The sequence below is a fragment of the Bacillus sp. 166amftsu genome, from assembly GCF_900107445.1.
Taxonomy (GTDB): Bacteria; Bacillota; Bacilli; order Bacillales; family Bacillaceae_G; genus Bacillus_A; species Bacillus_A arachidis.
This window is the reverse complement of sequence record NZ_FNQA01000001.1, coordinates 853,750-969,092: the sequence shown is the minus strand read 5'-3', so window position 1 is coordinate 969,092 and position 115,343 is coordinate 853,750. Positions and strand designations below refer to the sequence as shown.

At 36.8% G+C, this 115,343-nt stretch carries 106 protein-coding genes, 2 tRNA genes, 4 pseudogenes and 5 other annotated features (2 of these 117 only partly in view); of the genes and pseudogenes, 93 read left to right on the top strand and 19 right to left on the bottom strand.

The genetic code is table 11. The annotated features are described in order from the left end of the window. The 5 genes from accD to BLV40_RS05315 all read left to right on the top strand — a co-directional run. Positions 1-200, top strand: the end of a protein-coding gene (gene accD, locus BLV40_RS05335; RefSeq protein WP_090687855.1) for an acetyl-CoA carboxylase, carboxyltransferase subunit beta. It extends 670 nt beyond the left edge of the window; only the last 200 of its 870 coding nucleotides appear in the window; its start codon lies beyond the left edge, outside the window; it ends in the stop codon at positions 198-200. After that, on the top strand, positions 188-1,162 hold the full coding sequence (gene accA, locus BLV40_RS05330; protein ID WP_026593639.1) for an acetyl-CoA carboxylase carboxyl transferase subunit alpha: 975 nt from the start codon (positions 188-190) through the stop codon (positions 1,160-1,162). Before accD ends, accA begins: the two co-directional genes overlap by 13 nt. 128 nt (positions 1,163-1,290) lie before the next feature. Beyond that, entirely contained in the window at positions 1,291-2,250 is a 960-nt protein-coding gene (gene pfkA / locus BLV40_RS05325; RefSeq protein WP_026593638.1) for a 6-phosphofructokinase, read from the top strand. Positions 2,251-2,303: 53 nt separating this feature from the next. After that, a complete protein-coding gene (gene pyk / locus BLV40_RS05320) occupies positions 2,304-4,061 on the top strand; it encodes a pyruvate kinase (RefSeq protein ID WP_090687852.1) in 1,758 nt (585 codons plus the stop codon). Between the two features lie 314 nt (positions 4,062-4,375). Beyond that, complete coding sequence (locus BLV40_RS05315) at positions 4,376-4,765, top strand: FxsA family protein (RefSeq protein WP_026593636.1); 390 nt, start codon at positions 4,376-4,378, stop codon at positions 4,763-4,765. Between the two features lie 295 nt (positions 4,766-5,060). Here the strand turns inward: BLV40_RS05315 and ytvI are convergent, their stop codons facing one another. After that, positions 5,061-6,179, bottom strand: a complete 1,119-nt coding sequence (gene ytvI, locus BLV40_RS05310; RefSeq protein WP_026593635.1) for a sporulation integral membrane protein YtvI — start codon at positions 6,177-6,179, stop codon at positions 5,061-5,063. A gap of 377 nt (positions 6,180-6,556) precedes the next feature. On the opposite strand from ytvI, the gene BLV40_RS05305 reads away from it, so the two are divergent. The 5 genes from BLV40_RS05305 to BLV40_RS05285 all read left to right on the top strand — a co-directional run bounded on the left by BLV40_RS05305 (position 6,557) and on the right by BLV40_RS05285 (position 11,656). Beyond that, positions 6,557-7,018, top strand: coding sequence for a DUF441 domain-containing protein (locus BLV40_RS05305; RefSeq protein ID WP_090687850.1), 462 nt, complete (start codon positions 6,557-6,559; stop codon positions 7,016-7,018). A 387-nt stretch (positions 7,019-7,405) separates the two neighbouring features. Then, a complete protein-coding gene (citZ, locus tag BLV40_RS05300; protein WP_139265467.1) occupies positions 7,406-8,554 on the top strand; it encodes a citrate synthase in 1,149 nt (382 codons plus the stop codon). 161 nt (positions 8,555-8,715) lie between these two features. Continuing rightward, positions 8,716-10,008, top strand: a complete 1,293-nt coding sequence (gene icd / locus BLV40_RS05295) for an NADP-dependent isocitrate dehydrogenase (protein WP_026593632.1) — start codon at positions 8,716-8,718, stop codon at positions 10,006-10,008. A gap of 20 nt (positions 10,009-10,028) precedes the next feature. Further along, on the top strand, positions 10,029-10,967 hold the full coding sequence (mdh, locus tag BLV40_RS05290; RefSeq protein ID WP_026593631.1) for a malate dehydrogenase: 939 nt from the start codon (positions 10,029-10,031) through the stop codon (positions 10,965-10,967). 215 nt (positions 10,968-11,182) lie between these two features. Continuing rightward, complete coding sequence (locus BLV40_RS05285; RefSeq protein WP_026593630.1) at positions 11,183-11,656, top strand: MaoC/PaaZ C-terminal domain-containing protein; 474 nt, start codon at positions 11,183-11,185, stop codon at positions 11,654-11,656. Between the two features lie 72 nt (positions 11,657-11,728). Here BLV40_RS05285 and BLV40_RS28410 read toward each other — a convergent pair whose 3' ends face one another. After that, positions 11,729-11,869 (bottom strand): hypothetical protein, encoded by a 141-nt coding sequence (locus tag BLV40_RS28410; RefSeq protein ID WP_170833604.1) that lies wholly within the window; start codon positions 11,867-11,869, stop codon positions 11,729-11,731. A gap of 97 nt (positions 11,870-11,966) precedes the next feature. Continuing rightward, entirely contained in the window at positions 11,967-12,290 is a 324-nt protein-coding gene (locus BLV40_RS05280; RefSeq protein WP_090687844.1) for a YnfA family protein, read from the bottom strand. A gap of 171 nt (positions 12,291-12,461) precedes the next feature. On the opposite strand from BLV40_RS05280, the gene BLV40_RS05275 reads away from it, so the two are divergent. From BLV40_RS05275 to BLV40_RS05185, 18 genes are all read left to right on the top strand, one after another. Next, the gene (locus BLV40_RS05275; protein WP_026593628.1) at positions 12,462-13,178 is read left to right on the top strand and encodes a response regulator transcription factor; all 717 of its coding nucleotides are present in this window, start codon (positions 12,462-12,464) and stop codon (positions 13,176-13,178) included. Further along, positions 13,171-14,934: a two-component system histidine kinase PnpS gene (locus BLV40_RS05270; RefSeq protein WP_090687842.1), complete on the top strand. Its 1,764-nt coding sequence runs from the start codon at positions 13,171-13,173 to the stop codon at positions 14,932-14,934. Before BLV40_RS05275 ends, BLV40_RS05270 begins: the two co-directional genes overlap by 8 nt. A gap of 381 nt (positions 14,935-15,315) precedes the next feature. Further along, entirely contained in the window at positions 15,316-17,949 is a 2,634-nt protein-coding gene (polA, locus tag BLV40_RS05265; protein ID WP_090687839.1) for a DNA polymerase I, read from the top strand. A gap of 12 nt (positions 17,950-17,961) precedes the next feature. Beyond that, on the top strand, positions 17,962-18,792 hold the full coding sequence (gene mutM / locus BLV40_RS05260) for a DNA-formamidopyrimidine glycosylase (RefSeq protein WP_026593625.1): 831 nt from the start codon (positions 17,962-17,964) through the stop codon (positions 18,790-18,792). An 83-nt stretch (positions 18,793-18,875) separates the two neighbouring features. Continuing rightward, positions 18,876-19,508, top strand: coding sequence for a sporulation membrane protein YtaF (gene ytaF, locus BLV40_RS05255; protein ID WP_090687837.1), 633 nt, complete (start codon positions 18,876-18,878; stop codon positions 19,506-19,508). Between the two features lie 51 nt (positions 19,509-19,559). After that, a complete protein-coding gene (gene coaE / locus BLV40_RS05250; protein ID WP_090687834.1) occupies positions 19,560-20,162 on the top strand; it encodes a dephospho-CoA kinase in 603 nt (200 codons plus the stop codon). A gap of 109 nt (positions 20,163-20,271) precedes the next feature. Further along, entirely contained in the window at positions 20,272-21,300 is a 1,029-nt protein-coding gene (locus tag BLV40_RS05245; RefSeq protein WP_090687831.1) for a glyceraldehyde-3-phosphate dehydrogenase, read from the top strand. A gap of 387 nt (positions 21,301-21,687) precedes the next feature. Beyond that, entirely contained in the window at positions 21,688-22,071 is a 384-nt protein-coding gene (gene speD, locus BLV40_RS05235) for an adenosylmethionine decarboxylase (RefSeq protein ID WP_006096185.1), read from the top strand. 306 nt (positions 22,072-22,377) lie between these two features. After that, positions 22,378-22,839 (top strand): transcriptional regulator NrdR, encoded by a 462-nt coding sequence (gene nrdR, locus BLV40_RS05230; protein WP_012095725.1) that lies wholly within the window; start codon positions 22,378-22,380, stop codon positions 22,837-22,839. A gap of 114 nt (positions 22,840-22,953) precedes the next feature. Further along, the gene (locus tag BLV40_RS05225; RefSeq protein ID WP_026593621.1) at positions 22,954-24,360 is read left to right on the top strand and encodes a replication initiation and membrane attachment family protein; all 1,407 of its coding nucleotides are present in this window, start codon (positions 22,954-22,956) and stop codon (positions 24,358-24,360) included. A gap of 33 nt (positions 24,361-24,393) precedes the next feature. Further along, on the top strand, positions 24,394-25,329 hold the full coding sequence (dnaI, locus tag BLV40_RS05220) for a primosomal protein DnaI (RefSeq protein ID WP_026593620.1): 936 nt from the start codon (positions 24,394-24,396) through the stop codon (positions 25,327-25,329). A 234-nt stretch (positions 25,330-25,563) separates the two neighbouring features. Next, the gene (ytxC, locus tag BLV40_RS05215; protein WP_090687827.1) at positions 25,564-26,445 is read left to right on the top strand and encodes a putative sporulation protein YtxC; all 882 of its coding nucleotides are present in this window, start codon (positions 25,564-25,566) and stop codon (positions 26,443-26,445) included. A 31-nt stretch (positions 26,446-26,476) separates the two neighbouring features. Then, positions 26,477-26,704: a binding site (T-box leader), on the top strand. 47 nt (positions 26,705-26,751) lie between these two features. After that, positions 26,752-28,683 (top strand): threonine--tRNA ligase, encoded by a 1,932-nt coding sequence (thrS, locus tag BLV40_RS05210; protein WP_026593618.1) that lies wholly within the window; start codon positions 26,752-26,754, stop codon positions 28,681-28,683. A gap of 205 nt (positions 28,684-28,888) precedes the next feature. Beyond that, positions 28,889-29,010, top strand: a sequence feature (ribosomal protein L20 leader region). 61 nt (positions 29,011-29,071) lie between these two features. Beyond that, complete coding sequence (gene infC / locus BLV40_RS05205) at positions 29,072-29,575, top strand: translation initiation factor IF-3 (RefSeq protein ID WP_000973214.1); 504 nt, start codon at positions 29,072-29,074, stop codon at positions 29,573-29,575. A 21-nt stretch (positions 29,576-29,596) separates the two neighbouring features. Next, positions 29,597-29,797: a 50S ribosomal protein L35 gene (gene rpmI, locus BLV40_RS05200; RefSeq protein ID WP_012095718.1), complete on the top strand. Its 201-nt coding sequence runs from the start codon at positions 29,597-29,599 to the stop codon at positions 29,795-29,797. 38 nt (positions 29,798-29,835) lie between these two features. Then, complete coding sequence (gene rplT / locus BLV40_RS05195) at positions 29,836-30,192, top strand: 50S ribosomal protein L20 (protein WP_017153952.1); 357 nt, start codon at positions 29,836-29,838, stop codon at positions 30,190-30,192. Positions 30,193-30,703: 511 nt separating this feature from the next. Beyond that, positions 30,704-31,195, top strand: a complete 492-nt coding sequence (locus BLV40_RS05190; RefSeq protein WP_026593616.1) for a dUTP diphosphatase — start codon at positions 30,704-30,706, stop codon at positions 31,193-31,195. Between the two features lie 70 nt (positions 31,196-31,265). After that, entirely contained in the window at positions 31,266-32,351 is a 1,086-nt protein-coding gene (locus BLV40_RS05185; protein ID WP_026593615.1) for a M42 family metallopeptidase, read from the top strand. 30 nt (positions 32,352-32,381) lie between these two features. On the opposite strand, the gene BLV40_RS05180 is transcribed toward BLV40_RS05185, so the two are convergent. Beyond that, complete coding sequence (locus BLV40_RS05180) at positions 32,382-33,005, bottom strand: TetR/AcrR family transcriptional regulator (RefSeq protein ID WP_026593614.1); 624 nt, start codon at positions 33,003-33,005, stop codon at positions 32,382-32,384. Positions 33,006-33,301: 296 nt separating this feature from the next. On the opposite strand from BLV40_RS05180, the gene BLV40_RS05175 reads away from it, so the two are divergent. The 3 genes from BLV40_RS05175 (at position 33,302) to BLV40_RS05165 (ending at position 36,855) form a co-directional block, all read left to right on the top strand. Further along, complete coding sequence (locus tag BLV40_RS05175) at positions 33,302-33,955, top strand: HlyD family secretion protein (RefSeq protein WP_090687823.1); 654 nt, start codon at positions 33,302-33,304, stop codon at positions 33,953-33,955. Positions 33,956-33,970: 15 nt separating this feature from the next. Further along, positions 33,971-35,725, top strand: coding sequence for a DHA2 family efflux MFS transporter permease subunit (locus tag BLV40_RS05170; RefSeq protein WP_026593612.1), 1,755 nt, complete (start codon positions 33,971-33,973; stop codon positions 35,723-35,725). 278 nt (positions 35,726-36,003) lie between these two features. Next, positions 36,004-36,855 carry an AraC family transcriptional regulator gene (locus BLV40_RS05165; protein ID WP_026593611.1) on the top strand — a complete coding sequence of 284 codons (852 nt, stop codon included), beginning with the start codon at positions 36,004-36,006 and terminating at the stop codon, positions 36,853-36,855. 281 nt (positions 36,856-37,136) lie between these two features. Here the strand turns inward: BLV40_RS05165 and BLV40_RS05160 are convergent, their stop codons facing one another. The 3 genes from BLV40_RS05160 to sspI form a co-directional block, all read right to left on the bottom strand. Further along, on the bottom strand, positions 37,137-37,850 hold the full coding sequence (locus BLV40_RS05160; protein WP_090687820.1) for a CPBP family intramembrane glutamic endopeptidase: 714 nt from the start codon (positions 37,848-37,850) through the stop codon (positions 37,137-37,139). 245 nt (positions 37,851-38,095) lie between these two features. Next, positions 38,096-38,668, bottom strand: coding sequence for an HD domain-containing protein (locus BLV40_RS05155; RefSeq protein ID WP_026593609.1), 573 nt, complete (start codon positions 38,666-38,668; stop codon positions 38,096-38,098). 175 nt (positions 38,669-38,843) lie between these two features. Further along, positions 38,844-39,053 (bottom strand): small acid-soluble spore protein SspI, encoded by a 210-nt coding sequence (gene sspI, locus BLV40_RS05150; RefSeq protein WP_017153966.1) that lies wholly within the window; start codon positions 39,051-39,053, stop codon positions 38,844-38,846. Between the two features lie 114 nt (positions 39,054-39,167). Here sspI and BLV40_RS05145 point away from each other — a divergent pair, with 114 nt between their 5' ends. The 9 genes and pseudogenes from BLV40_RS05145 to BLV40_RS05110 all read left to right on the top strand — a co-directional run bounded on the left by BLV40_RS05145 (position 39,168) and on the right by BLV40_RS05110 (position 48,655). Then, a complete protein-coding gene (locus tag BLV40_RS05145; RefSeq protein ID WP_090687817.1) occupies positions 39,168-39,932 on the top strand; it encodes a TrmH family RNA methyltransferase in 765 nt (254 codons plus the stop codon). Between the two features lie 62 nt (positions 39,933-39,994). Beyond that, positions 39,995-40,224: a binding site (T-box leader), on the top strand. A 43-nt stretch (positions 40,225-40,267) separates the two neighbouring features. Then, positions 40,268-41,302 carry a phenylalanine--tRNA ligase subunit alpha gene (pheS, locus tag BLV40_RS05140; RefSeq protein WP_090687813.1) on the top strand — a complete coding sequence of 345 codons (1,035 nt, stop codon included), beginning with the start codon at positions 40,268-40,270 and terminating at the stop codon, positions 41,300-41,302. An 18-nt stretch (positions 41,303-41,320) separates the two neighbouring features. Beyond that, positions 41,321-43,741 (top strand): phenylalanine--tRNA ligase subunit beta, encoded by a 2,421-nt coding sequence (pheT, locus tag BLV40_RS05135; RefSeq protein WP_026593606.1) that lies wholly within the window; start codon positions 41,321-41,323, stop codon positions 43,739-43,741. 104 nt (positions 43,742-43,845) lie between these two features. After that, a pseudogene (locus BLV40_RS05130) lies at positions 43,846-44,118 on the top strand (IS4 family transposase); the annotation flags it as partial. Positions 44,119-44,289: 171 nt separating this feature from the next. Beyond that, on the top strand, positions 44,290-45,306 hold the full coding sequence (locus tag BLV40_RS05125) for a hypothetical protein (protein WP_026593605.1): 1,017 nt from the start codon (positions 44,290-44,292) through the stop codon (positions 45,304-45,306). A 71-nt stretch (positions 45,307-45,377) separates the two neighbouring features. Further along, a pseudogene (locus tag BLV40_RS28405) lies at positions 45,378-45,527 on the top strand (hypothetical protein); the annotation flags it as partial. A gap of 71 nt (positions 45,528-45,598) precedes the next feature. Beyond that, positions 45,599-45,851 (top strand) — a binding site (T-box leader). A gap of 52 nt (positions 45,852-45,903) precedes the next feature. Continuing rightward, complete coding sequence (asnS, locus tag BLV40_RS05120; RefSeq protein ID WP_090687810.1) at positions 45,904-47,295, top strand: asparagine--tRNA ligase; 1,392 nt, start codon at positions 45,904-45,906, stop codon at positions 47,293-47,295. 184 nt (positions 47,296-47,479) lie between these two features. After that, positions 47,480-48,391 (top strand): SDR family oxidoreductase, encoded by a 912-nt coding sequence (locus BLV40_RS05115; RefSeq protein ID WP_090687806.1) that lies wholly within the window; start codon positions 47,480-47,482, stop codon positions 48,389-48,391. A gap of 129 nt (positions 48,392-48,520) precedes the next feature. Beyond that, positions 48,521-48,655, top strand: a complete 135-nt coding sequence (locus BLV40_RS05110) for a YuzL family protein (RefSeq protein WP_081811107.1) — start codon at positions 48,521-48,523, stop codon at positions 48,653-48,655. A gap of 94 nt (positions 48,656-48,749) precedes the next feature. Here BLV40_RS05110 and rnhC read toward each other — a convergent pair whose 3' ends face one another. Then, positions 48,750-49,688 carry a ribonuclease HIII gene (gene rnhC / locus BLV40_RS05105; RefSeq protein WP_026593602.1) on the bottom strand — a complete coding sequence of 313 codons (939 nt, stop codon included), beginning with the start codon at positions 49,686-49,688 and terminating at the stop codon, positions 48,750-48,752. A 124-nt stretch (positions 49,689-49,812) separates the two neighbouring features. Here rnhC and zapA point away from each other — a divergent pair, with 124 nt between their 5' ends. The 8 genes from zapA to BLV40_RS05060 all read left to right on the top strand — a co-directional run bounded on the left by zapA (position 49,813) and on the right by BLV40_RS05060 (position 59,741). Then, the gene (gene zapA, locus BLV40_RS05100) at positions 49,813-50,082 is read left to right on the top strand and encodes a cell division protein ZapA (RefSeq protein WP_000082703.1); all 270 of its coding nucleotides are present in this window, start codon (positions 49,813-49,815) and stop codon (positions 50,080-50,082) included. 1 nt (position 50,083) lies between these two features. Next, positions 50,084-50,623, top strand: coding sequence for a CvpA family protein (locus tag BLV40_RS05095; protein ID WP_026593601.1), 540 nt, complete (start codon positions 50,084-50,086; stop codon positions 50,621-50,623). A 56-nt stretch (positions 50,624-50,679) separates the two neighbouring features. Continuing rightward, a complete protein-coding gene (polX, locus tag BLV40_RS05090) occupies positions 50,680-52,398 on the top strand; it encodes a DNA polymerase/3'-5' exonuclease PolX (RefSeq protein WP_026593600.1) in 1,719 nt (572 codons plus the stop codon). Between the two features lie 21 nt (positions 52,399-52,419). Next, positions 52,420-54,780, top strand: coding sequence for an endonuclease MutS2 (locus BLV40_RS05085; protein WP_090687803.1), 2,361 nt, complete (start codon positions 52,420-52,422; stop codon positions 54,778-54,780). 208 nt (positions 54,781-54,988) lie between these two features. Next, positions 54,989-55,678 carry a 23S rRNA pseudouridine(2604) synthase RluF gene (locus tag BLV40_RS05075; RefSeq protein WP_090687797.1) on the top strand — a complete coding sequence of 230 codons (690 nt, stop codon included), beginning with the start codon at positions 54,989-54,991 and terminating at the stop codon, positions 55,676-55,678. A gap of 99 nt (positions 55,679-55,777) precedes the next feature. Next, positions 55,778-56,029, top strand: a binding site (T-box leader). A gap of 118 nt (positions 56,030-56,147) precedes the next feature. After that, positions 56,148-57,473 (top strand): branched-chain amino acid transport system II carrier protein BrnQ6, encoded by a 1,326-nt coding sequence (gene brnQ / locus BLV40_RS05070; protein ID WP_090687794.1) that lies wholly within the window; start codon positions 56,148-56,150, stop codon positions 57,471-57,473. 206 nt (positions 57,474-57,679) lie between these two features. Continuing rightward, on the top strand, positions 57,680-58,267 hold the full coding sequence (locus BLV40_RS05065) for a prolyl hydroxylase family protein (protein ID WP_026593596.1): 588 nt from the start codon (positions 57,680-57,682) through the stop codon (positions 58,265-58,267). Between the two features lie 274 nt (positions 58,268-58,541). Continuing rightward, positions 58,542-59,741, top strand: coding sequence for a class I SAM-dependent rRNA methyltransferase (locus tag BLV40_RS05060; RefSeq protein ID WP_026593595.1), 1,200 nt, complete (start codon positions 58,542-58,544; stop codon positions 59,739-59,741). 45 nt (positions 59,742-59,786) lie between these two features. Here BLV40_RS05060 and BLV40_RS05055 read toward each other — a convergent pair whose 3' ends face one another. Both BLV40_RS05055 and BLV40_RS28400 read right to left on the bottom strand, forming a co-directional pair. Then, positions 59,787-59,978, bottom strand: coding sequence for a YwbE family protein (locus tag BLV40_RS05055; RefSeq protein ID WP_026593594.1), 192 nt, complete (start codon positions 59,976-59,978; stop codon positions 59,787-59,789). Further along, positions 59,979-60,152 carry a hypothetical protein gene (locus tag BLV40_RS28400; RefSeq protein ID WP_090687793.1) on the bottom strand — a complete coding sequence of 58 codons (174 nt, stop codon included), beginning with the start codon at positions 60,150-60,152 and terminating at the stop codon, positions 59,979-59,981. Between the two features lie 168 nt (positions 60,153-60,320). Between BLV40_RS28400 and BLV40_RS05045 the strand changes: the two genes are divergently transcribed. The 7 genes and pseudogenes from BLV40_RS05045 to BLV40_RS05015 all read left to right on the top strand — a co-directional run bounded on the left by BLV40_RS05045 (position 60,321) and on the right by BLV40_RS05015 (position 65,066). Next, complete coding sequence (locus BLV40_RS05045; protein WP_090687790.1) at positions 60,321-61,013, top strand: response regulator transcription factor; 693 nt, start codon at positions 60,321-60,323, stop codon at positions 61,011-61,013. A gap of 1 nt (position 61,014) precedes the next feature. Continuing rightward, a complete protein-coding gene (locus BLV40_RS05040; protein ID WP_090687786.1) occupies positions 61,015-61,950 on the top strand; it encodes a sensor histidine kinase in 936 nt (311 codons plus the stop codon). A gap of 124 nt (positions 61,951-62,074) precedes the next feature. Next, positions 62,075-62,998, top strand: coding sequence for an ABC transporter ATP-binding protein (locus BLV40_RS05035; RefSeq protein ID WP_090687781.1), 924 nt, complete (start codon positions 62,075-62,077; stop codon positions 62,996-62,998). After that, entirely contained in the window at positions 62,991-63,695 is a 705-nt protein-coding gene (locus BLV40_RS05030; RefSeq protein WP_026593590.1) for an ABC transporter permease, read from the top strand. Before BLV40_RS05035 ends, BLV40_RS05030 begins: the two co-directional genes overlap by 8 nt. Before the next feature lie 16 nt (positions 63,696-63,711). Beyond that, positions 63,712-63,942 (top strand): annotated as a pseudogene (locus tag BLV40_RS05025) (DUF4097 family beta strand repeat-containing protein); the annotation flags it as partial. A gap of 23 nt (positions 63,943-63,965) precedes the next feature. After that, positions 63,966-64,322 (top strand): hypothetical protein, encoded by a 357-nt coding sequence (locus BLV40_RS05020; protein WP_090687780.1) that lies wholly within the window; start codon positions 63,966-63,968, stop codon positions 64,320-64,322. A 51-nt stretch (positions 64,323-64,373) separates the two neighbouring features. After that, positions 64,374-65,066 (top strand): ABC transporter permease, encoded by a 693-nt coding sequence (locus BLV40_RS05015; protein WP_090687776.1) that lies wholly within the window; start codon positions 64,374-64,376, stop codon positions 65,064-65,066. Positions 65,067-65,130: 64 nt separating this feature from the next. On the opposite strand, the gene BLV40_RS05010 is transcribed toward BLV40_RS05015, so the two are convergent. The 3 genes from BLV40_RS05010 to BLV40_RS05000 form a co-directional block, all read right to left on the bottom strand. Beyond that, positions 65,131-65,634: a DinB family protein gene (locus tag BLV40_RS05010; RefSeq protein ID WP_090687771.1), complete on the bottom strand. Its 504-nt coding sequence runs from the start codon at positions 65,632-65,634 to the stop codon at positions 65,131-65,133. A gap of 313 nt (positions 65,635-65,947) precedes the next feature. Beyond that, entirely contained in the window at positions 65,948-67,984 is a 2,037-nt protein-coding gene (fhuB, locus tag BLV40_RS05005) for a Fe(3+)-hydroxamate ABC transporter permease FhuB (RefSeq protein ID WP_090687768.1), read from the bottom strand. A gap of 7 nt (positions 67,985-67,991) precedes the next feature. After that, a complete protein-coding gene (locus BLV40_RS05000; RefSeq protein WP_090687765.1) occupies positions 67,992-68,966 on the bottom strand; it encodes an ABC transporter substrate-binding protein in 975 nt (324 codons plus the stop codon). Positions 68,967-69,336: 370 nt separating this feature from the next. Between BLV40_RS05000 and BLV40_RS04995 the strand changes: the two genes are divergently transcribed. From BLV40_RS04995 to uvrC, 15 genes are all read left to right on the top strand, one after another. Next, complete coding sequence (locus BLV40_RS04995) at positions 69,337-71,022, top strand: long-chain-fatty-acid--CoA ligase (protein WP_026593583.1); 1,686 nt, start codon at positions 69,337-69,339, stop codon at positions 71,020-71,022. Between the two features lie 110 nt (positions 71,023-71,132). Beyond that, on the top strand, positions 71,133-71,720 hold the full coding sequence (locus BLV40_RS04990; protein ID WP_026593582.1) for a TetR/AcrR family transcriptional regulator: 588 nt from the start codon (positions 71,133-71,135) through the stop codon (positions 71,718-71,720). An 11-nt stretch (positions 71,721-71,731) separates the two neighbouring features. Then, a complete protein-coding gene (locus BLV40_RS04985) occupies positions 71,732-72,508 on the top strand; it encodes an enoyl-CoA hydratase (protein ID WP_090687758.1) in 777 nt (258 codons plus the stop codon). A 78-nt stretch (positions 72,509-72,586) separates the two neighbouring features. Next, positions 72,587-73,360, top strand: a complete 774-nt coding sequence (etfB, locus tag BLV40_RS04980; RefSeq protein WP_026593580.1) for an electron transfer flavoprotein subunit beta — start codon at positions 72,587-72,589, stop codon at positions 73,358-73,360. 36 nt (positions 73,361-73,396) lie between these two features. Next, positions 73,397-74,374 carry an electron transfer flavoprotein subunit alpha gene (etfA, locus tag BLV40_RS04975; protein ID WP_090687756.1) on the top strand — a complete coding sequence of 326 codons (978 nt, stop codon included), beginning with the start codon at positions 73,397-73,399 and terminating at the stop codon, positions 74,372-74,374. 209 nt (positions 74,375-74,583) lie between these two features. Beyond that, on the top strand, positions 74,584-74,898 hold the full coding sequence (gene trxA, locus BLV40_RS04970; protein ID WP_026593578.1) for a thioredoxin: 315 nt from the start codon (positions 74,584-74,586) through the stop codon (positions 74,896-74,898). A 169-nt stretch (positions 74,899-75,067) separates the two neighbouring features. Further along, positions 75,068-76,240 (top strand): hypothetical protein, encoded by a 1,173-nt coding sequence (locus tag BLV40_RS04965; protein WP_090687754.1) that lies wholly within the window; start codon positions 75,068-75,070, stop codon positions 76,238-76,240. Between the two features lie 86 nt (positions 76,241-76,326). Beyond that, on the top strand, positions 76,327-77,274 hold the full coding sequence (locus BLV40_RS04960) for an SDR family NAD(P)-dependent oxidoreductase (RefSeq protein WP_090687752.1): 948 nt from the start codon (positions 76,327-76,329) through the stop codon (positions 77,272-77,274). Positions 77,275-77,290: 16 nt separating this feature from the next. Next, positions 77,291-78,169 (top strand): lysylphosphatidylglycerol synthase transmembrane domain-containing protein, encoded by an 879-nt coding sequence (locus BLV40_RS04955; RefSeq protein WP_081811106.1) that lies wholly within the window; start codon positions 77,291-77,293, stop codon positions 78,167-78,169. Further along, on the top strand, positions 78,157-79,632 hold the full coding sequence (locus BLV40_RS04950; protein ID WP_170833602.1) for an alkaline phosphatase family protein: 1,476 nt from the start codon (positions 78,157-78,159) through the stop codon (positions 79,630-79,632). Before BLV40_RS04955 ends, BLV40_RS04950 begins: the two co-directional genes overlap by 13 nt. Continuing rightward, positions 79,629-80,375: a glycosyltransferase family 2 protein gene (locus BLV40_RS04945; protein WP_090687750.1), complete on the top strand. Its 747-nt coding sequence runs from the start codon at positions 79,629-79,631 to the stop codon at positions 80,373-80,375. The genes BLV40_RS04950 and BLV40_RS04945 overlap by 4 nt, the downstream gene beginning before the upstream one ends. A 63-nt stretch (positions 80,376-80,438) precedes the next feature. After that, positions 80,439-81,194: a hypothetical protein gene (locus tag BLV40_RS04940; RefSeq protein WP_090687747.1), complete on the top strand. Its 756-nt coding sequence runs from the start codon at positions 80,439-80,441 to the stop codon at positions 81,192-81,194. Positions 81,195-81,212: 18 nt separating this feature from the next. Beyond that, positions 81,213-82,118 (top strand): FTR1 family iron permease, encoded by a 906-nt coding sequence (locus BLV40_RS04935; RefSeq protein ID WP_026593571.1) that lies wholly within the window; start codon positions 81,213-81,215, stop codon positions 82,116-82,118. Between the two features lie 48 nt (positions 82,119-82,166). Further along, on the top strand, positions 82,167-83,576 hold the full coding sequence (locus tag BLV40_RS04930) for a hypothetical protein (RefSeq protein ID WP_090688308.1): 1,410 nt from the start codon (positions 82,167-82,169) through the stop codon (positions 83,574-83,576). A gap of 15 nt (positions 83,577-83,591) precedes the next feature. Continuing rightward, the gene (gene uvrC / locus BLV40_RS04925) at positions 83,592-85,376 is read left to right on the top strand and encodes an excinuclease ABC subunit C (RefSeq protein ID WP_090687744.1); all 1,785 of its coding nucleotides are present in this window, start codon (positions 83,592-83,594) and stop codon (positions 85,374-85,376) included. A gap of 123 nt (positions 85,377-85,499) precedes the next feature. Here uvrC and BLV40_RS04920 read toward each other — a convergent pair whose 3' ends face one another. After that, positions 85,500-85,949, bottom strand: coding sequence for a YslB family protein (locus BLV40_RS04920; RefSeq protein WP_090687741.1), 450 nt, complete (start codon positions 85,947-85,949; stop codon positions 85,500-85,502). A 311-nt stretch (positions 85,950-86,260) separates the two neighbouring features. Here BLV40_RS04920 and sdhC point away from each other — a divergent pair, with 311 nt between their 5' ends. From sdhC to BLV40_RS04900, 4 genes are all read left to right on the top strand, one after another. Further along, positions 86,261-86,887, top strand: a complete 627-nt coding sequence (sdhC, locus tag BLV40_RS04915) for a succinate dehydrogenase cytochrome B558 (protein ID WP_026593567.1) — start codon at positions 86,261-86,263, stop codon at positions 86,885-86,887. Positions 86,888-86,900: 13 nt separating this feature from the next. Continuing rightward, a complete protein-coding gene (gene sdhA, locus BLV40_RS04910) occupies positions 86,901-88,694 on the top strand; it encodes a succinate dehydrogenase flavoprotein subunit (protein WP_090687737.1) in 1,794 nt (597 codons plus the stop codon). Then, entirely contained in the window at positions 88,687-89,448 is a 762-nt protein-coding gene (gene sdhB, locus BLV40_RS04905) for a succinate dehydrogenase iron-sulfur subunit (protein WP_090687734.1), read from the top strand. The genes sdhA and sdhB overlap by 8 nt, the downstream gene beginning before the upstream one ends. Positions 89,449-89,724: 276 nt before the next feature. Continuing rightward, a complete protein-coding gene (locus BLV40_RS04900) occupies positions 89,725-90,171 on the top strand; it encodes an acyl-CoA thioesterase (protein ID WP_090687732.1) in 447 nt (148 codons plus the stop codon). 144 nt (positions 90,172-90,315) lie between these two features. Here the strand turns inward: BLV40_RS04900 and BLV40_RS04895 are convergent, their stop codons facing one another. Next, the gene (locus BLV40_RS04895; protein ID WP_026593563.1) at positions 90,316-91,095 is read right to left on the bottom strand and encodes a M15 family metallopeptidase; all 780 of its coding nucleotides are present in this window, start codon (positions 91,093-91,095) and stop codon (positions 90,316-90,318) included. 373 nt (positions 91,096-91,468) lie between these two features. Continuing rightward, complete coding sequence (locus BLV40_RS04890) at positions 91,469-92,296, bottom strand: 5'-nucleotidase, lipoprotein e(P4) family (RefSeq protein WP_090687729.1); 828 nt, start codon at positions 92,294-92,296, stop codon at positions 91,469-91,471. 302 nt (positions 92,297-92,598) lie between these two features. On the opposite strand from BLV40_RS04890, the gene BLV40_RS04885 reads away from it, so the two are divergent. The 3 genes from BLV40_RS04885 (at position 92,599) to BLV40_RS04875 (ending at position 95,255) form a co-directional block, all read left to right on the top strand. After that, the gene (locus BLV40_RS04885; RefSeq protein ID WP_090687726.1) at positions 92,599-93,483 is read left to right on the top strand and encodes an ABC transporter ATP-binding protein; all 885 of its coding nucleotides are present in this window, start codon (positions 92,599-92,601) and stop codon (positions 93,481-93,483) included. A gap of 2 nt (positions 93,484-93,485) precedes the next feature. Next, entirely contained in the window at positions 93,486-94,706 is a 1,221-nt protein-coding gene (locus BLV40_RS04880; protein ID WP_090687724.1) for an ABC transporter permease, read from the top strand. Between the two features lie 117 nt (positions 94,707-94,823). Next, positions 94,824-95,255: an Rrf2 family transcriptional regulator gene (locus BLV40_RS04875; protein ID WP_026593559.1), complete on the top strand. Its 432-nt coding sequence runs from the start codon at positions 94,824-94,826 to the stop codon at positions 95,253-95,255. 57 nt (positions 95,256-95,312) lie between these two features. Here BLV40_RS04875 and BLV40_RS04870 read toward each other — a convergent pair whose 3' ends face one another. After that, positions 95,313-95,978 (bottom strand): aquaporin, encoded by a 666-nt coding sequence (locus BLV40_RS04870; RefSeq protein WP_090687722.1) that lies wholly within the window; start codon positions 95,976-95,978, stop codon positions 95,313-95,315. 388 nt (positions 95,979-96,366) lie between these two features. Between BLV40_RS04870 and BLV40_RS04865 the strand changes: the two genes are divergently transcribed. The 7 genes from BLV40_RS04865 (at position 96,367) to BLV40_RS04835 (ending at position 107,388) form a co-directional block, all read left to right on the top strand. Continuing rightward, positions 96,367-98,061, top strand: coding sequence for a sensor histidine kinase (locus tag BLV40_RS04865; RefSeq protein ID WP_090687718.1), 1,695 nt, complete (start codon positions 96,367-96,369; stop codon positions 98,059-98,061). Beyond that, the gene (locus BLV40_RS04860) at positions 98,058-99,224 is read left to right on the top strand and encodes a response regulator transcription factor (protein WP_026593556.1); all 1,167 of its coding nucleotides are present in this window, start codon (positions 98,058-98,060) and stop codon (positions 99,222-99,224) included. Before BLV40_RS04865 ends, BLV40_RS04860 begins: the two co-directional genes overlap by 4 nt. Before the next feature lie 153 nt (positions 99,225-99,377). Further along, complete coding sequence (locus BLV40_RS04855) at positions 99,378-100,661, top strand: ABC transporter substrate-binding protein (RefSeq protein ID WP_244525333.1); 1,284 nt, start codon at positions 99,378-99,380, stop codon at positions 100,659-100,661. A 22-nt stretch (positions 100,662-100,683) separates the two neighbouring features. Then, a complete protein-coding gene (locus BLV40_RS04850) occupies positions 100,684-101,628 on the top strand; it encodes a carbohydrate ABC transporter permease (protein WP_090687716.1) in 945 nt (314 codons plus the stop codon). Between the two features lie 23 nt (positions 101,629-101,651). Beyond that, positions 101,652-102,479, top strand: a complete 828-nt coding sequence (locus BLV40_RS04845; protein WP_026593553.1) for a carbohydrate ABC transporter permease — start codon at positions 101,652-101,654, stop codon at positions 102,477-102,479. A gap of 49 nt (positions 102,480-102,528) precedes the next feature. Next, positions 102,529-105,615 carry a beta-galactosidase, LacZ type gene (locus BLV40_RS04840; protein WP_090687713.1) on the top strand — a complete coding sequence of 1,029 codons (3,087 nt, stop codon included), beginning with the start codon at positions 102,529-102,531 and terminating at the stop codon, positions 105,613-105,615. Positions 105,616-105,666: 51 nt separating this feature from the next. Then, complete coding sequence (locus BLV40_RS04835) at positions 105,667-107,388, top strand: amylo-alpha-1,6-glucosidase (RefSeq protein ID WP_026593551.1); 1,722 nt, start codon at positions 105,667-105,669, stop codon at positions 107,386-107,388. Between the two features lie 32 nt (positions 107,389-107,420). On the opposite strand, the gene BLV40_RS04830 is transcribed toward BLV40_RS04835, so the two are convergent. Then, positions 107,421-107,606: a PspC domain-containing protein gene (locus tag BLV40_RS04830; RefSeq protein ID WP_026593550.1), complete on the bottom strand. Its 186-nt coding sequence runs from the start codon at positions 107,604-107,606 to the stop codon at positions 107,421-107,423. A 209-nt stretch (positions 107,607-107,815) separates the two neighbouring features. Next, complete coding sequence (locus tag BLV40_RS04825) at positions 107,816-109,639, bottom strand: APC family permease (protein WP_090687710.1); 1,824 nt, start codon at positions 109,637-109,639, stop codon at positions 107,816-107,818. 723 nt (positions 109,640-110,362) lie between these two features. Between BLV40_RS04825 and gerE the strand changes: the two genes are divergently transcribed. The 9 genes and pseudogenes from gerE to BLV40_RS04780 form a co-directional block, all read left to right on the top strand. Then, complete coding sequence (gene gerE / locus BLV40_RS04820; RefSeq protein ID WP_000659494.1) at positions 110,363-110,587, top strand: spore germination transcription factor GerE; 225 nt, start codon at positions 110,363-110,365, stop codon at positions 110,585-110,587. 206 nt (positions 110,588-110,793) lie between these two features. Further along, entirely contained in the window at positions 110,794-111,591 is a 798-nt protein-coding gene (racE, locus tag BLV40_RS04815; protein WP_243765168.1) for a glutamate racemase, read from the top strand. A 151-nt stretch (positions 111,592-111,742) separates the two neighbouring features. Further along, positions 111,743-112,789, top strand: a complete 1,047-nt coding sequence (locus BLV40_RS04810) for a GerMN domain-containing protein (RefSeq protein WP_026593547.1) — start codon at positions 111,743-111,745, stop codon at positions 112,787-112,789. Positions 112,790-112,918: 129 nt separating this feature from the next. Next, positions 112,919-113,656: a ribonuclease PH gene (gene rph / locus BLV40_RS04805; protein WP_026593546.1), complete on the top strand. Its 738-nt coding sequence runs from the start codon at positions 112,919-112,921 to the stop codon at positions 113,654-113,656. A 10-nt stretch (positions 113,657-113,666) separates the two neighbouring features. Next, the gene (locus BLV40_RS04800; protein ID WP_026593545.1) at positions 113,667-114,278 is read left to right on the top strand and encodes an XTP/dITP diphosphatase; all 612 of its coding nucleotides are present in this window, start codon (positions 113,667-113,669) and stop codon (positions 114,276-114,278) included. A gap of 13 nt (positions 114,279-114,291) precedes the next feature. After that, positions 114,292-114,798 (top strand): metallophosphoesterase, encoded by a 507-nt coding sequence (locus tag BLV40_RS04795; RefSeq protein ID WP_090687707.1) that lies wholly within the window; start codon positions 114,292-114,294, stop codon positions 114,796-114,798. Between the two features lie 101 nt (positions 114,799-114,899). Then, positions 114,900-114,973 (top strand) — tRNA-Gly (locus tag BLV40_RS04790). A gap of 1 nt (position 114,974) precedes the next feature. Then, positions 114,975-115,048 (top strand) — tRNA-Arg (locus BLV40_RS04785). 110 nt (positions 115,049-115,158) lie between these two features. Next, a pseudogene (locus BLV40_RS04780) lies at positions 115,159-115,343 on the top strand (phage integrase SAM-like domain-containing protein) (its annotated part continues 427 nt past the right edge of the window); the annotation flags it as partial.

Genomic DNA, 115,343 nt, shown 5'->3' with positions numbered 1-115,343 from the left:
GTGCACTTATCGGCTTTGCTGGTAGACGTGTAATTGAACAAACGGTGCGTGAGAAACTGCCAGAAGACTTTCAAACGGCAGAATTTTTATTAGAGCACGGTCAATTGGATGCGGTTGTGCATCGCAATGATATGAGAGAATCGCTCCGTAAGATTTTAGAAGTTCATCAAGGAGGGGAAACGGCTGTATGGCAGAGTTAGAATTTGAAAAACCAGTTGTTGAGCTAAGAAATAAGATTCGTGAACTAAAAGACTATACGAACAACAGCCAGATGGACTTCAGTGAGGAGATTCGTATTTTGGAAGGGAAGCTAGAAAATCTAGAGGAAGAAATATACGGCAATATGAAAGTATGGGATCGCGTTCAAATTGCTCGTCATGCAGAACGACCGACAACGCTCGATTATATTGAGCACTTATTTACTGATTTTTTTGAATGTCATGGAGATCGTCTATATGGCGATGATGCAGCGATTGTCGGCGGCATTGCGAAATATGATGGGATGCCTGTAACGGTAATTGGGCACCAGCGCGGGAAAGATACGAAAGAAAATATTCGTCGTAATTTTGGAATGCCTCATCCAGAAGGATATCGAAAGGCGCTACGTTTAATGAAGCAAGCTGAGAAATTTAATCGCCCGATTATTTGCTTTATTGATACGAAAGGTGCGTATCCTGGTAAAGCTGCTGAAGAACGTGGTCAAAGTGAAGCGATTGCCCGTAATTTATTTGAAATGGCAGGGCTTACTGTACCAGTTATTTGTATCGTTATTGGTGAAGGTGGTAGCGGTGGTGCACTAGGTCTTGGAGTAGGGGATTACATTCATATGCTAGAAAATTCCACTTATTCTGTTATTACACCAGAGGGAGCGGCAGCGATTCTTTGGAAAGATGCAGGAAAAGCGAGGGAAGCTGCTGAAGCGATGAGAATTACGGCAGCGGATTTGAAAGAATTAGGTGTAATTGACGAAATTATTCCAGAAGCGCGTGGCGGTGCGCATCGTAACATTTTAAAACAATCAGAAAACATCGACCTAATGCTCAGAAAAACATTCCAGCAATTAAACGGTATCTCGAAAGAGGAATTAGTCGAAAAACGTTATGAAAAATATATGAAAATTGGGCAAGTTTCGTTTTCAAACGCTTCCATTTGGATAAAATAAGAAAAGCGTGCGTTCCACTTCGCGAATGCACGTTTTTATTGTGAAAAGACACATCTTCTCCATTGTATTTTTATATTTCTTCATGTTATTTTATTATAAGGCAAATAATCTTTATGAGGTGAGTACAAATGAAACGTATTGGTGTATTAACAAGTGGTGGAGATTCACCTGGTATGAATGCTGCCATTCGTGCAGTTGTTCGTAAAGCGATTTTCCATGATATAGAAGTATATGGTATTTACCATGGATACGCTGGATTAATTTCTGGTCATATTGAAAAATTAGAGCTTGGTTCTGTGGGCGATATTATCCACCGCGGTGGTACAAAATTATATACAGCGAGATGTCCTGAGTTTAAAGACCCAGAAGTACGACTAAAAGGAATCGAGCAATTAAAGAAGTTTGGTATTGAAGGACTTGTTGTTATTGGTGGAGACGGTTCTTACCAAGGTGCAAAAAAATTAACAGAGCAAGGATTCCCATGTGTCGGCGTACCAGGTACAATCGATAATGATATTCCTGGAACAGATTTCACAATCGGTTTCGATACAGCGTTAAACACTGTTATTGATGCGATCGATAAAATTCGTGATACAGCTACATCTCATGAACGTACATATGTTATCGAGGTAATGGGGCGTCATGCTGGAGATATCGCATTATGGGCTGGTTTAGCTGATGGTGCAGAAACAATCTTAATTCCAGAAGAAGAGTATGACATGCAAGATGTAATTGCTCGTTTAAAACGTGGTAGTGAACGTGGAAAGAAACATAGTATTATCGTGGTAGCTGAAGGTGTTGGAAGTGCAATTGACATCGGTAAGCAAATCGAAGAAGAAACAAACTTTGATACTCGTGTAACTGTATTAGGTCACGTACAACGTGGTGGATCACCAAGTGCACAAGACCGTGTTTTAGCAAGCCGTCTTGGCGCGAGAGCAGTTGAACTGTTGATTGAAAACAAAGGTGGACGTTGCGTAGGTATTCAAAATAACCAACTTGTTGATCATGACATTATCGAAGCGTTAGCTCAAAAACATACGATTGATAAAGATATGTATCAGTTATCAAAAGAATTATCTATCTAATCGGCGTAATGTCAAATACTTGGGAACGGTTTCATAATTTTCGGAGGTGCAATATGCGTAAAACAAAAATTGTATGTACTATAGGTCCTGCTAGTGAAAGTATTGAAAAATTAGAGCAATTAATCGGAGCGGGTATGAACGTTGCTCGTTTAAACTTCTCTCATGGTAGCCATGAAGAGCATGGAGCGCGTATTAAAAACATTCGTGAAGCTTCAAAGAAAACTGGTAAAACAGTTGCAATCTTACTTGATACAAAAGGTCCAGAAATCCGTACACATGATTTCGTAGACGGACAAGCTGAACTAGTAACAGGTGCAGAAGTAGTTATCTCTACAGAGCAAGTATTAGGAACTGCAGAGAAGTTCTCTGTATCTTATGCTGGTCTTTATGATGATGTAGACCCAGGTTCTCGCATTCTAATTGATGACGGTCTTATCGAACTAGAAGTGATCGAGAAAGCTGCCGGAAACATCCGTACAAAAGTATTAAACAGCGGAACTGTAAAAAATAAAAAAGGTGTTAACGTACCAAACGTAAGCATTAAGCTTCCTGGTATCACTGAAAAAGACGTACAAGATATCATATTTGGTATCGAGCAAAAAGTTGATTTCATTGCAGCATCTTTCGTACGTAAAGCAGCTGACGTATTAGAAATCCGTGAATTATTAGAAGCACACAATGCTCAATTCATCCAAATCGTACCAAAAATTGAGAACCAAGAAGGTATCGATAACATCGATTCAATCTTAGAAGTTTCTGACGGTTTAATGGTAGCTCGTGGTGATATGGGTGTGGAAATTCCGCCAGAAGAAGTACCATTAGTACAAAAGCGTCTAATCAAAAAATGTAACGTATTAGGTAAACCGGTTATTACAGCAACACAAATGTTAGATTCTATGCAACGTAACCCACGTCCAACTCGTGCGGAAGCGAGTGACGTAGCGAACGCAATCTTCGACGGTACAGATGCAATCATGCTTTCTGGTGAAACTGCAGCGGGTCAATATCCAGTAGAAGCAGTAACAATGATGGCGAACATCGCAGTACGTGTTGAAAAATCATTGCAATATGAAGATATGTTCAAAAAACGTATTAAAGAGTTCACTCCAACAATTACAGATGCGATTAGTCAATCTGTTGCACATACAGCGCTTGCTCTTGATGTAGCTGCAATTGTAGCTCCAACAGAAAGTGGATACACTGCAAAAATGATCTCTAAATATCGTCCGAAATCTCCAATCGTAGCTGTAACATCTGACGAGCAAGTGGGTCGTCGTCTTGCACTTGTTTGGGGTGTGCAAGCATTTATGGCTGGAAAACGTGCAGCATCTACTGATGAAATGTTAGATACTGCGATTCAAACGGTTATGGATGCAGGTCTAATCGGACTTGGAGATACTGTTGTAATTACTGCTGGTGTTCCAGTTGCTGAAACTGGTACAACAAACTTAATGAAAATCCATGTTGTTGGCGAAGAGATCGCTAAGGGACAAGGGATTGGTCGTAAAGCAGCAAAAGGTAAAGTAGTTGTAGCGAAAACAGCTGCAGAAGCTGTAGCGAACGTAACAGAAGGTGACATCCTTGTTACAACAAGTACGGATAAAGATATGATTCCTGCAATTGAAAAAGCGGCAGCTCTAGTTGTAGAAGAAGGCGGCTTAACAAGCCATGCAGCTGTTGTAGGTGTATCAATCGGCATTCCAGTTATCGTTGGTGTAAACGGTGTAACAGCAACTCTAAAAAATGGCCAAGAAGTAACAGTTGATGCAGCGCGCGGAATTGTTTATAATGGACATGCGGAAGTGCTATAAGAAGTAATATGGAGAGAAGGATAGGAGTCCTTCTCTTTTTTTTTACAATTTAAAGATAAAAATCATTCTGAAAAAGTGGGGCTTTCATTAGTCGAAAAGGATTACCCCTTAGATAGGTGTTGTTTGAAGTCTTAAAACCTTGTAAGAAGGGATTGTTTTGTGATTAGTAAGGGAAAGTCTAATGTACTTCTTGGAGGGAATTAAGGGCTATCTCGACGTTGTGAGCGTATTTTATTAGCTCAGTGCCTTATTTTTATTTGAATGAAATGAGGGGTATTGTGCTTTAAATATAACGAAGGAAAAGGTGTGAGAGTATGAAGTGGCTTCTGTTTCTTTTTATTTTAATTCCTACAGTTGAAGTGACAGTGCTCATTGGTTCTAGTCATTTAATTGGCATGTGGCCAACTTTCGCTATGATTGTGTTTACGGCTGCTCTTGGTGCTTATTTAGCAAAACAACAAGGGTTTATGGTGCTAAGAGAAATTCAGTCAAGATTGAATAGAGGGGAAATGCCAGGTGATGCCGTATTAGATGGGATCTTTGTCTTTATAGGTGGAGTCCTTCTGTTAGTACCTGGATATGTAACGGATATAATAGGGTTTGTTTTTATATTTCCACTAACAAGAAAGCTATTTAAGCCTGTTGTAATGAAATGGTTAGAGTGGAAATTAAGAAGGAACACAACCGTTATCGTGCAAAAATAACACTTAGAACGCGATTTGTTCTAAGTGTTATTTTTTTGTCGAATTACAAAATGTATAATTATTCATTTGTAGAAAAAGGAAGAAATGCCAATAATAATTATGTGTAAAACAGAATAAAAATGTAAAATAGTGTTTAAAAGGGTCGTTTTTATGCAAAAACAAGGGAATTACCCATAACATATGGATAATTCCCTTGTTCTATTTGTGAGTAGTAAGACCCCGTCTCAAGGTTCAGAGGGAAACGAGGAAGAGAAGGTGGGCTGATGAAGAAAACCCCACGGATTAAAGTTTTACTTTATTTTAATGGTGACCCTTTAATGAATTTCCATAAATCATGAAATACATGGGCCTTGTGCAATGTGTTTAATAGTACTAATGTAACTGGACCGATGATTAATCCTAAAAAACCATATAGTTTAAATCCGACGAACAATGCAATAAGCGTCGATAATGGATCGAGTCCGATGTTGGATGATAACACTTTTGGTTCCATGATTTGTCTTTGAACAATGACAACAATATATAAAATAAGTAGGCCGATTGCGAAGGCTGTATCTCCTGTGAAAAATACATAGATAACCCAAGGAACAAAGACTGCTCCTGTTCCTAAATAAGGAAGTAAGTCTACAATTCCTGTAATGATTGCAATTGTGATAGCATACGGTACACGTAAAATTAATAATCCGATTAGTACGATGACGGTTGTCATAGACACAAGTGTGAGTTGTGCCTTTACAAACCCAAATAGCGCTTTTCGTAAATCGACAAAAATAGTTTTTCCGTATCCGTGTAGGCGATTTGGCAGCAAGCGTTTTCCTTTATGAGCAAGTGCATGCCAATCAAAACTAATAAAGAAAGTTGCTAATAAGATAAAGACAAGAACTGTTAAAGTTGTTGGGAGTGCACTAATGAAATTTGTTAATCCGCTTATAATAGCAGTCAACAAGTCCTTCATCTGCTTTGTTGCGTCCGTTCCTAGATTTTGAATGTTTTGTGTAATGGTATATTGTTGTGATTCCCCAAGATGATTAAATTTAGAAATTAAATCATCATATAAAGGCATAATATTATTGAGTGCAAATTGCTGTGCATACTGTACAATTGCTGGAAACTTCTCTGTGACGATTTGTAGTAAGTAAGTTGTGGCGGAAATCGCTTCTGTTACAAGATACGTAACGAGTCCGACTAAGGCGCCAAACACGAGAACTAAGCTGACGAGTACCGCTAAGGCACGGGGAAATTGTAATTTTTGATTGAGAAAATTTACGACTGGATTAATCAAGTAAGCAAAAGCTAATGCGATGATAAAAGGGTATATAAGACCTGAAACATACAAAAGCGCATAAAACCCAATTATTGTTGCTAGAATGACAAATATAAGTCGCAATATCATATACAGTGAGTTTCGATTCAAAGGTGTTTACCTCCCATTCCAAATCGTATTTATGTTATAGTGGAATGATGGATTTATCCCGCTATTTACGGGCGGTGTAAAGCAATTTGCTCGTAAAAGCCTGACGGCGAGGGCTAATCGACAGTATAAAATCCCCTATACTGATTGACAAGAGCCTCATTTAATCTACTTTTTATTTTACCTGTTTCTTATAAGAAAAGAAAGGAGAGTGCTTGTCTTTCTTGGTAAATGTAAACATCGTATTTAAGGGGTTGAAGGTCTGTATATATCATCTATATTGATTGATAAATACTTATTGTTTATAGCATGTATAACGATGTGTTTAACAGAATTTCTTTTGTAAACAGGTTCATTATTTTCAGAAAGGAAGTGTAATCATGATTAGTCAATCCACGTTATTTTTATTCATACTTCTTATTATTGGACTTATTGCTAAAAATCAATCACTCACTGTAGCAGTTGGTGTTTTATTTTTATTAAAGTGGACGTTTTTAGGAGATAAGATTCTACCATATCTACAAACAAAAGGAATTAATCTTGGTGTAACGGTAATTACGATTGCGGTTCTTGTTCCAATAGCTACGGGTGAAATCGGATTTAAGCAGTTGGGTGAAGCGGCTAAATCTTATTACGCATGGATTGCTTTAGCGTCAGGAATAGCGGTCGCTCTCTTGGCAAAAGGAGGAGTACAGTTATTAACGAGTGATCCTCATATTACAACTGCGCTCGTATTTGGAACAATTATAGCAGTTGCGTTGTTTAATGGAGTCGCTGTAGGACCATTAATTGGAGCGGGAATTGCGTATGCGGTGATGAACATTATACAAATGTTTAAGTGAAAAATTTTATTGTAATATAAATTTTTTGAATTCTTTCCATTCACAAAAGTCAGATAATTGTTTATAATGTAATTAGAAAACTTTTCAAAGGTTACATAGCAGCGAAGACTTACACCAGATAAAATAAAAACAACATAAAATAATTTTTACTGATGTTGTTTTATGTTGTTTTTATCATAAACTCTTCGAAACTAGTTTTCCTCACCATCTGTTGTTCTAAGCGTGAGGATTCGAGGAGAAACTCACGCTCATGCTTTACAACAAGCAATGGAACTACAAGATGGGAACATCACAGCAAATTTGCATGATCGTGCATTTTGCTTGCCTAAAGAGTGAACGGGCGTTCATAATTTATATGGGGAAGCAAACAAATATAAGGGAGCAAGGTTGGGAGAATTTTCAGGAAAAGGAGAGAGTGTAATGACTGTTATTCGAGGTTTAGAAGGGGTAGTAGCAACAACATCATCCGTGAGTTCTATTATTGACGATACATTAACGTATGTTGGGTATAATATTGATGATTTAGCGGAAAACGCTACGTTTGAAGAAGTGGTATACTTACTGTGGCATCGTAAACTTCCTAATGAAGAGGAATTAAATGAGTTAAAAGAATCTTTATCGGAATATTCTAAAGTTCCAAGTGAGATTTTATCATATTTAAAACAAGTAGATTTAAAGATTGCACATCCGATGTCAGTTTTACGAACAGCGATTTCCATGTTATCATTATACGATGAGAGTGCTGAATTAATGGATGAGAAGTCCAATTATTTGAAAGCGGTTAAATTACAGGCTCAAGTAGGTACTCTTGTTGCAGCATATGCAAGAATTCGTAAAGGTTTAGAAGTTGTTGAGCCACGAAAAGATCTATCATTAGCTGCAAACTTTATCTATATGTTAAATGACCGTGAACCAAATGAAGTAGAGATCGAAGCTTTTGATAAGGCGCTTGTGCTTCATGCGGATCATGAATTAAATGCTTCTACATTTACAGCACGTGTTTGTGTTGCGACGCTTTCAGATGTATATTCTGGAATTACAGCAGCAATTGGTGCTTTAAAAGGACCTCTTCATGGCGGTGCGAACGAAAATGTAATGAAGATGTTAAAAGAGATTGGTGAAGAAGAAAATGTAGAGTCCTATATTCATAACGCACTTCAAAATAAAGTTAAGATTATGGGATTTGGCCATCGCGTATATGAAAATGGTGACCCACGTGCGAAACATTTACGTGAAATGTCTAAGAGATTATGCGTGCTTTTAGGAGAAGAGAAATGGTATAATATGTCTATCAAAATCGAAGACATTGTCACAAAAGAAAAAGGTCTTCCACCAAATGTCGATTTCTATTCTGCTTCTGTTTACCATTGTTTAGGAATTGATCATGATTTATTTACACCAATCTTTGCGATTAGTCGTATGTCAGGTTGGTTAGCTCATATTTTAGAGCAATATGAAAACAACCGTTTAATCCGTCCGCGTGCTGATTATAATGGACCAACGCATCAACGTTATATCCCATTAGCGCAACGATAAGTTAAAAACACTATTTTGATAGTGTAAATACACTTTCAAAAGTCTGATTTTTTTGGAAAGATGTAATGATTGGAATATTTTAATTTGACTAACGGTTTGAACTGAGGGTTTTATTCCCTCAGTTTCATACATATGAAATTTCAAACATGGGGGTTATCACAGTGACGACAGGAGAAAAAATTACTGTAACGAATGGTGTTATGAATGTACCGAACAATCCAATTATTCCTTTTATTGAAGGAGATGGAATTGGACCAGATATTTGGGCAGCAGCATCTCGTGTATTAGAAGCAGCTGTTGAAAAAGCTTATGATGGTGAGAAGAAAATCGTTTGGAAAGAAGTGCTTGCAGGGGAAAAAGCATTCAACCAAACAGGTGAATGGTTACCAGAAGAGACGTTAAATGAGATCCGTGAATACTTGATTGCAATTAAAGGCCCACTTACAACTCCTGTTGGTGGTGGTATCCGTTCTCTAAACGTAGCACTTCGTCAAGAATTAGATTTATACGTATGTTTACGTCCAGTTCGTTATTTTGAAGGTGTTCCTTCACCTGTAAAACGTCCGGAAGATACTGATATGGTAATTTTCCGTGAAAATACAGAAGACATTTATGCTGGTATTGAATATGCACAAGGATCTCCAGAAGCGCAAAAAGTGCTTGAGTTCTTAAAAGAAACAATGGGTGTAAATAAAATTCGCTTCCCAGAAACATCAGGAATTGGTATTAAACCAATTTCAGAAGAAGGGACAAAGCGTCTTGTTCGTGCTGCGATTCAATATGCAATTAACGAAAAACGCTCTTCTGTTACATTAGTTCATAAAGGAAACATTATGAAATTTACAGAAGGTGCTTTCAAAAACTGGGGTTATGAAGTAGCGGAACAAGAATTCAGTGATAAAGTATTTACTTGGGCTGAATATGACCGCATTGTTGAAAAAGATGGTAAAGATGCAGCGAATAAAGCGATGGCAGCAGCTGAAGAAGCTGGTAAAATCATCGTTAAAGATTCTATTGCAGATATCTTCTTACAACAAATTTTAACACGTCCACGTGAGTTCGATGTTGTTGCAACAATGAACTTAAATGGCGATTATATTTCTGATGCACTTGCAGCACAAGTAGGTGGCATTGGTATTGCACCTGGTGCAAACATTAACTATGTTACTGGGCATGCTATTTTTGAAGCTACACATGGTACAGCTCCAAAATATGCAGGTTTAGATAAAGTAAATCCATCTTCTGTTCTTCTTTCAGGAGTATTATTATTAGAGCATTTAGGGTGGAATGAAGCTGCGAAATTAGTAACTGCTTCAGTAGAAAAAACAATTGCTTCAAAAGTGGTAACATATGACTTCGCACGTCTTATGGATGGTGCAACTGAAGTGAAATGTTCTGAATTTGCTGATGCCCTTATTAATAATATGGACTTAGCGGTAATCAAAAACGCATAATTTAAAGTGAGGGAGAAATTATGACAATCAAACGCAAAAAAGTATCAGTCATCGGTGCAGGATTTACAGGAGCAACAACCGCATTCTTATTAGGACAAAAAGAGCTTGCAGATGTTGTATTGGTGGACATTCCACAACTGGAAAATCCAACAAAAGGGAAAGCGTTAGATATGTTAGAAGCAAGCCCTATACAAGGTTTTGACGCTAACATTATCGGCACGTCTGATTACGCAGATACTGCTGATTCTGACGTTGTTGTTATTACAGCGGGTATTGCACGTAAACCAGGTATGAGCCGTGATGATTTAGTAGCGACAAACTCTAAAATTATGAAAAGTATTACACAAGATATCGTAAAACATTCACCAAACGCAATTATTGTTGTGTTAACAAATCCAGTTGACGCAATGACATATTCTGTATTTAAAGAAGCTGGATTCCCGAAAGAGCGCGTTATCGGTCAATCTGGTGTATTAGATACAGCTCGTTTCCGTACATTCATCGCACAAGAATTAAATCTTTCTGTTAAAGACATTACAGGATTCGTTCTTGGTGGTCACGGTGATGATATGGTACCTCTTGTACGTTATTCTTATGCAGGCGGTATTCCGTTAGAAACATTAATTCCAAAAGAGCGCTTAGATGCAATCGTAGAACGTACGCGTAAAGGCGGCGGTGAAATTGTAAGTTTACTAGGAAACGGTAGTGCATACTACGCACCAGCTGCTTCTTTAGTTGAAATGACTGAAGCGATCTTAAAAGATCAACGCCGCGTATTACCGGCTATCGCATACCTTGAAGGTGAATATGGATATAGTGACCTTTACCTAGGTGTACCAGTAATTCTAGGTGGTAACGGAATTGAAAAAATTATCGAATTAGAACTTCGTGAAGAAGAAAAAGAAGCGTTAGATCGTTCAGTAGAATCTGTACGTAACGTTATGAAAGTTCTTGTTTAATACAAAATATATGGTAGAAAAAGATTCGGACTCCGAATCTTTTTCTACTATTTAGAGTATTATTTTTTTAAAATAACATGAAAACGCTATCATTAATTGTATCCTACAATGGAAACATAGACTTATAATGTACATTGCCCTCATTATAGTAGCGCTTCGGATAAGATATTGCTTTTGGTAGGATAATAAAATAAAACTTGGAGGGGGATTGTAACATGTTAAAGAAAAAAATTCAAATTGGTCGTCGAATGGATGAGATTACAGTAGGAGAAAAGTTATCTATCACTGAAAAAATTGAGGATAAAGATCTATTATTGTATTTAGGATTAACAAATGATTCCAATCCGTTATATATCCAGCATGATTATGCATCCCAAACTCCGTATGAAAAGCCAATTGTACCAAGCATTATGTTAACGGGTATAATTACAACGGCAGTTACAAAATATTTACCAGGTCCAGGTAGTCATGTTGTTAGGAAAGATCTAACTTTTGTGAAACCAGTTCATCATTATGAAACATTGCAAATTCATTTTGAAGTTGTAGCGGTTTCGGAGGAAGAACATACAATTGATATGCGTGTATTCGCTTATGATGAAAAAGAAGAAGTAGTTGTAAAGGGTGTATTAACGGTAGCGCCGCCTTACAAATCGGCTTCTATTTTAGAAAAAGCATTAGATAATTTTTAATAATGAGTTCGTGTGTAATAAAGAATCGTACTAATTTATCATATGATAGATTAGTACGATTTTAAGTATAACTTAACTGAAAAAATCTTCTACAAACCCTTCTGAAAAATCAACGATGCTAGTTTGTAATGTTCCCCAGTTTGAAAAGCAGACAGTAAAACCAACTACAAATAATAAAGTGAAGCCAGGTAGTACCCATTTTTTGCGATTCATTTTGAATTCCCCTCTTAATGCATAAATCCTTATGTTTAAATTTAATAATGTTAATTGTTACATTTTAAGGAGAGAGAAGTCAAGTGGGTATCTGTCTTTAACCACGTGGCCAAAGAATAATAAACACACCAATAAGGCAAACCGCTGCACCAGCCCAATCGAACAAATCAGGTGTTTTCTTATCAATCATCCATCCCCATAGTAAACTCATTACAATAAACACGCCGCCATAAGCTGCGTATATACGGCCGAAACTAGAAAATACTTGGAATGTTGCAATTACGCCGTATAAGCATAAAATGATCCCGCCAATTAGGCCAAACCAAATGGAACCGCCTTCTCTTATCCATTTCCAGATGAGGTATCCACCACCAATTTCAGCTAGTCCGGCAAGAATGAAAATAACAGCTGCTTTAAACATGAATATGTACCATCGCTTTCTATTAGATATATTTTCCTGTATAACTATAGTACAATCAAACTTAGTGAATAGACAATTCTATTGAGAGGGGAATTGTTTTCTAGTATGATGAGAATAGCGGGGAAATACTAGGATGAAGAAGGTTTCAAGTCTATAACTTGGAGGAAGAGAATGAGTAATAGAATTTTAGTTGTTGATGATGAGGAGTTTATTTTAACTTTAATTGAATTTAATTTGCAGCAAGCAGGATTTGAAGTCATAACAGCAATGGATGGCGAAGTGGCACTGCATAAAGCGACAACTGAACGTCCAGACCTGATCATATTAGATTTAATGCTTCCGAAAATGGATGGTATGGAAGTGTGTAAAGAATTACGTTTACAGCGTATTATGACACCTATTTTAATGTTAACAGCGAAAGATGATGAATTTGATAAGGTGTTAGGTCTTGAGCTTGGGGCAGATGATTATATGACAAAGCCGTTTAGTCCGAGGGAAGTTGTTGCTCGTGTGAAGGCAATTTTACGTCGTACGAAATTGCAAGAAGAACAAGTTCCAGAAGTGCAGGATGAAAATAGCATTATGATTACTGATTTAAAAATTTTACCTGAGTTTTACGAGGCGTATTTCCAGGGGGAAAAGCTAGAGCTAACGCCGAAAGAATTTGAGCTACTTGTATATTTAGCAAAGAATAAGGGCCGTGTGTTAACACGTGATCAGTTACTAAGTGCTGTATGGAACTATGATTTTGCTGGAGATACAAGAATCGTCGATGTTCATATTAGTCATTTACGAGATAAAATTGAAAAGAATACGAAAAAGCCAGCATACATTAAAACAATTCGTGGATTAGGTTATAAATTAGAGGAGCCAAAGGGGGATGAATAAATTCCGCTCGAGGCTTCTCTTTACATTTGTTTCTCTGATTATTCTTATTTTAGTTGGACTAGGGGTACTGCTCGAAACGGTGTTTGAGAACTACTATATTGATCACGCGAAAGAAAGAACAGTAAAAGAGACAAGATATGTTGCTTCATTGGTAGAGGTAGAAGGCATTGATCGCGTTTTAAAAAAGCCAAACATATTTGAGCAATTTGAAGAGCAAGTTCCTGTTTCAATTATATTTGTTGATGAAGAGAAGAAGGTCAAATATAGTAACAGCAAAGAATCTGTATTTAGTCAAGCAACAATTGAGGAACTTTCCTCTGAAACAGCAAAACAAAAAAATAGAGTGATTACGAAGGAAACAAGTGATAACAATGTATTTTATCATGCAGTGTTTGTTCAAGATACAGAGGGGAAACAAGGGTATATCATTATAAAGAGTATAATAGCTCCTTTGCAAGATGTTCACCAAAAAACGTGGGGATTATTAATTATAGGATTTGTGATTGCTTGTCTTGTTGTTGTTTTTCTTGGTGTGAAAATTACAGGTCAATATATTCGTCCGATAGAGTCTGTTACGAAAGTAGCGATTGAATTAGCGAAGGGGAATTATAAGGCACGTGCTTATGAAAGCCATTCAGATGAAACTGGGATGTTAAGTAAGGCAATTAATATTTTAGCGCGTAATTTACAAGAAATGACGTTAGAGCAAGAAATGCAACAAGATCGTTTACATACACTGATTGAAAATATGGGAAGCGGTATGATTTTAATTGATAGCCGCGGCTATATAAGTCTTGTGAACCGCTCGTATAAAGAGATTTTTCATGTAACGGATGAAGAATATTTAGATCGCTTATACTATGAAGCGTTTCTTCATGCAGAAATCATTGAACTTGTGGAAGAAATTTTTATGACAGAAGTAAAAGTGCGGAAGCAAATGCTGCTGCCACTTAGTATTGAAAGAAAACATTTTGAAGTATATGGCGCGCCGATTATCGGGACGAATCATGAGTGGAAAGGGATTGTTCTTGTATTCCACGATATAACGGAACTAAAGAAACTAGAGCAAATGCGAAAAGACTTTTTAGCGAATGTTTCCCATGAACTAAAAACGCCAATTACTTCTATTAAAGGATTTTCTGAAACACTACTTGATGGAGCGATGGAAAATCAACAGTTTTGTGAGCATTTTTTACACATTATTTTAAAGGAAAGCGAACGTATGCAAGGCTTAATCGAAGACTTGTTGGATCTATCAAAGATTGAACAACAAGGCTTTAAGCTAAATATGGGTACCGTTGATATAAAAGGATTACTGGAAGAAATTCAAATGGTACTAGATAAAAAGTCACAAGATAAAGATATTATTTTACAAGTGGACATTAACAAGTCAGTTTTTGTTATTGGGGATTCTAGTCGGTTGAAGCAAATCTTTATCAATTTAATTAACAATGCAATTCTGTATACACCTTCTGGAGGTACGGTATCTGTTAAGTTGTTTGAAGATGATCATAGTGTATATATCAAAGTGTCTGATACAGGAATTGGGATTAGTAAAGAGGAAATTCCACGTATTTTTGAACGTTTTTATCGGGTAGATAAAGCAAGAAGTCGAAACACAGGCGGGACAGGGCTTGGATTATCGATTGTAAAACATTTAGTAGAAGCGCATCATGGGACAGTTACTGTAGAGAGTGAAGTAGGAGAAGGAACAACATTTACAGTAACCTTGCAAAAAGTCGCTTTAGGGAAATGAGTTTCACATTCCCTTAGATGATGGACATTTACATTATATTAACAATAGCTTCATTAAACATTAATAAAGTCCTGTTAATATAATAGATGAAAACCCCTTCATCCAAGGAGTAATTTTGGACGAGAATAGGTGCTCTATTCTCGTCACTTCCCTTTTTGTGAAATTGCTTTATGTAACTTTTGTCAAAGTGTTATACGAATAGGATACGGAGATTTCATTCATGAGATATTGTGAAAACATCTCCATTGTATATTAAATATATGTAGTAGGAAGAACCGTTGTTTTTCTTCTCTCTGTTAGTCGTGTTAATATAGAGAGAAGGAAAAGACGGTTTTTTCTATATAAAAACTCGTTGAAAATTTGTATGAGGAGGTTTTCGATTTGGAAAAAAAGGTTGTATTAGTCGATGGAAATAATATCGCGTATCGTGCTTTCTTTGCACTGCCGCTTTTAAATAATGACAAAGGTATACATACGAACGCAATTTATGGTTTTACGATGATGTTAATGAGAATATTAGAAGAGGAAAAACCAACGCATATGCTTGTTGCGTTTGATGCGGGGAAAACAACATTTCGTCACAAAACATTTAGTGAATATAAAGGAGGGCGTCAAAAAACGCCGCCTGAATTGTCAGAGCAATTCCCATTTATTCGTGAGCTACTAGACGCGTTTCATGTGCCACGTTATGAGTTAGAGAACTATGAAGCAGATGACATTATGGGTACACTGGCAAAAGAAGCGAGTGAACAAGGTGCCCACGTAAAAGTTATTTCTGGAGATAAAGATTTACTGCAGCTTGTTTCTGATAACACGCTTGTATGTATTCCGCGTAAAGGAATTACAGAAGTAGATGAATATACGAAAGAAGCTTTATTTGAAAAATATAGTTTATCACCACAGCAAATTATCGATATGAAGGGTCTCATGGGAGATCAATCTGATAATATTCCAGGTGTGCCAGGTGTTGGTGAGAAGACGGCAATTAAATTGTTAACGCAATTTGAAACAGTAGAAGCCGTATATGAGAACATAGACAAAGTAAGTGGAAAGAAACTAAAAGAAAAATTAGAAGCAAATAAAGAGCAAGCGCTCATGAGTAAAGAACTTGCGACGATTATTACGGATGCTCCGATTACAGTACATGTGGATGATATCGAATATAAAGGATATGAAGCGAGTGACGTCATTCCGATGTTCGAGAATTTAGGCTTTACTTCCTTATTAAATAAGCTTGGTGCGTCTTCTGAAGAAACGGCGCCAGCTGAATTAGATGATATTTTGTTTGATATTGTAGAAGAAGTAACAGAAGAGATGCTACAGCAAGATAGTGCGATTATTGTGGAAGTACAAGAAGATAATTACCATAGAGCCGACATTCAAGGGTTTGGGATTCAAAATGAAAATGGTTGCTATTTCATTCCGAGTGATATTGCGCTCAAATCTGAAGCTTTTATGAAGTGGCTTGCAGATGATGAAATGAAAAAGTATACGTTTGATGCGAAACGTGCCATTGTTGCACTTAAGTGGAAAGGTGTAGAAATTAGAGGGATCGATTTTGACTTGCTAATTGCCGCTTATTTACTTGATCCAGCTGATACAGATAAAGATTTCCGTGCCGTAGCGAAAATGAAAGAAACACATGCTGTTCAATCTGATGAAGAGGTATATGGAAAAGGTGCAAAACGTACGGTTCCTGAGCAAGAGGTAGTGGCAGAACACGTAGCTCGAAAAGTACATGTACTATACGATGTGCACAAAACATTTGTAGAAGAACTACAGAACAATGAACAATATGAACTGTTTACAGAGCTAGAAATGCCGCTTGCCCGTGTGTTAGCTGAAATGGAAGTAAAGGGCGTCAAGGTTGATACAGAGCGCTTACGTAATATGGGAGTTGAGCTTGCTGGAAGGCTTAAGGAAATGGAACGAGAAATTTATGAGCTTGCTGGAACAGAGTTTAATATTAACTCACCGAAGCAGCTCGGCGTAGTTTTATTTGAAAACTTAAATTTACCGGTTATTAAAAAGACAAAAACAGGATATTCTACATCGGCTGATGTATTGGACAAATTAATGGGGCATCATGAAATTATCCCTAATATCTTACATTATCGTCAATTAGGGAAATTGAATTCTACCTACATTGAAGGATTATTAAAGGTAGTTCATGAAGATTCTTCTAAAATTCATACCCGTTTTAACCAAGTACTGACGCAAACGGGCCGACTAAGCTCTACAGAACCAAATTTACAAAATATCCCGATTCGCTTAGAGGAAGGAAGAAAGATTCGCCAAGCATTCATTCCTTCAAAAGAAGGATGGGTTATGTATGCAGCCGATTATTCACAAATTGAACTGCGTGTCTTGGCGCATATTGCAAACGACAAAGGGTTAGTGGAAGCGTTCCAGCATGATATGGATATTCATACGAAAACAGCAATGGACGTATTTGGCGTTGGAAAAGATGAAGTAACATCGAATATGAGACGTCAGGCAAAAGCTGTTAACTTTGGAATTGTATATGGTATTAGCGATTATGGACTTTCGCAAAACTTAGGAATTACACGAAAAGCGGCAGGGGAATTTATTGAAAAGTATTTTGCGAGTTTCCCTGGAGTAAAAGAATATATGGATGAGATTGTACAAGAAGCAAAGCAAAAAGGGTATGTTTCTACATTATTAAATCGCCGTCGTTATATTCCAGAAATTACGAGTCGCAATTTTAATTTACGCGGCTTTGCTGAGCGTACTGCGATGAATACTCCAATTCAAGGTAGTGCAGCTGATATTATAAAAAAAGCGATGATTATTATGGCAGACCGCCTAGAAGAAGAAGGTTTACAAGCGCGTCTTCTTCTTCAAGTACACGATGAATTAATTTTTGAAGTGCCAAAAGAAGAAGTAGAAAAGTTAGAGAAGCTTGTACCTGAAGTAATGGAGCATGCAATTGAACTTGCAGTTCCGCTAAAAGTTGATTACTCTTACGGTCCAACTTGGTATGACGCAAAATAAGGAAGTGATTGAATGCCTGAATTACCAGAGGTTGAAAATGTTAGAAGGACACTTGAAAACCTTGTAACGGGAAAAATAATTAAAGATGTGATTGTAACATATCCAAAATTAGTAAAGCGACCAGATGACGCTGAACTCTTTAAAGAAATGTTACGCGGTGAAACGATTGAACGGATTGAACGAAGAGGTAAGTTTTTACTTCTTTATGTAACAAAGTACGTTATTGTTTCACACTTGCGTATGGAGGGGAAATATTTACTTCATAAAGAGGACGAACCAATTGATAAACATACGCACGTGCGTTTTCAGTTTACAGATGGTACAGAGTTACACTATAAAGATGTGAGAAAGTTTGGTACGATGCACCTCTTTAAAAAAGGTGAAGAATTCGACAAAATGCCACTTGCTGATTTAGGGCCTGAGCCATTTGACGCTGAACTGACACCAGGATATTTGCAGGAGAGATTGAAAAAGACAAACCGCAAAATAAAAGTTGTACTATTAGATCAACGTCTTTTAGTTGGGCTTGGGAATATATATGTAGATGAAGTTTTATTCCGTTCCGGGATTCACCCAGAACGAGAAGCTTCATCTTTAACGAAAGCCGAAATAGAAAAAATTCATGAGGCAACTGTCGCAACATTAGCGGAGGCTGTTGAGCGCGGAGGAAGTACAATCAGAACGTATATCAATTCGCAAGGACAAATCGGCTCGTTCCAAGAGCTTCTAAATGTGTATGGAAGAAAAGGTGAACCATGCGTAACGTGTGGGAGTGTGATTGAAAAGACAGTGGTTGGTGGACGAGGAACGCATTATTGCCCTATGTGCCAGCCAAAAAGCTAAGAAAGATATTGTTTTCTAATAACATCGGATAGGTATTTGTCATATACATACAGCAAAGCTATGTATAGGGAAGGAGCTTACCGATGTATCATTATTTCTCTCTTGTTTTATTAGCTTTTACATTAAGTTTAGACAGCTGTAGTGTAGGGCTTACGTATGGTTTGCGGAGCGTGAGGATTCCGTTAAAATCGATACTTATCATTGGAATGTGTTCAGCGGCTGTCATGCTTGTTTCGATGGGAATTGGACATATGATTGCTAAGGTGTTTTCTCCAGTGATTGCAACGCGCATTGGCGGAATCGTTTTAGTGGCTATTGGTGCATGGGTGTTGTATCAGTTTTTTCGGAGTGAGAAAAAAGACGAACCGCAGCAAGAAGAGAAAGTTTGGAAGTTAGAAATTGCTTCGCTCGGATTAGTCATTCAAATTTTACGGAAGCCGACTGTTGCCGATTTTGATAAATCAGGCACAATTTCTGGTGGAGAAGCCTTGCTTTTGGGGATCGCTCTTTCAGTAGACTCGTTTGGAGCAGGAATTGGTGCATCCTTACTAGGATATACGCCTGCTATGATGGCGGTGTTAGTTGCCGTTATGAGCTCTCTGTTTTTATTTATTGGAATGAGGCTAGGAACGGTTTTATCGAATATGCGATGGTTACAAAAATTTACGTTTCTACCTGGGATTTTACTTATTATTATTGGAATTTGGAAAATGTAAGTGGGAGCGTGGAACATAAGTTTCACGCTTCTATTTGTAAGGAGGAGAATGATGACAATTGTAATTGGATTAACAGGAGGCATTGCAAGTGGGAAAAGCACTGTTTCGCAAATGTTTCGTGAGTTAAACATTCCTGTTATAGATGCGGATATTATTGCTAGGGAAGTTGTAGAACAAGGTAAAGAAGCATATAAAGAAATTGTAGAGGTATTTGGTGAAGAAATACTGCAAGCAAATGGGGAGCTAGATCGTCAAAAGCTTGGAAGTATTGTATTTCATAATGAAGAAAAACGATTGCATTTAAACAAAATCGTTCATCCTGCTGTTCGGAAAGAAATGAATGCTCAGAAGGATATGTACATAAAGGAAGGCGTGCAAGCGGTTGTACTAGATATTCCACTTTTATTTGAAAGTAAGCTAACGAGTCTTGTTGATCAAATTTTAGTTGTAGCTGTATCACCTAGTACGCAGTTAGAGCGTTTAATGAAGCGGAATGGTTTTATAGAAGAGGAAGCGAAAGCACGCATTCATTCACAAATGTCTTTAGCAGAGAAAGTAACATTAGCTAATAAAGTTATTTATAATGATGGCACAATTGCCGAGACAAAAGCACAATTACAGCTCATTTTAAAAGAGTGGAACATCATTAATTAAAAAAATGTAAAATTAGTGAAAATGCTTAGTGACATATCTTCTTTTTGTGTTATACTATTATTGGGATTGGAGATAAATAGTATAACGCATTCAAGGGGGATAACATATTATGACTCGTGTGGCAATTAATGGATTTGGACGTATTGGGAGAATGGTATTTCGTCAAGCAATAAAAGAAAGCGCATTCGAAATTGTAGCAATCAACGCAAGCTATCCATCAGAAACATTAGCGCATTTAATCAAGTATGATACAGTTCATGGCAAGTTTGACGGAACAGTAGAAGCATTTGAAGATCATTTATTAGTGGATGGGAAAATGATTCGCCTTCTAAACAACCGCGATCCAAAAGAATTGCCTTGGAAAGACTTAGGTGTTGAAGTTGTAATCGAAGCAACGGGTAAATTTAATGCAAAAGAAAAAGCGATTCTTCACGTAGAAGCTGGGGCGAAGAAGGTTATTTTAACGGCACCTGGTAAAAATGAAGATATAACAGTTGTAGTTGGTGTAAACGAAGAACAATTAGATATTACAAAACATACTGTTATTTCAAATGCATCTTGTACAACAAACTGTTTAGCGCCTGTTGTTAAGGTGTTAGATGAACAGTTCGGAATTGAAAACGGTTTAATGACAACTGTTCACGCTTATACAAATGACCAAAAAAATATTGATAACCCACATAAAGATTTACGAAGAGCACGTGCTTGTGGACAGTCTATTATTCCTACAACAACAGGTGCTGCGAAAGCATTAGCGAAAGTTCTTCCGCACTTAAATGGAAAACTTCACGGAATGGCACTTCGCGTTCCAACACCAAACGTGTCTCTTGTTGATTTAGTAGTAGATGTAAAACGTGATGTAACAGTTGAAGAAATTAATGAAGCGTTTAAAACTGTTGCAAACGGTGCGCTGAAAGGAATTGTAGAGTTCAGCGAAGAACCTCTTGTTTCTATTGATTTTAATACAAATACACATTCTGCTATCATTGATGGCCTATCTACAATGGTAATGGGAGAGCGTAAAGTTAAAGTGCTTGCTTGGTATGATAACGAGTGGGGTTACTCTCGCCGTGTTGTAGATCTTGTGAAGTTAGTTGTCACTGAACTAGCAAAACAAGAAAATGTACAACACATTTAATGATAGAAAAGGAGGCAAGCGATTGCTTGTCTTCTTTTTTTGTACTTTTTTTGAAAAGGAAAAATATTATTCAAGTATATCTTTGTGAATGGTACATATGAAAAAACATTGTGATTGCTGTATTTGTGAATTAAATATTCTTTTTGGGAAAAAGTAAAGAAGAGAATATGACAAAAAAACGAAAAAACTGTTGTTGCAAAATGAAAATAAACAAAGTATACTAACACTCGTAAACTTAAGAGCTGAGGTACGTAGTCACTACTTAAAGGGTTAGGACCTCTCTGGACTAACTTTCCCCCGTGGTAGTGGAGCAAGCCAAATTGCAAATTAGTTTTCAATTCGAACAGTTAGATTAAATTTACAAGGGGGAACTGTAGAATGGATACTATGGACACGATGGGCCGTCACGTAATCGCTGAACTTTGGGATTGCGATTTTGACAAGCTTAATGATATGCCGTTTATTGAACAATTATTTGTGGATGCAGCACTAAGAGCAGGTGCTGAAGTACGTGAGGTTGCTTTTCATAAGTTTGCACCGCAGGGTGTAAGTGGAGTGGTAATCATTTCGGAATCACACTTAACAATTCATAGCTTTCCAGAGCACGGTTATGCAAGTATTGATGTTTATACTTGTGGGGATCGTATTGATCCAAATGTTGCTGCAGAGTATATTGCAGAAGGTTTAAATGCGAAAACGCGAGAGAGCATCGAGCTTCCTCGAGGCACAGGTAGCTTCGAAATTAAGCATAGAGAAACAAAAGCTCTTTAAAAAAAAACATAATTGATTTAAAATGTAAAGAGGTGTATAATGCACCTCTTTTTTTAGTTTATATAAGGTGGAATTTCTGTTAGTAAGAGAACCACACCAATTAAATTTTTATGAGGAAACGAATCTCCTGTCTAATTATGTTGTTTTTAATGGATTTTGAGTTGGGAGTATTACTACCCATGAAAGTAGGGTAAGTGTGAAGTTGAAGTGGTAAGCATAGATAAATAGGTTATATAATGTTGTATATATTTTCACGTGTAAGTAAAGTAAGAAAAATAAAGATTAAATTGCAAGGGAGTGAATGAGTTGCGTTGTCCATCCTGTTTTCATAATGGTACAAGAGTATTGGATTCACGTCCGGTAGATGAGGGGCGCTCCATTCGAAGAAGAAGAGAGTGTGAAAGTTGTTTAAATCGATTTACGACATTTGAACGAGTAGAAGAACCACCTCTTATTGTTGTAAAAAAAGAGGGAACAAGAGAAGAGTTTAATAAAGAAAAGATTTTGCGTGGATTAATTAAAGCGTGTGAAAAAAGACCTGTATCATTAAAACAATTAGAAGAAGTAACGCAAAATGTAGAGCGTGAACTTCGAAATTTAGGAATATCAGAAGTGAAAAGCGATATGATCGGCGAAATCGTCATGGAAGCACTTCGAGATATTGATGATGTTGCTTATGTACGATTTGCTTCTGTATATCGTCAATTTAAAGATTTAAATGTATTTATTGAAGAATTAAAAGATATACTGCAAAAAGAACGAGAATAAAGTGGAACTTGGAGCCTACAAATAGTGGGGGAAAGAGCTAGAAGCGTAAGCTATTAGCTCTTTTTCACTAAGGAGTTATATACGTAGAATAGGCGAAAGAAAGGAATTGCAAGGATGGAAAAACAGTCATGGATGGAGCTATTGCCAATTGATCGTTATAAAGTAAGTGCAAAAGGGTTGCTGCATAGTTACGATCGCAAGGTATTAACGATGTTATATCAACCATTAGTAGGTAGCAAGGCTTTTAGCCTATACATGACGATGTGGGGAGAGTTAGAGCAGGATCGTGTATTTGGAAAAGAGAATACACATCACTCTCTTATGGTAACGATGCAAATGCAGCTTCCAGAAGTGTATGAAGAACGGGTGAAATTAGAAGCGATTGGGCTTTTAAACGTATATATAAAAAAAGAAAAAGATATTCGAATGTTTATATACGAGCTTCAGTCGCCGTTATCACCAAAACAATTTTTTGATGATATTGTCCTGAGCATCTTCTTGTATAATCGATTGAGTCGTGCAAAATATAATCAAGTTAAGCAATATTTCTTAGAAGAAGAGTTTGATTTTACTTCTTATGAAAATGTTACGCATTCCTTTAATGATGTATTTGGGTCTTTTAATCCAGGTCAATTTGAACATGCACAAGAGGAACTTCGAATTCCGAGTAACGCAGTTATGCCTGGCAATGCGAAAGGAACGGCTCCTAATCTTTGGAACGATTTCTTTGATTTTTCTTTATTTGTGGAAGGGTTATCGACTCTTGTGCCGCGAAAAGCGATTACGGATCAAGTGCGGGAATGTGTGGTTACACTTTCCTATGTGTATGGTGTGGATGTGCTATCGATGCAAAACATTGTGCTTGGAGCAATGACAGAACTGCAAACGATTGATATGGAAAGGCTTCGCAAAGGAGCGCGTGATTGGTATCAATTCGAAAATGGTCAAGCACTTCCAGTGTTAAGTGAACGAGTGCAGCCTCATTCTTCACGTACGATGAAAGAGAAAGAGCCGTCTACACAAGAAGAGATGCTCATTAAACAGCTGGAAGAGATTCCACCAAAACAATTGTTAAAAGAAATCTCAGGCGGTGCAGAAGCGACAAAAGCAGATTTGCAAATTGTAGAAGAAGTAATGATGAATCAAAAATTAACGCCAGGTGTTGTCAATGTACTGATTTATTATGTAATGCTGCGTTCAGATATGAAGCTTTCCAAAACATATGTTGAGAAAATCGCAGGGCATTGGGCACGAAAAAAGGTCGGTACCGTATCAGAAGCAATGGCATTGGCGAAAGAAGAGAATCGCCAATATCAAGAGTGGGCTGAGACGAAGAAGAAGGGCCGTACATCGAAAAAAACAGTACGGAAAGAAATGGTGCCAGATTGGCTGAAAGAACAAGCGAAGGAACAACCAAAAGAACAGTCTAAAGATCTTGCAAATGTGCCGGAAAAACCGAGCAAGTTAGAAGAAGAAAGAAAGAGATTGGAAGAAGAGTTAAAAAAATATAAGCGTGATTAATAGAGGAGAATGAACGCTCTTTGAGGTGAAAGAATGGAGCATATTCAAAATTCATTTGCAAAGTTAATGCAAAATGAAAATTTTAAAAATAGATATGAAGTGTTAAAAGCAGAAGTTATGGCTCATCCGCGTATAAAAGAGTTTGTAGAAGAACATAAAGGTGAAGTCACGACTTCCATGATAGAGCGAAGTCTTGTGAAGCTATATGAATACATTGGACAAAGCGTTGGATGCGCAGATTGCCCAAACTTAGAATCCTGTAAAAATATGATTCAAGGGTATGAACCGAAATTGATTATTCAAGGTAAGATGATTGATATTCAATATGATCGCTGCGTAAGAAAAGTGGCTTATGATGAGAGGAAGAAACAAGAGAAGCTCATTCAAAGTGTATATATGCCTAAGGATATATTGCAGGCGTCTATGTCTTCTCTCGATTTATCTGATGGAAATCGCTTTGAAGCAATTCGTGCTGCGAATGAATTTTTAAGTGAGTATGAGCCAGGGAAGAAAGTACAGGCATTGTACTTCTATGGACCGTTTGGTGTTGGGAAAACATTTGTTTTGGGAGCAATTGCTAATGAGTTGGCTCAGAGGAAGGTCAGTTCAATGATTGTATATTTGCCTGAATTTTTACGTGAAATAAAAAGTTCGCTGCAAAATAATACGATTAGCGAAAAAATTGACGCAGTAAAATATGTGCCGGTATTAATGTTAGATGATATTGGAGCAGAAGCGATGTCAAGCTTTGTCCGTGATGATGTACTAGGTGCCATTTTACAATTCCGTATGCTTGAAAACTTACCAACGTTCTTTACGTCTAATTTTGATTTTAAACAGTTAGAACATCATTTAACGTATACACAGCGCGGAGAAGCAGAAGAAATGAAGGCGGCTCGGATTATGGAGCGCATTAAATATTTAGCGAAGCCGGTTCCGATTGGCGGGAAAAACCGTCGTCATACGTAAAGAGCGAGCATAATGCTTGCTCTTTTTATTTATCTATACGTTTGAAAATTCATACGAGCTTGTATCATTTTTTTTCTACTCCCTTAATATATATAAAATTAGCAAGGATTATAGGATGAAGCTTTCATCAGTATGGAGAAGTTATTTCTACATAGAGCCCAGCTTACACGAACTGAACTCTTATGGGGCTTGAGAGAAAGCAACTCTGTAAGCGGGATAAAAGGGGGGGCAAGAGTGATTGAAATTTGTTTCGAAGAAAAAAATGATGCTGCGCACGTATATCAACAACTGATAAAGAGAACGGAAAAGCTATATAAAGAAACGAGTGTTTATTTATATGAACAAAAGGTAACAATTCATATTCCAATATGCGAATCGAATTATATTGAGAAAGTTTTAATACCAGTACTCCTTTATTTTATTGTTAATATAAAACAAAATGAATGGATTCGTGCCATTTTAAAAGAAAAGTTTTTTTACGAAGAACAAGAAGAATGCCATCAAATTTTACATATGGCACATGCTATTTTAAATGGAAAACGAAAAGGGCTTGCTTCGGATTTAACACGTAATCAAATTGAAGATCGTATTATGTCTTCTTTAAAAGGGTGGATCTGTGACCCGCTTTCGTTTTCTTTTTCATCTTATATTCGTTTTCGTCTCCGCGCATATAGGGAGATGATTCATCGACTTGCGGAAGTAGCGATTGATGAATATAAAATGGAACAAGAATATCAAATGTTTGTAGAAATGCTACGGCAACAGGTGAGTAGCCGTAAATCACGGTTATCTTGCATACATCTTGTATTTGATGAAAGCTTTATTTTTTATGATGAAAAAGGAATACGTTTAAAGCAGGAGAAATTGGTTCAATATATAGATGAGGAGTTACTAACTAAGCAGAGTGTATATATTGACACGAAGGTAATTGCACCGCTTCTTTCTATTGCACCGAAAACGATTTATTTGTATACGAAAGAGCAAGATCACAATATGATCTTTACCCTTCAAAATGTATTTCAAGAACGAGTTCAATTATGTGCACTACATGAATTTGAGCGCAACGTGAAAAATTTAAAAAATAAGGGGAACGCCCTTGATTTTCTAAGTTTTTGAGCATATAATTACCTACATAAATGAAATATATTGAAATGTCACGATGAGGACAAGAGTAATTTGCTACGATTCCCAGAGAGGGAAGCCTTAGGGTGTGAGCTTCCTAGTACGAGTTTATTACTTACCACCTCTAAACTTTAGCAGTGAACGTTTTTCTAGTAATTGCTAACGGTCAACACCGTTATGTTGTACTTGAGCAATTAACAATTTGGTTAATTGGAACAAGGGTGGAACCACGAATTCAACACTCGTCCCTTTTTACGGGATGAGTGTTTTTTATTTTGAGAAAAAGAGGAGTGACCAGTGATGGCAGATGTAGTTAAAATTACTTTCCCTGATGGAGCTGTGAAGGAGTTTCCAAAAGGAACAACAACTGAAGAAATCGCAGCTTCTATTAGCCCAGGCTTAAAGAAAAAGGCTGTGGCTGGAAAATTAAATGATGAGATGATTGATCTTCGTACACCAATCGAAGAAGATGGTGCAGTTTCAATCATTACATTAGACTCTGAAGATGGCTTGTACATTTTACGTCATTCAACAGCTCATCTTTTAGCGCAAGCGTTAAAACGTTTATATAAAGATGTGAAACTTGGTATTGGTCCAGTAATTGAAAATGGCTTCTACTACGATATCGATATGGAAGAGGCAATTACAGTTGAGGACTTCCCAAAAATCGAAAAAGAAATGCAAAAAATTGTGAACGAGAACTTAGAAATCGTTCGTCATGAAGTACCACGTGCTGAAGCACTTCGCCGTTATGAGGAAATCGGAGATGAGCTAAAATTAGAATTAATTAACGATCTTCCTGAAGATGCTGTTATTTCAATCTATGAACAAGGTGAATTTTTCGACCTTTGCCGCGGTGTTCATCTTCCATCTACAGGGAAAATTAAAGTATTTAAATTGTTAAGCGTTGCGGGTGCTTACTGGCGCGGCGATAGCAATAATAAAATGCTACAACGTATTTACGGTACTGGATTCGTGAAAAAAGCAGAATTAGATGAGCATTTACGTATGCTTGAAGAAGCGAAAGAGCGTGACCACCGTAAATTAGGTAAAGAGTTAAAATTATTTACAAATAGCCAAAAAGTAGGACAAGGTTTACCACTTTGGTTACCAAAAGGTGCAACAATCCGTCGTATCATTGAGCGTTACATCGTTGATAAAGAAGCAAGCTTAGGATATGACCACGTATACACTCCAGTTCTAGGAAGCAGAGAGCTTTATGAAACTTCTGGTCACTGGAATCACTACCGTGATGGTATGTTCCCATCAATGGAAATGGACAATGAAGAATTAGTGCTTCGTCCAATGAACTGCCCTCACCATATGATGGTGTATAAAAATGATATTCACAGCTATCGTGAATTACCAATCCGTATTGCGGAGCTTGGAACAATGCATCGTTATGAAATGTCTGGAGCATTATCTGGATTGCAACGTGTACGTGGAATGACTTTAAATGATGCGCACATTTTCGTTCGCCCAGATCAAATTAAAGAAGAGTTAAAACGTGTTGTAAACCTAACTTTAGAGGTATACAAAGACTTCGGTTTAGAAAACTATTCATTCCGCTTATCTTATCGTGACCCAGAAGATACTAAAAAGTACTATGCTGACGATGAAATGTGGGAAAAAGCACAAGGTATGTTGAAAGAAGCGATGGATGAAATGGGTCTTGAGTACTATGAAGCTGAAGGTGAAGCGGCATTCTATGGTCCAAAGCTCGATGTTCAAGTTCGTACTGCACTTGGAAAAGACGAAACACTTTCAACTGTACAATTAGACTTCTTACTTCCAGAACGCTTTGAATTAACTTACGTTGGAGAAGATGGTAAACCTCATCGTCCAGTTGTTATTCACCGAGGTGTTGTATCAACTATGGAACGTTTCGTTGCCTTCTTAATTGAAGAGTACAAAGGTGCATTCCCAACATGGTTAGCGCCAGTTCAAGTACAAGTAATCCCAGTTTCTCCGCAAGTACATTTAGACTACGCGAAGAAAGTACAGGAAGACTTACAACGCGCTGGTATCCGTGTTGAAGTAGATACTCGTGAAGAGAAAATTGGTTACAAAATTCGTGAAGCACAAATGCAAAAAATTCCGTATATGCTTGTAGTAGGTGACAATGAAGTGGCTGAAAACGGCGTAAACGTACGTAAATACGGTGAACAAAAATCAGAAACAATTGCATTAGATGCATTTGTTGATATGATTAAAGTTGAAGGAAAACGCTAAGAAAGAGCCGCGGTATGCCGCGGCTTTCTTTTATGTTGCTAAGGATAAAAACTAGAAATAATAACCAAACAACACTTATCATAAAAAAGTATTGCATGTATTCGTGTTGTTTGTTACAATATTTCTTGTTGTTAGTAAAATGCGTCTTCTTGACAGACGTTATATCCTATGATAAACTCATCAAGGATAATAGAATATTGTTTTGTAGAACAAGTAGAAGCACCCGCTTCTCACCTGATTGACGCATATGCAGTTAGCAGGTAAATGTCTTTCTTACTTAAGATCGTACAAGTGTGGGTGTTCGTATGCCCACACTTTTTTGTTTGGGTTCTACGACTACAAACGTATTCTAAGAAAACCTTGGAGGTGGCTTACTATTAGCAAGGATATGATGATTAACGAGCAAATTCGTGCACGTGAAGTACGTTTAGTTGGTGCGAATGGTGATCAACTTGGCATCAAGTCTCGTAATGACGCTTTAGACTTAGCTGCAAATCTTAATCTTGATTTAGTATTGGTTGCTCCAAATGCGAAACCGCCAGTATGCCGCATTATGGACTACGGTAAATTCCGCTTTGAGCAACAAAAGAAAGAAAAAGAACAGCGCAAAAATCAAAAAGTAATTAGCATGAAAGAAGTTCGTTTAAGTCCAACAATTGATGAACACGACTTTAACACAAAACTTCGTAATGCTATCAAGTTTTTAGAGAAAGGCGACAAGGTTAAAGCGTCAATTCGCTTTAAAGGACGTGCCATTACTCATAAAGAAATCGGTCAACGTGTCTTAGATCGCTTCTCAGAAGCTTGTGCTGAAGTTAGTACAATTGAATCTAAGCCTAAAATGGAAGGACGTAGTATGTTCTTAGTTTTAGCACCGAAAAACGATAAGTAATAGATAGAGGAGGAAATACCTATGCCTAAACAAAAAACTCATCGCGGCGCTGCAAAGCGTTTCAAAAAAACTGGATCTGGTAAACTTAAGCGTGACCACGCTTATACTAGCCATTTATTCGCTAACAAATCTACAAAAGCTAAACGTAAACTACGTAAAGCTGGTCTAGTAAGCGCTGGTGACTACAAACGTATTCGTCAAATGCTTGACAACTTAAAATAAGTTCGGTTGATATATAGAACACACTAGGAGGTAATAATATGCCAAGAGTAAAAGGTGGTACAGTTACTCGTAAACGTCGTAAAAAAATGATTAAACTAGCGAAAGGTTACTACGGTTCTAAAAATACTTTATTCAAAGTTGCTAACCAACAAGTAATGAAGTCTTTATTATATGCGTTCCGTGACCGTCGTCAAAAGAAACGTGACTTCCGTAAATTATGGATCACTCGTATTAACGCAGCTGCTCGCATGAATGGTCTTTCTTACAGCCGTTTAATGCACGGTTTAAAACTTGCTGGTATCGAAGTTAACCGCAAGATGCTTGCTGACTTAGCTGTTCATGACGAAAAAGCTTTCGCTGAATTAGCAACAGTTGCAAAAAGCAACTTAAAATAATTGTTTAAAAACCTTAGAAGATTTTCTTCTAAGGTTTTTTTATTTATAATCATTTTAATCATTCCATAATTAGAATCGTTTTCTTTTCTTCTATTGTATTAATATGAATTTGTAAGAACTTTTTGTACCTATAACGAGAGGCGTTTACATGAAGGAAAGGAAAATTAACGGACGTGTTGTGCTTAATATGAGAAAATCAGTATGAAAGTTGTAACAACATAGAAGAATATAGTAGAACATACAGTAAAAAAGTCAGAGGAGATTCCTCTGGCTTTTTTACTGTAGTTTTTATTATAAAGAAAGGAATCTTTCCTAGTGGAAATGACACTGTTATAATGGAAAGATGATATGGAAGTTTCATCATATGTAGATAATGTTTAGATGATTTAGGGACAAGCTATTTCATAAGGGGATAGGAAGCTAATTAGATAGTAAGGGGTAGGATTTTTTAGCTTACAATAAATATGAGATGAAACAACATTGTTTTATGCGATGTTGGAGGAGGAATAGAATGGACTTACTACAACTATTTAAATTACAAAAAGAATTAGATGATCGTATTGTAAAAGGGCATGACTTACAACCGAAGAAGCTATTAAAGGAAAAGATGTTAGCACTTCTTGTTGAAATTGGAGAACTTGCAAATGAAACACGTTGTTTTAAATATTGGAGCACCAAGCCAGCAGCTGAGCGTGAAGTTATACTTGAAGAATATGTAGATGGTTTGCACTTTATTTTATCGATTGGAATTGACTTAGGAATTGATAAAAACTTCTTGTTTTATAAATGTGCACAAACGAACAAAACACAAGTTGAAATTTTCTTAGACACATATGCAAAAGTGATTCGTTTTACGGACCAACCATCTATTACAAATTATATTGAACTATTTACAAGCTATCTTCGCCTTGGACAAGCTCTTGATTTTGGACAAGAAGAAATTGAAAAAGCATATTTAGATAAGAACGAAGTAAATCATCAGCGCCAAACACAAGGATATTGATTTGATTTTTGAATATTTCGATTTAATTATTGTATAATTAATTTATTGAAGAAAAAGGAGGGTATTGGTAATGACAAAATTAGACGCGACATTGACAATGTTAAAAGAATTAACAGATGCACGCGGGATCGCAGGGAATGAACGCGAACCACGTGAAGTAATGAAAAAGTATATCGAACCGTTTGCAGATGAACTTTCTACAGATAATTTAGGAAGTTTAGTTGCGAAAAAAGTTGGGGAAGAAAACGGTCCGAAAATTATGGTAGCTGGTCACTTAGATGAAGTTGGTTTCATGATTACGCAAATTGATGACAAAGGTTTCCTTCGTTTTCAAACAGTTGGTGGCTGGTGGTCACAAGTTATGCTTGCGCAGCGTGTAACAATCGTAACGCGTAAAGGTGATGTGACAGGTGTGATTGGTTCAAAACCACCGCACATTTTACCAGCGGAAGCTCGTAAAAAACCAGTTGAAATTAAAGATATGTTCATTGATATTGGTGCTTCTAGCAAAGAAGAAGCAATGGAATGGGGCGTACGACCAGGAGATCAAGTTGTACCATACTTTGAATTCCAAGTGATGAAAAATGAAAAGATGCTGCTTGCAAAAGCATGGGATAACCGCATTGGTTGTGCAATTGCAATTGATGTGTTAAAACAATTAAAAGATGAAAAGCATCCAAACGTTGTATACGGTGTTGGAACTGTTCAAGAAGAAGTAGGTCTTCGCGGTGCGAAAACATCTGCACATTATATTAAACCAGATATCGCATTTGCGGTAGATGTTGGTATTGCTGGTGATACACCAGGAGTAACAGAGAAAGAAGCACAAAGTAAAATGGGTGACGGACCACAGATCATTTTATATGATGCATCAGTCATTGGACATACTGGGCTTCGCAATTTCGTAGTTGATGTGGCGGATGAATTAGACATTCCTTATCAATATGATTCTGTAGCTGGTGGCGGGACTGACGCAGGTGCAATTCATGTTTCAGTCAATGGTATTCCATCTATGGCAATTACGATTGCAACTCGTTATATTCATTCTCACGCAGCAATGTTACATCGTGATGATTATGAGAATGCAGTGAAGTTAATTGTAGAAGTTATCAAACGTCTTGATAAAGAGACTGTACATAATATTACATTTAACTAATAAAAAAAGCGAAGACATCTCTTCGCTTTTTTATATTTCAAAAGGTTTTTCTAATCCAGCGGCAGCGTGGGCTCCTAAAATAATTAACCTTGTTAGTTGCATTGCCATAAAGTGCGGCGAGTAAATCATACCTTTTTTTAGCCATGATATAATCATTCCAAGATGAGCTCCTGTTACATAACTAATCAGAATATCGCGTGGGATCATGAGTTCTTCATCATTTGGCTGTGAAATGGATAAGCTTAACGTTAAATGTGTTTGAATTGTTTTCATCATTTTATAAAAAAAGTTTCCTGCTGCTTTTTCACCAAGCATGACGTTATAAAAGGTAGCATTTTCAGCGATGTGCTCAAATAGGGCTAGAAAAGTTGGATGAGGGGAGTTAAATATAAGCTGAAAATCTTCCTTATTATGCCTTTTGGGCCTAATTATTTCGGTAAGCTTTACTAACATTTCCTCGATACTTTTATCTAATAAGTCATATTTGTCATGATAATGGCTATAAAAGGTAGCGCGATTGACAGGAGCACGTTCAGCAATATGCTGAACTGTTACATTTTCAAATCCTTTTTCGCCTACTAAAGCGACAAAAGCATCCTGTATTAATTGTCTCGTTCGTTTCACACGTGGATCGTTTGTATTTTTAATAGACATTTTATTTCTCCTTGCTGAATTTTAACCACTTAAACAACAAATAGATAGTGAAATGTTGGATAACCAACATATATGCTCAAATTGTCGGTTGTAGATTCAAAATAATTATTTATAATTATAAACGATATTCCTTTAGAAAACAGCACCGCAAGCATGCAAACAAAGGATTGTTTTGCATAGCGAAAGGTGTGCTTTTTTTGTTTAATTGTTAATATAATTAACAATTAAACAGTATAAACAAAGGGAGTAAAAATAGTTTAGGAAAAAATTATATTCGATATAAGGAGAGGAATGCAATGAATCAGTTTCGAAGAATGGTGATTATCAACATCATCACATTAATTGTATTAGTTGGCGGCGGTATTGGCGCTTATTACTATTACAACCAAGCGGAAAACTATTTAAAAACAGATAATGCAAAGATCGATGGCAAAGTAATCCCGATTGCATCGCCAGTAGCAGGTAAGTTAACAGAATGGAAAGCTGAAGTAGGTAAGAATTACAATGAAAACGATAAATTAGGTGCTGTTTCTGTAGCGGGTCCAAATGGTGAGCAAACGGTAGATGTAACAATTCCAAAAAATGCAACAGTTGTTCAATCAAATGCAACGACAAATGCGTTTGTTGGGGCAGGTAGTCCAATTGCCTATGCATACGATATGGGTGATTTATGGGTAACAGCAAATATTGAGGAAACAGATATTGATGATGTGCAAAAAGGTCAAGAAGTGGATGTGTATGTAGACGCATATCCTGATACAACATTAACAGGAAAAGTAGAGCAAGTTGGATTAACAACAGCAAATACATTCTCTATGCTTCCATCAAGTAACGCAACAGCGAACTATACAAAAGTAACACAAGTTGTACCAGTTAAAGTTTCATTAGATCATAGCAAATCAGTTAATATTGTTCCTGGAATGAATGTGACAGTTCGTATTCATAAGTAAGGGGGGGAAGATAAAATGTCCTCAGGTTTAATTGTAGGATATGCAGTATTTTGTATCATCGTCTTCTTCCTTGTAAATCGTCTTTTAAGAAAGAAAAAACCGAACGTGGGAGAAGAACAAGTCCCAGCCGTAAATAAGATAGAAACAAAGCAATTAGAGCAAGAACCTTCTAATGTAGTCGAATTAGAAGCATCGAAACAAGAAGCACCAAAGCAAGAAAGAGCGAAACAGCAAATGCCGATAGCAGATGTTAATGTAAAAGCAGTGGTAGCGGTATTAATTCTTGGTATGTTCGTGTCTATTTTAAATCAAACGATCATTAATGTTGCATTGCCTCCATTAATGAATGAGTTCAATGTATCAACTTCAACAGCTCAGTGGTTAATCACAGGATTTATGCTTGTGAACGGGATTTTAGTGCCAATTAGTGCATTTTTAGTTTCTCGGTTCACGTATCGCAAGCTATTTGTAGCAGCGATGTTGTTCTTTACGGTAGGATCTATCATTTGCGCTACATCTGGAAACTTCACAATGATGATGACCGGACGCGTAATCCAAGCAGTGGGTGCAGGGATTTTAATGCCAGTTGGTATGAACATTTTCATGACGCTATTCCCGCCTCATAAACGTGGAGCTGCGATGGGATTACTTGGAGTGGCAATGATTTTAGCACCAGCTATCGGACCAACTGTAACAGGTTGGGTGATTGAAAATTATAGCTGGAACTTAATGTTCTATGCGATGTTTGCCATTGGTTTAATCATTACATTCCTATCTTTAAAATTCTTTACATTAGCTCAGCCAGTTTCTAAAACGAAGCTAGATGTATTTGGTGTTATTAGTTCAAGTATCGGGCTGGGTAGCTTACTGTATGGATTCAGTGAAGCTGGAAATAACAGCTGGAGCAGTGCAGAAGTTGTTATTTCACTTATTATCGGTGTCATTGGTATAGTGGTATTTATTTGGAGAGAGATGACAACGGATAATAAGATGCTTGATTTACAAGTGTTTAAATATCCAACATTCACTTTCACATTATTAATTAATGCAATCGTAACGATGGCACTATTCGGAGGTATGTTATTACTTCCAGTCTACTTGCAAAACATTCGTGGCTTTACGCCAATCGAATCGGGTTTATTACTTCTTCCAGGATCATTAATTATGGGGATTATGGGACCAGTTGCAGGGAAGTTATTTGATAAATACGGCATTCGTCCCCTGGCGATTGTTGGATTAGCGATTACGACATTCGCGACATATGAATTTACAAAGTTATCGATGGATACACCATATAGCGTTATTATGATGGATTATATTATACGTTCAATTGGTATGTCATTCATTATGATGCCGATTATGACAGCGGGTATGAACGCACTGCCGATGAAATTAATTTCTCACGGTACAGCAACGCAAAATACATCAAGACAAGTAGCGGGTTCAATTGGTACAGCAATCTTAATTACAATTATGACGCAACAAACAACGAATCACGTTGCAGATTACGGAAATATGATAACAAAAACAAATCCAATTTTAGTTGATAAAGTACATGGAATGGGACAGAGCTTAGCATCCGTGGCTGGATCAGCACAAGCAGGAGATGCGATGAGCTCGCAACTATTATTTGGACAAATTTCGAAGTTGTCTGCGATTAACGGCATTAATGACGCTTTCTTAATCGCAACAATATTAGCGGGTATTGCCTGGGTGTTATCACTATTCTTACCATCAGGAAATAAACCAAATCGAAAAGCAGAGAATTAATTTTCTCTGCTTTTTTTCGTTGCATGGGCATAGACATATGCCCATCAATGTAAGAAAAATTAAATCCCCTATACGTATTAGCTGAAGAAATTACGTGTTCCCTAAAACGAAAAAATAAACTGGAAAATGGCTGTAAATCTATTGAAGTCAAATGATAAACTAAAAATATATTTTTACATACAAATTTTTAATAGAATGATCCGACTTAATTTAACTCTAAAAAATCGGGAAATATATTTTTGCTTCATCCACAATGTATTTGAAGGGAATGATGAAATTTGGATTGGTTAGACAGAATCAATAGGGCAATGAATTATATCGAACAAAATTTATCAAGTGAAATAAATGCTAAAGAAGTAGCAAAGTTGGCTTGCTGCTCTGAGTATCATTTTCCAAGGATGTTTTCATCTATAACGGGTTTAACTTTATCAGAATATATCAGGCGGAGACGTCTATCGCAGGCGGCATTTGAACTGCAAAATAACACAGTTGTTCGCATCATTGATCTTGCACTTAAGTATGGGTATGATTCTCCAGATGCTTTTAGTCGCGCTTTTAAGAGTCTTCATGGGGTCACTCCGACAGAGGCGCGTAGTAACGGGATCGAATTAAAGGCCTTTCCGAGAATTTCCTTTCAAATTACGATTAAAGGGGATGTAGAAATGGATTATAGAATTGAAGTACTAGATTTTGAGATTGAGATCGTAGGAGTGAAACAAAAGGTCGTTACAAAGAATGCTTCCAATATAATTCCTACATTATGGGAAGAAGCGAATAAGAATGGATTACTGCAACGACTCGTAGACATGTCATGGGAAAATCCACAATGCAAATTAGAAGGGATTTTAGGTGTATGTGGAAAACAAGCCGCCATTACAGATGAAGAATTTGATTATTTTATGGGATGTCGTTATAAGGGGGAATTCACTGGCGATATGGAGAAAATAGTGATGCCGAAAAGTACATGGGTTGTTTTTCCAAATGTTGCTGCTGCTTGGGAGCGTCTATACACGGAATGGTTACCTACTTCAGGATACGAATTGGCAGACTTTCCTTGCATTGAAAATTATTTAGCGCCTGATAGAGAGCCAAATAGTGAGCTTTGGGTTCCTATACTTAAGAATGAATAAATTTTAGGGATATGATGATTGAGTTGGTTAATACCAGTTGTCTATTTTCTATTATTTTATAATTGATGCGTATATCATATATAGAGTAACGAAACAGTCCAATTTCTCAGCGTTTAAATTGAGAAATTGGGCTTTTTATCATGGCATTTCTTAACTCATGTAAATGCAGTGTAATACAAGAACAGGCAGAAAATAGATTGTCGAAAAGTGTTAAAAGATGAGGTGTTTGAACTTGTTGTAAAATAACAAAAGAGGTATCGCTGAGCAGCGATACCGTTTCTTTATAAAAATGCCAGTGTATTGTTCATCATATGAAACAAAATAGCTGGAATGATTGAATTCGTCTTCTTACATAAAACAGCCATGAATAGTCCCATAATGAATGTAGTAACCATAACACCTAATGAATATGTATGGCCTATTCCAAAGAGGAAACTAGAGCCGATTGCAGCTACCCAAAATGGGAAACGCTGCTGAAAGAAATGAAGGATAATGCCGCGGCAGATGAGCTCTTCGAAAATTGGGATAAATACAGCACTTCCTAGCAGTAATAAGAGTTTATACTGTTTTAACACCTCCAAATTTAAAGCGGAGGATTGTTCCTTTGTTGCATCAGGAAATAGGTGCATAAGTATAAATGAATTAATAACAATACTTAGTCCAAAGAAAAGAAATAAGTATATATATGTACTAACCTTTTTGAGTGCTTTGAAGTTAATCGCTGGAACAATCAAGTTTCTTAGCGGTTCGTATTTGTAAATAAATAACAATAAAATTCCTAATAGTAATAATGAGTTTCCGGTATCTTGAATGGATGTGATTAAGGTGATTTGTTTTTGATCTGTAACCCCTTCGGAATAAATAAGAACTGGAAGGCCTATGAAAAGTTCGGATATGAGCCTTGTCCCATAGAAAGCAAACAAAAAAGACCCAATAAATTGTCCCCATGACATGGAGTATTGCTGATTGTACGTAAGCTGTGTTGTTGATTGCATATATTGAATACTCTCTTTTATTTATATATATTATTATATACACATAATATAAAACTGTCATTTCTGAATATTACATATATATAAGTGTTGAGTTAAATATTAGTAAGAAATATATAAATTTTGATACAAATAGATAATGAGAAAACGAATGAATAAGTGTAGGGTGTATGAGAAAGGAGATATAAAATAATAAAAAGAGGTATCGCCACGTAGTGATACCTCTTTTGTGAGTTCATTCACTTTGATTAACAAATGTGTTCACCTCTTTTATTTACAGTAATATGAGCAGAGGATGTCGATTGTTGAGTTTGTAATTCGCGATCTACCATTTTGTCTAATTGCTGAATTGCTTTCAATGCTTTTTCATAAGAAATTGTCCGGTAGTGATGCGCTCCGCCTGGCTCTTCATCTGCTTCGTCCGCCCACTTAATAATATTTTGTAGAGGTGTTCTTTCAATTGTTTGTTCTACTAGAAAAGAATCGGTATGCAGGAGAATAGCAACAGAAATTTCCTTTGCTTGCTTCGGGTGTTCCCCTAATCGGATTAATAATTTATGAGCTCTTTCTGCTCCTTTAATCGCATGTATATCATTCTTTTTATACAATTCATAGTCCCATTCTCCGCCTGTGTACCATGTATGATGTCCTATGTCATGAAGAAAACCAGCCTTTGTTGCCGCATCGACAGAGGCGTGGTGCTTTTTGGCTAAGTGAAACGCATGGTAAGCGACGGCAATCGCATGGACCATTCCAGAACGGTTTACGTATTTTTGTGTAATATGATGTTTGAAAATTTGTTCAAGCGTAATACGGTGCATAAAACATTCACTCCTTTTATCTATTGATGTATATAAAGAAAATCGATAGGTTTAAATGTATTTTGAACATTGTACTCCATCACGTTATGTTAGTAAAGTAGAAATGTTTAGGAGAGGAGAATTTATTGTGAACATAAAAGTCACCTTAGCTGATGCTAAGGTGACTTCCTACTGCTTATTTTTTTAATCCTTGCTCAAGTGTTTCTAACATCTCATGTTTTCCATTTTCGTCGGCATTTTGCCAAATGACTTCAAATAAAACCCCAAGACCTGGAAGCATTTTTTCTTCACCACTTTGAATTGCTTCTACAATTGTCTCTTGTAACTCGCCTTGCGTATTTCCTGCAACGTTTGCTAATACGGCACCGCGTAGATTAAAGTTCATTCTTTTCACCTCTTCTTCTGAATTGAAACTGACGTTAGTTTTTGTTCTTTTTTATGTAAATATGTATGAAAAATAGGCTATAATGAGAAGACAAGAAGAGAGGGAATACATAGAATGAAAAACATTGATTCAGTACAAAATCCGCGTGTAAAGCAGTGGAAAAAGCTGCAGACGAAAAAAGAGCGCGATAAAAAAGGGTTATTCTTTGTAGAAGGATTCCACTTAGTGGAGGAAGCTTTAAAGGCAGGAATTATTACAGAACTTATTGTTTCAGATCAAACAGACCTTCCGAAAGATTGGACGGTTACTGACGTTGAAATGTATATTGTACCTGAAGCGATTGTAAAGGTACTTCGCGAGACAGAAACGACACAAGGTGTATTTGCGGTTTGTGAGAAGCATGAGAAAGAAGTAGATCTTACAGATGGGAAATTTCTATTATTAGATGGCTTGCAAGACCCAGGTAATTTAGGAACGATTATTCGTACAGCAGATGCAGCTGGTATTCATGCCGTTGTACTTGGAGAAGGCTGTGTGGACGCCTATAATAGTAAAGTGCTTCGTTCTACACAAGGTTCTATTTTCCATTTACCGATTGTAAAAGGAAACTTAGAAGAATGGATAGATAAGCTAAAAGAGAAGAATGTTCCTGTATACGGAACAGCTCTGGAAAATGGAGTTCCTTATGGAGAAGTGACACCGACAGGAAGTTTTGCATTAATTGTAGGAAACGAAGGAAATGGTGTACGCCAAGAAATTCTTACAAAATGTGATCAAAACTTGTATATTCCAATTTACGGTAGGGCAGAATCATTAAATGTTGCGGTTGCTGCGGGGATTTTAACGTATTATTTACAAAGCCCGGTTGCGAATCGATAAAAAACTTCTTATAATAAATTGAAGTACATGTTCATGATGAACATATAATAAAAGTAAAATAATGAAAAACGTTGATAGAGAAGAGTAGCTTGCAAAATCGCCATATAGGGAGAGAGTGCCGTAGACTGAAAGCATTCTTATGGTAGACGGAAGTGAATTCACCTCTGGAGTTGACGCCAGGACCATTGATATGTAAAGGCGTTCCGGTCAAAGCTGACCGTTATAACTAATGAAGTGGGCAGACTTGTTCTGTCAATTTAGGGTGGTACCGCGAATTTACCTCGTCCCTTTTTGGGAGCGAGGTTTTTTTATTTTTAACATTAGGAGGGTTCCAAATGGAAGCACGTTTAAAAGAGCTAAAGCAAAAAGCGTTAGAGCTAATTGAAGAAGCGAAAGAGCTAAAGGGCTTAAACGATGTACGCGTTGCGTATTTAGGAAAAAAAGGTCCAATTACAGAAGTATTACGCGGCATGGGGAAATTATCTCCAGAAGAGCGTCCACGTATGGGAGCATTAGTAAATGAAGTTCGTGAAGCAATTCAAACGCGTCTAGAAGACAAAATTAACCACTTAGAAAAAGCAGTAATTGAAGCGAAATTAGCATCTGAAACAATTGATGTGACATTACCAGGTCGTCCTGTAGAAACAGGGTGTCATCATCCATTAACAGCAGTTGTTGAACAAATTGAAGATGTATTTATCGGTATGGGTTATGAAGTAGCGGAAGGAACAGAAGTAGAGAAAGATTACTACAATTTCGAAGCATTAAACTTACCAAAAGATCACCCAGCTCGTGATATGCAAGATACATTCTACATTACAGAAGAAACGTTACTACGTACACATACATCTTCTGTGCAAGCAAGAACGATGGAAAACAATACAGAAAAAGGTCCAATTAAAATTATTTGCCCTGGTAAAGTGTATCGCCGCGATGATGATGATGCGACGCATTCTCATCAGTTCATGCAAATTGAAGGTCTTGTAATTGATAAAAATATTCGTATGAGTGATTTAAAAGGTACACTGCAAGTATTTGTGAAAAAGATGTTCGGTGAAGATCGTGAAATTCGTCTTCGTCCAAGTTTCTTCCCGTTCACAGAACCATCTGTTGAGATGGATATTTCTTGTATGATGTGTCATGGTAAAGGTTGCGGCACTTGTAAGGGAACTGGCTGGATTGAAATTTTAGGTGCAGGTATGGTTCATCCAAACGTGCTTGAAATGGCTGGCTATGATTCAAAAGAATATCAAGGATTCGCATTCGGTATGGGTGCAGAGCGTATCGCAATGTTAAAATACGGCGTTGATGACATTCGTCATTTCTATACAAACGATGTACGTTTCTTACAACAATTCAAACGAGCGTAAGGGAAGGAGAGGATAAATATGTTCGTATCATATCGTTGGTTACAAGAGTATGTAGATATTAAAGATGTAACAGCACAAGAACTAGCAGACAAAATCACGAAAAGTGGTATTGAAGTAGAAGGCGTTGAAGTATTAAATAAAGGTGTAAAAGGTGTTGTAGTTGGTCACGTATTAGAATGTGAAAAGCACCCAGAAGCTGATAAGTTAAGCAAATGTCTTATTGACATCGGTGAAGAAGAGCCAGTACAAATCATTTGCGGTGCTCCTAACATTGCAAAAGGTTTAAAAGTACCAGTTGCAAAAGTTGGCGCTGTTCTTCCTGGTAACTTCAAAATTAAAAAGGCAAAACTACGCGGTGAAGCTTCTCACGGTATGGTTTGTGCATTGCAAGAACTTGGCATTGACGGGAAACTAGTTGCGAAAGAATATGCAGACGGTATCTTCATCTTCCCAAGTGACGCTGAAGTTGGCGCAGATGCACTTGAAATCTTAAACTTACATGATGAAGTATTAGAACTTGGTTTAACGCCAAACCGTGCTGATTGCTTAAATATGTTAGGTGTTGCATATGAAGTGGCTGCTATTTATGGCCGTGAAGTGAAACTTCCAGCTATCAACTTACAAGAATCAACTGAAAAAACAGCTGATTACATTTCTGTAAGTGTAGAAGCGAAAGAAGAAAATCCATTATACATTGCGAAAATGGTTAAGAACGTAAAGATTGGTCCATCACCAATGTGGATGCAAACTCGCCTTATGGCAGCTGGCATTCGTCCAATTAGTAATGTAGTTGATATTACAAACTACATTTTAATGGAATACGGTCAACCATTACACGCGTTTGACTATGATAAATTAGGTTCAAAAGAAATCGTTGTTCGTCTTGCGAAAGAAAGCGAAAAGATTCAAACATTAGATGATCAAGAGCGTACATTACAGAACCACCACCTTGTTATTACAAATGGTGAAAAAGCTTTAGCTGTTGCTGGTGTAATGGGTGGAGCTGATTCTGAGGTTACAAATGATACAGTAAACGTTCTAATTGAGTCTGCATACTTTGCAGGTCAAACAGTGCGCCGTACATCAAAAGATTTAGGTCTACGTAGTGAATCAAGTGCACGTTTCGAAAAAGGAATCGATCCAACACGTACATTTGAAGCAATTCAACATGCAGCAGCTTTAATGGCGAAATATGCTGGTGGCGAAGCGCTTGAAGGTGTAGTAGAAGTTGATAACTTACAAGTGCAAGAACGTACGGTATCAGTTACAACTGAAAAAGTAAACCGTGTATTAGGAACAGAAATCACTGCTAGTGAAATGGGTACAATCTTTACAAACTTGAAGTTCCCATTTACAGAAGTAGAAGGAACATTCCATGTGAACGTACCAGTACGTCGCCCTGATATTACAATTGCAGAAGACTTAGTAGAAGAAGTAGGTCGTCTGTACGGTTATGATCATATTCCAGTTACATTACCAACTGGTACAATGACACGTGGTAAATTAACAGTAGCACAAACAAAACGTCGTAAAGCACGTCGTTACTTAGAAGGTGCTGGTTTATATGAAGCAATTACGTATTCATTAACAAGTGCCGATAAAGCGAAACAATATATGGTTGAGCCAAACGAACAATCTCCTGTAAATCTTGCACTTCCAATGAGTGAAGAGCGCAGTCAACTTCGTTTAAGCTTAGTACCACAATTGTTAGAAGCAGTTTCATATAATAACGCTCGTAAAAATGACAGTGTTGCATTATATGAAGTAGGTTCTATTTTCTTACCAACAGCAGAAGGCGAGCTTCCGAAAGAAGAACAACATCTTGCTGGTGTTATGACAGGTCTTGCTCTTCATCATGCATGGCAAGGTGAGAAGAAAGTTGTAGACTTCTTCGTTGCAAAAGGTGTGTTAGAAGGATTATTCGACGTACTTGGCGTTGCAAGCAGCATCACATATGCTCCTGCAAAACGTGAAGGCATGCACCCAGGACGTACAGCTGATATCTTACTAGATGGAGAAGTGATTGGTTTCATCGGTCAATTACACCCAGAAACGCAAAAACAATTAGATGTGAAAGATACATTCGTATTTGAATTATCTCTTGTAAAAGTATTCGGTGCAGACGTAGAAGAAACTTACTACTCAGCAATTCCACGTTTCCCATCTATGACACGTGATATGGCGGTTGTAGTGGCTAAGGAAGTAAAAGCTGGCGAAATGAAGCAAGTAATTGCGGAAGCAGGCGGAGAACTTCTAAAAGAAGTAACACTATTCGACTTATACGAAGGTGAAAAAATGGAAGAAGGCAAGAAATCACTTGCATTCTCTATGAACTACTTTGATCCAGAACGTACATTAACAGACGAAGAAGTAACAGAAGCACATAACCATGTATTAACAGCGGTAGAAGAGAAATTTGGTGCGGAGTTACGTAAGTAAAAAAGCAGCCTTGTGGCTCATAGCCATCAAGTTAAAGTTATGTATAATTTTTACCAAAAACAGCTACCCTTTCATGGAGTATCCATGAAAGGGTAGCTGTTTTTATGGAAGAATTACAATTATTAATTCAGGAATTAAAGAATACATTTTCACTTTCATTTTTAGAATCACTTGCACATAGGGCAGGAATGATTCGACATAAAAGAAAATGTAAAGCGCAGGATATCGTTTCTTTATGTGTCTTTTTAAGTAAAACAGTTGAAACAGAATCTTTCGCGAGGTTATTTCATCAAAATATTTGTTCAACTCCATCGATAGGAGAGGATTTCAAACGAATTCGAATCCTAGACTCTACTATGTTTCAACTTCCCCATCACTAATAATTTAAGTGTTAACAGGAAAAAAGAAGGTAAACCTAAAAGGTACAGAAAATACGAAACTCTCAAATCAAGAGGATAGCTAAATAGTTACATTTTTTCATTTGAATATCCCAACTTTTTATTTTCCATGTTATGATAGATATGTTAATGAATTGAAGGGGTGGTTTTATGAAGTTTGGGAAAATGGGATTAGTTGTTGCGGCAAGTTTAAGTCTTTTCGCTTTATCTGCGTGTGGAAAATCTGCAAAAGAAACAGTTGTTTCTTCAACAGAAAGCATTTTAAACGCAAAGCAAATGGAATCAAGCAGTTCAATTTCTTTTAAATTCGATTCTAATGCGAAAGATATGAAAAGAGAAGATAAAGTGGCAATGGATATGTTAAAAAACATATCAGTTACAGTTGATTCAAAAACAGATAAAGATGCAAAAAAAGACGAAGTAACAATTGGTGCAAAGGTTAAAACAGATGCAATGAAAATGGATATATCGATTCCAATGTTTATGGATGAAGGGAAAGAGGCTTTATATGTAAAAGCGAATAATGTAAAATCACTATTACAATTAGCTGGCGTTCCTGGTGATAGTTTTTCTACTCTAGAAGGAAAAGTTATCAAAATGGATATGAAAGATTTAGGAGAAGTAGATACAAAAGAATCTGCGAAAATCCAAGAGAAAGTACAAAAATCGTTATTAGATGCAATCAAAGCGCTTCCTGAAGACAAATTTACAAACGAAAAAGATGTATACACTGTGAAATTAACAGGTAAAGATTTAAAAACAGTGATTGAAAAGCTATTTGATGAAATTTCTACAATGAAAAACTTCACTGGAACAAAACAAGAAATTGCAGACTTTAAGAAAGAATTGAAAGATGCAAATCTTGATAAATCTTCTATTTCTTTAATTTATACAATGGATGGAAAAACAATTAAAAAACAGGATGCAGCAATTCATGTCGAAGCAAAAAATCCTGAAAATGAAAAAGAAACAATTAAATTTGATATGAATATTAAATCTGATATCAAATCGATCGATAAACCAATCAAATTCACATTCGATACTTCTGAAAAGAACATTGTTCCAATGGATGAGTTACAAAAAATGATTGGTGAATTTATGAATCAATCCATGAGTGGCGGGAAAGTAACTCCTGTTCAACCAGCTCCAACGGAACCTGCAGCATAAAAAATCCTTAAGGGGCATAGCTATCAAGTTAACAAAAATAAACCAGATGCTGAAAAGCATCTGGTTTATTTTTGCCTGAGTGTGTAGAAAAAGTCGTAGTTAGTTTAAATGAGTTAAATGAACAATACGATTTTTTCATTGAGACATTAGAAAGAGAAGAATTATATGAATTTATTGTAGAAGTAGAAGAAGACATAACCGAAGAATGGAGAGAGTGGTAAGGTTCACTTTATCAACAGGATGTCTTGCATCTTTCCCTCGAATGTAGTACATTAATTTTAGTTTAACAAAACGAAAAACGATGATAAGGAAAAGTAGTATATACTATAATCCAAAGCGAGTCAGGGACGGTGAGAGCCTGATGAGGCGGTATATGTGAAGAACACCTTGGAGTTGCTAACCGAAATTGAAACTTGTATTCAAGAGTAGACTTAGACGGGAATCCGGCCTGTTACAAACCGGGAAGTATGTAAATACATACGAGTTAAAGTTGGTCTTTATGACAAATTGGGTGGTACCGCGAAGTTTAACCTTTCGTCCCTTTATGGATGAAAGGTTTTTTTGTATTCAAATATATCAGAAAAGGAGAATTTCACTATGGAAAACACATTAGTAAAAAGTCTGTATAGAGATACAGATAAATACGCAGGTCAAACAGTACAAGTATCAGGGTGGATTCGTAACTTACGTGATTCAAAAGCATTTGGTTTCATCGAATTAAACGACGGTAGCTTCTTCAAAAGCGTTCAAATCGTTTTCGATACAGAATTAGATAACTTCAAAGAAATTGCGAAACTTCCACTTAGCTCTTCAGTTAAAGTAGAGGGTAAAGTAATTGCAACACCTGGAGCAAAGCAACCATTTGAAATTAAAGCAGAAAAAATTGATATCGAGGGCTTATCAGATTCTGATTACCCACTTCAAAAGAAGCGTCACACGTTTGAATACTTACGTACAATCGCTCACTTACGTCCAAGAACAAATGCATTCTCTGCAACGTTCCGCGTGCGTTCTATCGCAGCGTTTGCGATTCATCAATTCTTCCAAGAGCGTGGATTCGTACACGTTCATACACCAATTATCACGGGTAGTGATACAGAAGGTGCAGGCGAAATGTTCCGCGTAACAACGCAAGATTTAAACAATGTACCTAAAGGTGAAGACGGACAAGTTGACGAATCAAAAGACTTCTTCGGTAAAGAAACAAACTTAACGGTAAGTGGACAGCTGAATGCTGAAGCTTATGCATTAGCGTTCCGTGATGTATACACATTCGGACCTACATTCCGTGCTGAGAACTCAAACACAACTCGTCATGCAGCTGAGTTCTGGATGGTTGAGCCTGAGATTGCATTCGCTGAATTAGGTGATGTAATGAACCTTACAGAAGATATGCTGAAATATGCAATGAAATACGTATTAGAGCATGCACCAGAAGAAATGGAATTCTTCAACAGCTTTGTTGATAAAACAGTTCTTGAGCGCATGAACAACGTAATCAACTCTGACTTTGGCCGCATCACATACACAGAAGCAATTAAAGTACTTCAAGAATCAGGTGCTGACTTCAAATACCCAGTAGAATGGGGCATTGACTTACAAACAGAGCACGAAAGATACTTATCAGAAGAAATCTTTAAACGCCCTGTATTCGTAACTGATTATCCGAAAGACATTAAAGCATTCTACATGCGCTTGAACGAAGATGGAAAAACAGTAGCTGCTACCGACCTTCTCGTTCCTGGCATCGGCGAATTAATCGGTGGAAGTCAACGTGAAGAAAGAATGGATGTTTTAACAGACAGAATTAAAGAATTAGGCATGAACGAAGAAGACTACTGGTGGTACTTAGAACTTAGAAAATACGGCGGTACAAAACACGCTGGATTCGGCCTTGGTTTCGAGCGCTTCCTAATGTACATCACTGGCATGGCTAACATTCGTGACGTCATTCCATTCCCAAGAACTCCAGGTTCTTCGGAGTTTTAATATAACAAAAAAGTGAGAGCAATTGCTCTCGCTTTTTTTATTTAGAAGAGGATGGAAGTAGATTCGAAATCTTATCAAGTATTTTGAGCTAGGATAAAAAATGTTGTTCATAGTTCTCTTTCCATTTCATATATAGTAAAACGAATGAATCATTTATGGAAATTGGGAGAGGGGTTTTGGGAAAATGGGGGTAATTAATAGGTGTGCAGAGTGGACAGTGCGTGACAAGTATGTAGTCATCACGGGAGCGACAAGTGGGATTGGGCTAGCGGCGGCTAAGGTACTTGCGGAACGCGGTGCAAAGCTAGGGATTATTGCACGAAACGAAGCGAAAGCAAATGATATTGTGACTCAAATTAAGGGTTCAACGAATGGTAATGCAGTGGTAGATATATTTCTAGCTGATATGGCTTCTCAGAAGTCAATACATCAAGTAGCTACTGACATTCTAGAGAAGTGCCCTAGAATAGATATATTAGTTAATAATGCTGGTGCTTTATTTCAAACAAGGCAAATTACGGAGGACGGCTTGGAGATGACCTGGGCGGTTAATCATTTAGCTCCATTCCTACTTACTAATTTGCTGCTTGGCCGTTTAAAGGAAAGTGCCCCCGCTCGCGTTATCACTACCGCATCTCATGGTCACAAAATGGCTAAAAAAGGAATCGATTTTAATGATTTAGATGCAGAAAAACTTTATCGTGGTGTTAAGAAATTAATGGGGGGTCCTACGATGCGTTATGGGCAAACCAAATTAGCTAACATCTTATTTACCTCTGAGTTGGCACGGCGACTAGAGGGGACAGGTGTCATAGCTTCCTGCTTCGATCCAGGACTTGTAGCCACGAATTTCAACCAGGATAATGGTCTCGCGGCTCGCTTAACTATGGCAGTAATGAAACCTTTCTCTCGCACACCTGAGGAAGGGGCTGAAACTTTAGTATGGCTAGCAGAAACAACTGACATTATCGATCATAGTGGTTATTATTATGCTGATAGGCAAGTGGAAAGGCCATCTGAGGGTGCATTGGATATGGATGCCGCAAAGCGTCTATGGGATATTAGTGAAGAGCAAACTCATCTCTTAGGAAAGTAAAATTAGCGTTAATAGAAGTGAAAGTGTAAGAGTGACTTTATACGGATTGGATCGGCAGTATATATTTTGATTGTTATGCTGTATAGTTTCTCTCCTCTAAGTAAAAAGTAACGCGAAGGGGTGAATAAAATGGGCAGAAAAGTAAAAAAAGATCCTTCTAGAGCAAGTCTTGGTTCCTCGCAAGTCGAAGGTCAAGGAACTACAACAAACGAAACGGGTTCTTTTAAAGTATCTTCATCAAATAAGAGACAAAAACGAAGCTAAACATATATAAATAAGAGTAGTCATGTCGACTACTCTTATTTATATGTTTTTATTTTGTTTAGTTCATTTATATATTGTCGATACTGAAAAATAGCTATTTTTTCAATAAACGAAATGCTTTTTCTGTATTTGCAAAGTGAAGTTTCACAAACTCAGGAAGCCGTTCTTTTCCTAGCTTTTGAATTAATTTAACTGCAGCGATATCAACTTGCTTACCCGCTCCTTTTGGAAGTGGCATACCGGCTTTTTTGCTGAGCTCATCAAACTGCTTTACGAATGAGTAGCGAGCTAAAATAGAGGCTGCTGCAACTGCTAAATGAACACTTTCACCTTTAGTTGCGAAATACACGTTTTCACGCTGTACTTCTTTTTGTTTTGCTAAGTATTTGTAATATGTATCAGGCTGCGTGAATTGGTCAATTAAGATGCCTTCTGGTTTTGTAGGTGCAATCTTTGCTAGTAAATTTGTAAGAGCCTTATTGTGTAAGAGCGCTTTTAGTTTCCCCTGATTGTTTCCTTTTTCGAATAGTTCGTTATATTTTTCATTATGCAAAACGAGAGAACTATAAGGAACAACGTTAAGTAACTGTTTTGCAATTTCGGCAATTTGCGCATCATTTAAGTTTTTAGAGTCTTTTACACCAAGTTCTTTCAATAATGGAATTTGCTTTGCGTCTACATATACAGCAACAACTGTCATCGGTCCGAAGTAATCTCCAGTACCCACTTCATCAGATCCAGCTATAGACATTGTTCCAATGGAAGCGGGCGGGGCATAGCGGTGCGAATTTGCAGTTTTTTTACCAGAAGATTTCGGCACTTGAGAAACATTTTGCCAACGTGCAGCTTCTTCCTCTGCACGAGTACCTTGAAACATTACTTTGCCTGATTTATAGGCCGTAATTGTACAAGATGGAACTTTCGCCATAAAGATACCACCTTGCGGAACTTTTGGGGCAATTGCTTGTTTATATTGTTGTTTCATATCCTCAATTATTGCAGGATTTGTTTGGATTACGATAGAATTTGACAAAGTAGTCGCTCCTTTTTCAATATTGTTATTTTTATCATATCGGATTGTTCTTTCTGTTTCCATATTATGATGGTTCATGGTATGATAAACTTTAGGATTCTGTACGTGATTGGAGGCCGGTGAGTTGTCACAACAAAAGGGAAATAAAAGTCGAATTAATGTAGAAATCTATGGTCAGCAATATTCAGTTGTTGGCGATGAAAGTACAAGTCATATCCGCATGGTAGCAGCGATTGTGGATGATAAAATGCGCGAACTCAATGCCAAGAATCCTTCGCTTGATACGAGTAGACTAGCGGTATTGACGGCGGTAAACGTCATACACGATTATATAAAATTAAAAGAAGAACATGAGAAACTAAAAGAAAGTATGACAAAAAAAGGAATGGAATAACATGATTGATATTATTATCATATTACTGCTTGTTATGGGATTTTTCCTCGGCTTAAGAAGAGGGTTTGTCCTACAACTTGTAAAGTTAACAAGCTTTATTATCGCATACCTTGTTGCATACTGGTACTGCAAAGATTTAGCGCCAGTACTTGAGAAATTTATTCCGTATCCATTCGATCAGAACGTATCTGTGCCAGAATGGATTGATGCAAATAATATCGAAGCAGTATTCTATCAAGCAATTGCGTTCATTGTATTATTTATTATTACAAAAATCGCGCTTTCATTGCTTGGGAATTTGCTGAATATGTTTACAGAAATCCCAGTTATAAAACAGGTAAATGCGTTTGCTGGAGCACTTCTTGGTTTCTTAGAAGTGTATATTATTCTGTTTGTCTTAATTATTATTGGAACTATTCTTCCGATTGAACAGGTACAAACGCCACTGCAAAAATCATCAATTAGCAAAATAATTGTAGACGATACACCGATTCTTTCTGAAAAGGTGAAGGAACTATGGCAGCCAGGTAGCAGAGTATAACTTCTCTTTTTTCGGAAAGAGAAGTTTTTTTTCTATGAAAGAAAGGCGGGGAAAGAATGAAAGTAAATAAAAAACAAGTGATTAAATTATTGGAGACAATCGGCCTTTTTATGGAGCTTAAGGGCGAAAATCCATTTAAAATATCTGCATTTCGTAAAGCCGCAGCAGCATTAGAAAGCGATGATCGCAGTCTTTCTGAAATTGAAGATTTCACAAAGATTCCGGGTATTGGAAAAGGAACAGCAGCGGTCATTCAAGAATATATTGAAGCTGGAACTTCAGAAGTATTAGAGGAGCTTGAAAAGGAAGTGCCAAGCAGTCTATTACCGTTATTAAAATTACCAGGGCTTGGTGGTAAAAAAGTAGCGAAGTTGTACAAAGAGCTTGGCGTTATTGATATGGAAACTTTGCAAAAGGCTTGTGAAGAAAATAAAGTACAGGCACTTGCGGGATTCGGTAAGAAAACAGAAGAGAAAATATTAGAAGCAATCGCTCAAGTAGGCTCTCGTCCAGAGCGATTACCGATTGCGATGGTCTTACCTATTGCCGGGGAAATAGAGAAGAAATTGTCGAATGTCCAGGAAATTGTTCGATTCTCTCGCGCTGGTAGCCTGCGCCGCGTTCGCGAAACGGTAAAAGATTTAGATTTTATTATCGCAACGGAAAATCCAGTAGCAGTACGTGAACATTTACTGCAATTTGATAATATGATTGAAGTCATTGCGAGCGGTGATACAAAAGTATCCGTTCGTCTTCAATATGAATATGATATTTCAATTGATTTCCGTCTTGTAAAACCTGAAGAATTTATTACAACGCTTCATCATTTCACAGGTTCAAAAGATCATAACGTAAGAATGCGCCAAATTGCAAAAGATAAAGGTGAAAAGATTAGTGAGTACGGTGTGGAAAATTTAGAGACAGGTGAAGTGAAGACGTTTGAAACAGAAGAAGCATTCTTTGCTCATTTTGGTCTACCATTTATTCCACCAGAAGTACGTGAAGATGGAAAAGAGCTTGAGTTGATTAAAGAATATCCAAATTTAATTCAGTTCTCTGATATACAAGGTGATTTACATATGCATACAACATGGAGTGACGGTGCTTTTTCAATTGAAGAAATGGTACAAGCATGCCGCGGGCGTGGGTATAAATTTATGGCAATTACGGATCATTCCCAATACTTGAAAGTAGCGAACGGTTTAACGAAAGAGCGTCTTCGTGAACAAGGAAAAGAGATTGAACGTATTAACGAAAAATACTCAGATATTACAATTTTACGCGGAATCGAAATGGATATTTTACCAGATGCAACGCTCGATTTTGATGATGAAGTATTAGCGGAGCTTGATTATGTCATTGGTGCAATCCATTCTAGCTTCTCACAAGACCGTGAAACAATTATGAAACGCTTGCGTACAGCAATTGAAAATAAACATGTTACGATGATTGCCCACCCAACAGGTCGTCTTCTTGGACGCCGCGAAGGGTACGATGTAGATACAGATTTACTGATTGAACTCGCAAAAGAAACAGATACAATTTTAGAATTAAACGCGAATCCGAACCGCCTAGATTTAAGTGCGAAACTATTAAAGCAAGCACAAGATGCGGGCGTAAAAGTAGCGATCAATACTGATGCGCATACACTTGAAATGTTAGAAGATATGGAAACCGGTGTAGCGGCAGCTCGTAAAGGGTGGATTCAGAAAGATACCGTGATTAACACATGGGATATTGAACGTTTATTAGATTATATTAAACGGAATAAGTAACACAAGGGGGACGTGCAACTTATGTTAGAACGAACGTTGCGTGTATTAGAATATAACAAAGTAAAAGAACAATTACTTGAGCATGTTGCTTCTTCACTTGGTCGTGATAAAGTGAAGAGCCTCGTACCAAGTACAGATTTTGAAGAAATTGTAGAAATGCAAGAAACAACAGATGAGGCAGCAAAAGTCATTCGCTTAAAAGGGCATGTACCGCTTGGCGGAATTTTTGATATTCGTCCGAATGTAAAACGTGCGAAAATTGGAAGTATGCTAAGCCCACATGAACTGCTCGATATCGCAAGCACGATGTATGGTAGCCGCCAAATGAAGCGGTTTATTGAAGATATGATCGATAATGGTGTAGAGCTTCCAATTTTAGAAACACATGTTGCGCAAATTGTGTCTGTATATGATTTAGAAAAGAAGATCACAAACTGCATTGGGGATGGAGGAGAAGTAGTCGATAGCGCGAGTGATAAACTGCGCGGCATTCGTAACCAAATCCGCACTGCAGAAAGCCGTATTCGTGAGAAACTTGAAAATATGACGCGCTCTTCAAATGCCCAAAAGATGTTATCAGATGCAATCGTTACAATTCGTAATGATCGCTATGTAATTCCTGTGAAGCAAGAATACCGCGGTGTATATGGTGGTATTGTTCATGATCAATCTGCATCAGGACAAACGTTATTTATTGAGCCACAAGTCATTGTGGAACTAAATAACGCATTGCAAGAAGCAAAAGTGAAAGAAAAACAAGAAGTAGAACGCATCTTAATGATGTTAACAGAAGAAGTAGCAGTCGAAGCTGATATTGTGTTAGCAAATGTAGAGGTTATTGCAAATCTTGATTTCATTTTTGCAAAAGCTTTTTATGCAAAGCGTATTAAAGCAACAAAACCAATTGTAAATAATGAGCGTTATATGGATTTACGACAAGCCCGTCATCCACTTATCGATCCAAAAATCATTGTGCCGAATGATATCATGCTTGGTAAAGACTTCACAACAATCGTTATTACAGGTCCGAATACAGGTGGTAAGACAGTTACATTAAAAACAGTCGGCATTTGTGTATTAATGGCGCAATCTGGTCTTCATATTCCAGTATTAGACGAATCAGAGATTTGTGTGTTTAAAAATATCTTTGCTGATATTGGTGATGAACAATCGATTGAACAAAGTTTAAGTACGTTCTCCTCTCATATGGTGAACATTGTAGATATATTAGAAAAAGCTGATTTTGAAAGCTTAGTATTATTTGATGAATTAGGTGCTGGAACAGACCCACAAGAAGGAGCAGCACTTGCGATTTCTATTTTAGATGAGGTATATAACCGCGGAGCACGCGTTGTCGCAACGACGCATTATCCGGAGCTAAAAGCATATGGTTACAACCGTGAACAAGTTATTAATGCGAGTGTGGAGTTTGATGTAAACACACTAAGCCCAACTTATAAGTTATTAATTGGTGTACCAGGACGCAGTAACGCTTTTGAAATTTCAAAACGTCTTGGTTTATCTGATCGAGTAATTGATCGTGCTCGTAATCATATTAGCACCGATACAAATAAAATCGAAAATATGATTGCGAAGCTAGAAGAAAGTCAAAAAAATGCAGAGCGCGAATGGACCGAAGCAGAAGAGCATCGTAAACAATCTGAAAAACTTCATCGTGAATTGCAACGTCAAATTATTGAATTTAACGATGAGCGTGATGAAAGATTATTAAAGGCACAAAAAGAGGGCGAAGAAAAAGTAGAAGCTGCGAAAAAAGAAGCAGAAGGCATCATTCGTGAACTTCGTCAACTGCGTAAAGCACAGCTTGCAAACGTGAAAGATCATGAGCTTATCGAAGCGAAAAGTCGCCTAGAAGGTGCAGCGCCAGAGCTTGTGAAAAAACAAAAAGTAAAAGTGAAAAACACTGCGCCAAAACAACAATTACGAGCAGGCGATGAAGTAAAAGTATTAACGTTCGGGCAAAAAGGACAATTGCTGAAAAAAGTAAGTGATACGGAGTGGAACGTTCAAATTGGTATTCTGAAGATGAAAGTGAAAGAATCTAATATGGAGTATATTAATACGCCACAACCTGTTGAGAAAAAGGCAGTCGCGACTGTTAAGGGAAGGGACTATCAAGTTTCCTTAGAACTTGATCTTCGCGGTGAACGTTTTGAAAATGCAATGATGCGTGTAGAAAAATATTTAGACGATGCACAGCTTGCAAACTATCCACGCGTATCTATCATTCACGGAAAAGGAACAGGAGCACTTCGTCAAGGTGTACAAGATTACTTGAAAAAACATCGTGGTGTGAAAAACTTCCGCTATGGTGATATGGGCGAGGGAGGCCTCGGCGTAACAGTTGTCGAATTAAAATAAGCACAAAACCAGGCAAAAGGGGTAAACCATTATGTTTATGGACAAACTTGCAAAAGTATTGTTAGCTTGTTGCGGCATGTTTTTGGTGATTGGAGTTATTTATTTAGTGTTTTTTGCGAAGTAAGGAAGCGTCAATCTCGGCATAAGTTAACGCCTGAGATTGACGTTTTTTCTTTTCGGATAATCTATAAGAAAAAAGGAATACGACATGAAAATTAACCAATTTATAAGCGAAGTATTATCCTGCTCAAGGCGAGAAACAGACCGCCTCATTAAAGCGGACCGCGTGGCAATTAACGGTGAGGTTTGTACGCACGGTACGATTGTTACGGTGAACGATATTGTAACGATTGATGGTAAAACAATCGAGAAAGAAGACAAAGAAAAAATCTATATTGCCTTTCATAAACCAGTAGGGATCACTTGTACTGCTGCGGAACATATTGAAGGAAATATCATTAAGTACATCAATCATCCAGAGAGAATTTTTCCAGTTGGTCGCTTAGATAAAGCGTCGGAAGGATTGATTTTGCTAACAAACGATGGAGCGATTGCCAATCAAATTTTACACGGAGATCATGAGCATGAAAAAGAATATATTGTAACGGTTGATAAGCCATTTACAGATTGGTTTATTGATGGAATGAGCCGTGGTGTGAAAATTAAAGATGGAATGACAAAACCATGTAAAGTAACCCGGGTAGATCACTCGATATTTCGAATTGTTTTAACGCAAGGAATGAATAGACAAATTCGCCGAATGAGCCGTGTGTTTGGATATACAGTAACGAAGCTACAACGGGTACGAATTATGAATATTAAGCTTGCTGGATTAGAAGCTGGAAAGTGGCGAAATGTCACAGAGCAAGAGTTACAACAATTATTGAAGCAGCTATAGCTGTTTCTCAGTTTTATTTTTGTCAGAAAAAATAAAACTATTGTTTTTTTTGAAAATAGCCCATATAATAAAAAAACAACAAGATTCGACAATATATTTTGAAAAGTAATGATGAGGACATGAGTTATTTTTTACGATTCTCAGAGAGGGAAGCCTTAGGCTGTGAGCTTCCTAATACGAAAAGATACACTTACCACCTCTAAACTTCAAGAGTGAACTGCATCATGCATTGTAATTCTTGACGGATAAAACCGTTATTAATTTACACGAGCTATAAAATGAGTTTATTTTGTTATACATTCATTTTATTAGAATAAGGGTGGAACCACGATTTCAACACTCGTCCCTTTGTTAGGGACGGGTGTTTTTTGCGTTCTTTTATAAAGGAATTTGGATTGAAAGCGGAAATATAGCGGTTTTTTATTTCTGAATATTTAGTCTTTTATTATTTTTTAGGAGGTAGAGAAAAATGAAATCATCTTTAAAGTTATCTGAGATGTTTGCAATAAGTTTAATGTTATTTGCACTATTCTTCGGTGCGGGGAATATGATTTTTCCACCAGCGTTAGGACAAGGTGCTGGAACAGATGTATGGGTGGCTTTATTTGGTTTTATTATTACAGGTGTAGGGCTTCCTTTACTAGGAGTCATTGTCATTGCTTTAAAAGGAGATATTAATAAACTCGCAGGTCGTGTGCATCCGTTGTTTGCACTTGTTTTCACAGTTGCGATTTATTTATGTTTAGGTGTGTTTGTAAGTGTACCGCGTACAGGAACTGTTGCTTATGAAATGGCGGTTACTCCATTTTTATCAAGTTCCGTAGTCAGTCAGGCATATCCACTTGTTATCTTTACATTTATTTTCTTTGCAGTTACTTTCTATTTAGCGTTAAATCCTTCGAAATTAGTAGGACGTATTGGGAAAGTATTAACACCAATTTTATTAGCGGTTATTGCAATTATTGTCATCAAAGCATTGATTACACCGATGGGCGAGTTTGGAGCACCGACAGAAGCATACAAGGATCCGCTTTTCAAAGGATTTATTGATGGATACTTAACATTAGACGGATTAGCAGCACTTGTCTTCGGAAATGTAGTTGTTAATGCTTTAAAAGGAAAAGGAATTACCAATAAGAAAAGTATTGCGAAAGTGACAATTTTTGCGGGGATGATTGCAGCATTTGGTTTACTTATTGTTTACTTAGCGCTTGCTTATCTTGGGGCTTCTAGTGTATCGCTTGGAATGGGAGAAAACGGTGGTGTTATTTTAACAAATGTTGTGCATCATTTATTTGGTAGTTACGGCACTCTTCTACTGGGTGTAGCGATTGCAGCGGCATGTTTAACAACTTCGGTTGGAATCGTTGCAGCTTGCGGAGAGTTTTTCTCAGCATTACTACCAAAGCTGTCGTATCAAAAAATTGTTTTCATCTTCTGCATGTTAGCATTTATGGTAGCAAACCTTGGTTTAACACAGCTAAATGCATTAGCGTTACCAATCTTAATCGCAATCTATCCAATTGGTATCGTATTAATCGTATTATCACTAATTGAAAATTACATGCGTATCCCGCTAGCAATGTATGTGGGTGGAATTGTAGGGGCATTTGTTGTTAGTTTCTTCGATGGTTTAAATAATGCTCAGATTCAAATTGCAGCATTATCGCCTATGTTAGAAAAGATTCCATTTTACAATGTAGGAATCGGTTGGCTCTTACCAGGAATCATCGGTATGTTTGTTGGATATATTATTTCTATTTTTCAGAAGCGGGAAGTTGTCGTAGAAAAATGAGGAAAAGAGACTTTCTTTGAAAGAAAGTCTTTTTTTGTAGAAATTAATATATTGGGAAATTTATCTAAATCTATTGTTTATTGATGAAGGGATTTTCAATCTAAAAAAGACTTCCATTTTATTAACCCTTGTTCGTAACACCTATCCAGTTTCACCCACATAATATACTACTGTCGTTCAATAAAGTTTGAGGAGGATTATACCTTATGAATAAAACGCCAATTGTTCTCCATGATGAGCCTTTTGTAGCCCAGTATGAACAAATAATTACACCAGCAGAATGCCAAGAGTTAATCGAGCTATCTAAAAAGCACATCCAACCCGCACAAGCCTATGGACATACAGGGGAAAGGAAATCAGATTTTACTTGGCTTCCACACTATTCACATGGGCTTGTTAGTAAAGTATCTGAACTTATTGCTACTGCTATGCCCTTGCCGCTTAATCACGCTGAGCCATTACAGGCAGCGAGATATGAAGTTGGAGGGAAATTTGATGCCCATATTGATTGTTATGGTACCTGGCACGAAGGTGGGAGGAACCAAGTTAAACAAGGGGGACAACGACTTTATACAGCTATTCTTTATTTGAATACAGTTGATGCAGGTGGAGAAACTTTTTTTCCCTCTCTGAATCTTACAGTTACTCCAAGTGAAGGGAAATTATTAGTTTTTGAAAATTGTAAAAGAGGGACAGATGAACCGCATCCACTTTCATTGCATGAAGGTTGCGCAGTACATGAAGGAGAAAAATGGATTGCTACATTATGGTTTCGTGAAAAACCACAATATTAAAAATTCATTATTGGGTTTTTGAGAGGAATGAAAATTCTTATTTATTCTTGTTTATGTACAGTTTTTTTCTGTTGGACATTGCTCTAAGACTGATCTCTAGATAAGAGTCTTATCTTTTACATCGTATAAATATATAACGGTTGTCTTTGGTAACGAGTTGGTTGTACTCGCAAAGCAATAATATGGTATAGTGAAACGAGGCTGTTTTTTCCGTCTCGTTTTTTAAATGCTTCCTAATAGGTAGAAAGCATTCAAATGGAAAGGAAGACATTACATGCGATCAGAAGTAATTGTAAAGATAAAACCGAAATTTATAAAAGAAATTAAAAGTGGCTACCCGCTTATTTTAAAAGATGCAATTCAAAACTTAAATGATATACGAGAAGAGGGAACTATCATCAAAATTGTTGATGAGCAGAACCAATTTCTTGGTAAAGGATATTATGGAAAGCAAAATAAAGGATATGGCTGGATTTTAACAAGAAAAGAGCAAGAGCACATTGACCAAGCTTTCTTTGAAAGAAAAATCAAATCAGCGTTACATAAGAGAAAAGGTTTTTACAAATCGAATGATACAACAGCATTTCGTGTTGTAAACGGTGAAGGTGATGGTCTTGGCGGTTTAATCATTGATTATTACGATGGTTATTATGTAATCAGCTGGTATAGCGAAGGGGTTTATTCCTTTAAAAACGAAATCGTTGGAGCTCTTCAGAAAGTAGCAAACTTCAAAGGAATCTATCAGAAGAAGCGCTTTGATACAAAAGGAAAATATATTGAAGACGATGATTTTGTTGCTGGAGAACGAGGTGAGTTCCCAATCATCGTAAAAGAGAACGGTGTAAACTTTGCGGTGTATTTAAATGACGGAGCAATGGTAGGTGTATTTTTAGATCAGCGCAACGTTCGAAAACAAATTCGTGACACATATGCAAAAGGAAAAACAGTATTAAATATGTTCTCTTATACAGGAGCGTTTTCTGTATTCGCAGCACTTGGCGGAGCGACAAAAACAACAAGCGTTGACCTTGCGAATCGTAGCTTAAGTAAAACAATTGAGCAATTTAGCGTAAATGGCATTGACTATGAAGCGCAAGATATTATCGTAGAGGATGTATTCCATTACTTTAAATACGCAGCGAAGAAACAAATGAAGTTTGACATGGTTGTGCTAGATCCACCAAGCTTTGCACGCTCTAAAAAGTATACATTTAGTGCAGCGAAAGATTACAAAAACCTATTAAAAGAAACAATCACCATTACAGAAAATAACGGTATTATCGTTGCTTCCACAAATTGTAGTACGTTCGATATGAAAAAGTTTAAAGGCTTTATCGACACAGCCTTTAAAGAAATGAATGGTAAATATAAAATATTAGAAGAACATTCCTTGCCAGAAGATTTCCGTACGATTGATCAATTTAAAGAAGGTAATTACTTAAAAGTAGTTTTTATCGAAAAAATTAAAGGTTAGTGCAAAGAAAAATGAGCTCAATTTTACATGAGCTCATTTTTTTTATTAAATAATATTTTGCACTCTGCCAACCTGTCCATCTTGCAATCGTACTTTAATGCCGTGTGGATGAGATGGTGAATTCGTTAAAATATCTTTGACAATTCCTCTTGTTAGCTTCCCAGTTCGTTGATCTTGCTTTAACACAATATCAACTTCAAGGCCTGGTGAAATATTAGATCGTTTTTGTCCGTTCATTTACACACCTGTACGTCTACGTTGGTTATTTGGCTTTTTTGTTTGCTGGTTTTGTAATTTTTTTGTTGCTTGATTTTGGTTTTTCGCATTTGCGCCATTTCCATTCCCTTGCTTTTTCTTTGCAAGTTGTTCGCGCATTAAATCAGCTAAGCTTACTTTTTTATTTTCTGACATGGTAAGTCTCCTTTATATTAAGTTAATTATAAACAATAGTAGTGAACTTCATCATAACATTGTTGTGAAAAGAAATGAAGTCAGATTGAATTTTCATATAATTCTTTTCACCTTTATTGACTTCAGTTACAATTGAATTGTTAATGTTTGTAAAAAGGGGATAGAAGCATGTCAAATCATATTTTATTAGTAGAAGATGACATTTCCATTCAAGAGATGGTTGAAACATATTTATTAAAAGAGGGCTTTCAAATAACAATCGCATCCGATGGAAAAGAAGGAGTTCTCGCGTTTCTAAAAGGCTCATTTGATTTAATCATTCTCGATATCATGATGCCAAAGTTAGACGGTTTAGAGGTTGTGAGAATCATTCGAGAAAAAAGTGCTGTTCCCATTCTAATGATGTCTGCGAAGGATACGGATGTAGACAAGGCGATCGGTTTAGGTCTTGGAGCAGATGACTACATTTGTAAGCCGTTCTCTATGATTGAATTGGCAGCCCGGGTAAAGGCAGGCATTAGAAGATCGACAAAGTATTCAGCCACGGAGCAGAAGGAAGAAATGATTGAGATTGGTGATTTGAAAATTGATCCGATCAACTTCACTGTGCAAAAAAAAGAAAAACAACTAAAACTTACTTTGAAAGAGTTTGAGATTTTAAAACTATTTGTAAAGAATCAAAAGCGTGTATTTACAAAAGCACAAATTTATAATCTGATTTGGAATGAAGAATATTATGGTGATGATAATGTGATTAATGTTCATATGCGACGTTTACGTGAAAAGATTGAAGATGATCCATCTAATCCGGAATATATTAAAACACTATGGGGCATTGGCTATAAGCTGGAAGTGATGTAGTATGACAGCTCTTTTAATGATTGTTATCTGTGTATTATTGGGCGTTATTTATTTTCAATATAGAATTGGGAAAAGTAAGAGTGCAAATGTACACTATACATATGAAAAGTTACAGGATATTGTAAAGCAACAAACAGGTGAAAAGTTATTGGTTATGACGGATGATCAAGAATTACAAAAATTATTAGTAGCAATTAATTATTTGTTAGATGCGAAACAGAAAACGAATGCAGATCATGCGAAGGTTGAAATTTCGATGAGAAAGATGTTATCTAACATCTCACATGATTTAAAAACGCCGCTTACTGTTATTCTTGGATATACAGAAATGTTAAATGTAGATAAAAAGATGAACGAAGAAGAACGACAAGTTTTGCTAGAAAAAGTGCATTTGAAAACGCTAGAAGTAATGGAACTTATTCATAAGTTTTTTGATTTAGCAAAGTTGGAATCTGGTGATAAAGCAATCGAAATGACAAAGGTGAATATGAATGAAGTGTGCCGAGAGAAAATTTTATCCTTTTATGATTTAGTAACGACGAAAGGGTTTGAGGTACGGATTGATATACCAGAGAAGAATGTGTATGCACTTGGAAATGCTGAAGTATTAGGCCGAGTGTTAAATAATTTAATATCTAATGCGATTGCGTATGGATATGACGGAAAAACGCTTGGTATTACATTAAGAGAAGATGATAGGTGCGTGTATGTTGAAGTATGGGACCGCGGGAAAGGAATTGATGAATCTCATATTGATAAAGTATTTGAACGTATGTATACGCTAGAAGATTCAAGGAATCGATTATATCAAGGGAGCGGTCTTGGACTCACCATCACAAAGCGACTTGTAGAATCGTTAGGCGGCGAAATTCATCTTTCCAGTAAGCCATATGAGAAAACAGTATTTACAATTGTGCTGAAAAAGATCGAATTTTAGCTTGTAGAAAAGAGAATTCTACAAGCTTTTTTGACTTAAGGAATTTGTAAGGAATGGGTAAGAAAAAAGAGACTTTCATTGACTATGATATACATATAAAGATGTGGCGAAAGGGGAAAATGATATGTCATATATATTAAAAACAAATAGGCTAACAAAAGTATTTCAAGGAAAAGAAGTAATTTCAGGGGTTAATATGCATGTGAAAAAAGGAGAAATCTACGGCTTTTTAGGACCGAATGGTGCTGGTAAAACAACGATTATGAAAATGATTACTAATTTAATAAAACCGACGAGCGGAGATATTGAAATTTTTGGTGAGAAATTAACAGATACTTCTTATGAAGTGTTAAAACGAATGGGGACGATTATTGAATATCCTATTTTCTATGAAAAATTAACAGCTCAGGAAAATTTATATCTTCATTGCGAATATATGGGTTACTACGATAAGAAGGGAATTGAGCACGCATTAGACCTTGTTAATTTACACAACGTGGAGAATAAAAAAGTAAAAGATTTTTCACTGGGGATGAAACAAAGATTAGGAATTGCCAGAGCGATTCTGACAAAGCCAGAGCTATTAATTTTAGATGAGCCAATTAACGGCCTAGATCCAATCGGTATTAGAGAATTGCGCGACTTATTTAAAATGCTTTGCAAAGAATATGGAATTACCTTGTTAATCTCTAGCCATATTTTAGGAGAAATGGAGCAAATGGCGGATACGATTGGCGTAATTCAAAATGGAAAATTGATAAAAGAAGTTTCAATGAAAAGTATTAATGGTAAACAATCGGAGTATATTGAAATTCACGTTCAAGATGTGAAACGAGCGGCTTATGTTTTAGAAAATAAACTCAGCATAACAAACTACAAGATTATGAGTGAGAGTATTATTCGCGTGTATGAAATGACAGAAATGCAGCAGGCAATTTCGAAAACATTGATCGTGAATGATGTGGAAATCGAAAGCATAAACAAAAAGCATAGTTCATTAGAAGAGTATTTCTTAAATCTTGTGAATGGAGAGGGAATCCATGCTTAAACTTATGAAACTAGAATGGAAAAAACATCGCTTATCTCGTTATCTTAAAGGAATCGCAATTTGTATTGTATCAATTTTCGTTGCTACTGCTCTTATGGCATGGGGTTCTAAAGCTGAGGGTGAGCAAATGTTTTCAGATTATGCGGGATTTATGTCTTTAACAAATATTTTTATTAGAACAACATTTATGATTTTTTCAGCTGTCATTTTATCGCGTTTAGTAATTGATGAATACAAAAGTAAAACAATGCAATTATTGTTTAGCTATCCATTAGAGCGAAAAAAAATAATGCAAGCTAAGTTAGCGATTACCTTTGGATTTTGTTTTTTTACCATAATTCTTTCTACGTGTATCATCAATATATTAATTTTCTTTTTAAACCCAATTATAGTTTTTTTTGAAACACCTGTTACTATGGCACAAATTATTGCTACCATTCCAGCTACTTTTCTTACTGCATTTATGATGGCTGGAATTAGTTTAGTTCCTTTATATTTTGGCATGAGGAAAAAGTCAACTCCTACAACGATCACCTCGTCTATAGTAATTGGATTATTGATTAACTCAACTGTTACTAATGGGGAAGGACAGATTAGTTTGTTTGACTTCATTGTAGTACCGATTGCACTTTGTCTACTAGGTCTTACAATTGGTTATCTGTCTTATCATAAAGTGAATAAAATGGATGTGGCTTAAATACAGATACAATCTTGAAGGAAAGTCATTACTTGTAGAAACAAAATCAGGAGATATTGGTGTGTCTTATAAAGAGGCTCCAACCTCATTACAGCTTGCTGCTAACAGCGATTCATCCGATATAGTAGTGAGTTTAAATGGATTTAAGAAAAGAACGAATACGGAAAAAACAAAAGAAGGTGTAATCGGTGATGCATCAAATAAGGCGGAGCTTTTAAGCGAAAAAGGCACTATATATATCAAATAATAATCAGAAGAGGTGAATATATCATGCGAAAAAAATCAACTCGTTCCGTCAGTGACATATTTGCTATGCTGTTTTTTTACTGTACGACGGGACTATTAAGCGTTATTGTTGTTCCAGTTTTGGCAACGATTGCGTACGGTTTCGGTTTTTGTACTGTACTTATATTGATTGCAGGTATTATTCGTTCTTTTGGAGCTACATGGGTACAAATAGATATTGGACCTGGTTTATCAATCCCTCAGGAGTGGAGTATGGTTGGGGCTCTGATTATAGGTGGAATCGTGGGAAGTATCGCCTATGTTAGTTGGAAGTATCTCCGTATTTATTTGAACTTTCTATCTAGAAGTTATCGTAAAGTATTACCAGTTAATGAACAATAAAATCGAACAGGAGGATTTATTCACTATAACATATGAACTAGGGGGGATAACATGCTGCAACTTATAAAGCTAGAAATAAAGAAATGTAAGCTTGGGTGGTATATGAAAGGTGCGATTATTGCAAATGTAGTGATGGTTGCGATGTTGTTTTTTGTAAGCTATGTGTCACAAATTGAAGGGGATGTAGAATTAGGAAATCCTCAAGGTATTCTTTTAATGGCGAGTGTAATGGTGAGAGGAACATTTATTGTCTTTGCAGGAGTACTAATTGCAAAATTAGTAATTGAAGAATATAAAAATAAAACAATATTGCTCATGTTTTCGTATCCGATTAGTCGAAAAAAAATCATTGCAAGTAAGTTATTAATTACCACAATATTAACATTCATAACAGTCTTACTATCTAACATTTTTATAGTAAGTGTCTTCTTTACATTAAATAGTTTTATGCTAGTTATTCCGAATACAATAACGATAGGAGAGTTAATTCAAGAAAGTATAAAAGCAATTCCTTTTGCTGTTGCAGCTGCAGGAGCAGGTTTAATTCCATTATATTTCGGTATGCGCAAATATTCTGTTCCAACAACGATTGTGTCGTCCTTAATTGTTGTGATGATTGCATGTCAAAATCAGCCGGAGTTCTCATTAGCAACCTTTCTCCCGCTTCAATTCGCGCTTGCGGCTATTGGCATTGTGATTGCTTATTATGGAATTAGAAATATTGAGAACGAAGATGCACTATAAAGTTTCACATGAAACAAGTTACATAAAAAGACAAGGTGCTCAGCCACCTTGTCTTTTTATGTCATTACATTTTGGGAGTTTCCATTCCTGCAGCGGCCCATTCTTCTTTAGCTGGCCCATAAATACCTGGGACTTTTAATCCAGCTTGGCGCATTAAAACAGTCATTTGACCGCGGTGGTGATTTTGATGATTAATGAGAGTCATCAAAAAAATAGAGTTTGGCATTGGACGCCCAAAGAAATCATTAATTGTTGTTAAATCTTTATCAGTCCACTCTGTTTGGATTGCCTCTACAAAAGCCTTGTTTACTTTACGGTAACCTTCCGAAATTGCCTTCGCGGAAGTCGGTATAGGATAATCTTTTGCTTCCCCCTCAAATTGTAAGCCTGTTCCTGATAGCATGACTGGAATCGCAGTGACGATATGCCAAGCAACTCTACCTAAAGTCCAATGCCCAGGTGCAATCTCTTGTGCTAAAGATTCATCAGTTAATGCATCCAATACCTTTTGTGTAGAATCAGCCTCATATTTCCATGTTTTTAAAAAGCCTTCAATTGTTTGGTACATGTTATCCCCCCTATGGTTACATTCATAGGGTAAATTCGTGAAAGGATTCGTTTTTCCTTCTCTTATTTAATTTTCGATCCATACTACAATATGTTTGGGAATATGTAAATTAGGGGGAATCTTCATTGTACTTCGTATATTAAGTGGGTAGAGAATGAGGCAAAGAGTGGTGATGAAGTAAAAGAAGTATCTTTTATATAATATACTATGATCGTATTATATTTGTTTTATAAGGCGTATGTTAATTTATGCCGCACTGAAATTTGCCATGACATAAAAAACGCAAGCTTCTAAATAAAAGAAGCTTGCATTTTTAACTAACTTTCTTCCCGCTTTTTCTCATTAACCACAAGAAATAAGGAGCACCAAGGACAGCGACTACTAGCCCAGAAGGAATCTCTTTCGGATAGACAATGGTTCGTCCAAGTAAGTCAGCGATGCAAAGAAGGATAGCTCCAAATAGCGCTGAACAAACAAATAATTTTTGATGATTCATCCCGACAACGATGCGCGCTAAGTGCGGTGCAACGAGTCCTAAGAAAGCGATTGTACCAACGGCAGCAATGTTCACTGAGGCGAGCAACGTTGCTAGGATAATAAGTGCGAAACGTGTTTTGTCTACACGTTGTCCAAGTCCTGTTGCTAAGTCATCTCCAAGTATGAGAACATCAAGCTGTTTCATTAAGAAGAATATCGTTGGTACGAGAATAAGAGAGGGATATAAAATTATATTTTCTAAGTGATTCCACCCTCTGGCATAGGTACTGCCTGATAACCAAGTTAATGCAGCAGCTACGTTCAAGTTTGCCCTCACGATAAAGATTTGAATAATAGCGGAACCGAGTGCTGATACGCCGATTCCAATTAATGCAAGGGCTGTTGGGTTAAATCCTGACTTCCATGAAAAGAAGAGGACAACTCCAACTGCAAATAGTCCACCAATGAATGCACCGATTGGTAAGAAAACTCCTGGAAGTGCAGGGAAGACATACATAATTGTTAAAGCACCGACACCTGCTCCAGATGAAATACCAATGATAGATGGATCCGCAAGCGGATTTCGTAGTATTCCTTGAAAGACTAGTCCGCTTATGGCAAGGCATCCTCCGGCAACAGCAGCGACGAGCATCCTTGGTAAACGAAGGTTCATCATCATATTTTTATCAAATTGGGTCAGCTGCCCTGTTATTACATTGATTATGTTTTCGATATAAGTATTACTGCCAAGTGTAACGCCAAGTGCAACGGTTACAATACAAAGAACAATCGAAATGCAGATGACTTTTTTATAAGAGAAATATTTTGAGCTAGCACCGGCTGCGTTTGCTCCATTATCGCTCATATATTGTTTTGATTTCATCATGCGATAAACTAAGTAAATAAGCCACGGTGAACCAATTATTGCAGTAACAGCACCTACAGGAAGTTCAGCACCAGTTGGGTCTATTAATCTACCAACGACATCTGCTCCAAGTAATAAAATAGCTCCCCATAAGAAAGAGGAGAGAAGCAACGGGAGATGTTGTCGATAGCCAATCAGACGCATTAGATGCGGTGCAACTAAGCCAACAAAACCAATTGGTCCAACAACTGTTACAACGACTGCTGTTAAAAAAATAGCTGCAATAAAAGCGATAAAACGCGTTACTTCTGTTTTTTCTCCAAGTGAAACAGCAACATCATCACCTAAAAGAAGCACATTTAGTTTACGTGACATAAACAGTACAACCAAAAAGGCACAAACAACAAATGGAACCGCAAATTGAACACCATCCCAGTTATTTTGTACAAGTGATCCTGCCCCCCATAGGAATAGACCAGCTGTTTCGTTTTCATAAAAAAGCTGCATTGTTCCGGTAAAGGCAGAAAGCATTAGTGTCACAACCATACCAGCTAATGCCATGCGTAGGGGAGTTCCTTTTTTACCACCAGAAATACGATATACGCACAAAGCCGTTATCGCTCCTCCGATAAATGTAAAAAGGAGAGAGTGTACTTGTAAGTATTTCGGTAAAAAAATAGTGGCGGCGACTAGAAAGAAATACGCCCCTGAATGGATCCCCATTGTACTTGCTTCAGCCAGTGGATTTTTCGTTAAAGTTTGTAAAATAACCCCTGATACAGCTAGAGCACCACCAGCTAAAATAGCAATGGCAGCCCGTGGCAACCGCAGCATAATTAATGTTTGATGCTCAAGAGATTGATTTGGAGAAAAGAGAGCATCCATAATCATACTGTAAGAAATATTTGCTTGTCCCTGTCCGATATGAATAAAGAAAAGGAGGAGCAAGAGAGCTGCTCCTCCTCCGAATACAAGACTTGCTCGAAGTGTATGCTGTAAGTTATTCATTATGCAATCACTTCTTCGCTGTCATTACATCTGCAACTTGTTTTGCTAATGATTTTGCAGATTCAGGGCCACCGAAGATCCAAGTGTCACCTTTTAATTTATACATTTTATTTTCTTTTTTGAATTTCAATTCTTCCCATGCTGGGTTCCCTTTTAGCTGTTTATCGAAAATGTTATCGTCATCAGCTACGATGTATAAGAAGGTTGCATCTTGTACACCTTGTAGTGCTTCTACAGTTGTTTGTTTGAAGCCGTCTGGTTCAGATTTACCAGGTTCAAATGCATTTGTTAAACCTAACTTTTTCGTAATTTGTACCGCTGTAGAATTGTCTGTTAACAGACGGAATGTTGGAACATTTTTTGCTGTAAAGGATTGTGTCATTACGATGTTTTTATCTTTTAAGTTTGCTTTATCAATTTTTGCTTTTGCGTCAGCAAATGTTTTGTCCATATCTGCTAATACTTTTTTACCTTGCTCTTCTTTTCCAACTGCTTTTGCGATTTGCTTAAATGTTTCTGTCATTTCTGCAAAATGATCGTTATTGCTTGTTGATGGGTCAAACATAATTGTTGGTGCAATTTGTTCTAACTCATTTTTAATCGCTTTACTACGGAATGAAGCTGTAATAATTAAATCCGGTTTTAAGCGGTTAATTTCTTCTAAGTTTGGTTGTTGACGTGTACCTACATCTACCACATCTTTATTTGGTTTTGTTTCTGTGTTTACCAATTTATTATAGTTCTTAATATCAGCCATCCCGACAGGTTGAACGCCAAGTGCTAATAAATCTTCTGCATATACCCACTCAAGCACAACAACTTTTTTTGCTGGTTTATCTAACTTTGTTTCACCTTCAGCGTGTTTAATTGTAATCGCTTGTTTTTTGTCATCTGTTTTTGTTTCCTTTTTCTCTTCTTTTTGCTGTCCGCATCCGACAACGAATAGAAGAATAACCATAAGAATGCTAACGACTTTTTTCATTTTTTTCCCCCAAAGAAAGTATTTTACGATGCGATAATCCGTTTAATTGAAAAAGATTATCACTATCAACACGGAAATCATACTATGAGGGGTTTGGAAGTGTCAATCTTTTTCTTTCTATTCTGACAAAAAATACTCTTTAGAACATTAGGGTATATTTTTTTTGCTATAAAGCTTTTAAAATATGAATTTCTAAGAAAAACAGGAGAAGTATAAGGAATGGGACGACATTATTCTGTGTGTTGTGGAATAGTTGGTCAAAAGTCAGAATATTATGATTGTAACGCAATTATGACTGTAATATAATGAAAACAATCATCATGAATGGACATTCATTTTATTCGTGTAAGAACAGGAAGGAGGAATGAGGATGGAAAAACCTTGGTTACAAATTTATCCAGAGGAAATTCCACACACAATTTCTTACGATATTAGGCCGCTCCATGTATATTTACAAGAGATGTCTTCTCGGTATCCAGAAAAGAAAGCGCTTCATTTTTTAGGGAAGGATATTACATTTTCAGAGCTGAGTCGTAAGGTGAATCAATTTGCAAATTATCTTCGTAAGCTTGGTGTGAAAAAAGGTGACCGAGTTGCGATTATGTTACCCAATTGCCCGCAAGCTGTGATCGGATATTATGGTACGTTACTTGTAGGTGGTATAGTGGTACAAACAAATCCCCTGTATACGGAGAGGGAGTTAGAATATCAACTCCATGATTCTGGAGCGAAGGTTATTCTTTGTGTTGACCTAGTCTTTCCGAAAGTCACCAATGTTCAGTCTGCTACAAAGGTGGAGCACGTTATTGTAACCCGCATTGCAGATTTTTTACCGTTTCCCAAAAACTTACTTTATCCCTTCGTACAAAAGAAGCAAACGAATCTTGTTGTGAAAGTAACGGAAAGTGATACGATTCATGTTTGGAAATCGATAGAAAAAGAAAGTGATGAAATGGTAGAAGTGCCGTGTGACCCTGAAAGTGATTTAGCACTCTTACAATATACGGGAGGTACGACAGGTTTTCCGAAAGGAGTTATGTTAACGCATAAAAATCTTGTATCAAATACACTGATGGGTGTGCATTGGTTATATAACTGTATAGAGGGAGAAGAAGTTATTCTTGGTGTCCTTCCGTTTTTCCATGTGTATGGGATGACAGCTGTAATGAATTTAGCCATTATGCAAGGGTATAAAATGGTGCTAGTTCCGAAGTTTGATATGAAAATGGTGTTTGAAGCAATTAAAAAACATAAGGTTACACTATTTCCAGGGGCCCCGACAATTTATATTGCCCTTTTAAATAGCCCACTTCTTAAGGAATATGATATTTCTTCCATTCGTGCTTGTATTAGTGGTTCTGCACCGCTTCCAGTAGAGGTGCAAGAGAAATTTGAGAGGGTTACAGGAGGGAAGTTAGTAGAAGGGTATGGGCTCACAGAATCATCTCCAGTCACACATGGCAATTTCTTATGGGAGAAGCGTGTACCGGGTAGTATTGGTGTTCCGTGGCCAGATACGGAAGCACGCATTATGTCGCTTGAAACAGGAGAATATTTACCAGCAGGTGAGATTGGTGAAATTGTAGTGAAGGGCCCGCAAGTTATGAAAGGGTACTGGAATAAGCCTGAGGAAACAGCGGCGGTATTACAGGATGGGTGGTTACACACAGGTGACGTTGGCTATATGGACGAAGATGGATTTTTCTATGTGAAGGATCGCAAAAAAGACATGATTGTTGCCAGCGGTTTCAATGTTTATCCGCGCGAAGTGGAAGAAGTATTATATGAGCATGAAAAAGTGCAAGAAGTGATTACGATTGGTGTCCCAGATCCATATCGAGGGGAGACTGTGAAAGCTTTTGTTGTGCTAAAAGAAGGGGAAGTTTGTTCTGAAGAAGAGTTAGATCAGTTTGCTCGTAAATATTTGGCTGCTTATAAAGTTCCAAAAGTATATGAGTTTCGAAGTGAGTTACCAAAAACAACAGTAGGAAAGATTTTACGCCGTGTCCTTATAGATGAAGAACAAAAGAAGAAAGAGGACGAGAAGACGGGCTAAGGCCCTTTCTTTTTTGAAATATAGGATTGACAATTTTTTAAATAGTCAGTATTATTGAGATGTGAATGATTATTCATTCAGTCATTCATCTTCTTGAAGGAGACAGTAAAGTGAAAAAAAATCGACCAAAATATAACCAAATTATAGATGCTGCGGTTATTGTGATTGCAGAAAATGGATACCATCAAGCGCAAGTTTCTAAAATTGCGAAGCAAGCTGGTGTAGCTGATGGAACCATTTATTTATATTTTAAAAATAAAGAAGATATATTAATATCCTTATTCCAAGAGAAGATGGGAGAATTTATAGAAACAATTCGTCAAAAAACAGCAGGAATTGAAAGCGCTGTAGAGAAGTTATTTATGTTGGTAGAAACGCACTTCTTGCTGTTGTCGCAAAATGATCCTCTTGCTATTGTCACGCAACTAGAACTTCGTCAATCCAACCAAGAGTTACGCCTCAAAATAAATGAAGTATTAAAAGGGTACTTACAAGTCATCGATGAAATTTTGGAAACAGGTATAAGACAAGGAGAATTTAGGGCGGATTTAAATGTTCGCATAGCAAGGCAAATGATCTTTGGAACAGTAGATGAAGTTGTGACCAATTGGGTAATGAGCGATCATAAATATAATTTGGTCGCACTTTCAAAAACGGTACATGGACTGCTTATTTCAGCTTGTGGTTACCGTCAATAATGGGAGGGATCATGTTGAAATTTCTATCTGTAATAGTAGAAGACCATATCGCGGTGGCGACATTGAATCATCCGCCAGCTAACGCTATGTCTTCACAAGTGATGCATGACGTTACTGAGTTAATTGATCAAGTCGAAAAGGATGAAAATGTCCGCGTTGTTGTTCTTCATGGGGAAGGGCGCTTCTTCTCAGCAGGAGCAGATATTAAAGAGTTTACTTCTGTTGAGGAAGCAAAACAAGCAACGGAGCTAGCACAGCTTGGACAAGTTACGTTTGAGCGTGTCGAAAAGTGCTCAAAACCAGTCATTGCGGCAATTCATGGAGCTGCACTTGGCGGTGGCCTTGAATTCGCTATGTCTTGCCACATGCGCTTTGCAACTGAGAGTGCAAAGCTTGGGTTACCAGAGCTAACGCTTGGACTTATTCCTGGCTTTGCAGGTACACAGCGTCTGCCACGTTATGTTGGCAAAGCAAAGGCTTGTGAAATGATGCTAACAAGTACACCAATTACAGGTGCACAAGCATTAGAATTTGGACTTGTTAACGGCGTGTTTTCAGAAGAAACACTTTTAGAAGAGACTCTCAAAATTGCGAAGCAAATTGCTGGAAAAAGCCCAGCGACAACTCGTGCTGTGTTAGAGTTGTTACAAACAACAAAATCATCTCATTATTATGAAGGTGTGCAGCGTGAGGCACAAATATTTGGTGAAGTGTTTACGAGTGAAGATGGAAGAGAAGGGATAGCGGCATTCTTAGAAAAACGCAAACCTTCATTTAGTGGTAGGTAGTTCAAATTATTTTTTAACATAAATTAACAGAATATTAAAATTGATGGAATCTTTCTGAAAAACAAGGGGGTAAATGGAATGAACATCTACGTACTCATGAAACGAACATTTGATACAGAAGAGAAAATTGTAATTAAAAACGGTGCAATTTATGATGGCGAAGCGGAATTCATCATCAACCCTTACGATGAATATGCGATTGAAGAAGCGATTCAAGTGAGAGACGCACAAGGTGGGGAAATTACGGTTGTAACAGTTGGTGGCGAAGACAGTGAAAAAGAACTTCGTACTGCGCTAGCGATGGGCTGTGATAAAGCGGTATTAATCAATATTGAAGATGATGTTGAGAATGGTGACCAATTTACAACAGCAAAAGTGCTTGCTGAATATTTAAAAGATAAAGAAGTAGATTTAATTTTAGGTGGAAATGTAGCGATTGATGGTGCATCTGGACAAGTTGGACCACGCGTAGCGGATGCACTAAATATTCCATATGTAACTACAATTACAAAGCTTGAAATTAACGGCACAAGCGTGAAAATTGAGCGCGATGTTGAAGGGGATACGGAAGTAATTGAAACATCGCTACCACTTTTAGTAACAGCGCAACAAGGTTTAAATGAACCGCGTTATCCATCGCTTCCAGGTATTATGAAAGCGAAGAAAAAGCCGCTTGAAGAACTAGAATTAGATGATTTAGATTTAGAGGAAGATGATGTAGAAGCAAAAACAAAAACAATCGAAATCTATTTGCCTCCTAAGAAAGATGCTGGAAAAGTGTTACAAGGCGAGCTGCAAGATCAAGTAAAAGAACTTGTATCGTTGCTCCATACAGAAGCGAAAGTAATCTAATAAAATACGAAATTATATATGCAGGAGGGAAAATCTATGGCTCGTAAAGTATTAGTAATGGGTGAAGTTCGTGACGGATCACTACGTAACGTTTCATTTGAAGCGGTAGCAGCAGCGAAAACAATTGCAGAAGGCGGTGAAGTGGTTGGCCTTCTAATTGGAGAAAGCGTTGCATCATTTGCAAATGAATTGATTCATTACGGTGCAGATCGCGTTGTGACAGTTGAAAACGAAAAGTTAAAATCATATACATCTGATAGCTATGCACAAGCATTTTTAGCTGTGTATGACGAAGAGAAGCCAGAAGGTATTGTCTTTGGACATACAGCACTTGGCAAAGATTTATCACCAAAGTTAGCTGCTAAACTTGAAGCTGGCCTTGTTTCTGATGTAACTGCATTAGAAGTTACAGGTGGAAATGTTGTCTTCACGCGCCCAATTTATTCTGGTAAAGCGTTTGAGAAAAAGATTGTAACAGATGGCATTCTATTTGCGACAGTTCGTCCAAATAACATTACGCCACTTGAAAAAGATGAAGCGCGTACAGGTGATGTGTCTTCTATTACAGTTGATGTGAAAGATTTACGTACAATCATTCAAGATGTTGTGCGTAAAACAGCAGAAGGTGTAGACCTTTCAGAAGCGAAAGTTATTATTGCTGGCGGACGCGGAGTGAAAAGTGAAGACGGTTTTAAACCGTTAAAAGAATTAGCAGACGTACTAGGTGGCGCTGTTGGAGCATCACGTGGTGCTTGTGATGCAGAGTATTGCGATTACTCATTACAAATTGGACAAACAGGTAAAGTGGTTACGCCAGACTTATATATTGCATGCGGTATTTCTGGTGCGATTCAGCATTTAGCAGGTATGTCTAATTCAAAAGTAATTGTTGCAATTAATAAAGATCCAGAAGCAAGTATTTTCAAAGTAGCTGATTATGGTATTGTTGGCGACTTATTCGAAGTGGTTCCTTTATTAACAGAAGAGTTTAAAAAGTTAAAAGTACATTCTTAATTTGAGTAACCCTTGAGTTCCAAGTGAAATACCCCTATATATAGAAAAGCGAGAGGTCCCCTGCCTCTCGTTTTTTAGCATATACCTTATATTTTTGTATAGTATAAAGGTACATTTTTTTGTTACAATACATAACGATACATAATATTCGCCACGTATATAAGTTAGTGATATACTTTTGGTAGAATACACTTGAAGGAGGAAATAAAATGGCAATTGTAAACGCAACTGACCAAAACTTCGCAGCTGAAACAAGCGAAGGTATTGTATTATTAGATTTCTGGGCACCATGGTGTGGCCCTTGTAAAATGATCGCTCCTGTACTAGAGGAAATCGATGCAGAATTAAGCGATAAAGTAAAAGTCGTAAAAGTAGACGTTGATGAAAACCAAGAAACTGCTCGTCAATTTGAAGTAATGAGCATTCCATCTCTTTTCGTATTAAAAGATGGTAAAGTGGTTGACCAAGCGTTAGGATACAAACCAAAAGAAGCGTTAGTAGAATTAGTTTCTAAACACTTCTAATTTGTAAAGTCCAGCATAAATGCTGGGCTTTTTTTATTGGTTCAAATTACCACCTGAAAATATGACAACGGATACAATATTTATGTTGACACTTATCGTAAGCGCTCTTATAATCAATCTGACGACAATGAAAATCACTATCACTTAAGGGCGTAGGGGGAAGTAATCCATGACATTAAAGTTAAAAGTATTATCTGCAGCAGCAGTAGCATCTCTTCTTTTTGCAGGCTGTGCGAAAGAGGAAACAAAAAAGTCTGAAGCACAAGATAAAAAAACAGAACAATCTGTTAAAAAAGAAGAGACAAAACAACAAGAAGTAGATTTTGTACAAGCTTACAAAGATGGAGTAGCTGAACTTGAAAAAGCGAAAGATGGCAAAGAGGTTGACTTCGATAAAGTAACAAAGTTATATAAAGATAAATTACAATCTCTTGTTCAAAAGTGTGATGGTGAATTTAATGAACAAATCGATCAAACAATTACAGCTGCATTAGAAGCTGGGAAAAAGAAAGAAATGGAACCTATGGTTGTAAAACAACTATTTGATAAATTAATGCAAAAAGAGTTTTTCCAATCGATGCGCCACGAATTTAAAGAAATTGATACAAACTGGGGCAAAAAAGATGTTGTGAAAAAAGAAATGGATGAAGCTCTAGCTTTTTATAAAGGTGTAGAAGGTACAGTTGGGAAACGTGATACGGCATACGGTACACAAATGGCTTCTCAAATTAAAGGCGGCTTTGATGAAATGACAGCTGCAATTGAAAAGGATGACAAACTTGCATTTGCGCTTGGAAAACAAGTTGTAGATAAAACGTTAATGAAAACGTTCTATTTTGCAACAGGTGCAGTGCCGAATGGTTATGCTACAAAAATGGTAGAAGAAGTAAAGAAAGATGAGAAAAAAGCTAAAATTGAACAAGCAGAAGGATGGGCATTTTATCAAGCAATTTATCCGTATATGAAAAAAGCAGCTCCTGAAGATGCAGACTTTATCTTAAGGCAGTTTGATTTAAAAACTGATGTGAAAACAGTTGATGCAAAAGCGGTAAATCAAGCGTTTGTACGTGGATTTGCAAAAGTTGCATTAGGTGAGTATAAAGAAAGCCAAGAGAATTTTGGAAAAGATAAAGGTCCTATTACAGCATTAGAAGGTGCGTTATTCATTAATATCATTGAAAATGATTTGAAAACAGTACTTGGCGAACAGCAAACAGTAGAATTAACAAAAACAGCTCAATCTTATTTAGAAGCAGTAAAAGCGAAGAAGAAAGAAGATGCTGATAAATTGTTACCACAACTTGAGGCTGCGTTAAATAAAGCTGTTGAAGCAGCGAAATAATTTGCTCATACGTATGTCTTTTTGAAGAAACCTTGTCTTGACAGGGTTTCTTCTTTTACATAGTGTGGTAGAGGGTGGTGAAATGAATGAAAGTATTAATTACTGGAGGAGCAGGGTTTATCGGAAGCCATCTTGCTTTGAAATTGTTAGGACAAGGAAAGCAAGTTGTACTACTTGATAACTTCCACTCCTATTATGCAAAATCAAGAAAACAGTTTCAGCTTGAACAAGTGCAGCGATATGGAACTGTCCCATTTTACGAGTGCGATATTTTGCATAAAGAAGATGTGAAAGCTGTTATGCAGCAAGAAAAGGTTGATTCAGTAATTCATCTAGCTGGATTTCCAGGGGTGAGACCGTCGCTGGAGATGCCAGGTGCTTATGTTGATATTAATATAAAAGGGACGAGTAATGTATTAACATGTGCAGGAGAAGAAAATATAAAACATGTCATCGTGGCATCCTCTTCTTCTGTGTACGGAGAGAAAATGGGAATGCCTTTGCAGGAGGAAATGGCAAATGGTCGAGTTTTATCTCCTTATGCAGCATCAAAATACGGAGCGGAATCGCTTTGTCATGCTTATCAATATATGTATGGGTTTCAACTAAATATTTTACGTTTCTTTACTGTATATGGTCCATGGGGGCGTCCTGATATGGCAATAGCGAGCTTTATTCGAAAATTGCTAAATGGAGAAGAAATTGTTGTATACGGAAAGGGAACAGGACGAGATTACACGTACATTGATGATATTACGGAAGGAATTGCTCTTACGTTAGAGTCGAATAGAAGTGATGTGTACAATCTAGGGTCGAATGAACCCATTTTAATGACAGAATTACTTGCGCAGTTAGAGAAGCATTTCCCATTGATGCGTGTAAGGAGAGAGGCGCATCGTAAAGGGGATGTGACATCGACATGGGCTGATATTTCAAAGGCGAAAGAACAGCTAGGATATGAGCCGCGTGTATCTTTTGCAGAAGGGTTGGAGCGAACGATTGCTTGGGCGAAACAATATCCGGATACTGTTTAATCTTTGTGGTATTTTTTTGTTATGTGTTTTCTTTGTCATATCGTGGAAATCGTTTGAAGCGTCTTCTTTGTGGAAACAACTATATGGATTATGGAAACATCCTGATGCGGTAGTGCTTCTTATCATGATATATGGTGTTGCATTTTTCTTTCGTGCTTATGCATGGAAGTTATATCTTCACCATCATATTACAATGAAAGAGTCTTTATATGGATTGTTTTATAGTTTGTTTATTAATCATGTTTCTCCTTTGAAAGTAGGGGACGCTATTCGTATTGCGATTATTACAAAAGAAAAGAAAGTGACATTAGGAGAAGCGACACAATCAGTTGTTGTGCTCCGTATATTAGATTTGCTTATCCTTGGTATATTTGGAGCCGTAGGGATGTTTATACTGTGGGGGGATATTTTGTTAAATGCTCCCGTTATCCTTGCCTGTATATGTATTGGAATTGGTATGTTGTTTCTTGTGCATAAGAAAGCACCGCAATTTGTAGAGAATCAGTGGAAGCAATTAAAGGCAGGTTTGTTTACAATACAAGGGATCATCATTATCTTGCTGATTGTAATAAGCTGGATTTGCGAAGCTTTTGTTATATATGAAATTGCGAGTTCTCTTACATTTATACAAGCGATTTGGGTCAATAGCGTGACCATCGCGGGGCAAGTATTTCAATTAACGCCAGGCGGTATTGGGACATATGAAACGGTAATGACGTTTGCGTTAAGAGCGCTTGGGATAGAATCGGTCGAGGCGTATGAATGGTCATTAATGAGTCATGGATTTAAGTTTATATTTTCTTATGGTGTGGGCGCACTTTTACTCGTTTTATACCCAATGGAATTGCGCTCACTTGTTAGTCAGAAGGGGGAAAACATCCGGTGGAAGAAGTGAAAAAGGCATCAAAATTTGAAAAGGTAGCGGCCCGCTGCTGGAACTTGCTGAATGAAGGGAAACCATTTACACCGATTTTTGTATTCGGCACATTTTTATTGTTTTCCATCTCGCAGTTTGGACAACCTGGTTTTATTCCAGCATTTTTTAGCAGTTTTATCCTCATTGTACCTTTACTTGTTTTATATTATTTGTTTGATTTTCCATTGTTTTTACGAAATTATTTATGGTTTCCGTTTATCGCCTATTTAATTGTATTTAAGGTGGTTCATTTACCATTACTCTTTTTGGCATTGGGATTATATTTCTTCTTTACAATTTTATTTTGGGGAACATTATATTATCATCTGCGGATTGGGACATCATGGTTGAACTTTACACGATTTTGGAAACTTGTGTTAAAAAATAGTGATTCTACTAGTGGGAATGCACAAGAACAAATGCCAAAGTTTTTACTATTACTTTCGCTTTGGTATTACTACTACGAGTTCTTCCGAGAAGACGGTACATTTAGTGGTGTAGATTGGAAAACACTTCTTATATTTTACGGTGCTCTTCTCGTATATACACTTATATTACATCGTAATTTATTTGATTGGCAGCCGAAAGCAATTCCTACTTATACGCAAAATATGCCTGAGAATGAAAAGGCATTAAATGAAAAAGTAGTCGTGATTGTGATTGACGGTATGCGAAAAGATCGTTTTGATGCGGCGCATACACCGTATTTAGATTCACTTCGAAAACAAGGGACCGAGTTTTTAAATATGGAAACGGTATATCCAGCTCGTACGGTTGTATGTTTCTCCTCTATGTTTACAGGAACGTATCCATTTGAGCATGGTATTAAATCGAATATGGTTTGGAAGCATGGAGTGAATGTAGAGAGTATTTTTGATTCTCTTCGTAAAGTAGATAAAACAGGGAAAATGTTGGCGGTTGCGCATCTAGTCGATGCATTTGGCGATGATGTGGAAACATTTACGGCTGTAATGAAAAATGATGTTGTTGACTCGAAAATTATGGAGAAAGCAAGAAAGGTTATGGATGAACAAGATCCTGATTTATTTATCGTCCAGCTAATTTCTACAGATCAAACAGGTCATAGCCGCGGCGTGTTATATGATGAATATTTACAAAAGATTCATGAAGCAGATCAGCATGTAAAGCGGTTTATTGAGCATTTAGAGAAAACAGGAAAAGCAGAAAATACGACGTTCATTATTTGCGCAGACCATGGGCAAGCGGATGGAATTGGTGGTCATGGTCATTTAGACGAGGGCGAGCGGTTTGTACCATTCTTTATGTACGGTCCTCATATTGCTCAAGGTATAAAAGTAGAAGAGAAGAAAAGTCTTGTTTCTATAGCACCTACAATTGCATACTTGTTAGGAGCGCCGTATCCATCCCATAGTCGTGGACCTGTATTAGTAGAAGCGTTAAAGGAGCAGGAACAGAAATGAAAGTAATTGTTTTTATACCAGCCTTAAATGAAGAGGATTCTATTGCGCATGTCATTCAAAAGGTGCCGCGTCATTTTCACCCAAATGTAACGGTAGAAGTACTTGTCATCGATGATGGATCAACGGATCGGACCGTAGCTGTTGCAAAAGAAGCGGGGGCGGAACATATCGTTTCTTTTGCAAAAAACGGCGGACTTGGTGCAGCTGTCCGAGCAGGTTTGCAGGAGAGTTATCGACTTGGTGCTGATATTAGTGTAATGATTGATGCTGATGATGAATACCCAGCTGATGAAATTCCGAATGTACTGGAGCCTATTTTTGCAGGAGAAGCAGATTATACGATGGGTTCTCGTTTTCGCGGAACAATTCGAGGAATGAGATTACATCGACGTCTTGGGAATTACTGCTTTACGATGTTGCAATGTTTGTTACTAAGGAAGTGGATTCGAGATGGGCAATCCGGTATGCGAGCCTTTTCTAGACAAGCAATGGAGCATGGAGAAATTATTCACGATTATAACTATGCTCAAGTTATTACTTTGAATTTAGTACGAAAAGGGTTTCGAGTACAGGAAGTTCCGATTACGTATAAAGTGCGAGAAACAGGAGAGTCGTTCATCTCTTTTCGGAAGTATATGACGCGTGTATTTCCAGCGATTTGGAAAGAAATGGCGCGTCCGGTAGAGAAAGTTACGATTGACTATGCTGCACATGTATTAATTGAAGATAAGAAATGCTCATAACGGGCCTTTCTTATCTTGACAATAAAAATGATAATAATTATCATTAACTCGGGAGGAACTTTCGTGAAAAAAATCATTACGTCATTATTTGTTGGTATTTTCTTAATATTCTCAATTCAAACAAGTGCGTTTGCTTATTCGTATGGAAATCCGAACGAAGAAAAAGTTGCTGAAGCATATAAACAAATGGTTACAAAGCTAGATGAAAATCCGGCAAACTTTAATGAAGCGAAAAAAGCATATGAAAATGTACAAGAAGAAATTGATCAGCACATGGGAAAAGAACCTTCTAAAGCAATGATGAAGGACTTTGATAAACAAAATAAAGAAGATATTATTGCTGATATGCAAAAAATTCTTGCGCTTAATATTAATCGTCGTTTAACAAATGTTGATGAGAAATTTAAAGACTATGATACAAGCAAGCGTTTATTAGCAAAAGCATTCGCTACATATGAAGCGTTATCGCCAGTTGTTGGTGAACGAAATAAAGAGTTAGATACAAAGGTAAAGGATGAATTTAATAAAGCATTAGATTCATTAGGAAACCCAGGATTATTTGGAGTAGGTCAAAAGGAAGCAAATCATGATGCTTTCAAGAAAAGTAAAGATGTGATTTTAACAAGTTTACAAAAAGAGTTTAAAATTAAAGATTTTAAAGTAGGGCACTTTGATGCGAGCGGAAAAGAAGAAGCTTCAGAGAACACAGGTAAAACAGAATGGACAGATTTAAGTAACTTGAAAAACTGGGCTCCAATTGTAGTCATTGTACTTATACTTGTTGGGGTCATTGTATATGCTGTGAGAAAACGTAAGTAAGGATGAGGAGGAAGAGCGATGCAGCTTCAGGCATTTCTCATTACATTTCGTGAAGTATTAGAAGCGTTGCTTATTGTTGGAATTATTACAACATATTTAAAGCGTACAGATAGTAAGCAGTTTGTGAAATATGTTTGGTTAGGAGCAGGGCTTGCGGTTGTAGCGAGTTATATTGTCGCTCTTGTCTTCCAAGTTGTGTTTACTGGTTTTGCTGCTATGGGTAGCGAAATGTATTTGAAGATATCTATTATTTTTATTTCGGCCATTTTACTTACACAAATGGTATTTTGGATGGCGGAACATAGTAAAAATATGCAAGCAAATATGGAAAATAAAATGAGTAAGTATATTACAACTGGAAACATAATTGGAATGGTCGTGCATTCGTTTCTTGTTGTACTTCGAGAAGGTGTTGAAACAGTATTTTTCTTCGCGGCTATTACAGGTGGAAATATTGGAGCGGCGATGCAAGGCTGGGGAGCTATTACAGGCTTGCTCGTTGCAGCTGGTGTTAGTTACCTATTCTTTAAAGGGACGATGCGTATTTCACTTAAAGTATTCTTTAAAGTAACAGGCGCATTTATCGTTTTAATTGCAGCTGGTCTTCTTGTACAGGGTGTTGCCATGCTTCAGGATTTAAAAATACTCGGCAGCGTTATGCCACATGTATACGATATTACATGGTTATTACCAGAACATCCAATTGATTATGCTCACTATTTGCGTGACCATGGTACTGCACCACTTCTTTCCGGTGATATTGGTATTTTCTTGAAAGCCTTTTTAGGATATTCATCGATGCCATCTCTTGAAGAGGTGCTCGTGTATATTGGATATTTTGTTGTGTTATATATGTTAATCATCTTTAAAAAACCTGTTAAAAAAAAGCAAGCAGTGATCGAAGAAAATAAATCAGTAAGCTAAAAAGTACAAGGAGTTTTCCTTGTACTTTTTTTGCAGAAAGGAAATATGATGAAACAAGTATTACGTATATGGGCAGTTATTCTGTTTACTAGTGCGATTTGTATTCGATTTTTCTATGTGAGCCCGTTTGCGGCGACATGGGACGAAGTCGATTTTACGCTTGCATTAAAGCAATACGACATATTAGCGATGCAGCCCCATTTTCCAGGTTATCCTTTTTTTATTTTAGGGGGAATGATAACGCATGTTTTTATAGAAAACCCTGTGCAATCGTTAGGGGTTTTTAATGCCATCATGGCACTCGGCGCAGCTTTTCCGATGTATTGGCTTGCGCGCCATTATGTAAGTAAAACGGGCGCTCTTATTGTTGTAGCTGTTTTACAAACGAGCGGTTATTTCTCTCTTTTAGTAACGCAGCCTATGTCAGAGGGCGCAGCATTAGCAATCGTATGGTGGTATATATGGAGTATAGAACGGGCTTTTCGTACAAAGAATTTTCAAGCTCAATTTTGGCCAGTCATCTTTTTTGCGCTATTAATGGGTATACGCTTATCATATGCACCATTTGGGATAGCACTTGTTTTGTTATTATGGCAGCAATGGCATGAAGAAAAATGGCGGTTTATAATCTTATTTTGTACAACTGTTCTGTCACAGCTAGTTTGGGTTTGTGCTCTTATTTGGAACATTGGTGGAATAACGGGATTGTGGAAAATTTCTTTCGGATTTGTAGAAGGCCATTTTACTGAGTGGGGCGGAGCGGTTACAGAAACGGGTGAACCACTTATTTCACGTCTCTTCCGTTTATTTTCTGAAAACATTGTTTTTGCAGGAATAGGTATACACTCCTACTATCTGACAGGTTTCTTTCTTTTCTTTTTGTTTCTATTTGTTTTACAATGGAAGAACATACGTTACTATCCAAAGGCTTTAATCGCTATTGGAAGTTTTTATTTTCTTTGGAATTTACTTGGACAAAATATTGATAAACCGCGTCATTCTTATCCGATTGTAGCGATGTTCCTTTGCGTACTTGCTATTTCGTGGTTGAAAAAACATCGTGGTATTGTATTGCTGTTATTTGCAACAAGCCAATTTATAGTGAGTATACCGCTTATGAAAGAACAACAAGTGGAGGTACCGGCCACGTATCAGCTTGCATCCTATTTAGAGGGCAAAGAGCAGCCATTTATTGTATACACGTGGGAAGAGACGAGGGTTATGGAATACTTGCAGATGCCATATGAACATAAACGTTTCTACACATATGACTATTTTTTACAGGACAAAAAATATCATAAAAATGATACGATATATGTTACAAATCATCTTATTGAAGGATTCCAAAAGCAAGGGATCGATATAAAAGGACGGATGGAACAAGTAGCTGTCTTTCGTTCTAATCCATTATTTGATCCTATTTATCATAAAATAGTGTTATATAAGTGGAAAAAATGAGAGAGGAGAAAGCGAGTGCACGAGCATTTAAAAGAAAAATTAGCGATTTTACCAGATCAACCAGGTTGTTACTTAATGAAAGATAGGCAAGGAACAGTTATATATGTCGGGAAGGCAAAGGTGCTCAAAAATCGTGTGCGCTCGTATTTTACTGGATCACATGATGGAAAGACACTCCGTCTTGTTGGAGAAATTGTTGATTTTGAATATATTGTTACCTCCTCGAATTTGGAGGCGCTCATTTTAGAATTAAATTTAATTAAAAAATATGATCCAAAATATAATATTCAATTAAAGGACGATAAAACATATCCATTTATTAAAATTACAGCTGAAAAACAGCCACGTTTGCTTATTACGAGAAATGTAAAAAAGGATAAAGGGAAGTATTTTGGTCCGTATCCAAATGCGCAGTCAGCTCATGAAACGAAAAAGCTGTTAGACCGCATGTATCCGCTCCGTAAGTGCGCAAACATGCCGGATAAAGTTTGTTTATATTATCATATGGGACAATGTTTAGCACCTTGTGTAAAAGAGGTAACCGATGAACAAAATCAAGAAATTGTTGATGAAATTGTTAAGTTTTTAAACGGTGGACATAAAGAAGTTCGTTCAGAATTGGAAAAGAAAATGTATGAAGCATCGGAAAAATTAGAGTTTGAACGTGCAAAAGAATTAAGAGATCAAATTGCCCATATGGATGCGATTATGGAAAAGCAGAAGATGATTATGAGCGACTTAGTTGACCGTGATGTGTTTGGTTATGCGGTTGATAAAGGTTGGATGTGCGTGCAAGTTTTCTTTGTTCGAAAAGGTAAGTTAATAGAGCGCGATGTCTCTATGTTTCCAATTTATGATGAGCCTGAAGAAGGATTTTTAACATTTATCGGTCAATTTTATGAACAAAACAATCATTTTAAACCAAAAGAAATTGTAGTACCAGGAAGTATTGATCCTGAATTAGTAGAGCGTTTTTTAGAGGTGGATGTAACGCAGCCGAAACGCGGAAAGAAAAAAGAACTCGTTGAATTAGCAAATAAGAATGCGAAGATTGCTTTAGGAGAGAAGTTTTATTTAATAGAGCGTGATGAAGAGCGGACGATTAAAGCGGTTGAAAATTTAGGTAAGAAACTTGATATTGAAACGCCGTATCGTATCGAAGCATTTGATAACTCAAATATCCAAGGGACGAATCCAGTTTCAGCAATGATTGTCTTTATTGATGGAAAACCAACGAAAAAAGAGTATCGAAAATATAAGATAAAGACAGTTCAAGGGCCAGATGATTATGAATCGATGCGAGAGGTTGTACGCCGCCGATATACTCGTGCATTGAAAGAGAATTTACCACTACCGGATTTAATTGTGATTGATGGTGGGAAAGGACATCTTGCAGCTGCTAGTGATGTGCTTGAAAATGAACTTGGGTTATATATCCCAATGGCTGGACTTGTTAAGGATGATAAGCACCGTACATCGCACTTAATAATTGGTGACCCTCCTGAACCTATTATCCTTGAAAGGAATAGCCAAGAATTTTATTTATTACAGCGTATTCAAGATGAAGTACACCGATTTGCGATTACGTTCCATCGTCAGCTTCACGGGAAATCTGTTATTCAATCTGCCTTAGATGGGATTCCTGGAGTAGGAGAAAAACGGAAAAAGGTATTGTTAAAACATTTTGGTTCGTTAAAAAAAATGAAAGAAGCTACTGTGACAGAATTTGTCGAAGCCGGAATGCCGCAAAATGTTGCAGAAAGCATTTATTCCTATTTAACAAATAAGAAGACGTTGTAGTTTACAATGTCTTCTATTGTTTGATATAATTTCAGAAGATTAAAAATAATCAAAAGTGAATGAATATACAAAAGTGAAACAGTCAACTAAACCTATATGTCTAGTTGACTGTTAATGTGGATTCTACACTTCAACAGGATCTTTTACGTCCCATTTTACAAGGAATGCGATTGAATCCGAACGTTTTTTTTGCTCTTCATATGACTCTGCAACAACATTTCGTTGCTTTTGAATTTGTTCTGCAACAAATCCAGTTTCTAATTGGTAGGAAGAATGTCTACTTTGCTTTTGACGCTCTGCAATGAGCGGGCTTGTTAGTTGAAAATGCATTTCGCGACGTTTATGCTCGATAATGTTCAAACGGCCCCAGCCAGCTTTTTCAAAAAAGTGAATGACTTCTTCAATTGTCTCTAGCGGATATTTTCGTGCTAGGTTTCTACCAGCCCAGTATAAAATGTCATCTAATTCTTTTCCAATTAAGTCAGGTAGTACTTCTTCACGAAGCAGTTCATAAGCGAAGGCGTTCAATGAAACATCTTCTAAAGATGCTATATCAATTGTATTTTTGCTCACAATATTCCCCTCTTTCTATAGAAATTATTATATAACATTTCCCATTTATAAAAACAGAACTTTCTTTGAGAAAATCTGAATATATAGGAAGAAAAAAAGAATCGGCAAATTATATGCAAATTATGTACAAATTATGTATACGTTTTCTTGACGCTTCGACAAAAATAGGAGTAAAATGAATTTGGTATCAAATTATGCTGAAATATTTCGAATAATTTTTTCAGTTTTTCTTATAGCAATAGTGAAAAAACATTATTGTTATAAACTAATCTGAAAGCAGCAGTTAAACATTCAAGGGGGGTAATGGGGACATGAAAGGCCGCGAGTATACGTTTCGCAAGTGGCACTCATTAATGGGAGTCATCCCGGTTGGTGTCTTTTTGACGCAACATTTAGTAGTAAACAATTTTGCAACAAGAGGAGCAGAGGCTTTTAACAAAGCTGCTCATTTTATGGAGCTCCTTCCATTCCGGTATGCGCTAGAAATTTTTGTCATCTTTTTACCGATACTGTACCATGCTATATATGGATTATATATTGCATTTACAGCTAAGAACAATGCGACATCTTATAGTTATTTCCGTAACTGGATGTTCGTTTTCCAACGAATTTCAGGTATCATCACGCTGATTTTCATAGCTTGGCACGTTTGGCAAACTCGTATTCAAGCAGCATTAGGAGAACAGGTAAATTATGATATGATGGCAGATATTTTAGGCAATCCAGCTATGTTTGGCTTCTATTTAGTTGGTGTTGTATCAACAATTTTCCACTTTGCAAATGGACTATGGACATTCTGCATTAGCTGGGGAATTACAGTATCGCCACGTTCACAACGTATCTCTACTTATGTAACATTAGCTATTTTCTTAGGTTTATCTTATGTAGGTGTGAGTGCATTATTAGCGTTCATCGATCCACAGCTAGCAAATCAGTAAGGAGTGGGAGAGCATGAAAGGGAAACTTATAGTAGTCGGTGGTGGATTAGCCGGCTTAATGGCAACGATTAAGGCAGCAGAAGCAGGAGTAAACGTGGAACTGTTCTCTTTAGTACCAGTAAAACGTTCGCATTCTGTATGTGCACAAGGTGGTATTAACGGTGCCGTAAATACAAAAGGTGAAGGGGATTCCCCGTGGATCCACTTTGACGATACAATTTATGGTGGTGACTTCCTAGCGAACCAACCACCAGTTAAAGCAATGTGTGAAGCAGCACCTGGTATTATTCATTTAATGGACCGTATGGGTGTTATGTTTAACCGCACAGAAGAAGGACTTCTTGATTTCCGCCGCTTTGGAGGAACACAACATCACCGTACAGCATTCGCCGGTGCAACAACTGGTCAACAATTATTGTACGCATTAGATGAGCAAGTACGTCGTCATGAAGTAGCAGGACTTGTAACAAAATATGAGGGTTGGGATTTCTTACGAGCTGTTATCGATGATGAAGGTGTATGCCGCGGAATCGTTGCACAAGACTTACAAACTATGGAAATTAAAAGTTTCCGAGCTGATGCTGTGATTATGGCAACAGGGGGCCCTGGTATCATCTTTGGAAAATCAACAAACTCTATTATCAACACAGGTACAGCAGCATCTGCTGTATATCAACAAGGTGCATATTATGCGAATGGTGAGTTCATTCAAATTCACCCAACAGCAATTCCTGGGGACGATAAGTTACGTCTAATGAGCGAATCTGCACGCGGTGAAGGTGGACGCGTTTGGACGTATAAAGACGGTAAGCCTTGGTACTTCTTAGAAGAGAAATACCCTGCATACGGAAATCTTGTGCCTCGTGATATCGCAACGCGTGAAATTTTTGACGTGTGTGTTGAGCAAAAACTAGGTATTAATGGTGAAAACATGGTATATCTAGATCTTTCTCATAAAGATCCGAAAGAACTAGATATTAAACTTGGTGGAATTATTGAAATCTATGAAAAGTTCACAGGTGATGATCCTCGTAAACTACCGATGAAAATCTTCCCAGCTGTTCATTATTCAATGGGCGGACTATGGGTTGATTATAAGCAAATGACAAGTATTCCAGGTTTATTTGCAGCAGGTGAGTGTGATTACTCTATGCACGGTGGTAACCGATTAGGTGCGAACTCATTATTATCAGCGATTTATGGCGGTATGGTAGCAGGACCAAACGCGATTGAATATATGAAAGGTCTTTCAAAGTCATCTGATGCTGTTTCATCAGCTACTTATGAGCAAAATGAGCTAATCGAAACAGAGAAATTTAACAATATTTTAACGTTAGATGGTAATGAAAATGCATATGTTCTGCATAAAGAGCTTGGAGAATGGATGACAGATAACGTAACAGTAGTTCGTGAAAATAAAAAGCTATTAGAAACAGATGCGAAAATCGTAGAGTTAATGGAGCGTTATAAGCGCATTAACATTAATGATACAGCAAAATGGAGTAACCAAGGTGCTTCGTTTACACGCCAACTGGCAAACATGTTTGAATTAGCTCGTGTTATTACAATTGGTGCATATAACCGTAATGAAAGCCGCGGTGCACATTATAAACCAGAATTCCCAAATCGTGATGATGCGAACTTCTTAAAAACGACAATGGCGAAGTTTGAAGGAGAAGGAAATGCACCAGCATTCCATTACGAAGACGTTGATGTTTCATTAATCAAACCACGTAAGCGTGACTATTCTTCCAAACATGATGTAGCTGCTAAGGGTGAAGAGAAGGGGGATAAACAACATGTCTGAGAAAACAATCCGCCTCATCATTACACGGCAAGATGGACCAGATGCACAACCGTTTGATCAGGAGTTTGAAATTCCATATCGTCCAAATATGAATATTATTTCGGCTCTTATGGAAATTCGCCGTAATCCTGTCGATTCAAAAGGAAACCATACAACTCCTGTTGCGTGGGATATGAACTGTTTAGAAGAAGTATGTGGTGCTTGTTCTATGGTAATTAACGGTAAACCGCGTCAATCATGTACAGCGCTTATCGATAAACTAGAACAACCAGTTCGTATCAAACCGATGAAGACATTCCCGGTAGTGCGTGATTTACAAGTTGATCGTAGCCGTATGTTTGATGCTTTAAAACGTGTGAAAGCTTGGGTTCCAATTGATGGTACGTATGACTTAGGACCAGGACCAAGAATGCCAGAGAAAAAGCGTCAATGGGCATATGAACTTTCAAAATGTATGACATGTGGTGTTTGCTTAGAATCATGTCCGAACGTAAACAGTAAATCTGACTTTATCGGACCAGCACCGCTTTCACAAGCTCGCTTGTTCAATTCACATCCAACTGGTGAAATGCATAAAGCAGAACGCTTACGTGCAATTATGGGTGATGGCGGCCTTGCGAACTGTGGTAACTCACAAAACTGTGTGCAATCATGTCCGAAAGGTATTCCATTAACAACTTCAATTGCAGCATTAAACCGTGATACAACAATTCAGTCGTTTAAAGACTTCTTTGGTAGCGACAATAACTATTAATAAATATTGCCTCTTCGAATCGAAGAGGCAATATTTATATAAAGTATAAATTGAAAACAAATATTAGACCTTTCTTTTAGGAGAGAGAGGATCCAATCATGCATAGAAGCGATTTGGATTGAAAAATGGATGATGGCTTTTTTTGTTATTTATAGCAGCGACTGATATGTTGGAAGATCAAAACGAATATATATGAATTTATATCGTTTTAATTTTTTGTTTATTCTGAAATATGCTGTGTTACTTATTAGAATAAAAGAAAAAGGAGAGAAAGGCATGAAGAAGATTTCTTACATTGAAGGTTTTGAGAAATGGGAACAGGATTTTTCATTTTATATTCCTATTAAAGTTCGTTTTTGTGAAACAGATATGTTTGGACATATGAATAATGGCGTTGCTTTTACATATTTTGAAGAAGCACGTATCGAGTTTTTTAAAGAGCTTGGTTTTATGCAAGAATGGACACATGAAGCATCAGAAACAATGATTGTTGTCGCTGACTTACAATGTAATTTCTTGAAACAAATTTTCTTCGATGAACATTTAAAGGTATATATAAAAGCTGAAACAGTTGGGAATTCTTCTTTAGATTTACACTATATGGTAAAAAATGAAGCGGGAGAAGTTTGTTTGGTAGGGCGCGGGGCAATGGTGCAAGCCTCAAAGAAAACGGGAAAAGGGATGCCTTGGCCCCAAGAATGGAAACAAAAGTTACTACAATAAAGTGAGATGTGAATTGAGTAGACACATATAAAAATAATAATGCTGGCGGAGGATGTATGAAAAGAAATAAAAGTAGAAAACATATTATATTTGGTCAATATGTTTTCTACTTTATTTTTTACGTCTTGATAAGAGGAAAATCTCTTATTTTTTTGCACCCATGGCCTCTTCTAATGTTAGGTGATGTTTATGTAAGTAAGTAGCATATGGCTTCCCTACATAGCGAAGATGCCACGGTTCATATGAATATTCCGTTATATCTGTTTTATCTTCTAAATAGCGAATGACGAAGCCAAATTCATGGGCATGTGCTGCCACCCATTTTCCTTCCTCAGTTTCACCGAAAATAGGTTCTAATTGATAACTTGCAGACTTAGAACTAATGTCCATTGCAAGTCCTGTTTGATGTTCGCTTGTTCCAGGAACTGCGCTAACTGAGTCTGCCTCAGCTTTTCCTTGACGTTTTATGTACATATTATGTAATGACTGTTGGCGCTTATAAGAACGATAACCTGATACAGCAGTAAGCTCTAGTCCTTGTTGCTTTGCTGCATGGAACATTTTTTCCAGAGCTGCCGCAGCATCTTTACGAAGCAATGTTTTTTCTTTGTCTTTTGGATATGCAAATGAAACATCCGGTTTTGTGAGATCATCTGGCGTATAACCATCTGGTAATTTGCGGTGTTTATTTACTAAAACGAGTGGTGAATCTGGATTTGTAACAAGAGAAAAATCCTCATCTATTTTTTTAGCAGTATGAGTTGCTTTTGGAAATACTGGAATCTCTTCTTTTGGGTGTTCAATATGTTTTTGTGTTTCGACAGCTTTCGCATCATTTTGTAGTGGAGATTTTGAGCTGAAATAAGCGAAGGATGTGATACCGATTACAATCGTAGTGGCAGAAATAACAATTACTTTCTTCATAACGCTGTGTAATTTCAGTCCTTTCTTATAATTTGTTTCGCATGTTAATTATAAGTCTAATTTCTATAAAAAGAAATATAAGAGTCGTAAAGTAATAGAATTGCAAAGAATTTGTCAAATAATGTGTGGTTTTGTTGAATTATATTTATATACATACAAATGGAAAAGATAATCCTGTTCCTTTTTTTGGAATAAAGAGAGGCGTTCGAACATGGATAGAAGCAATCAGTGACCTTTTTAGTATCAGGTCAAGTGAAAACAAAATGAATATAAATTTAAAATAGAAGTTAAGAAAGGAATAAAATAAAAGGATGGCATAAGCCACCCTTTTATCCCGCTATTCGCGGGCAGTAGAACCCTACTGATGGAAGGTTCATTTTACTTCAAATGATTTTAAGTTATCCCGACGAATTTTATCTTTTTCTGCATCAGATTTTTTGAAGTTATAATCATATAGAGCACCTTCCCAATCACCATACATTGGATTAGGGAAAATGATAAATTTTTCGCCAAATTGTGCTTTTGTTTCTTCAACTGTTTGATTGCGATCTTTTACAGATTTTCCATCAAATCCAGTGAAGTCAGATAAGTTATCACCGAAGAATAGAACGATATCGTGCGATTGTGAAACAAGTTCACGACGTTTTTCTTTCCCTTTTTCTTTCGGATCTTGTAGTAAAATATGTTCTTTTGTTGCTTGTGGAGCACCAACGCGCTCAAGGTTTTTAATTGTTGCATCTAATTGATTTGTCTTACGGTTTGAAATGTAATAAATGTCTACACCTTTAGACTCTGCATATTTTAAGAAATCAATTGCGCCGGGAAGAGCTTCTGCTTCCGCTTTATTAATCCACTCATCCCATTTATAAGGATAGCCTTTTCCTTCTTTCACAGTCATTGCTTGGTGAGGGCTGTTATCTAAAACAGTTTCATCTAAATCTAGTACAATTGCTGGCTTTTTGCTTGTGCCTTTTGCAAGAGCCGCATCAAGCTTTAATTGTCCAATGTTATAGCCTTGATAATACAATGCTTTCGTCTCACCGGCTGTTTGGAACCATAAATCAGCCATTAGCTGCTGGTCTGTTAATTTTACGTTTTCTTCTTTGGCCACAGTTTTCTCAGCTGTTCCTGAACATGCTACAAGCGATGTAGATAGAATGGCTACAGATAATAATGTGGTAATGCCTCTTTTCATCTTCATATGTATCCTCCTTGATGTAAATAAATCATTTGATATTATATATTAAAATATAATGTTATTTATAGGTTTTTTTATGCATTTTTGCATATTGCCCTTTGGGTATATGGCAGTATGCCCTATTTCGATATAATAAGTAAGAAATGTTTTTTGATTTACAATTTTAACTAAATAAAACAAATGGTGGGTAGGACAGGGAGTATCATATACGAGAAGTAAAATTGTCTGTGTTACTATATTTCACTCTGAATAATCATAATGTTTAGAAGAGAGTAAGGATAATAGAGAAGGGGAGGATGTATACTTTGAGTTTACAAATACAAAACTTAACGAAAATATTTGGTGAATCAAAAGCGGTCAATCAATTACAAATTTCATTACCAAAAGGTGAAGTGTTAGGGCTACTTGGCCGGAATGGTGCAGGAAAAACAACAACAATTAAAATGCTCCTCGGTTTATTAACTCCTAATGAAGGGTCGATTACATGGGAGGGAAAAATGATTTCTGAAAGTGATGTAACGATTGGATATCTTCCAGAAGAAAGAGGACTATATACAAAAAGTAGAGTTATAGATCAACTTCGCTATTTTGGAAGATTAGAAGGAATGACGAAGAAAGAAGTGGACCGTGCGATTGATCAATGGTTAGAAAAACTAGCAATCCCGGAATATAAATATAAAACAGCAGGGGAGCTTTCAAAGGGAAATCAGCAAAAAATCCAATTAATTGCGGCGCTTATTCATGACCCAGAGCTTCTGATTTTAGATGAGCCATTTAGTGGGCTAGATCCGGTGAATGCTGGTATATTAGCAAATATTATTGAAGAACAAGTACAAAGCGGGAAAACAATTATTTTATCAAGTCATCGAATGGAACAAGTGGAGACGTTTTGCCAGCATGTATGCATTTTGAAAAAAGGAGAAGCAGTTGTAAAAGGAAAGCTAAGCGACATTAAGCAAGAATACGGTTTTCGCAATTTAACAATTGAAGATGCGGTAGAAAATGAACGAGCATTACAAGCCTTACATATTTCGTATGAAAAACAACAAGGACTACTTTATATGAAAGTTCATGATGATGCAGAAGCCTTAACGATTTTAAAAAAATTACAGGAACAAGGTATAAGCTTAAGACAATTTAAAATGTTAGAGCCAACGCTAAACGAAATATTTGTGGAAAGGGCGAAATAACAATGCGTAAATTTTCTCATGTATTTTCATTTTATTTCAGGGAATCATTTCTATCTAAAAAATCATTGATTACGAGTGCGATTTTATTTTTAGTTGTATTTGGTTTAGTAGCTTTTACTCACTTTACTTCTGATAAGGATAAAGGGAAAGATAAAATTGCAGTGGTAACAGAAAGTACCACTTATAAAGTGCAAGAAAGTGATATGAATAAATTACTTCCATCAGCTAAAGTAACTGTGGCACAGAAAGATGAATTTAATGCACTACGTAAGCAGGTGGAAGAAGGGGACTTAGATGGTCTATTCCATATTAAAGAAAAGAATGGCATTCCAGAAGTTACTTATTTGTATAGTGGCTTTCCCAGCGATTCAACAGCTACATTGATGGCAAGTTATTTAAAGGAACAATACACGGCGGTAATGATTGAAAAGAATAATATATCTCCAGAAGTAGCAAGACAATTACAGATGGCGATTCCTATGAAGCAAGAGGCAATAAAAGATCGAGCATCCTCCTTTGGTATTGGCTATGCATTTTCGTTTGCGTTGTATATGTTTATTATTTCGTTTGGAAATGCGATTGGGATAACAATTGCATCTGAAAAAGCATCACGTGTTATGGAACTTATGCTTCCAAAAGTAAAACCGCTTACGATGATGTATGCGAAAATTTTAGCGGTTGTAGCTACAGCTTTATTACAAATTGCTGTACTTGCTTGTGGGTTTATCATTCCGTATTTATTAGGATGGATTGATTTAAATAATGCTTCAATATTTGGACTGTCTTTAGATTTTTCAACTTTAGATACATTAGTTATCAGTATGTTTATTATCTACTTTATTACAGGATATTTATTATATGCGATGTTATATGCAGCGGCTGGAGCAGTTGTATCTAAGTTAGAAGATTTACAATCAGTGGCATTGCCGATTACATTTTTAGGTATGGGGGCATTCTTCATTAGTATGAAGTCACTATTTGATCCAAATAGTACACTGGTTGTAATTAGTTCCTATGTTCCATTCTTTACACCAATGGTTACATTCTCACGTGTTGTTGCTGGTGAAGCAGGCGCTGTAGAGATTAGCGTTACATTAGTAATTTTAGTGGTAACGATTTTAATCATCAATTGGATTGCGAGTCGTATTTTCGTCAATGGTGTTATGAATTACTCTGATAAAGTGAAATTCAAAGATTTAGCTAAATTTATTAAGCGTCAATAAACATAAAAGCATGATTTTCTAAGGGAATCATGCTTTTTCTTTATGCGTAAACAAGAAATAGTATATAATAGTATGTAGCGTCTTTTGACAGAATGAACGTAAAGGAGGGGCGTGCAGATGGGAATTAGTAGCCGTTTTACAGTAGGTGTTCATATGTTAACGTTACTTGCGATAGATCGAAACTCTCGCTGTACCTCTGAATGGATTGCTGGTAGTGTGAATACAAATCCAGTTGTGATTCGCCGCATTACGGGAATGTTGAAGAGAGCGGGCCTTGTTGATGTACAAGCTGGAAAAGGTGGAATGTCACTTGCTCGTGATTTAGATGAAATTACATTACTTGATGTATATAAAGCAGTGGAAGTAGTAGAAGAAGGACATCTATTTTCTTTCCATGAGAATCCCAACATAGAATGTCCAGTAGGAGCTAATATTCAATCCGTACTAGAGATTATATTAATGCAAGCGCAAGAAGCAATGGAAAATGTGCTTGCGAATGTAACAGTTCAGCAGCTTGTTACAAATTTACAATCAAAAATTCAGAAATAAAAAAGCGAGCCCAATATAAGCGGGCTCGCTTCTTTACTTTCAGAAAGAACGAAAATTCTATTTTTCAGTATTTAGTACAAATTTCCCTACAATGGCAGCAACGATACCACCAACAATTGGAGCAATAATAAATACCCATAATTGAGATACAGCTTCTCCGCCAGCAAATAAAGCTGGTGCTAGGCTACGTGCTGGGTTAACAGAAGTTCCTGTTAATGGAATACCTAATAAGTGAACCAATACTAGTGTAAAACCAATTACTAATCCAGCTAATTGTGCATTACCCTTTTTACCTGTTACTGCAATAATTACTAAAATAAAGACGAATGTTAATATAAATTCAACTAAGAAAGAACCTGACAAGCCAAGATTTCCAAAGCTATTTTGTCCTAAGTTATCTAAAGACATATTAGAAGATTTTAAAATAGTCACTAACGTTGCAGTTCCTAGTAAACCACCTAAAATTTGAGCTAATAAGTAACAAGCAAGTTCCATAGCGCTCATTCGTTTGTTTACAAACATGGCAATTGATACTGCTGGGTTTACATGACATCCAGAAATTGTTCCAATGCTATATGCCATAGCAACAATTGACAATCCGAAAGCCATTGCAATTCCTAAAGTTCCAATTCCTTCAATTCCGCCGCCTAAAACAGCTGTTCCGGTTCCGAATAATACAAGTACAAATGTACCAATAAATTCAGCAATCCCTTTTTTTAACATAATTTTCCTCCTCGCATACACATGAATCGTATTATAACATAAAATTAGGTGGATTTAAGTATAAATGGAAAATATAATATTATTCTGATAAATAAAATACGGAAGAATTATACAATTTTAATCAAATAAACAATACGATACTTAAAGAATAATCATGTGTTTTATTTATGCGATGTTTACATTTGTTATACTGTTTTCTTTGTTTAGCCACCGGAACAGACCGATTCAAAATTCAATCTACAACCTCCATTATTTTTCGATTATAAAAAGGGGTGCTTGCAATAAAGCGCTCCTTTTTTATAGATTTTAATGTTATTTTTGATAAAATATAGTTAAGTTGGAATATTCTGAAAAGATAGATAAATAATTAGGATAAGGGAAGAGGCTCATGACGAAATTTAGACTATGGGGATTGCTGCAACAAATTCGAACAAGCCTTCGTTTGAAGTTATTAACGTGTTTTTTAGTTGTTGCACTTATTCCGCTCATGTTGTTTAGCTGGATGTCATATGAAAAGTCATCCAATCTTGTAAATGCACAGTTTGGGGATTATGGAAAGTTTGCTATATCGCAGCTTCAAGCTCAAATTGAATTAACATTAAGCCATATGCATTTAATTGCTAGTGATATTCAAGAATATTTATCAGATCCGACGTTAATTGTTTTAAAAAAAGAAGCACCAAAATCGTATTCGGAATTTATTATTGAGAAGAATTTTGAAAGGTTTTTAGAAGCGCATAAAACAGCACAAACAAAGGGAATCTTTTTGATTACACCTAGTGGTTATTACTATGGAGATCGGTATTTAGATGTGCAGAAACTAAAACAAGAAAAATTTTGGGAAGGACAAGGGGATTTATCACAAGGGTATTGGAATGGGATTTATGTTTCGAATCATTACTCAATAGCTGATAAAAACAAAGTAATTGGATTACTTGTTCCAATCCAAACAGGTAGTTTGAAAGATAGCCGGATATTAGTGGAAACAGATGCGACGGATTTATTTAAGTTTATTGATTCATTAGAAACAGATTTGCATGCACTGATTACCATTCGTGATGAAAAAAAACAGGTGATTTACACAACGGATGAAGATTATAAAAAAAACAAGGGTGATATCATTTGGGAAAAGCCAATTCCATCAAATAAATGGAGTCTAGAAATTATTATTCCAGAAAAAGAATTTTATCAATCCTCTACAATTATTTTGTTTGTTACATTAATTGGAATTATTGTATCGCTATGCCTAGCTTTTATGTTGGCATTTTTAATTTCAGCTAAGCTAACGGAAAATGTCACGAATTTGGATTATGCAATATCTCAAGTAAGTAAAGGAGATTTTTATACAAATATACCAGTAAATTCACAAGATGAAGTAGGGAATTTAACTGTGAATTTTAATAAAATGGTTGTCAAAATTAAATCGTTAGTAGAAGAAATATATGAGAAGGAAAAGTTGAAAAAAGAAGCTGAGCTTAAGGCAATTCATTATCAAATTAATCCGCACTTGCTATTTAATACATTAAATTCGATTCAATGGAAAGCAAAGCTTCAGGGGGCAAATGATATAAGTGAAATGATTTATCATCTTGTTGCTGTGCTAGAAGGAAATTTAAACTTTGCGAACGAACTTGTCACACTCCAAAATGAACTGACTATTATAGAACATTATTTAAAGGTGCAGGAAATTCGATTTGGAAATTATTTTTCTTATACGCAAGATGTCTCATCTTCTATAAAAGGGGAACAGATTCCAAGAATGTCGCTACAACCTATATTTGAAAACATATTTTTTCATGCTTTCGATGATGGACAAGGAGCTATTACATTATCGGCATTTGAAAAGGAGAATGGTGACTTATGTATACATATTACCGATGATGGTCGTGGTATTTCTGATAGGCGAAAACCGGATTTATTACAAGAGCCATCTGTAGAACAAAAAGGGGGGCTTGGATTATATAATATCGATCAAAAATTCAAATTGCATTTTGGGATAGAGTACGGATTAACGATTCAATCAGAAGAAAAGAAGGGGACTATAGTTCAGATTCTTTGGCCAAAGGGAGGGATACAGAAATGAAACGCATTAAAGTGCTTATTGCGGATGACGAGACGATTGTTCGAAGGGGCTTGAAAGTGGCGATAGATTGGTCAGCATATAATATGGAAGTAGTAGCGGATGTACCAAATGGTGAGAGAGGATGGGAGGAGTTTGTACAACATGAGCCAGAAGTGGTGATTACAGATATTGTCATGCCTGTTATAAATGGAATTGAATTTGTGAAAAAGATTAAACAACATGCGCCGAAAACAAAGGTATTATTATTAAGTTGTCATCGTGATTTTGAATATGCACAGGAAGGGATTAAATTAGGGGTTTCAGGTTATTTATTGAAAACATCGTTTCATGACGAGGAGCTGGATCAATATTTACGAGAATTTCAAAAAGATTTAACAGTCCATAGGGAAGAAGAAGTGATTGAACAGCAAAAATCTCTCTTTTATGAAGATTTTTTTCAATGGTTATGTGGTTTTCAAAATCAGTTCCAAGAGATACTTGTGGATTTATTTCATAATGAATGGAAATGGATGAACGATGGGTATTATGCCTGTTTTATAAGATCAGAATCGAGATTACATTTCATATTACAAGAGCTGGATCAAAAGTTATCAAATCCACATGTGAAGATATTATGTGGAAAGGATCAATGTTTCTTATTTCTTAATGAAAAATATAAGGGAATGATGGAACAAATGTTTATGGATGTAAAGAGTAAATATGAAGAGCTATATTGGATTACGTCGGGGGAGCTGTTCAGCACCGGGCAATGGATGGATTCAGTTAAATCGATGAAGCAATTTGCAGAACTTGAGATTAAGTATAAAGTAACGATTAACAATTGGCCAAAAACAATTAAAGAGGCTATTTTGTATACAATGAATCATTTATCAGAGCCAATTGTTGTTTCAGAAGTGGCGGAGATGGTAGGGCTAAGCAGAAGTCATTTTAGTATGCTTTTTAAAAAGATAATAGGTGAAAGTTTTCATTCTTTTACAGAACGAAGAAAACTTGAACTTGCCATGCAAATGCTTCAAACAACCTCACTTACGATTCAAGAGGTAGCGGAGCATATCGGTATTTCAAATAGTAAATATTTTAGTAAATGGTTTAAAAAGTGTACAGGAACAACACCATCAGAATATCGAGACAAACAATGTGAAACTTTATATAAAACAAATTGACACCATACTTTTGTTGAACGAACAATTTGATAACAAAAATCGAACAAATCGATGTTTTTAACCGCTTTCATAAAAGGTAAAATGAAGGCGGTTAAATTATTTGTTCTGAAAAATCAGAAATTAAAACTTTTTTGGAGAAGGGGAGTGTAAGTAGTGAAAAAAATGGTACATGTATGTCTTAGTTTTATGCTCGTACTTATAGTATTTTTAGCTGGTTGTAGCTCAAATGAGACCACAAGTAAAAAATCATCAAAGGATGATGAAAAGAAACAAACATCGAGTGATGGAACAGTATTACGATTTGCAACTTGGGATGCTGGAAAAAATTTAAAGATTCAGCAGCAAATTGCAAAGAAATTTGAAGAGAAGAATCCGGGAGTCAAAGTACAGGTGGAGGCTTATGGCGATGGCTTTGATCAAAAGCTTGCAGCATCTTTCGGAGCGAAAAATCCACCAGATGTTATGTATATGTGGAATTTCCCAGCTTATTATAAATCTCTTGAACCTTTAGATGAACTTGCAAAGAAAGATCCGGATATGAAATTAGATGATTTTTATCAAGGGCTATTTAACTACTCTAGTATTGACGGGAAATTATATGGTATGCCAGCAGGATTTACAACACGGGTTATATATTACAATAAAAAGTTATTTGATAAAGCGAATATTCCATATCCGAAAGATGGTTGGACTTGGGATGAGTTTGTAGACACTGCGAAAAAGTTAACAGATGTAAGCAATAAACAATATGGATTTGCTTTAAGACCTGAGCCAGATACGTATGATTTACAAGGGTTTATTTGGAGTAACGGTAGTAGTTTTGTAAGTGAAGATGGAAAACAAATAAAAGGACATATGAACAGTACAGAAACAATTGAAGTTATGAAATCTTTCCAAAGTATGCTAAAGGATAAAACGGCTGTATTAGTAGGTGGAAAAAACCAACAGAGCGGTGACGATATTTTTAAAGCTGGGAAGTTAGCAATGTGGGAGAGCGGAATCTGGCCATTAGAAGGGTTTAAAGAGGCAAAAATTGATTTTGGTACAGTAGAACCTCCTACATTTAAAGGAAAACCTGTGAAGGGGCTTGTTGCTACATCAGCTGTTTCGATTGCAAAAGATGCAAAACATAAAGAGTTAGCTTGGGAGTTTGTTAAGTTTTATTCTTCACCAGAAGCGATTAAAATGCGAACTTCTGATTTACCGGTTCGAATTAGTGTTGTAAAAGAATTGAAGAAAGAAGAAGAGACGAATATTAAACCGTTCTACACAATGCTAGAACGTTCAACAAATACACCAGCATTTTTACTTAATCCAAAATGGGATGAAGTAAACCGGAATTTATCAGCGGCAATTAATGCAATTATGCTTGGACAAGATCCAGAGAAATTATTAAATAAAGCGGTTCAAGATTCAGAGAAGTATATGGATAAATAATTGTAAAAGCAAAGAGGTGTGGATGGTGAAATATGGAGTATCTATAGAGAGTGAAACGAATATAGTTGTTAGAAAAAAGAAAATGAAATGGGAGAAACTCGTTCCTTACGCATTTATATTTCCGTGGGTATTTGGCTTTATAGCCTTTACCCTTGGTCCTCTTTTATTTTCACTGTTTATTAGTTTTTTTGACTGGCCGCTTATTGGAGAAGTTCAATTTATTGGATTAAAAAACTATCAAGATATGTTTCTAAATGATCCGATGTTTTGGGATTCGCTATGGATTACAGTGAAATTTGCAGCATTATTTGTTCCATTTAATTTAATCATTGCTCTATTTTTAGCGATTTTGCTGAATCAAAAGGTAAAAGGACATGCGTTTTTTCGAACATTTTTCTATTTGCCAAGCGTTATTTCTGGTGTGGCTTTAGCGATGATTTGGGCATGGGTATATAACGGAGAGTATGGTATTTTGAATTATTTTCTATCGCTTGTGGGTATAAAAGGACCAAATTGGTTAAGTGATCCGAACTGGTCACTCATTGCGATGGTAATTGCTAGTTTATGGGGACAAGGCACGCTTATGCTCATCTTTTTAGCTGGATTAAAAAACATTCCACAAAACTTGTATGAGGCTGCTTCCATTGATGGAGCTGGAAAAGTGCAGCAATTTTTCAAAATTACATTGCCGATGTTAACGCCGACAATTTTATTTAATTTAATTACAACAATTATCGGTGCGTTTCAACAATTAACATTAGCGCTTGTATTAACCGGCGGAGGTCCATTAAAGTCCACCTATTTTTACGCGATGTATGTATATGAAAATGCATTTAAGTATTTTAAAATGGGCTATTCATCAGCGAATGCTTGGTTTATGTTTTTAATCATTTTAGGGTTAACATTACTTGTTTTTAAATCATCAGCAGCGTGGGTTTATTACGAAAATGAGATGAAGTCAAAGTAGAAAATGAATAAGGAGGATACGGTGTGAGAACGAAGAAGCGCATATATCGAATTGTAGTGTACGCACTATTAATAGGCTTTTCTATTTTATTTTTATTGCCCTTCTTTTGGATGATTACAACATCTGTGAAGTCACCAGAAGAATTATATTTATATCCACCAAAGTGGATTCCATCTGAGTTTAAATTTAGTAATTTTGCAAAGGCGTGGACAAGTCAACCATTTAATACTTTTTTATGGAATTCAATTGTTGTAACAGTGCTTTCTACAATCGGGCAGTTAATATCATCTTCTTTAGTAGCGTATGGTTTTGCGCGTTTTAAATTTAAAGGGCGGGATATTTTGTTCATGATTGTACTAGCAACGATGATGATTCCGTGGGAAGTAACGATGATTCCGCTTTATATGGAATTTAATGCTCTAGGCTGGATTAATACGTTAAAACCTTTAATTATTCCATCTTGGTTTGGCGGTGCGTTTTTTATCTTTTTAATGAGACAATTTATTATGTCTGTTCCGAAGGAGCTAGATGAGGCTGCAAGGATGGATGGTGCGAACGCATTTCAAGTTTACTACCGTATTTATTTACCGATTATGAAACCGATTTTAATTCTAGTTGCTGTTTTTAATATTTTAGGATGTTGGAACGATTATCTAGGACCGCTTATTTTCCTAAATGATCAAAGCAAATATACATTAACGCTAGGCTTAGCGCAGTTTAAAGGTATGTTTGGCGTTGATATGGAAGGGATTATGGCGGTGACATTGTTAATTAGTATTGTACCTCTTGCGCTCTTCTTTTTTGCACAGCGATATATTGTGGAAGAGTCGGGACATACAGGTCTTAAATGATAGAGTGTAGAAATGGTGAGACAAAGTGAAAGCAAAAAGGAGGATCGATATGGAACGTAACATGTTAGCGGACTTAGAAGATGTTCAAGTAACAGGGCGAAATCGTATGGAGGGAAGGGCGCATTTTATTCCATTTCAAACGGAACAAGCGGCTCTATCTTTTACGCGTGAAAGCTCTTCTTATTACAAATTGTTGAATGGAATGTGGAAGTTTTTGTACTTAGAATCCCCAAAGCAACTTCCAGAAAATTTTTTCTTAAGTGAATTTGATTGTAGTGAATGGGATACGATTCATGTACCTGGGCATTGGCAATTGCAAGGATACGGAAAGCCTCATTATACCGATTTATATTATCCGTTTCCGCTTCAGCCACCCCATGTTCCATTTGAAAATCAAGTCGGTTGTTATAAAAATGAATTTTATATACCGGAAAGTTGGAACGGTGGATGTATTCGTATTCGATTTGAAGGTGTGGATAGTGCCTTTCATTTATGGATAAATGGAGAAGAAGTGGGATATAGCCAAGGAAGTCGTTTGACGGCAGAGTTTGATATTACATCGTTTGTTCATATGGGAAAAAATACGATGACAGTATGTGTGTATAGATGGTGTGATGGATCTTATATAGAAGATCAAGATATGTGGTGGTTAAGTGGCATCTTTCGTGATGTGTACATTGTGCATGAACCTGCTGTGCATATTTATGATATGACGCTATGTACAACACTAGATGAAAATTATGAAAATGGTGTGTTACAACTAAGTACAAAGATTTGCAATGAACAATTACTGAATACAAATTATGTACTAGAGTATAAATTTTGTAATGAGCATGGGGAAGTATTAGATCAACATATATCGTATCTGAACTTACAAGGGACAAGTGTTATAGAGGATACACATTCGTTTTTTGTCAAAAAGCCACAGAAATGGTCTGCAGAAGAACCGCATTTGTATATTGTATTGTTCACGATTCGAAATGAAGATGATGAAGTTGTAGAAGTGGTTTCACAGAAGATTGGTTTCCGTATGATTGAGATGAAGGATAGGAATCTGCTTGTTAATGGTATTCCCATTATATTTAAAGGGGTGAATCGTCACGATCACAATCCGGATACAGGAAGGTATGTCACATATGAAACAATGAAGCAAGATGTAATACTTATGAAGCAGCACAATATTAATGCGGTACGAACGGCACATTATCCGAATGATCCGCGTTTTTATGATCTATGTGATGAGTATGGTTTATATGTAATTGATGAGGCTGATTTGGAATGCCATGGATTTGAGTTAATTGGTAATGCAAACATATTAAGTGATGATCCTGAATGGGAAAATGCTTATGTAGATCGTGTGGAACGTATGGTACTTCGGGATCGCAACCATTCCTCCATTATTATGTGGTCACTCGGAAATGAATCCGGGTTCGGTTGTAATTTTATTGCAATGGCGAATAAGTGTAGGGAATTGGACCAAACAAGAATTATTCATTATGAAGGTGATCGAGAAACGAAAGTCACTGATATTTTTAGTACAATGTATTCTTCAGTCGAAAAGATTATTGGTTATGCAGAAGAAGAAAATTGGGAAAAACCTCATATTTTATGTGAGTATGCCCATGCGATGGGAAATGGACCAGGTGGATTAAAAGAATATTGGGAAGCGATTTATAGTCATAAAAGATTGCAAGGTGGCTTTGTTTGGGAATGGATTGATCACGGATTACGTCAAGTGAATGAAGGTGGAGAAGAGTACTTTGCATACGGAGGTAACTTTGGAGATACTCCGCATAATAGTAATTTTTGCATTGATGGACTACTCTTGCCAGATCGAACGCCATCGCCAGCGTTGTTACAATACAAGAAAATAATTGAACCTATTAAAGTAGGAGAAATAGACATTCGAAGTGGTAGGATTTCAATACAAAATATATATGATTTTCGCTCGTTAAGAGGGCATCGTGTGCAGTGGACTGTAAAAAAAGAAGGAAAAGTAATTGCGAGTGATTCTATAGATGCCCCGCCTTTGTTACCGAAAGAGAGTTGTGAGATTCAGCTGCCTTTTATAGATGATATAGCCCTTCATACAGAAGAGGATTGCTATGTAACCGTGTCGACTGTACTAGGAACAGATACAAATTGGGGAGTCGCAGGCCATGAAATAGCTTGGGAACAATTTTGTATTCCAGCTTTGCAAAAGGTAAGAAGAAAAAAAGATTCGCAGTTATACGGACCATTAACTTTACATGAAACAAAGGAGGAAATTCGCGTTACTGGTGAAAATTTCGCGGTTTCTTTTCACTCTGTAACAGGGCGTATGAAAAACTGGACCTTTAAAGGAAAATCGCTTATGGAGGAAGGACCGAAATTAAATATTTGGCGGGCAACAATTGATAATGATATGTATACAGTTGAAAAATGGAAAGAGCAATATGTACACCTTGTGAAGCATGATGTAGAAAATATAGAAGCTCTGCAACTTGAAAATGGAAATGTTGAAGTTGTTGTGACAGGATCTATTGCTCCACTTGTTATGAACTGGAGAATTGCCGTTACTTATACGTATGAAATTGAAAGAAGCGGGGCTATGAAAATAGAGACAAGATTGAATCCAAGTGGAACTTTACCAGAGACACTTCCGCGAATGGGGCTCGAGATGCGTTTGCCAAAACAATATCAAAATGTAAGTTGGTTTGGACGTGGACCAGGCGAATCATATGCGGATAGTAAAGAAGCAAACAAAGTAGATTTATATGAAATGGCTGTAAAAGACTTATTCTTCCCGTATGTTTTTCCGCAAGAGACGGGAAATCGAACAGATGTAAAGTGGGTTTCGCTATATGATCAATATCATGTAGGGTTTGTTGCGTATAGTAGGCAAGATTTTAATTTTAGCGCCTTACCTTATACAACAGAAGATTTAGAGAAAGCAGAGCATTTGTATGAATTACAAGAAAGAGAGTTTGTTACATTTCATCTAGATTATAAGCAAAATGGTTTAGGAAGCGCGAGTTGTGGACCGGCTCAGCTTCCGGAGTATCAATTGAAGCCAGAGCCGTGCTGGTTTGAGGTGTACATTGTCCCTTTTAATGGGGATCATAAACGAGCTTTTGAGATTGTAAAAGAATCATAAATTACAAGAGGGCCCTTCTATTGGTGGGGCTCTTTCCTAGGGGGGATATAAATGTTTGATTTACAACAAGTTCCATTTAGCCGGTATGGTTCTTTTTTAGTAATTTCTTTAAACTATGATAACGGATTACTGATTCGAAATATTCGCGGTGGTGACGATGATTTTGGTGAAGTGTTTAAAATAGAGGTATTAAATCGGAAAGGACAGGTTATACCATGTGAAACGAAGATGTCGCCATCTTTACTAACACTTCAGACTGCAGAAGGTGATGTGAAGATTTGTTTTTCTCATTCTGATACAATTCGCTTTTCTTCGGATCGATTGCATCTACGTTTTATTGGGATTACAAGTTCGTATGATTACTGTATTCCAAGTGAACAAGGTGGATGGGAAATTAATAGCTTTTCAAAAGAAATGAGATTTCATTTATCTGCTATAGAAGGGGTTATGCATATGGATGCCCCGTTTGAGGAGCTTCGTTGTAAACATATTATTGTTGATATTTGTGCGCAAGATGAAAAATCAGGGATTGATGTGGAACTAACGGAATATAAAACAGTATTACAGAAGCCGAAGGAGACGAAGACATTCACAGAGGCAGTAGATGCTACTGAGATGAATTTTGTAAATTGGTTACGCCATACATTGGCTGTCCCGAAAGACTTATTGAAAGGGAGAGAGTTAGCGGCTTATATTACATGGTCTTGTATGGTAGAAGCGGAAGGGTATTTGCCGCGAAAAGCGATGTATATGTCAAAAAACTGGATGACGAATATATGGAGCTGGGATCATTGTTTTAATGCGATGGCATTAGCGATGCATCAACCGACAGTGGCGTGGGATCAATTTATGATTTTCTTCGATAAGCAAGATGCGTGTGGTGTATTACCAGATTATATTAACGATAAAAGTGGGCTGTGGAATTGTTGTAAACCACCTATTCATGGGTGGACGCTGAAATGGATGATGGAACATGCAGATTTTATAACAGAAGAGCATTTACAAGAAGTGTATGAACCGTTATGCAAATGGACAGATTGGTGGTTTACATATCGAGATGATGATGGGGATGGGATTCCTCAATATAATCATGGGAATGATAGTGGTTGGGATAATAGTACGATTTTTCACCGCGGTGCTCCTATTGAGAGTCCAGACTTAAGCTCATTTCTTATTTTACAAATGGAAGTATTAGCGGAGGTTGCGGAGAAACTTGGGCTTGAGGAAGAGGCAAAGCAATGGGGAGAGCGAGCAAATACAACGCTTAATCGTATGATTCAACATTGTTGGAGAGAAAACCGTTTTATTGCCCCGCAATCTGGGAATCATTCATATGAAGTATCAGATAGTCTCGTGTTATATATCCCCCTCATTTTAGGAAAAAGGTTACCTAAAGAAATTATTGAAAGCTTACTTACAGAATTGAAAAAAGAAAATCACTTTTTGACAAAACATGGATTTGCTACAGAGAGTATAAGAAGTCCCTATTATCGAGATGATGGATATTGGCGCGGACCAATTTGGGCACCGACAACATTTATTATGACTGAGGCTTTACAAGCAGTTGATCAAAATGAGTTTGCGAAGGATATTGCCTCTCGTTTTTGTATGATGGCAAATAAAAGTGGGATGGCTGAAAATTTTCATGCACAAACCGGGCAAGGATTGCGTGATTTAGCGTTTACATGGACTTCTAGTGTGTTCCTTATTTTAGCAAATAAGTATTTGTTAACACGAAAAGAAAGTATGCTTCATCAAAAAGCGACAAGATGAAAGAAAGGCACCGAATTGGGCACCGGTGCCTTTTAGTAAGAACGTGGCATAAGCAATAAACAAACAAGGTAAGCTAAAAAACCCGTGCCGAAGCATAGAATCGCAATCACCCAAAGTATGCGAATCATACTAGCGCTTATATCGAAATATTCTCCTAAACCACCGCATACACCAAATAACATTTTATCAGTTTCAGATCTACGTAACTTTTTTTCCATTATAAAATCCTCTCCTTTTTTAATCACCATGTTGTTTTTTATGTAATGATGATTCTTTATACTTTTATCTTACATGGAAAAGAATATGGAAACTATCGAATTATATTACATTTTTATGGTGGGAGATTACATTTTTGTAAGGCATTTTTGATGGTTATGCACCTAAAAGAAAGGGGGAAAACAAACCTCTATTTAGGTGCATAATGTTCTTATTTTCGAAATCGATAAGGAACAGTCGTGACAATGACGTTTTTCTTATATAGAAGGTAGACACGTAGTAATACGCTCGATTGGTTGTGTAAAACGTTATGCCAGTTCTTTTTGGTAATGAACTGCGGAATTAAAACAGTAACAAAACGGTTGTTCTCTAGTGCTTTATGTTGAATAATCGTAATTAATTTTGCGATAGGTCGCATTAAGCTTCGGTAAGATGAGACAAATGTAACGAGACGAATGTTCGGTTGCCATTCTTTCCATTTTTCCTGCATACGTAGTTCACTCTCTTTATCAAAAGCTACATATACAGCGATAACTTGATCGCTAATGGTTTCTGCGTAATTGATGGATTGTTCGACTACTTTTGTAATGCCGGCGACGGGAACAATTACGACATTACCAGTTACTTTTTCAGGAATTTTATTGAAATTGACACGCAACTGTTCACCTACTGCAACATAGTGACTGTGGATACGATGAAAGATGAAAACAATGATAGGTAGAAAGATAAGAATGGACCATACTTGTGCAAATTTTGTAATAAAGAAAATGAGAAGAACAGTTAATGAAATAAGAGCGCCTAATAAGTTTGTAAGTAATTTAGGTAGCCATCCTTGTGGCTTTTCTCGTAACCATTTTATAATCATACCTGTTTGTGACAATGTAAAAGGGATGAAAACACCTACTGCATATAGCGGAATTAATTGTTCGGTTTTACCCTGAAAGGCCAGAATTAGCAAGATGGAACCGATGCCTAGTGTAATAATTCCATTTGAATACCCTAAACGATCTCCGCGCATTAAATACATACGCGGCATATATTTATCTGATGCTAAATTAAATGCTAATAATGGAAATGCTGAAAAACCTGTGTTTGCAGCTAGTACTAAAATAAGCGCAGTTGTTCCTTGAATAAAGTAGTATACAAAATTCCTTCCAAATATATTTGAAGCAATTTGGGACACGACAGTTTCATTATGTTTTGGGGCAATTCCATACCAATAGGCTAAAAATGTGATACCCGTAAATAAAATAGCAAGAATTGTTCCCATAATGACTAATGTTTTTGCTGCATTTTTCGCAGCAGGTTCTTTGAAATTTGGAATCGCATTGGAAATTGCTTCTACCCCTGTTAAAGCGGAACAGCCCGATGAAAATGCCTTTAATAATAAGAAGAGTGTGATGCCAGGCACGACAGTTCCGATTGGCGTATGTAAATTAGCGGGTGCTTGACCGGAAGTGATCTTAAATACACCAACAATAATTAAAACAACAAGTGCGAAAGCGAAGAGATAGACAGGATAAGCTAGAATCGATGCTGACTCCGTTACGCCCCGCAAGTTCAAAATTGTAATAAATAAAACGAGTATGACTGCGATTGGAACTGTGTATGTGTGCAAAGTCGGAAAAGCTGATGTAATAGCATCGGTTCCAGCTGAAACACTTACAGCTACAGTAAGGATATAATCAACAAGTAGTGATCCTCCTGCAATAAGTCCAGCATTTGTACCTAAATTTTTTTTAGAAACAACATAAGCACCTCCGCCGTGCGGATAAGAAAAAATGATTTGTCGGTATGATAAAATGAGCGCTGTTAATAAGATTAAAACGCCAACTGCGATTGGAATGGAATACCAAAAGGCGATTGCTCCAAATGCAGCAAGAACAATTAAAATTTGTTCTGTTCCGTAAGCAACAGAAGAAAGTGCATCAGAAGAAAGGATTGCGAGTGCTTTTAGTTTATTTAATTTTTGTTCTCCTAGCGCTGTTGATTTAAGCGGTCTACCGATTAAAAATCGTTTGAAATTCGAAAACATAATGACACCACCAATACATAAAATTTTGCGTACAAAGCGGATTGCTATAAATACATACATCTCTATTAGGTAGTATTGGCGCCTTTTCGATGAATCTTTCTGAAAAGAAAGAGGTAATAAATGGAGTGAAGTAATTTGGGGAGAGAACGGCAATTATATTTCAAATGGATTAAGAAGAAAATCCAAACAACATAGTGGAATCCTATGTTGTTTTATTTTTTTCAGCTGAAGAATTTTTGGAATGAGGAGGGGGAAGAAAAAATACGAATAGGAGTATGCAATCTTCCGTTATTATTCTTTATTTTAATTCTAAAACTGATTTCATTATATGGAAAATACTAAAACCTTGTAGTATATCCATTGAAATGGCAACCTCTATTGTGGATAGTGACAAAATTATAGAGATTAACATAAGTTTCATGTCATCACCATAGTATCCATTTATCTTTTGAATAAATGGATACTTGTTCTATTGAGTAAGTGGCGACAAATTAATTAAGAAATGAATAGTTATATGTAAGCGCATTTATGTTGTTTTATTTTTATAGAAGCTACTTTTTATAGCATGTGATTGAATTACATACAGAATGTAAATAACATATGCAAATTAGCCCATTTTCATTCACCACCTGCACATTTCGTTCATACAATATCTTGACTAAATAAACACCCACCCAACTTACAAACGTACAGCTCTGGCTTAAGCAAGGAGGGTTATACCAGTTGAAGGAAAAAGCATATCAATCTAAACCGTTACTCACAAAAAGAGAGAGAGAAGTATTTGAATTACTAGTTCAAGATAAAACAACGAAAGAAATTGCAAGTGAACTTTTTATTAGCGAAAAGACCGTACGCAACCATATATCAAATGCAATGCAAAAGCTAGGGGTTAAAGGACGTTCGCAAGCGGTTGTTGAGCTTCTTCGTATGGGGGAACTCGAATTATAACAGGTGAAGCCGACTTTTTATAAAAGGTCGGCTATTTTTCTGTCTTGCAAATTGTGAAGAAAAGGAGCAAAATAAAAAAGTCCCTGGTCTATACAGGTACATATTAGAAATCTATTAAAAAGCTACTTTAGTTTTATCAGATCTAAGGTATGTGATATATAATGATATGTAAAAAAATAAGGTAATGAATAAGAAAACGGGTGATTATGTTGAATAGAGCGATTGGTGTCATTGATTCGGGAGTCGGAGGATTAACAGTAGCGAAAGAATTAATTCGCCAGCTACCAAAAGAGCGTATTATATATTTAGGAGATACAGCACGTTGCCCGTATGGTCCGCGTTCTCGTGAGGAAGTGCGTCAATTCACATGGGAAATGACGGAGCATTTATTGGCCATGGATATTAAGATGTTAGTTATTGCTTGTAATACGGCAACTGCGGTTGTGTTAGAAGAGATGCAAAAGCAATTACCAATCCCGGTAGTGGGTGTAATTCACCCGGGTTCGCGTACGGCTTTAAAAGTGACCAATACGTACCATGTTGGTATCATTGGAACAATTGGAACGGTAAAAAGTGGGGCGTATGAAGAGGCTCTGAAGTCTATTAATAACCGTGTTATGGTAGACAGTTTAGCGTGTCCGCCGTTTGTTGAACTTGTAGAAAGTGGAAACTTTGAGAGTGAGATGGCTTATGAGGTTGTGAGAGAAACGTTGCAACCGCTGAAAGCTACTGAAATCGATACGCTGATTTTAGGGTGCACACATTATCCAATTCTAGGTCCGGTTATTAAGCAGGTAATGGGAGATAAGGTGCAGCTAATTAGTTCTGGAGATGAAACAGCTCGTGAAGTGAGTACGATTTTGTATCATAGTAAGATGTTAAATGAAGGGGAAGAACAAAGCGATCATCTCTTCTTGACAACAGGGAAAATAGATTTATTTAAAGAAATTGCATCTAAATGGTTTGGGCAACCGATTGAAAATGTAAAGCATATTAATTTGTAACCAAATTAATAGTATATTCATAAAAAACCTTCTGAGAAATCAGGGGGTTTTTTATTTAATAAATTGTAAGATAGGTTGTCATTGCTTGTTCTAAAATGATAAAAAGATCGTATACATAATAGTACAAACTTAGATTTTAGGGGGAAATGGTATGCCTAAATCCACTTTTAAATGGCTTGTTTGTGTTACGGTAAGCGCTGTTTTACTAACGGGTTGCGGTTTGTTAAATCAGGAGAAAGAAACAGAGCAAATTGATCCGCCGAAAAAAGTCACGTATACAGATGGTGAGAAGAAAGACAGTGCAAAGAAAGAAAAGCAGGGACAAACGATACAAAGAGAGTTATACCTTGTTGATAAAAATGGATATGTTGTACCGCAAACAATAGCAATGCCTGTTCCGAAAGAAAATGAAGTTGTGAAACAAACATTAGAATATCTTGTGAAGGATGGGCCGGTAACAAATCTGCTTCCAAATGGATTTCGAGCTGTTCTTCCAGCGAATACAACTTTGTCAGTTGATGTGAAGAAAGATGGCACGGCGGTTGTTGATTTCTCAAAAGAAATGAAAAGCTATAAAAAGGAAGAAGAGCGCCAAATTATTGAATCTGTAGCATGGACATTGACGCAATTTAAGAACATTAAGCAAGTCAAATTTCAAATTAATGGTGAAAAATTAGCAAAGATGCCTGTCGGAGGTACACCGCTTGGGGAAAGTGTGAGCCGTGCTGATGGTATTAACTTTGATGATGAGCAAGTGGCAGATGTTACGAATACGAAGTCAGTTACACTTTATTTCTTGGCGCAAAATAATAAAAAACAGTATTACGTGCCGGTAACACGCCGCGTGGCAGAAGGAAAGGGAAATGAGATTGCAACAGTTGTGAATGAGCTTGTAAAAGGGCCATCGGGTTCATCTTTACTTAATGATTTTAATGCTGATGTAAAGCTCGTTAGTGAACCGAAATTGCAGGATGGAAAAGTTACATTGAATTTCAATGAAAATATATATGCTAATAAAGGGAAAAGTGTGATTTCAAATTATGTACTGCAATCGCTCGTTTTATCTTTGACAGAAAAGCAGGATGTAAAAAATGTTTCTGTCGAAGTAAATGGAAAAGCAAATCTTGTTACTGAGAAAGGTGAGAAACTAACAAAACCTGTTAATCGTCCGCAAAACGTGAATACAGGTAGTTTTTAATCATAAATAATTTGATATACTTATATAAGAAAGGGGAATTTCTTTTTGAGTTCCTCTTCTTATTGTTATACATATCAGAATTTGAAAATGGGCTATACTAACAGGTAGCAGTTACTAGGGGGTTATTTTATGCGAGTAGATGGTAGACAAGCGGCAGAACTACGCCGTATACATCTTCATACAAATTATTTAAAGCATCCAGAAGGATCTGTACTCATTGAAGTTGGAGATACGAAGGTGATTTGTTCGGCAACGATTGAAGAACGTGTACCGCCATTTATGAGAGGCGAAGGAAAAGGATGGGTAACGGCGGAATACGCGATGATTCCGCGTGCAACAGAACAACGTACAATTCGTGAGTCTAGTAAAGGGAAAGTAACTGGTCGCACAATGGAAATTCAACGTTTAATTGGACGAGCATTACGTGCGGTTGTTGATTTGGAAGCACTTGGGGAAAGAACAGTTTGGATTGACTGTGATGTAATTCAAGCAGATGGCGGAACAAGAACTGCGTCTATTACGGGTGCTTATGTTGCGATGGTATTAGCATTTGAAAAGTTATTACAAGCAGAGAAAGTATCTAAAATTCCAGTAAAAGACTATTTAGCTGCAACATCTGTAGGAATTGTTGAAGGCCAGGGTGTAGTCTTAGATTTAAACTATGCCGAAGATTCTAAAGCTGATGTTGATATGAACGTCATTATGACAGGAAAAGGTCAGTTTGTTGAAGTACAAGGAACTGGAGAAGAAGCGACATTTAGCCGTGCGGAATTAAATGAATTACTTGATGCAGCAGAAAACGGGATTTTACAACTCGTTGAAAAACAAAAAGAAGCATTAGGCGACATCGTATCTTACATAGAATAGAGGTGGACAAATGAAACAAGTTGTTGTAGCAACGAAAAACATGGGGAAAGTACGTGAATTTGCCGAGTTATTTGAGAGATTTGATTTAGAAGTAAAATCTCTTCATGACTTTCCTCACATCGAAGAAGTCGAAGAAACTGGTGAAACATTTGAAGAAAATGCAATTTTGAAAGCGGATAGTTTATGTAAGCAGTTAAATTCAATTGTCATTGCAGATGATTCTGGACTTATTATCGATGCGTTAAATGGAAAACCTGGCGTCCGATCTGCTCGTTATGCAGGTGAACCAAAAGATGATCAAGCGAATATTGATAAAGTTTTAACAGAATTAGAGGGTACTCCGGCGGAAAACTGTACAGCGCGTTTTTATTGCGCGTTAGCGGTTGCTTTTCCAGAAGAGAATAAGAACCCGGTTATTGTAAATGGTACATGTGAAGGAAAGATTTTAAATCAACCTCGTGGTGAAAATGGTTTCGGATATGACCCAATCTTTTATGTAGAAGAATATAAAAAAGCGATGGCCGAGCTAACTTCAGATGAGAAAAATGAAATCAGTCACCGCGGGCGTGCTCTTCGTAAGTTAGAGGAGAAAATTCCAGCGTGGTTTTTAGAAGAAGAGTGAGGGAGAGAGACCGATGAGAGCTTTAATTGTAAGCGATAGTCACGGTTCTACGAAAGAATTACAGCAATTAAAAGAAACATATGAGGGAAATGTAGATGTTATGATTCATTGTGGTGATTCAGAACTAACATCGGATCACCAGGATTTGCAAGGATTCCAAGTAGTAAAAGGAAATTGCGATTTCTATAATGGTTTTGAAGAAGAAATTATTATTGATGTAGATGGAATGCGCTTTTTGGTCACACATGGTCATCGGTATAATGTTAAAATGACTGTGCAAACACTTCTGTATCGTGCGAAAGAAGTGGAAGCGGATATAGTATGCTTTGGACATTCACATATGTTAGGTGCGGAATTTATTGATGATATTTTATTTATCAATCCTGGAAGCATTGTATTGCCGCGTTCCCGTAAAGAAAAAACATTTACTTTGTTAGAAGTAAATGAAAATAACATTGAAATTCGATTTGAAACATTAAATGGAAAAGTTGTTGCACATAAAACTTTTCAAAGAGGATAAGAAAAATTATCCTCTTTGAAAAAAAGTATTGACTTTATCCCTGTGTGCAAATATAATAAACCTTGTCGATAAGATATCAAGTAAAAATAAAAACAAAATATGCGGGTGTAGTTTAGTGGTAAAACAAGAGCCTTCCAAGCTCTGGTCGAGAGTTCGATTCTCTTCACCCGCTCCATGTCCCAGTAGCTCAGCAGGATAGAGCAACGGCCTTCTAAGCCGTCGGTCGGGAGTTCGAATCTCTCCTGGGACGCTAAAAAAACCTTTGCGGTGACGTCAAAATCCGCAATATATAAGCCTTCTAATTCGTAAGTTGAATCGTACAATGTGCGGTCGCTAACGAGTTAGGAGGCTTATTTTTTTATGTCCAAAAGACGTGATTCTTTAAGAATTAGCGAAGACTTAACGAATGTTTTTAGTGATAGATTGAAAAGTGATCCGCGGAAAAGAAAGACCGCAGAGGGTCGTTATACATTTAATTTAACAATCGACAAAGCACTCGAAATAGTTGTACGTCAAATAAAGGCAACAGGCTTACGTGAGCGTAC

Bases quoted from the DNA above. Each gene is read 5' to 3' on its own strand.
- accA (WP_026593639.1), top strand. From the start codon at position 188: ATGGCAGAGTTAGAATTTGAAAAACCAGTTGTTGAGCTAAGAAATAAG.
- pfkA (WP_026593638.1), top strand. From the start codon at position 1,291: ATGAAACGTATTGGTGTATTAACAAGTGGTGGAGATTCACCTGGTATG.
- pyk (WP_090687852.1), top strand. From the start codon at position 2,304: ATGCGTAAAACAAAAATTGTATGTACTATAGGTCCTGCTAGTGAAAGT.
- BLV40_RS05315 (WP_026593636.1), top strand. From the start codon at position 4,376: ATGAAGTGGCTTCTGTTTCTTTTTATTTTAATTCCTACAGTTGAAGTG.
- BLV40_RS05305 (WP_090687850.1), top strand. From the start codon at position 6,557: ATGATTAGTCAATCCACGTTATTTTTATTCATACTTCTTATTATTGGA.
- mdh (WP_026593631.1), top strand. From the start codon at position 10,029: ATGACAATCAAACGCAAAAAAGTATCAGTCATCGGTGCAGGATTTACA.
- BLV40_RS05285 (WP_026593630.1), top strand. From the start codon at position 11,183: ATGTTAAAGAAAAAAATTCAAATTGGTCGTCGAATGGATGAGATTACA.
- BLV40_RS28410 (WP_170833604.1), bottom strand. From the start codon at position 11,869: ATGAATCGCAAAAAATGGGTACTACCTGGCTTCACTTTATTATTTGTA.
- BLV40_RS05280 (WP_090687844.1), bottom strand. From the start codon at position 12,290: ATGTTTAAAGCAGCTGTTATTTTCATTCTTGCCGGACTAGCTGAAATT.
- BLV40_RS05275 (WP_026593628.1), top strand. From the start codon at position 12,462: ATGAGTAATAGAATTTTAGTTGTTGATGATGAGGAGTTTATTTTAACT.
- BLV40_RS05270 (WP_090687842.1), top strand. From the start codon at position 13,171: ATGAATAAATTCCGCTCGAGGCTTCTCTTTACATTTGTTTCTCTGATT.
- mutM (WP_026593625.1), top strand. From the start codon at position 17,962: ATGCCTGAATTACCAGAGGTTGAAAATGTTAGAAGGACACTTGAAAAC.
- ytaF (WP_090687837.1), top strand. From the start codon at position 18,876: ATGTATCATTATTTCTCTCTTGTTTTATTAGCTTTTACATTAAGTTTA.
- coaE (WP_090687834.1), top strand. From the start codon at position 19,560: ATGACAATTGTAATTGGATTAACAGGAGGCATTGCAAGTGGGAAAAGC.
- BLV40_RS05245 (WP_090687831.1), top strand. From the start codon at position 20,272: ATGACTCGTGTGGCAATTAATGGATTTGGACGTATTGGGAGAATGGTA.
- speD (WP_006096185.1), top strand. From the start codon at position 21,688: ATGGACACGATGGGCCGTCACGTAATCGCTGAACTTTGGGATTGCGAT.
- BLV40_RS05225 (WP_026593621.1), top strand. From the start codon at position 22,954: ATGGAAAAACAGTCATGGATGGAGCTATTGCCAATTGATCGTTATAAA.
- dnaI (WP_026593620.1), top strand. From the start codon at position 24,394: ATGGAGCATATTCAAAATTCATTTGCAAAGTTAATGCAAAATGAAAAT.
- thrS (WP_026593618.1), top strand. From the start codon at position 26,752: ATGGCAGATGTAGTTAAAATTACTTTCCCTGATGGAGCTGTGAAGGAG.
- infC (WP_000973214.1), top strand. From the start codon at position 29,072: ATGATGATTAACGAGCAAATTCGTGCACGTGAAGTACGTTTAGTTGGT.
- rpmI (WP_012095718.1), top strand. From the start codon at position 29,597: ATGCCTAAACAAAAAACTCATCGCGGCGCTGCAAAGCGTTTCAAAAAA.
- rplT (WP_017153952.1), top strand. From the start codon at position 29,836: ATGCCAAGAGTAAAAGGTGGTACAGTTACTCGTAAACGTCGTAAAAAA.
- BLV40_RS05190 (WP_026593616.1), top strand. From the start codon at position 30,704: ATGGACTTACTACAACTATTTAAATTACAAAAAGAATTAGATGATCGT.
- BLV40_RS05185 (WP_026593615.1), top strand. From the start codon at position 31,266: ATGACAAAATTAGACGCGACATTGACAATGTTAAAAGAATTAACAGAT.
- BLV40_RS05180 (WP_026593614.1), bottom strand. From the start codon at position 33,005: ATGTCTATTAAAAATACAAACGATCCACGTGTGAAACGAACGAGACAA.
- BLV40_RS05175 (WP_090687823.1), top strand. From the start codon at position 33,302: ATGAATCAGTTTCGAAGAATGGTGATTATCAACATCATCACATTAATT.
- BLV40_RS05170 (WP_026593612.1), top strand. From the start codon at position 33,971: ATGTCCTCAGGTTTAATTGTAGGATATGCAGTATTTTGTATCATCGTC.
- BLV40_RS05160 (WP_090687820.1), bottom strand. From the start codon at position 37,850: ATGCAATCAACAACACAGCTTACGTACAATCAGCAATACTCCATGTCA.
- BLV40_RS05155 (WP_026593609.1), bottom strand. From the start codon at position 38,668: ATGCACCGTATTACGCTTGAACAAATTTTCAAACATCATATTACACAA.
- sspI (WP_017153966.1), bottom strand. From the start codon at position 39,053: ATGAACTTTAATCTACGCGGTGCCGTATTAGCAAACGTTGCAGGAAAT.
- BLV40_RS05145 (WP_090687817.1), top strand. From the start codon at position 39,168: ATGAAAAACATTGATTCAGTACAAAATCCGCGTGTAAAGCAGTGGAAA.
- pheS (WP_090687813.1), top strand. From the start codon at position 40,268: ATGGAAGCACGTTTAAAAGAGCTAAAGCAAAAAGCGTTAGAGCTAATT.
- pheT (WP_026593606.1), top strand. From the start codon at position 41,321: ATGTTCGTATCATATCGTTGGTTACAAGAGTATGTAGATATTAAAGAT.
- BLV40_RS05125 (WP_026593605.1), top strand. From the start codon at position 44,290: ATGAAGTTTGGGAAAATGGGATTAGTTGTTGCGGCAAGTTTAAGTCTT.
- asnS (WP_090687810.1), top strand. From the start codon at position 45,904: ATGGAAAACACATTAGTAAAAAGTCTGTATAGAGATACAGATAAATAC.
- BLV40_RS05115 (WP_090687806.1), top strand. From the start codon at position 47,480: ATGGGGGTAATTAATAGGTGTGCAGAGTGGACAGTGCGTGACAAGTAT.
- BLV40_RS05110 (WP_081811107.1), top strand. From the start codon at position 48,521: ATGGGCAGAAAAGTAAAAAAAGATCCTTCTAGAGCAAGTCTTGGTTCC.
- BLV40_RS05095 (WP_026593601.1), top strand. From the start codon at position 50,084: ATGATTGATATTATTATCATATTACTGCTTGTTATGGGATTTTTCCTC.
- polX (WP_026593600.1), top strand. From the start codon at position 50,680: ATGAAAGTAAATAAAAAACAAGTGATTAAATTATTGGAGACAATCGGC.
- BLV40_RS05085 (WP_090687803.1), top strand. From the start codon at position 52,420: ATGTTAGAACGAACGTTGCGTGTATTAGAATATAACAAAGTAAAAGAA.
- BLV40_RS05075 (WP_090687797.1), top strand. From the start codon at position 54,989: ATGAAAATTAACCAATTTATAAGCGAAGTATTATCCTGCTCAAGGCGA.
- brnQ (WP_090687794.1), top strand. From the start codon at position 56,148: ATGAAATCATCTTTAAAGTTATCTGAGATGTTTGCAATAAGTTTAATG.
- BLV40_RS05065 (WP_026593596.1), top strand. From the start codon at position 57,680: ATGAATAAAACGCCAATTGTTCTCCATGATGAGCCTTTTGTAGCCCAG.
- BLV40_RS05060 (WP_026593595.1), top strand. From the start codon at position 58,542: ATGCGATCAGAAGTAATTGTAAAGATAAAACCGAAATTTATAAAAGAA.
- BLV40_RS05055 (WP_026593594.1), bottom strand. From the start codon at position 59,978: ATGAACGGACAAAAACGATCTAATATTTCACCAGGCCTTGAAGTTGAT.
- BLV40_RS28400 (WP_090687793.1), bottom strand. From the start codon at position 60,152: ATGTCAGAAAATAAAAAAGTAAGCTTAGCTGATTTAATGCGCGAACAA.
- BLV40_RS05045 (WP_090687790.1), top strand. From the start codon at position 60,321: ATGTCAAATCATATTTTATTAGTAGAAGATGACATTTCCATTCAAGAG.
- BLV40_RS05040 (WP_090687786.1), top strand. From the start codon at position 61,015: ATGACAGCTCTTTTAATGATTGTTATCTGTGTATTATTGGGCGTTATT.
- BLV40_RS05035 (WP_090687781.1), top strand. From the start codon at position 62,075: ATGTCATATATATTAAAAACAAATAGGCTAACAAAAGTATTTCAAGGA.
- BLV40_RS05030 (WP_026593590.1), top strand. From the start codon at position 62,991: ATGCTTAAACTTATGAAACTAGAATGGAAAAAACATCGCTTATCTCGT.
- BLV40_RS05020 (WP_090687780.1), top strand. From the start codon at position 63,966: ATGCGAAAAAAATCAACTCGTTCCGTCAGTGACATATTTGCTATGCTG.
- BLV40_RS05015 (WP_090687776.1), top strand. From the start codon at position 64,374: ATGCTGCAACTTATAAAGCTAGAAATAAAGAAATGTAAGCTTGGGTGG.
- BLV40_RS05010 (WP_090687771.1), bottom strand. From the start codon at position 65,634: ATGTACCAAACAATTGAAGGCTTTTTAAAAACATGGAAATATGAGGCT.
- fhuB (WP_090687768.1), bottom strand. From the start codon at position 67,984: ATGAATAACTTACAGCATACACTTCGAGCAAGTCTTGTATTCGGAGGA.
- BLV40_RS05000 (WP_090687765.1), bottom strand. From the start codon at position 68,966: ATGAAAAAAGTCGTTAGCATTCTTATGGTTATTCTTCTATTCGTTGTC.
- BLV40_RS04995 (WP_026593583.1), top strand. From the start codon at position 69,337: ATGGAAAAACCTTGGTTACAAATTTATCCAGAGGAAATTCCACACACA.
- BLV40_RS04985 (WP_090687758.1), top strand. From the start codon at position 71,732: ATGTTGAAATTTCTATCTGTAATAGTAGAAGACCATATCGCGGTGGCG.
- etfB (WP_026593580.1), top strand. From the start codon at position 72,587: ATGAACATCTACGTACTCATGAAACGAACATTTGATACAGAAGAGAAA.
- etfA (WP_090687756.1), top strand. From the start codon at position 73,397: ATGGCTCGTAAAGTATTAGTAATGGGTGAAGTTCGTGACGGATCACTA.
- trxA (WP_026593578.1), top strand. From the start codon at position 74,584: ATGGCAATTGTAAACGCAACTGACCAAAACTTCGCAGCTGAAACAAGC.
- BLV40_RS04965 (WP_090687754.1), top strand. From the start codon at position 75,068: ATGACATTAAAGTTAAAAGTATTATCTGCAGCAGCAGTAGCATCTCTT.
- BLV40_RS04960 (WP_090687752.1), top strand. From the start codon at position 76,327: ATGAAAGTATTAATTACTGGAGGAGCAGGGTTTATCGGAAGCCATCTT.
- BLV40_RS04945 (WP_090687750.1), top strand. From the start codon at position 79,629: ATGAAAGTAATTGTTTTTATACCAGCCTTAAATGAAGAGGATTCTATT.
- BLV40_RS04935 (WP_026593571.1), top strand. From the start codon at position 81,213: ATGCAGCTTCAGGCATTTCTCATTACATTTCGTGAAGTATTAGAAGCG.
- BLV40_RS04930 (WP_090688308.1), top strand. From the start codon at position 82,167: ATGAAACAAGTATTACGTATATGGGCAGTTATTCTGTTTACTAGTGCG.
- sdhC (WP_026593567.1), top strand. From the start codon at position 86,261: ATGAAAGGCCGCGAGTATACGTTTCGCAAGTGGCACTCATTAATGGGA.
- sdhA (WP_090687737.1), top strand. From the start codon at position 86,901: ATGAAAGGGAAACTTATAGTAGTCGGTGGTGGATTAGCCGGCTTAATG.
- sdhB (WP_090687734.1), top strand. From the start codon at position 88,687: ATGTCTGAGAAAACAATCCGCCTCATCATTACACGGCAAGATGGACCA.
- BLV40_RS04900 (WP_090687732.1), top strand. From the start codon at position 89,725: ATGAAGAAGATTTCTTACATTGAAGGTTTTGAGAAATGGGAACAGGAT.
- BLV40_RS04895 (WP_026593563.1), bottom strand. From the start codon at position 91,095: ATGAAGAAAGTAATTGTTATTTCTGCCACTACGATTGTAATCGGTATC.
- BLV40_RS04890 (WP_090687729.1), bottom strand. From the start codon at position 92,296: ATGAAGATGAAAAGAGGCATTACCACATTATTATCTGTAGCCATTCTA.
- BLV40_RS04880 (WP_090687724.1), top strand. From the start codon at position 93,486: ATGCGTAAATTTTCTCATGTATTTTCATTTTATTTCAGGGAATCATTT.
- BLV40_RS04875 (WP_026593559.1), top strand. From the start codon at position 94,824: ATGGGAATTAGTAGCCGTTTTACAGTAGGTGTTCATATGTTAACGTTA.
- BLV40_RS04870 (WP_090687722.1), bottom strand. From the start codon at position 95,978: ATGTTAAAAAAAGGGATTGCTGAATTTATTGGTACATTTGTACTTGTA.
- BLV40_RS04865 (WP_090687718.1), top strand. From the start codon at position 96,367: ATGACGAAATTTAGACTATGGGGATTGCTGCAACAAATTCGAACAAGC.
- BLV40_RS04860 (WP_026593556.1), top strand. From the start codon at position 98,058: ATGAAACGCATTAAAGTGCTTATTGCGGATGACGAGACGATTGTTCGA.
- BLV40_RS04850 (WP_090687716.1), top strand. From the start codon at position 100,684: ATGGTGAAATATGGAGTATCTATAGAGAGTGAAACGAATATAGTTGTT.
- BLV40_RS04840 (WP_090687713.1), top strand. From the start codon at position 102,529: ATGGAACGTAACATGTTAGCGGACTTAGAAGATGTTCAAGTAACAGGG.
- BLV40_RS04835 (WP_026593551.1), top strand. From the start codon at position 105,667: ATGTTTGATTTACAACAAGTTCCATTTAGCCGGTATGGTTCTTTTTTA.
- BLV40_RS04830 (WP_026593550.1), bottom strand. From the start codon at position 107,606: ATGGAAAAAAAGTTACGTAGATCTGAAACTGATAAAATGTTATTTGGT.
- BLV40_RS04825 (WP_090687710.1), bottom strand. From the start codon at position 109,639: ATGTTTTCGAATTTCAAACGATTTTTAATCGGTAGACCGCTTAAATCA.
- racE (WP_243765168.1), top strand. From the start codon at position 110,794: ATGTTGAATAGAGCGATTGGTGTCATTGATTCGGGAGTCGGAGGATTA.
- BLV40_RS04810 (WP_026593547.1), top strand. From the start codon at position 111,743: ATGCCTAAATCCACTTTTAAATGGCTTGTTTGTGTTACGGTAAGCGCT.
- rph (WP_026593546.1), top strand. From the start codon at position 112,919: ATGCGAGTAGATGGTAGACAAGCGGCAGAACTACGCCGTATACATCTT.
- BLV40_RS04800 (WP_026593545.1), top strand. From the start codon at position 113,667: ATGAAACAAGTTGTTGTAGCAACGAAAAACATGGGGAAAGTACGTGAA.
- BLV40_RS04795 (WP_090687707.1), top strand. From the start codon at position 114,292: ATGAGAGCTTTAATTGTAAGCGATAGTCACGGTTCTACGAAAGAATTA.